The organism is Shewanella sp. BF02_Schw (assembly GCF_014596695.2).
Classification (GTDB): Bacteria; Pseudomonadota; Gammaproteobacteria; order Enterobacterales; family Shewanellaceae; genus Shewanella.
In genome coordinates this window covers 230,685-346,027 of sequence record NZ_JABKAW020000004.1, presented here as the reverse complement: position 1 = coordinate 346,027, position 115,343 = coordinate 230,685, and the positions used below count along the sequence as shown (strand labels likewise).

Genomic DNA, 115,343 nt, shown 5'->3' with positions numbered 1-115,343 from the left:
TTTGCTCATGCGCTTTATGCGATCCCACTCCGTTGCTGCATTAACGTAGTCAGCTTGCGCCGCAGCAATATCTGCCCCGCCGATAGTCAATAATGGTTGGCCTTTTTGCACCTGTTGTCCTGGCACCACATGGCGCTTAAGCACCTGCATATCTAATTGCGGCGCTATGGTGATAGTTTTGTCTTTATCTACAACCAGCTGAGCGGTGGCAACGGCCTGTAAATTAAACGCGGTCGCACTTAACTGTGCCACTTCCACTCCCGCGAGTTGGCGCTGCTCTGCACTTAAGGTTAACAACGACTCTTGATGAACCGCCTCTGTTGATTCACTGCTGGCTTGCACAGCCGAACTAAACAGTGCAAATAATGATAGCAATAGCGCTGCACTGAACAATAATGCTCGCGAAACGCTGGAGTTCATGCGGTAAGATTTTCGAATGCTTGGCGGAGAGATGGGCTGAGTGCATGGCGCAACATTTAACTGAGCACGATTCACAAAATGATTCACTAAATGACTCAACATAGCGTTGGCATTCAACGCTGCCAATAAAGGTAGTACTTGGACTGATTTGATTTTCATGGTTAATCCTAAAAACAATCTAGACCGTCGACAATGAATATCAACGGAAATAGGCTTAGCCACCGTCATTACAAGCGAGATATCACGCCATAATGGAATGCAAAAAAGCATTCATTAGCGCAATGAAAGCGAATATAGAGGTGAAGCTAAACAGTAAAAACGGGCTTTAAAGGGATTAAACGATAGGAGGACGATAAGTAGGGAAAGACTCAGGAGGTAAATAGTTCAGTTTGGTATCGGCAAAAAGGTCATGAAAATGTTCACTAACAACATTATCGTTAAGCTTAGCAAGTGCCACATGACCACCATGACACTGACAATCTAAACACACATCAACTTTCTCAAAATCAGTAATGGTATCAAAATGTTGATGATCATCATTAACCGAATGCAGTGATGAACCATCGAGTGCACAAGCGCAATCGGCACATTCAGCAAGGCTGATCACTTCGGTAGTAAATTGAAGATGTGGATGGTTATTTTGCTCTTCGTTGCTGTTGCCCACATGTAATTGATGCGCACCTAAATTGGCGCCCACAAATTGCAGTAGCACTAAAGCAATCAATAATTTGGCTATGTTAGCCATAAAAGGCAAAACGGTATGACTCAACCACCCACTCCTAAACGATATTATTTAAATACGCAGTGCTTGGCGTAATCGGCTGCTTCATTGGCAGTCCAATCACCACTTTCTTTTTCTTTCATTTGCTTACACCAAGCTTCACTACCCACTTCAGGAGCACATGCCGATAAGCTAAGAGTTAACAATAACGCACTTGATACGGCAAACAACTTTGACAATGACATAAGCTATCCTTTTCTAAAATAATAAAATCAGTACTAGGTCCTGTTGACCTTTGTAGATGAATTTTGCAGTAATTTGTGACAATTAGCTACTGGGAAGAACTTATCATCTGTCGTTGTTCGACATAAATAAGCGATAACCGAGTAAAAAGGTGCCACAAAATTATTTACAGGCCACTCTAGCGCAGAGATCGCTTAGCAATCCAAGTAATGGCTTCTTGTTTACGCTCTAATGGAAACCATGCAACTTCGCCCTGCATAAAAGGTCCCATCAGCCTAACAGAATTACCCACCCAATCTGGGCCGCCCACAAACACTAACGCATCAAACGCGGGTAACTGAACTTCTCCGCTACCGGTTAATGAGCCAAACTCCCAGCCTTCCAACAACACATCAGCTTCAATATAAAGACACACTTGATTCCAATCTTTACGATAACTCTTAATGGCGGGCTGTAAACGGGTACGGTAATCTTGTGCCGATAAACGGCCACTAACAAATAAGCTAATAACACCTTTAGTGATATCGGGGATTTGACATAACATAACGGCAACTCCGGCCCTCTAACTAGGCCATAGAACAGACTTTATACGGTGATGTTATCGTGTAAAGCGACAATGGCGCTCATGATAACAAAACTATTCTGGTTATTTCATTAAATATGTCATAACTCTGAGGCCAGTCAGGCTTTTTAATTCAATCCCCACGCTAAGGTCAATTCACTTATCGCAATCCATGCCACAGCAGACAACCCTGAAAAGTTTCCCAGACTGCGGTAGAATGAAGACACAGCACATAAACATGCCGCTTAAAAAACAGTAAGCAGCGTTATAGGTTTATGACCGTTAATTAAGGGGAACACTACAACCGAATGATACAAATAACTCAGCGCGTCATATTGCAAGATAACGAAATTGAATGGCAGTTTGTCCGTTCAAGTGGTGCGGGTGGCCAGCATATCAATAAAGTATCAACCGCAGCGCAACTCAGCTTTGATATTGCCTCATCTTCTTTACCCGAGTTCTACCAACAAAAGCTGCTTGAAAAAGCCGATCACCGTATTACCAAAAGTGGCAAAGTAATTATAAAATGCCAACAATCACGCAGCCAAGATTTTAACCGCCAAACCGCACTGGAACAATTTATTGAACTAGTAAGAAGCATTGGTGTAGTACAAAAAGCCCGTATACCAACCAAAGCGACAAAAGGCAGCCAAAAGCGACGCATTGAAACAAAAAAACAACGCGGTGCCACTAAAGCGATGCGCCAAAATAAATCTGATTATTAATAAGTAATTACTAATTAGTAAATCATTAGTAAGTCGCTAGCAAATTACTAGCAAAAAAGTGAATCCGCCATCACTCAATGACTAAGGTATTACCCTAGTTGAGCATTTTTTGGTTTACCTGATAACCGTCTTCGGTAAGAATGCTTGTTGAACCCTCTTTTGTGCTGCATATTAAGCCGACTTACCTTGCGATTTTTATAGGAACCATCATGAGCCAAACAGCAAAAGTTTTATTGATCAACGGTCCTAATCTCAATCTATTAGGCCGTCGCGAACCCGGACATTATGGTCACCAAACACTCACCACTATTGTGGATGAATTAACTCGCAATGCGACTCAGGCTGGCGTTACGCTTGAACATATTCAGTCCAATGCAGAGTATCAATTGATTGATGCAATTCATGCTACCGACGCTCAATTTATTATTATCAATCCAGCAGCCTTTACGCACACCAGTGTTGCTTTGCGTGATGCCATACTTGGGGTAGCGATTCCGTTTATTGAAGTACATTTATCTAACGTACATGCCCGCGAACCTTTTAGGCACCATTCGTACTTTTCAGATAAAGCCCTAGGAGTAATTTGTGGCCTAGGCGCACAAGGTTATGATTTTGCTCTGCAAGCGGCGATTAAGCACTTGAGCGATAAACACTAAATATCATTCTATAAAGGGATAGCCCTTGAGTAAGTTAAAAGCGGACGTGAGCATTATTTACAGTGGCATATTCAGTCAATGGGACAATCAAAGCGATGACTTGCCGCGCTTGTTGCAGGCAACGATACATGTACCTGCGATTATCGACACCGAATTTGGCTTTATCACGCGCATCAAAAAGGCTAAAAACCAAGTACTCACTTATTGTATTTACCACCCTAACATTACCGATGACGACGGTAATGTTAGCCCACCGTTTGATGGTGAGATATTTATCAAAGAAAATGATTGGCGCTTTTATCTGGGTGATTGCATCTGGGCACCGATCACTAATAAGGTCGGTAACTGGCGCATGACGCTGGAGTTAAATGGCAAAATTATTGCCGACAAAACCTTTAAGGTGCATCTACCAGATTAATTGCGACGCCTAATAGTCTGTACTGCAACTTCACTAAGTTAGAATGTTTGCTATAATCCGCGCCAATAGCCACACCATTTAATGAGCCCTCATGTCCATTCAAGCTGTTTTAGCCGATGCTTTAGCCAAGCGTGCCACTTTTTTTGAGCAAGCTGCCAAAGATAATACTGATTGTTATCGGGTTTTTCACGGTACCGTTGAAGGTGAAAATGGCCTTAACATCGACCGTTACGGCGATGCATGGCTTATTCAAACATTTCACCAAACCTTATCGGCTCAGCAACTTGAAGACATATCAAGCCTACTGACTGCTCACGCGGACTATCATATCGTCTATAACGATCGCTCTGGCAGCCATTCTCGTGTTGTCAATCATGCCGAAAATGAAGCCCAAGACTTCTCGCAATCAGAGCAAGTTATCCATGAAAATGGCATTGCTTTTACCTCCAAGCTACGCCATGAAGGTCAAGATCCGCTGCTATTTTTAGATATGCGTATTGGGCGTGAATATGTACGCGCTAACAGCCAAGGTAAGAGTGTTCTAAACTTGTTTTCATACACTTGTGGTATTGGTACTGCTGCTGCGATGGGCGGTGCTCGTAAAGTCATGAATGTCGATTTTTCATCATTTGCATTAGCGGCGGGACAAAAAAATGCTGAGCTAAACAATGTCACTGATGTGTGTGAATTTGTGCAAAGTGATGCGTTTCCGGCATTGCGTCAATTAGCGGGGTTGCCTATTGGCGGTCGTCGTAATCAAAAGCTGCCTAAATACCCTAAACTGCGTGTTGCTCAGTTCGACTTAGTGTTTTTAGACCCGCCACGGTTTGCTAAAAGCGCCTTTGGTATTGTCGACTTAGTCAATGATTACCAAGGTTTATTTAAACCAGCAGTATTAACCACCAAAGTCGGCGGTAAAATTGTCTGTTGTAATAATGTCGCTAAAGTTGATCGCCAAGCATGGTACGACAGCCTAGTCCGCTGTGTAGAAAAGCAGGGCCGTAAAGTCACTGCGACTCAGTGGTTAGATTGCCACCCAGACTTCCCCGCATTTGATGACAATCATCCGTTAAAAATTGTCGTGCTAACCATAGATTAGCTATTGATGAACCATAGATTAACTATGGATTAACCATAGGTTTAGCTAAGCGATATGCCGCTTATATAAATCATTCAGCCACCTTCACGGTGGCTGAATTATATCTGCGAATTCACATCAGCTGATTACGACACTGGCGTGACTTTAGGGCTACCAGCGGTACTGGTGGCACTGTAACCACGGGCGTCTAACTGAACAAATGTCTTATCTAAAATCGTATCAACATATTGCCAATCACTGCGGACTTCATTTTCAGTAAATGTCAGTAATAAGTAGCCACGATCTTTTAAATTGGCGTATTTAAGATCGGCGATCAAACCGACTATTGCTGCTTCAGTTGCTGGCATTTCAGCATCAGACAAGCCTAAGTAATACTCAAGACCTGGGGATGATACCGAGCTTGTGGCAAACTCTATCCCGACAATATCGCCACCACTATCGGTTAAATCGCTGGCCCATGCATTATGGGTATCACCGGCAATCACCACCAAGTTATGTTGTAACGACTTTGCCGTCGCTAAAATCACTTCGCGCTCGTAAGCGTAACCATCCCACGCATCTAAGTTGTATGGAATTGCGGGCAGCTGTAGTAATGCAATCACCTCTGGCGTCAGCTTGGCTTGATTCGCTTGTAAGTAAGCTAACTCTTCTGCGGTTAACGTTGGATCGCTAGCTTGAGCACGGCCCGCTAGCTGCGCTAATCCGGCAAGCTCAGCAAACTGCGGAATACTCATTTGCTGAGTCGCAATGGCAGCAGGCATTAACATTTTGCCCATTAACACCTGTTGACCTAATACTTGCCACTTAGCAGTAGACTGCAACAAAGTTTGTTGTAACCACAATAGTTGAGTCTGGCCTAACAGGGTGCGGTTAGTATCGGTTACATCCGCGAGAAATGTGCTGCTGTTAAATGCACCTGTGGTCGCATCAATATATTGGCTATATTCTAATTGTTTATCGCGAGCCAATACCCGAGTATCGAGCATGTGCAAATCAACCAAGTTACCGTAATTAAAGCTTCTGTAAATTTCTTCATGATTACCTTCACTCCATGGACGAATTGGCAGCCATTCAAAGTACGCTTGTAGTGCGGCTTGTTTGCGTTGATCAAAATCACCTTCACCATCATTATGATTTTCAGCACCGTCTTTCCAGGTATCATTGGCCACTTCATGGTCATCCCACACGGTAATAAACGGTACTTTGGCATGTAGCTTTTGTAAGCTCGCATCACTACGATATTGACTGTAACGGGTGCGATAGTCGTCTAATAAAAATAATTCACCAGCTGGCAACACTTCACGCCCAAGCTCGACAGCATGTTCACTGGCGTATTCACCACGAGCATACTCATATAAATAATCGCCTAAGTGCACGACAGCATCCAAATCATTTTGCTGTGCAGCCATTTCATACACATTAAAATAACCAGCAGGGAAATTAGCGCATGACATTACCGCCAACTTAACTGACGCTACGCTACCTTCAGGTAATGTAAGTGTTTGCCCCATTTCCGATACCGTTTCACCCGCTTTAAAACGATAGTAATACTGCTGACCCGCTTCAAGTCCGACAGCGTCAACTTTAACGGTATAGTCACGGTTTTTATTCGTTATCATTTGGCCGTTTGTGATTACTTGACTAAAGTTGCTGTCAGTGGCGACTTCCCATGACACAGTAATGTCACCTTCAACATCAGGCGTAACGCGAGTCCATAAAATCACCGCATCTGCAGCAGGGTCGCCACTGGCAACACCTTGTAAAAATTGACCCGATACGACATCGTCATCATCATCACTGCTACAGCCCATTAATCCATAAGACACCACTACTGCCCCAGCACCTTTAGCTGACATAGCCAAAAAGTCACGACGAGTTACAAACCGTTTCATAGCCTATCCTTATTTTTTATCGTTCGCATATTATGTGGCGATGCTTAGCACTGCCTAAGAGGTCTAATGAGTGGCTATTGTGAGAGCTAATGATGACATAAAGGTGACAGAAGAATGACAAGCTAATCATATTGATACCAAAGTAAGGCTAAGGTTTACAACCATCGGATAGTGATTTTTAGACAGTGATTGTTAAATAATAACACAACAACAAAAATTAAATTGCGCACAATGTAGTTGCAAGTTATTGTCGGCTTAGTTATAGTAAACACAATTAGATTGCGCACAATTTAAATTAACTAACTTTTACACGAGGTTTACTATGAAAGCACTATATACCACTTCAGCAACAGCATTAGCAGGCCGTAATGGCCAAGTTTCTACCGACGATAAAAAAGTAGATTTACAATTAAGTTACCCAAAAGAAATGGGTGGCAGTGGTGAGTTTACTAATCCAGAACAGTTATTTGCTGCCGGTTATGCCGCATGTTTTTCTAACGCGATTCTGCATGTAGCCAGCCAAAGTAAAGTCGCTATCAAGGCAGCTCCAACTACAGCAACTGTCGGTATAGGTGCCAATGACAATGGTGGTTTTGCATTAACAGTAGCGCTAGCAGTTGAACTTGATTTAGACCAAGCAGAAGCTGAACAGTTAGTGAAAACAGCGCACCAAGTTTGCCCATATTCAAACGCAGTACGTGGCAACATCGATGTAAAATTAACCGTAAACGGTCAAGCGATTTAAGCTTTTTGTAAACCAGTTTTACTGACTTACAAACAAAAAACCAAGACATCCGTCTTGGTTTTTTTGTGCTTGTGGCAGCCTATTAGCACTGACTTAGTCAACTTACTTAGTCAACTCGATGACTTTAGCGGCGCTATTGTTTCACGCTCATTAAAATATCCAGGGCGCGTAAACGATGTTCACTGTCATATAAATCATTGGTAAACATAAGCTCATCAACGCCTAGCTGTTGGACAATCACTTCAAGTCGATGTTTAATCGTTGCTGGTCCGCCACACACCGACAAACTTAAAAAGTTATCGACGTAGCTTTTCTCTTGCTCGCTCCACAACCCATCCATACTATCGACAGGCGGTTTAAGCCACATTTCATTGCCACGAATTAACGCCAAAATACGTTGTTTCGAGCTAGTACTAAGGTGCTCTGCTTCAGCATCTGTTGGGGCGGCGACCAAAGGTAATCCCAACATAACATAAGGTTTGCTCAATACCGCCGAAGGGATAAATTCACGTCGATAAAGTGCTACTGCATCATGTAAAAAACGCGGCGCAAAGTGGCCTGCAAATACATATGGCAATCCACGTTTTGCAGCCAACTGAGCGCTAAACAAACTTGAGCCTAATAACCAAATGGGCACATTAGTGTCTTCGCCAGGAATCGCTCTCACTTGGGCGGAGGCAGCTTGCTGACGCTGCGCTCGCGGACCTAATAATGATTGCAGTTCGCTCACTTCTTCTGGGAAATGTTCAGCTCGGCTATCATCACGATTCAATGCGCGACTCGTCACTTGGTCGCTACCGGGTGCGCGACCTAAGCCTAAATCGATACGGTTGGGATACAGGCTGGCCAAGGTGCCAAACTGCTCGGCAACCACTAAGGGGGCATGATTAGGTAACATGATCCCGCCAGCGCCAACACGAATACGTTGAGTTCCACCTGCAATATAGCCAATTAATATCGAGGTTGCCGAACATATAATGCCTGGCATATTGTGATGTTCAGCCAACCAAAAACGATTAATACCAACATTTTCGGCATGTTGGGCATAACGCAGGCTACCTTGTAACGTTTCAGTGACGTTGGCATCTTCGCGCATCGGAGCGAGTTCGAGTAATGAAAAAGGAATATCTGCCAATATTGACATCATGGCTCCTTATTTAAGGTAAGAATTGATGGCATCCGCTGAAAACCACGCTATAACGCTAGCAAAAAAGTTATCAACAGATGATGGTCTAAAAGGCTTGTAGCATGTCGGGAGTAAACTCATCAGCATCAACAGAAATACCAGCCGCATCAATGCATTTCTGTAGTTTATCTAACTCATTATTGACGTTTGAAATAGTTAAGGTGTTGTTATCTAACTCATACACTAGCGCTAAGCTTTGATAATAAAAACGGAGGATGACTAATGCATCACGGTTATTGTCTTTGGCGGCTAGTTGAATCGATTTAAGCTTGCGGTAAATTTTGTTCTGCAACTGTTTCAGTTGCCACACATAATACACTTCATAAAATTTCGGTTTTGAACGCAGGTTACGTATTAAAAATACGCACACCATTAACGCCAAAATCACCCCAGTAAAATTAAGATGAAAATTGCCAGTAGCCTCTGCACCGGGTAATGGCTTAACGCCAAAAAAATAGATCATCAACTGACCCAATATTACTGAAAAAATAGCCAGCGTTGCCACTAAACCTATCTGCACTTGATTATTAACCGAACGATACTGGCTTTTATTAATGTTAACTAACTTCATCACGCCGCTCACATCACTTATTTATCTATAGCTTAACGTGTTAGAGCGATTTATAGAATGAAATATTAACGCTTATTAAGTGTGATTTAATCTAATGTTATCGGATGTAATGTTATTGGATGTAAGTTAGCGAGTAATAAGGAGCGACCAAGATCGCCCCCCAAACATTCATATTTCAAATAGGCAATGCTCTATTGTAAGCGGAGTATTAGTTACGGCCAGCCATCACGCCACCATCTACATCCCATACCGCGCCAGTCACCCAAGCGGCTTTATCTGATAACAAAAATACTATGCTATTTGCTACATCGGTCGGACTACCTACTCGGCCAATGGGATGGAATGGATTGAAACTGTCGAGCACACTAGCCATATCTTGCGGTTCGATAAAAGCTTGATAAATTGGCGTGCTAACAACAGCTGGCGATACCGCATTAACACGAATGTGATGCCCCGCCAGCTCCATTGCCATGTGCTGAGTTAACGCATGTAATCCTGCTTTGGCCATAGAATATGCGCTTGACGGTGTGGCTTTAATGGCTTGTTTAGCCCACATAGAACCAATGTTCACTATGCTACCGCCATGATGTTTAATCATGTTTTTGGCTACCGCTTGTGAAATCACAAAAATGGCTTTGTTAAGCTCCATGTAAATATCGTAATCACTCATTTGATGATCTAAAAACGGCTTAGGATTAAAATAGCCTGCAGCATTCACTAAATGATCGATTTTATGATCCATGGAATTGATCATATTGATCAAACGGCTGAGATCTTGCGGGTCATATAAATTGGCTTGAAACCCACTGACATTCCCCAGCGAAGACAGTTGCGCCACTGCAGCATTGAGTTTATCGGTTTTATTGCCAACGATAATGGTATCAACACCTTGCGACACGAGTTGCTTGGCGGTTTCAAAACCGATACCGCTTGTGCCGCCAATAATCAGCGCTGTTGTTTGAGTTGAATTCGTCATTTGAGCACACCTAATAAAAGAGTAAGTGTGTTAAGCTTATTGGCAAACTATCCAATTGAATAGTAAGTACAATTAAGTCCTATAGGTACTTTTAGGTACATATTAATGAATACAAAAGAAAAATTATTTTTGCGAAAGTCTGCCCCAGAAAAAAGTGCCCGTATGGTCGAAACCATTTACGGCTGTAAATGGTCATTAACTGTGTATCAGTTATTAGCCAATAACATTAATCGTCCCGGTGAAATGGTAAAATCAGTTGAAGGACTCAGCACCAAAGTACTGAATCAATGTTTGAAAAAAAACATCGAATTTGGCATTTTGAATAAAATTAATTACCCTGAAATTCCACCGAGAGTAGAATACCAAGTGACCGAATTTGGGCAAAAGTTTATGCGCATATTAGACGATATTGAAAAGCTGCAACACGAAATTGATGCTTAGCCCGCAGGCTAAGCAATCGTTCACCTAATAACCCCTTCACTCAAATTAAATTGCTGATGGATCATTATATTCACTCGCCTTATTCAGCCACACAAACTCTGGCAAAGCATTTAAGTCTAAACAATCTCCTCGCTCAGCAATGGCGCTATTTTTCGGTTTTTTAACACTGTCTTGATTAAGCGCTTCAATCAATACTTGCTGTGCTTTTAGTTCACCATGTACCAATATTACCGCGGGTGATTGCTCAAAATGGCGATACCAAGACAATAACTCGGCTTGGTCAGCATGGGCTGATAACCCACCTACAGTATGAATACTGGCAGCAGCCTTAATACTTTGGCCATGAATCGTCAGCTCTTCAGCACCGTCGACTAATATCCGCCCTGGCGTTCCCATTGCCTGAAAACCACAAATAATAATATCGGCTTCTTTACGCCATAGGTTATGCACAAAATGATTGCGAATTCGGCCGCCATTACACATACCACTGCCGGCAATAATGATTAATCCTTTATGAATATCGTTCAACTCTATCGACTCTTCAGTGCTACACACAAATTCAGCACTGGATAACAACGGATGTTGCCCAGGCGATAAGCGGGTAAAACGCTTAAAGTCATCGTCCATCAACGGATAATTGTTAACATATACCTCGGTTGCTTTTATCGCCATTGGACTGTCTAAACAAATACGCCAACGTGATAAGTCCCACTCTTTGGCATATAAATGAAATAGATAAAGAAGCTCTTGAGCACGTCCCACTGAAAATGCCGGGATCAAAATATTGCCCCTACTTTCATGAATAGTTCGTTTGAAAATTGATTTCAGTTCAACCAAGGTATCTTGCCAACTGCGGTGTAATCTATCGCCGTAAGTACTTTCCATTAGCACTAAATCTGCTTGTTCAATAAACGTTGGGTCATCCAAAACCGGCATACCTGCACGACCTAAATCACCACTAAAAACCAGCTTTTTCTGTTGAGGTTTATTGCCTAACCACAACTCCACCACCGCAGAACCCAGAATATGTCCCGCATCGGACAAGCAAACCTCTACCCCATCGGCAACCTGCACTCGCTGGCCATAATCTACCATCACAAACTGCGCCATTACTTGATCGACATCTTTCTCGGTAAATAGCGGTTCAAGCAGTTCTAAATCATGTTTTGCACGTTTTTTATTTTGCCTGTCGGTATCTCTTTCTTGCAGCATGGCTGCATCACGCAACATGACATCACATAACTGTGCGGTGGCTTTTTGAGTATAAATGGGTCCAGTAAACCCCTGATTAATCAAATAAGGCAAACGGCCGGAATGATCAATATGGGCATGGCTTAATACCACTGCATGGATTTGTGTGGCGTCGAATGGAAAAGGATCGTGATTACGTAACGCGTCAGCTTTACTCCCTTGAATTAATCCACAATCAAGCAACACTTGCTGCCCTTTGACTGTGAGTAAATGGCAAGATCCAGTGACCTCTTGAGTTGCGCCGTGAAACTGTAAAGTCATGTCCATAATGTCGCCCCCGATAAAATCGATAACAGTGCTAAATTAAGCGTATGCCATTGGGAAAATAAAGTCGCGATCTACATCAAATAAACGCTCAAAAAACACGCTATTTTAAAGGCAAATAAAAAACCACATTAAGTGCGTAAGTAACCACCAAGTAACATTTACTTACAATTATTAACTGCGGTACAACTCAGTATTAACACTCGATTTTACTAAGTCATTGAACAACGAATTTTATGAGATATATCGCCTTTTTTGAGCACATTTCACTTTGTGAGTCACTCATAGGTTTGATATTCTCCGTCGCCTCAATGGAAAGATATATTAACGGACTAAGCTGTGCTTACTCAAACAACAAGACAAGAGATTAAAATGAACAGAACATTAATTGCAGCATTAATTTCAACAATTCTTATTGCACCTGCAGCGTCTGCAATCGAAGTTTATAAAGATGATGTTAATGCGGTTAAAATTGGCGGCTTTATCGATGCGCGCGTGATCAATACTCAAGGTGAAACAGAAGTTGTTAACGGTGCTTCACGGATTAATTTTGGTTTTAGTCGTCAACTACAAAATGACTGGAAAGCTTACGCCTTGCTTGAATGGGGTGTAAATCCAGTAGGTAGCACAGATATTGTTTACAATAATCGCTTTGAATCAATTCAAGACGAGTTTTTCTATAATCGTCTTGGTTATGCCGGTTTATCACATGACAAATACGGTAGCATCACAATTGGCAAGCAATGGGGTGCTTGGTATGACGTGGTGTACAGCACAAACTATGGCTTTGTATGGGACGGAAACACTGCGGGTGTTTACACTTACAACAAAGATGACGGCGCGGTAAATGGTGTCGGTCGTGGTGACAAAACAGTTCAATATCGTAACAGCTTTGGCGACATAAGTTTTGCCGTGCAAGCCCAACTTAAAAACAGTGCTTTTTATACTTGTGATGTAGAAAATATCACTCAAGATGCCTGTGAAGAGTTATGGGCAGCAAGTTCAACGTCGGCACAGCAAGTTGAGTATAACTATACCTATGGTGGTGCTGTCACTTACCAAGCCACTGATAAGCTAGTGCTAACTGCCGGTGTTAACCGTGGTGAGTTTGATGTGACCTTTGGTAACGGTGGAACATCCACTGCTGTTGATCTTATTTACGGCATGGGTATCACTTGGGGCAACTTTGAGCAGAATGGTTTTTATGCTGCTGCCAACGTAAACAAAAACGAAAATCATGACACCGACAATATCGGTCGTTTAATTAACGACGCTGTGGGTATTGAATCATTGTTCTCGTACAAGTTCGATAACAACATTCGTACTTTTATTTCGTACAACATTCTTGATGCTGGATCTAACTACGTGATCCAACCTAACTACAATGCCGATCAAGATGACGTTTTTAAACGTCAGTTTTTCGTAGTAGGTTTACATTATGTATTTGACCCAGATACTGTTTTATATGTTGAAGCTCGCCGTGATTACAGCGATTTCACCAGCGCAGACAAAGCACAACAAGCCAGAATGGAACTGTCTGAAGATGACGGCATTGCCATTGGTATTCGTTTCACACTTTAATGTGACTACTGTGGTTTAGCACAGATCAAAAAAGGTTCGACAGTGATGTCGAACCTTTTTTATTGCGTTGTTTTAGCTAGTGCTTAATAGTAAATGCTTAATAGTAAATGTTTAATAGTAAATGTTTAATAGTAAGTGCTTAATAAATAATGTTTAATAGCGAGTAAGTAATAGCACTGCACATTTAAGCAACAGGTTTCTCGTCAACAATGGTCACTTTCTCAACAATAATCGGCTCACGCGGTACATCTTCATGGCCTGCCATCGTCGTTGTTTTAACTCGCTCCATTTGCTGAATAACATCCATACCGGCGGTCACTTTGGCAAACACCGCATAACCCCAACCCGCATTGGTCATTGCTGCGTGGTCTAGAAAATCATTGTCGGCAACATTAATAAAAAATTGCCCAGTAGCTGAATGCGGCGAATCTGTTCGAGCCATCGCCAAAGTACCCAACACGTTGTTCAAACCTTTATTGGCTTCATTGGCAATAGGGTCACGAGTAGGTTTTTCTTTCATTTTGGCGGTTAAGCCACCGCCCTGCACCATAAAACCTTTAATAACCCGATGAAAAATAGTGCCGTCATAAAAACCGTCTTGGCAGTATTTTAAAAAGTTTTTTGAAGAAACCGGCGCACGTTCCATTTCAAGCTCTACGGTAAAATCGCCAAGGTTGGTGCTAAAGATAATCATATACAGCCATGTTCCAAAAATGAGAATAGCCGCCATTATATTATATAGAACCGTAGGCGGCTATCGCGCTTATTGTTGAATGAAATTCTATCCTTTAAACACTTTCCACTTATTGGGCTGGCTGATTAAATAAATCCATCGCGGATTTTGTCATCGCCCTAACCCCAGTGCGAATAGTTAACGGCATAGATAACCGGGTGCAAACTGACTTGAATGTAAACGTTCAAGTTTATTGCGCTGGTTGATTAAATAAATCCATCGCAGATTTTGTCATAGCCCTAACCCCAGTGCGGATAGTTAACGAATAATCTGGCGCAAACTGACTAGAATGCAAAGACGGCAAGGTATCGCCAGACTCAACACTCGCTTGATACTGGCTAGGTTCTACCCCGCCCAGCCAAAATAAAGTAATCGGACGTTTCTCTGCAGTGAGCCCATATAAACCAAAATCTTCGCCAGCCATTACCGGTGGTGCCACCAGCACATTATCGCTGCCTAATTCGGCTTCAATACTGGCTTTAACCTTAGCGGCTAACGTGGGATCGTTATAGGTTGACGGAATGGTTTCATCATCATGTACATACACCACAGGCATAAGGTCATCTGGCAAGCCAGCACTAATCGCGATACCGGTAGTAATACGTTTAATTGCCGCGATTTGCTGCTCACGAACCTTAGGATTATACGAGCGTAAGGTCAGCTGAAGCTTCACTTCATCTGAAATAATATTGTGTTTTGAGCCACCATGAATAGCGCCAACAGTAACCACATTAGGCTCTAACGGCGAGACTTCTCGGCTAACAATGGTTTGCAGTGCAAGTACTGTGCGTGCAGCAAGTACCACAGGATCAATAGTGACGTGCGGATAAGCACCATGGCCACCTTTGCCCTTAATGGTAATATCAACCGAATCAACATTCGCCAAGGCATAACCACTTACGGTGCCGACTTTGCCTGCAGGAATTGACGCACTCACATGCAAACCAATAATGCTGTCTGGTGTTGGGAACTGGCTAAACAACCCCTGTTTGAGCATGGCTTTGGCGCCGCCACCGACTTCTTCTGCGGGTTGAGCCACAATCATCAAAGTACCTTGCCAGTCGGCTTTGTGAAGCATCAGTTGCTGTGCAGTACCAATTAAACTGGTCATGTGAATATCGTGGCCACAACCATGCATAATCCCAACAGTACTGTTGTCCGCATTAAGGGTTGTCACGGTCGATGCGTACTCTTTTCCCGTTTGTTCAATAATTGGCAAGCCATCAATATCAGCACGGATCATCACCACGGGGCCTTTACCGTTTTTGACAATACCGACCACACCATAACCGCCAAAATTAGCAGTAACCTCAAAGCCTAATTGCTTTAGTTCTTGCGCCATACGTTGGCTAGTGGCTTTTTCTTGATATGACAATTCAGGGTGTTGATGAAGATGTAGATATAGTTGTTCAAGCTTTGGTAACGCTTTACTCACAGAGAGATCAAGATCGCTCGCACTAGCAGTAACAGACAACGACGAAGCTGAAAACACTAACGCCAATAAGGGGTACGCAACACGTAAGCAGGTCATATTATTATTCTTAATTGTCGGGATTTGAGTATGTTAACCTACCATAAGCTTAAGCCACTTTGTAATGGGTTTTAGGTAACCGCAAGTTAAGGGATAAGGTTAATTGTGGCATAGTGATTAAGTCATTGTGGTCAGAGAAATAATAATAAAGGAAATCAATGACAGTCATTACTGAAACACCAAGGTTAATTATAAGAGAATTTACCCTTGAAGATGCACCTGCAGTATTGCATTTTAATGCTCCAGAACAAGTCAGCTTCTATACCGGTGACGCAGGAATGTGCACAAGACTAACCGACGCAGAAAACATCATTACCAATATTTGGTTAGCTGAATATCAGCAATACGGTTTTGGCCGTTGGGCTGTGGTACTGAAAGAGACCAATACTGTGATTGGGTTTTGCGGTTTTAAAAATGAAACTCGTATTAATGCCGTCGATATTGGCTATCGCTTACACCCGGATTACTGGGGCATTGGTTTAGCGACAGAAGCCAACCTAGCCTGTATCGAGTATGCCAAACAACACATGGATTTAGACATCGTCTATGCCGATGTTGTCGATGCCAATAGCGGCTCGATCAACGTGGCCACAAAGTTAGGCATGACATTTCATTATCAATTCCAACGAGATGAATTTACTTTTAATCGTTATGTCATGTTATTGAACGGCAACTAACGAGCACTTATCTAAGTACTAACGCTAAGCTCTAAATCTAAGCACTAAATCTATCTCAACATCTAAATCTATCTCAACATCTAAATCTAAAAAAACAGCAAGCCAAAAACTAACATGCTGCTTTTTTCATTAAAGCTGGCTCTATCGTGCTGGCTTAACATTAGCTTCGTTTCATGTACCGAAATCAAATTGACCTCATAAAATTAGTACCGCTGATAATAGTATTAAACGTTTTCAGCAATAAAATATAAATTATTTTTAATCAAATGCTTACATAAAAAGTTAAATACCATAAAGCTCACACTAAGCCATATCACTCGCCTATAGCTGAGCAAATAACAAAACAATATTAATGACCAACATAGAGACTGCATATGTGTTAGGTTGTATTAGTGTATTGCAAGAAATCGATACGATATTCATGGATGAAAGAGCAGCTACAACACTTAAGCCGGTATGTAGTATCACAATGGACTCTCTGAAATTACCCAACCAGTATTTTTCCTTCATTCAAGACTTCAGGTTACATCAGTGCACCATGACGCCGTGCCAATATAACGAATTGATTTATAAAGAATAATAATATCACTTAATTATATGCAATAAATTTAGATGCCATAAAGTTTAGATGTTAATTATCTCGAACTCACCCATTACAGACTGGTGGCCTGTTACCGTATTTCTTCACATACAAACAGCCTGTTTATTGAGTAACAACACAATAAAATAAGAGGTAATTACACTTTTGAAAAATAATACGATTGCGATAACCCCTGAAATGCTGAAGTCTTGGCAAAAAACAGTTGATCTGATTGCCAAAGTCGCTCAAGTGCCTGCATCGTTAATTATGAAACTTCACACTGATGAAATGGAAGTGTTTGTCGCCAATCATAATGCCAACAGCCCATATGCCCCCGGAATGAAAGACATGCTGGGACATAGTTTATATTGCGAATCAGTGATTGAGCAGCAAACAGAATTACATGTCAAAAATGCCCTAGAAGATCCTCGCTGGAGTCAAAATCCTGAGCTTGAATTTGGTATGGTTTCTTATTATGGCGTACCACTCAACTGGCCTGATGGAGAGCCCTTTGGCACCATTTGCATACTAGACCAAAAAGCAAATAGCTACTCCGATGATCTTATTTTGCTGTTAGATTGTTTTCGTCAAAATGTTGAAAGTAATCTAGAAATACTCTACCAAAAAGAAAAGCTGGCTCAAGCCAATTTACAGTTAGAAACTCGTATTGCGCAGCGCACATCAGACTTAGAGCAGCTTAACAGCAATTTAATGCAAGAAATCGATTCACGCATCGCCGCGGAAAAACTATTAGATATTCAACAACGTTTCGACAGCGTCACTGGCTTGCCTAAATTTAGTCAACTCGAAACAGTGTTTAACAACCTGACGAAAAGCGACGCCTTAACCTGTATTTCGGTAACCCATTTCAGCATCACCAACTTAAAAGTCATTCAAGACGGTTTAGGTTATGACATCACTGAAAAAGTACGTAATGTGGTCGCGCAAAAACTACAACATTTTATACCCAATAATACTTATCTTGCCATTGTCAGTGATACGACCTTCTGTATCGTCATCTCCACCAAGAAACAACTATATGGCGATAAGATGGCGACTTTTTGCAGTCGCTTGTGTCAGCACTTTAGCCAAGATATTTATGTCGATGAATTACCGCTATCCATTACCACTGCTATGGGAGTCGCATTTTACCCCAACGATGGTAGTGGATTTATGGACCTATCAAGAAAATCCAGCGCCGCGCTATCACATTGTGAAATGGGTAATAACAATAGCTATAAGTTCTTTAACCAAAAAATGGAATCCGAACTGTCTAGTCGTATACAAATGGAATCATTATTAAGAGGCGCACTTAAACGCGATGAATTGTCATTGCATTACCAGCCATTTGTAAGCACTCAAAGTAAAAGTGTTGTTGGCGCTGAAGTCCTTATAAGATGGAACAACCCAACTTTAGGCCAAGTTTCGCCGGCTGAATTTATTGAAATTGCAGAACATTCAGGCAAAATTATTGAAATAGGTTATTTTGTATTAAGAAGCGCTCTGAAACAATTAGCTTACTGGCGTGAGCTATATAATCGCGATTTTTATCTGGCCATCAATATGTCACCCATACAACTAAAAGACAGTTACTTAGTCGATAAGATTGTTAGCTTGCTTGAGTTATACAACATACCCGGCCATTTGCTTGAGATTGAGCTAACAGAAAATGCGTTAATCCACGATGCAGCATATGCCCAGGAAGTCTTGAGCAAGTTAAATCAGCATGGGATCCGTTTGTCGTTAGATGATTTTGGTACCGGTTATTCGTCACTCAGTTACTTGCAATACTATCCGTTTAACTCAGTCAAAATTGATCGCAGCTTTATTCGTAATCTTGATACTTCAGAACAGAGCCGACAGTTAGTTAACACCATTATCGCCATGGCAAATAACTTACAGTTGTCGTTAGTGGCAGAAGGGGTGGAAAATCAATTTCAAGCCGATTTTGTGGCTAAGCAAGGGGCTGACATATGGCAGGGTTATCATCTGGGAAAACCGGTAGATGCCAATGAGTTTGCCCAGCAATACTTAATCCCCTCAATGACACCACTATTTTAATCTACTGCATGTGTCGCAAATGGTATCGCAATAGTTTCGCACTCAACGAGTACCGTATAAGCCGACCGTTACAAAGTCGGCTTATATGTATACGGTAAGACATATCACATTTGTAAGCGCACATCTGAGGTCATTTGGGTTGAACACGCCAATACAAAGCCTGCTGCAATTTCGTCAGCCGTTAACGCCATTTTGCTAGACGACACAGTGGTGCCTGAAACAACCTGACATTTACACGCACCGCATACGCCTGAACGACATGCGGCAATAATCGGTAATTTTGCTGACTCTATGCCATCAAGTAGGCTTTGGTCGCCAGTTAGCTGCACCTGATTATCACCAATACTCAGCATAAACTGCTCGGTTGATGGATTACTTTCCAACGCAGCTTTCAATCCCATGGCACTACTCGCACCAAAGCTTTCTTGATTGAACTGACTCATATCAAATTCGGCAGCTTCAAGCATTAACTTTACCGCCGCCATGTATGGCTCAGGTCCGCACACAAATACGGTACGCTGTTGATAATCTGGCACTAACTTAACTAAGGTTTCTAAACTTAAGCGACCACTTTCACAACCTGTAGAGGCATGCTTATCAGTCAAATTTTGCTTATTGCCGTCAGACTCTAATACATAATTGAGATTGAAATGTTGGCTGCATGATGCCATCGACGCCATTGAATTAGCAAACATAATGTCATCGACAGTTTTGGCACTGTGTACAAAGGCAATATCGCTGTCGGTAGTGGTATCGCAAAGCCAGCGCGACATAGAATGCATTGGTGTTACGCCGCAACCCGCGCTTAAGAATAAGTATTTATCGGCCTCAATGTCGACCAAGTTAAATATCCCATCAGGGCCAGTAACCGTCACTTCATCGCCAACATTGAGCGACTCAGTTAAGTAATTAGACACCACGCCACCAGCGATTTTTTTAATCGTGACCACTAATGAAAATGGTCGTGAAGGTGACGATGAAATAGTGTAACTGCGGTAAACCTTGTCGCCATTAATATCTAATTTAAAGGTAATAAACTGCCCCGGTTTAAAATTAAATTTCACCGGTGTGAGTCCCTGAAAGCGGAAACTGACCACATCATGGGTTTCATTCCATTTTTCAACACAGCAAAGCTGTACCTCGCCTCGTTGCCAGTTATCAGCTGCCAAAAGTGCTTTCGGGGTTGCCAGTGCAGCGGGTTCAACCGTTGGCGTGGTCTCGATAACGGGGGCCTCGCTAACAGGAGTCACCTTTTTAGCCACTTGGGCAGAAAGCGCTTGTGAAAATGAAAAACCAACTGAGGGAGTACTACTCATTTTGATACCTTAACGCAGTAAAAAATACAGTTAGCGATATGAAAATCTCATATCGCCTTTAATCGTTATCGTGCAAATACGTGTAACATAAATGCACGATTTTTATGGCTAATTACGCCACGTTCATCATTGCTTTTAAGTCTGACTCAACATCGGTAGTGCCACGCAAACCAAACTGTTGCTCTAAAATATTCATTAGATTTTCAGATAAAAATGCTGGCGCAGTAGGTCCTGTACGGATGTTTTTCACCCCAAGTGATAACAAGGTTAACAACACTACAATCGCTTTTTGCTCAAACCACGACAACACTAGGCTCAGCGGCAAATCATTAAGGTCACACTCAAAAATATCTTTTAACGCTAACGCTAACTGAATAGCTGAATAGGCATCGTTACATTGGCCCACATCAAGTAAACGTGGCACACCATTGATGTCACCAAAGTCTAATTTATTGAACTTGTACTTACCGCAACCTAAGGTCAAAATAATTGAATCATCAGGCACAGACTTAGCTAAGTCAGTAAAGTAATTGCGCTCTAATTTGTCGCCATCACAACCACCAATTAAGAAGAAGTGCTTAATAGAACCATTTTTAACGTTTTCAACTACGGTGGGTGCTGCTGCCATTAAGGCGTTACGGGCAAAACCGATGGTGATCATGTGGGGAATTTCATCATAAGCAAAACCTTCAAGTTCAAGGGCTTTGTTAATCACTTCGCTGAAATCATCACCTTCAACGTGAGTTACACCAGGCCAACCTACGATACTGCGGGTATAAATTCGGTCAGAGTACTCACCAACTGTAGGGTCGATAATACAGTTTGAGGTCATCACTACTGCACCTGGGAAAGTGGCAAATTCTTTTTGCTGATTCTGCCAAGCGCCGCCGTAGTTACCGACTAAATGCGCGTATTTTTTAAATGCTGGGTAAGCAAGTGCTGGTAACATTTCGCCGTGAGTAAAGACATTAATGCCCTTGCCTGCGGTTTGCTCAAGAATAAGCTCTAGATCTTTCATGTCGTGACCAGACACTAAAATCGCTTTACCTTTAACAGATTTGGTATTCACTTGTGTTGGCTCAGGATGGCCAAAAGAGGTGGTTTCGCCTAAATCTAACATCGCCATGATGCGGTAGTTTAATTGGCCGATTTCCATTGCAGTAGCAAACAGCTTGTCTGCATCAACAGAATCTTCACCTAAAAATGCCATGATTTTATGGAACTCAGCAGCCACATCAACGTCAGTTTGATCTAATACGCGAGCATGCTCCATATAAGCTGCTGCGCCTTTTAAGCCATATAGGCATAATAAACGTAAGCCTAAAATGTCTTCATTTACGTCTCCGCCGTTAAGCAGTGCAATTGGCGCCTGGGCTAAAATCTCAGGTTTTGATGTAGCAAGTAATAACTCACCTTGACCGCTGACCATTTCTGGCTCGACACCTTGGCCTTTACAAGCAGCAATGTAAGCCGCTTTTAATTGGTCGCGATAGGTTTGTGCCTGGTAGGCATAATCAATTAAGCGTTCATCGTCGAAGTTTACGTTAGTTAACGTGGCAAAAAAGGCTTTAGGCACAAAAGTGTCAATGTCGTTGTCTACAATGCCAAACTCACGCGCTTTAACTGCATAAGCCGACACGCCTTGCAGCATATAGATTAATAAATCTTGAATATCAGACGTCGACGCTAACTTGCCGCACATACCTTGCGAGTAACTACAGCCATTGCCTTCTGGTGTTCTAATGGTTTGCTCACATTGCACACAAAACATAACTCTACTCCTCAAATATTATTCATGTATAAATTTTACATGTTAAGGATGAGTTTACTCTTTACTCTGTAAATCAAAACCCGTTTTTGACACCAATGTTAGATTTTATGAGCTACATCACCTTCAGCAATTGCTAATATTGATTGGTTTTTTATTGGATAATATCGAGAGAGAAAACGGAGGTTATGGCGCGCTAAAATCATTATCTATCGCGACATAATAAACATGGATACAGGGAAAATAAGGTGGCTAGAGTCAGTAAGACATCATTGATTGTATGTCTTACTGACCCAGTTGATTGACCAAATCAAATGGTGGATAAATTCAATTGACCTCAGTACTAGCCACCATGTCCACCATGTCCACCATGGCCTTCATGATGCCCACCATTGCCGTTGCCACACTCATGTACCGTTTGTTGTCCACCAAGAGGGCCAGGTTTAATCGCTATAGAGCCTGCATCTTCATACATAACAAATGGTCCGGTGCTAATGTCATCAAGGATTGGATCATCTAAATGACCTAAACAGCTATAACCAACGCGGTAGTTCCCTTCGGGTAAATAGCCCATTGCAAAATACCAATCTCCATCCGTAGTTTGTAACAATCGGCTCACCGACAGTGGAGCCGTTAGCCCTGCAGGAGGTGTTGTTCCCATATCGGCCATTTGATCAATAGAAGTGACACTGTCAGGATATAAATAAGCTAAATGATAAAATTCCCCGCCAACAGGAGTGAGAGCCGAATACTCAGTTTCGCAATTGGCAATCCATTGCGGATCAACTTCTCCAATTAAATGGCCCATTTGACTATTATCGACTGACCACATTGCACGATGACGTAATTGGTATTGTTCTTGATCCATTAGCAGACCTTGGTACAAGTTAATTTCCAATGTCATTACACGGTGTTGATTAGCTATAATCTCAACATCTTCTATTGGCAAATAACCATTTTCAACTTGCAAACTATGACGGCCTTGGCCATCTTCAACGTAACAACCCTGATTGCCATCACCCTGATCAATTGTCACGTGGACATTATGATATTGGCCAACAGGTAGATCGATATTATCAATGGCAAGATGCCTATTCATGCCCTGATAATCGAGCAAATTAAACTCCATATGTTGTAAACTATAACGGTGTATTTCCCCCGCAGCGTCCGTCATAACAAGTTCATTCATCACTAGCCCTAACCGGGACACTCCCGCCATAGGGGCATCAGACACCCCTAAAGAGAATTGTCCTAAAGGGTTAACTTCATCGGTTGTACTATCACTGCCGCCACAAGCGCTCAGCAATAAAACCGAAGATAACATCAATACTGAATAATAAATTTTCATCACACGTCCTCTATGTATTCGAAACATGCTCAGTGTTACTCACAAAGAGGTATCAGCATTTGATCGACATCAACAAACAGCGTTTAAATGAGTATGATTATTAACCTGAAATTAACATTCTAAAATGAATTCATGCATCACCTAACAATAGCGACACACGCATAAAATATTGCCCCATCACATACAGGGGCAAAATATGAATATCGAACCACAGTTTATTTCCATTTCTACTATAAAAGTCCGTAGAATGAGCCAAAGTGTTAAAGACTTTCAATCAGGATGAATAGATGAAAACCAAACTTAATGCGATCGCATCAGCCCTATTTTTATTACTTGCTCCAGCCGCTATGGCCGCCAATGTTGCTGTTATCACCTTAGAAAATGGCGCCAATGTTCGTCTAAAAGACGACTTCACTTGGGAATACATCATTACCGAAACAGTAACCCAACCAGTGCAAGCCGCTAAAGCCGACATCGCAAAGCAAGCAAACGTAGTAACACAGCCGACCATTGCATCTGCAGCGTCAATAGCAGCAGTAACAACACCTGTTGCAACACCAACGGTTGCCATGCCAACTGCACCAGCAATGAATACTCAAATATCAACCACACGCTTAACTGCAGCGGCGTTAGCACAACCAGAATTATTGGGCAGTACGGCTAAAGACGGCATTAAAATCACCCTTGCAGACACAAAATGGAAAGGCGATAAACTCGGCTTAGTGTTCGATTTTGACAGCACCAGTAACGAACATGTCACGGTTGTTGAAGTTGAAGTGAGTTTTTACAATGAAAACGGTGCATTACTCAAAACAGAAAAGCTTGAAGCCTGGGAAGCGATATTCCGTATGCCAGAAACTTACCTGCGTAATGGTCAACATCGCCAAAGTGATACTATTTGGGTAGAGGGTGTGAATAAGCAGCAATGGCAAAAGCAGTTGATAAGCTTAAAAATTGTTGAAATTGAATCACGCTAATTCAATATCTAATCCTGAACCTAGACACGGAAATAGGTACTAAAATAGGTACGGATGTAAGCGTCAGCACTAGACCCAATACGAGAAATACATTTTAAAATCAATAACAAAAAGCCCAAATGAAATACCATTTCATTTGGGCTTAATTTATGGTGTAGGTTGGTAACCTTAGTTCAATAACTCATGTTCTTTAGGCAGTTGCTTACTAATCCACAATATCAATTTATGTTTACGATTCGGACCATCATCTTTATCTTCGGCTAATGGTTGGATTAAATTGTCTTGCACTAATAATCGATAAATACATTCCACTTTATCTTTTGGCGAAATGCCTTTGCCAAAATCTTCAAAACCACGCTTTTGCGCGTATCCCATGCCAATCTCCATCGCGAGCTTGAGCAGTTTTGTATCGTGTTTACCCGCTTTCATCTATCACCCTCATCGTGCTATCTATTGCTATTAAGCTACGCGAATATCCACAAATTACCACTACAATTACGGCCAGAAGGCCGCAAAATCTAACAAACATCACTATTGGCAACTTTAGTTACAATAATTAATCTTAGTTAATACCATTAACCTTTGCTGCAAGCCGCAGGCTTGGTATTGTACTGGGGTTATTACTTTATGTTTTTATTGTCACTATTCAGCCGCACCACACACTTTGAATAGGCATAAAAACACCTAAAAGGGCCAAGACCCAAGGATATTTCAATGCGTAAAACACTTATCACGACTGCAGTTAGTGCTGCACTGATGCTCAGCGCGTGTTCAGAGCAATCAGCAGACACCGCCATGGCAGCCAAAACGACAACAGATGCATCAACAACTATGACTAAAGCGCCTGCCACTGCCGAAAACGTACTGTTAACACCAAGCCCTTTACAATACATGGCACCACAGTTCGACAAAATAACAGCCAGCGACTACTTGCCAGCATTTGAGCAAGGCATGAAAGATCACAAAGCTGAAATCGCCGCTATCACCAATAACAGCGAAGCAGCCACATTTGACAATACCATTGTCGCACTAGAAAACACCGGGGCTATTCTAGACCGTACTCAACGAGTGTTTTTCAATCTGTCAGGGCTTATCTCAGACGACAACTTCATCAGTGTTGAAGAACAAATTGTGCCTAAGCTAACGGCACATCAAGACAACATCTATCTTGATGAAAAGTTGTTTGCTCGTATCCAAGCGATTTATAAAAATAAAGCCACATTAACAGGCGAAGACTTACGTTTAGTTGAAGTGTATTACGACCGTTTTGTGCGTGCCGGTGCTGAATTATCAGTCGCAGACAAAACAACAATGCGTGAGCTAAACGGTGAACTAGCCAAATTTGAAACCAGCTTCTCACAAAACGTATTAAAGTCATTTAATGACGACGTGATCGTAATTGAAGATAAAGCCCTACTTGACGGCTTATCAGACAACGACATTGCATCATTAGCTGCTGCCGCTAAAGCTGCTGGTAAAACGGGTTACATGATCACTTTAGTGAACACCACCACTCAACCATTGCTTTCTAGCCTTAAAAACCGCGATATACGTAAACAGCTATGGGAAACCTCAGCATATCGCGCCATGGACACCAACGCGCCGTTAAACATCAAAATTGCTCAACTGCGTGCACAAAAAGCCAAACTATTAGGTTACCCAACATGGGCGGCATACTCGCTAGGCGACCAAATGGCCAAAAACCCAGAAGCGGTTTATGGCATTCTTGACGACTTAGCCCCAAAAGCACTGGTTAAAGCCAAAGTAGAAGCGGCAGACATTCAAGCCGAAATCGTTAAAGACGGTAAAGACTTTACTTTAGAGCCATGGGACTGGGCTTACTACGCAGAAAAAGTGCGTAAAGCCAAATATGACTTAGACGACGGCCAGGTTAAACCTTATTTTGAAATGAATACCGTATTAAACGACGGCTTGTTTTTCGCAATGGAAAAACTGTACGGCATTACCGTTAAACCTCGTACTGACTTGCCTGTGTGGCACAAAGACGTCACTGGTTATGAAATCTTTAACAAAGACGGCAGCTCACTAGGTTTGTTCTATCTCGATATGTACGCCCGCCCTGGTAAGCGTGGCGGCGCATGGATGGATGAGTACGTTAGTCAGTCATTCTTACAAAATACTAAGCCAGTGGTGTACAACGCACTTAACGTACCTAAACCAGCAGAAGGTCAACCTACTCTGTTAACGTTTGATGAAGTGAGCACCTTATTCCACGAATTTGGTCATGCCATTCACGGTTTATATTCGCAAGTTAACTACCCAAGCTTAGCTGGTACCAAAACTGCACGTGACTTTGTTGAGTTTCCATCACAAGCTAACGAAGACTGGAGTGTTGATCCACAAGTGCTAGCCAACTATGCGAAACACTACCAAACGGGCGAGCCAATTCCTGCAGAGTTATTAGCTAAAGTGTTAAAAGCACACACCTTTAACCAAGGTTTTGGCACAGTTGAATACTTAGCTGCAGCGTTGCTTGATATGGAATGGCATTCAATTCCAGCTGGCACCGAAATTACCGATGTTGCCGCCTTTGAGAAACAAGCACTAGCCAAACACGGCCTAGACTACGGCCCAATTGCACCACGCTACAAAACCACTTACTTTAGCCACAGCTTCGGCGGCGGTTACTCAGCGGGTTACTATGCGTACCTTTGGACCGAAGTGTTTGCTGCAGACTCGTTTGCTTACATGATGGCTCACGGTGGATTAACCTTAGAGAACGGCCAAAAATACCGTGACGCAGTATTGTCAAAAGGTAATAGCCAAGATCTAATGCAAAGCTACATCGACTTTGCCGGTAAAAAACCATCAACCGACGCCCTATTAAAGCGTCGTGGTTTAGTACACTAAGTATTATTGTTGATATAAGCCTCTCTTATTGGCAACTCGCCAACAAGAGAGGCAAGCTTGCAATGAAAGCGCTTTAAAGATTTAAAAGGGTAAATATTGTGCAAACGTGAGCCTTTTTGTGTCATTTTGCACATTTGTTGTGCCATCGAACACATCAAGGCTTTACATTTTTTCTAATACCCTTATTATTCACCGCGTTCGGAGGGATGGCAGAGTGGTCGAATGCACCGGTCTTGAAAACCGGCAACGGTTTATCCCGTTCTAGGGTTCAAATCCCTATCCCTCCGCCACATTCAAATAAAAAGGCCCGCTATTTATAGCGGGCCTTTTTATTGGGCGAAAGATAGGACTTTGAACCCATGGGTTCCTCTTTATTGAAAGCAAGCTATCCCTCCACAAGATTAAACAAAAAGGCCTTATCGAAAGATAAGGCCTTTTTGTTTGGGCGAAAGATAGGACTTTAAACCCAGGGTTCCTCTTTATTACAAGCAAGCTATCCCTCCGCAAGATTTAAGACAAAAGGCTCATCAGAAATGATGAGCCTTTTTTCGTTTAGGCGAAAGATAGGACTTTGAATCCAAGGGTTCCTCTTTATAAAAGATAGCTATCCCTCCTCCAGATCCAAGATAAATACGAAAAAGTACCATCAGGCATTGCAGATTAATAATGGAACCACGATTAATTCTTCAAATACCATGAATGCTTCTAAATTTTTGTGAGGATACGTCATATTACCGAGTAAACGTGTATCATTAACTTTCTACACGACACAAATCACTTCTTGTTCAGGTTTACTATGTACTGCAGCTAAAGCTCTTCAAGACCGACATAAAGCCTATGAGGCTGAACTACAGAGTATAATGGGAAGATAATATGAAGTTGATTATTTTTTGCTTAGTTTTTTTAGTGTCTTCATGTTCAATAAAGACTAATGAAGAGCAATTGTATTTGAACTACTTTCATTATAAAAATAGTGTCCATAAAGACAATCTATTGCAGATAAGCCCTGACATTTTTAGTCAGAATTTACTCACAAAATTAAATATAAATGAGACTCACGTATCTGAGCAATTACTATTTAAAAAATATATGTCTAAGCAGATTGCACACTTTGAAAAAATAGATGGATTAGTTGGATGCTTATCAATTAATGGATTAGACAATGAGAGTATGCCAATGTCATTTAACATTAAATATATTTATGAGCATGACCGTTGGCTTATCGATGAAATAGGTATTTTATTTGTTAATAGCACTATTGATTTTAAACAATCAGCTCAATGCCCGAGTGAATATCAAAACTGAATACAGATATGACTTAATAGTATGCTCATATAGACATTCATGACAAGTTAAGACAATAGTCTGCTCATCGCAGGCTTTATGCCTTACTTTTCTATTTAATAGCTCACTATTATCATAGCCTTAGATGCGACTCATATACCGCTATAAGCGGTTGTACTGCACTTATACTTATCAACGGTCCTAGCAAAAATTCTAGCTGAGTCCCAAATGAAATATTTACCACTGCGCCAGTCGATATTCTAGGTCAGCCTAGATTATTTTACTGGAACTAATGCTTCTATTAAATGTGGTCGCCACTGCTGAGCTTTATTATCGTATACACCAAAACTCGATGAGTATTCCCAATATGCCCAGCTAATATTCCGTTTTTCTGCTTCACGAGCAATAAAAGCCGTCCAAGCTTTTTGCTGCTTGGGATCCGCATAGCGTGAATATACGCCAAACTCCCCCAAATAAATTTCAAAATTACGATTAGCTTTAGAATTCCAACGAGTCATATTATCCAGTAAAGTGATTAAAGGTGCGGTTTCGCTCTCAGTACCTAACCAAGTCGTTCCTATCCACTTTTTTGAACCATTAACCCATTTAGCTCCTTGGTGAGTAAAATGAAAGGGTTTGTAATTGTGCACTGTAATAATTGTATTATATTGATTTGCATAGTGTGGCAATGACAGTTTAGGTAAGGTATCAGGTACATTCCAATAAGCAGTACCTACCATAACAATACGTTGGGTATTATTTTTTTGTGGAATATCTGTATCGCCCCAAATGACAGTCAATAAACGTTCGATAATGTCGTTCCAATCATTGTAGTGAATACTGTCTTGCGGCTCGTTTAATAGTTCAAAAATTAGATCCGTTCGAGAATACTTAGAAAGTGGAAATTGCTCATTAATTTGTTTCCAAATACCTTCTAAACGTAAAATATGCGACATTTTGTCATTGTCAGTAGCACGCATCAATTCGTTATAGTGATGTACATTTATAATAGCTTTAAGACCGGCGTTATTCGCCCAACCTACAACTTCTTTAACACGATTCATAAATACAGAATCTATGGTATAGGGAAAGGTTTTATCTGCATGCGCAGTCCAGCGAATTGGAATACGTACATTTTTAAAACCTGCTTTGGCAATTATTTTAAAGTCATCTTCAATTAAGACCTTACCACCAGTCCAGTCTCCCTCAAAAGGAGCCTCTAAGTAATTGCCAACGTTGATCCCTCTGCCTAATCGTGTTTGTTTTAGGCCACCACTTATATTCCAAGAATATAAGTCACTATAATAACTGTCTGACAACACCACAGGGGCTTGTATTGAACTCGTATTAGCATTAGAACTTCCACAACCTAATACAATAAAAGTCATCGAGACAAATATTATTGAATGTAGATTTCTACCAATAAACAAGTATGCAGAAATACATATTGTATAACTAAAGTTAAGAGCCAACTGAAAAAAATTTAAAGTAAGCCACTTCTGTCGATGTAATAGATTTTCTCTCGTCATATCATCAACTTTGCAGGATATTGCTCTGTACAGCAAAGATGAGATGTAATGAAAAGTGGCAATATTTCCCAAATTATCAATAATTCGTCTTGGTTTAAACATCATTTACCACCTATTAAAAGATAATTAAAGAATAGAGCAGCAATTCAAAATCTGCCCACAATTTTTAGTAACAAGTGACATTACCATCGAAACAAATTGAACCACAAACTTGTTAGATAAAAATTGGAGTCTACGTGCTACATATTTTAGACTTTGTTAACGGTTTTTATTATCTTCATGGTTTGATTTTCTGTGAATTTTTTATTACGCCCCCACTGTAAAATACTCATGATTTTAATTGTCATTTTAAGCGCTTTCTTTAGGTTCAATGTTGAGTTATTGTCTGATTTATTGGCTAACGAACATTGCCAAATCAATATTTTGAATAGACTGTATATCCCCACAGAAAACGGATTAAAAATCACCACCGAATTACCAAAATTTAGAAAGAAAACGACGGTAAGGCTTTCAAACTGCCAATGATGGCTGTGAAGTGGGGCACTAAATCCGGCACTTTCACTAACTTTGTCACTGGCACATAAGGAATCGAAACGATGAAACAAATCTGCTTGGTTTTATTAGCTTTTTTCTCAATACCTTCATTGGCTGATGACATGGTGTTAGCTGACACAATGAAAGCGCTTGATACTGCGGTGTTTGACTCATTTAACCATTGCCAAAATCCGCAAGAGCTAGATAAGCACGCAAGCTTTTTTGCAGCTGATGTTGAGTTTTATCATGATAATGGTGGGGTAACGTGGGACCGTGACAGCATGATTGCGAATACTAAAAACAATGCATGTGGTCATTACACCCGAAAGCTGGTTGAAGGCTCTTTTAACGTCCACTCGATTAAGAATTTTGGTGCCATTACCGAAGGAGTGCATATCTTTTGTCAAAATAAAACCAACCAATGTGAAGGTAAAGCTGACTTTGTCATGGTTTGGCGTAAAGTAGATGACAAATGGCAAATAACCCGAGTATTAAGTTACGGTCACCGAGAAAATAAATAAAAGGATATTAATAATGTACAAGCAAGTTTCAATTATTACACTCAGCATGATGCTGTTAATGGGTTGTTCTGGCACGGTGCCTACTTTAGGCATTAATGATGGCCAGTTAATGCCATGTCCTGAATCGCCAAATTGCGTCAATAGCCAACAATCAGTTGCAGATGAAGAACATGCTATACAACCGATTGAGTTTGTCGGCACACGCCAGCAGGCACAGGCAAAACTGTTGCACGTACTAAAGGCTGCTGAACGAGCGAATATCGTCGTGGTTGAGGATGATTATATCCGAGTAGAATTTACCTCGCAGATAATGCGTTTTGTCGATGATGTTGAGTTTTATTTCCCGTCAACAACATCTGATAACATTACCATCCATGTTAGATCTGCTTCACGTATCGGAGAGTCTGACTTTGGGGTTAACCGCGAGCGAATAGAACAGATTAGAAATAACGTCAAACTATAGTGACGATAAAAAGATCGATCAACGTAATAACTGGTTAGCTTGTGTCTGTTTCATTTTACTAAAAATGAAACAGATGGAAGCGCCCCCCCCCAGAGATGGGTCTGGGAGCTTGTATAAAGAGCCCTCATGAGTTTCGTTAGTTTCGGGTTATCTACTGCAACATTATCAACTAAACGTCATCAACGGTGGCATCACTGCCACTTCATCAAAGTCTGGAGTTAGCATGAATAGTAAAATTATTGGGATTGTACTTGTTATTGCGGGTATTTTTTTAGCGTTGTGGGGCTACAATATTTATGATGCAGCTAGTTCTCAAGTTACCCGCGCCATAAGTGGTGATACACCTATTGAAGCCTGGGCTGGAATGGCGGGTGGTATTATTGCGGTTCTAATAGGTATTACAAAGTTGAAATAATGGATTGTGATTTTGCGTTGAAATCAAAATACTCAACCATAATGGCTATCAATTAATATTTATTTATAGGCATGGTTATTGGTTCTAAAAACCGCAAATTAGCACCGCATAAACAGCTAAGGATTATGGTTTTTTACCTTTGAACGTTCATTGCTATTGGCACCGGTAAAGGTTGCAGTAAATAACCACTGCAACCTTATTTTAGACCTCACCTAAATAACGTTATCCAGCCAGCTTGTCGTTAAGTAAATCGAGTCTATCTTGTCCCCAAAATGGCTCATTTTGATACACATAGGTAGGTACTCCCAACAAGCCTTTTTCAATAGCATCTACAGTATTAGATTCGTATATTACTTCGATTTCGGCTGACAATGCTTGCTGCACAACACTGTCGGCGTCGACATTGAGTGAGGTTAATATTTGCTTAATCACCGCTTCATCAGCAATGTTTTGATCTTTTGCCCAACATGCTGCCAGTACATTACCAACAAATTCACCGACATCTTGTCCAGCTTGTTGTAACACAATTGTGCATCTGTCGGCCAAACTTGGGTCTGCAGGGAAAAAAGCAGGCTGTAGATTAAGGGTCAATTTGCGCTTTGTTGACCAACGAGCTAACTCAATTAAGCGATAGTCTTGTCGAGCTTGCAGGCGTTGTTTTACCGGTAACACACCTAATTCAGCAAATAATTTTGCCAGTTTAATCGGCTTATAGTTGATAGCAGCTTTGTGCTGTTCAGCCAAAGAGGTAAAGGTGCTATGGCCTAAATAGGCATAAGGTGAAAGGCTAGTAAAATAATACTCTATTGCTGTTGTCATGGTTCACATTACCTTTTTGGGCTTATTTGAGGGGCTGAGTCGTCACACACGTGTATTTAGCCTATATCTAGCATTAACTGATAACGACCATAATACAATCATAACTAACAGTTAAATTCCAAGTACTATGGCTAAAAGTCTGCCTTCTGGCCACTGAGAAAGTTAATATCAAGTCTATGATAATCTCACAATAAACCTTAAAGAATATTAAGTCTCTCAACGATTAAGACCATAATGTCATAAGGCAGAACAACACAGAATCTGTTACAGGATCAATTGTTGTAACTCACTCTTTAGCTTAAAAAGTGTTTCACACTCCCGCTAAGTGACTGAGATTGAACATAGTCGGCATAATGCTGTTATAGAGTGATGCTGATAAATATAAAAAGTGCCAAAAAGCACTTTTTGTATTTTAAAGAGGAAAGATACCTCTTTAGCAACTTAGCATTTATTGCGCTGGATTAACGCCAGGGATAACTTCATCCACACCAAAGCCTGTTTTGGCCGATTGAATGACATTAATCGCTTCAGATGTCAGTGCATTATTGCCTGTCAGTAGGTCATTTAAATTACCAGACTCTGAATTAACTAAGCCTAACTCTCGTAGCATAGCGTCGACCACAGGGGCATTAGCACGATAGTTTAATGCTGCAGTGGTTACTTGCTCTGCAATACCCCCCTGGGATTGGTTACCCTCGCCGTTACTCATTTGATTGCCCGTACCATAGCCTTGTAAAATCTTAATACCTTCAATTTTTTCAAGCGGTTTAACGGCTTGAGCAATAATGTCTGGTAAGGCTTTTAATATGGCTAATGATCTTTGCAGTGCAATTTGTTCGTTGCTCAGTACGTTTTCAGCTTCGTACTGTGCCCGCTTACCAGCCGCTTCAACTGCATAGATTTTCTCATCGGCTGAGGCTTTTAGCATCTTAGCGTCTGCACTGGCACGCGCTTCAATTAAAATGGCGCTAGCTCTATCTTCCGCGGCAACTTTTTCTGATTCAGCTCGAACCGTAACACCCACGGCCTCACGCTCAGCTTCTTTTCGGGCATCAATAACTTCAATGTCTTTACGACGATTAGCTTCAGCAGTTTGGCGCGCAGTAATAACCGCTTCTTCTTTTTCTACCTTGGTTTTTTCAGCTTCTGCAGCGCGAGCACGAGCGGCTGACTCTTCTTCCGACTTAGCTGCTACCGCAATGCGTTTGTCTTGTTCAGATACTTCAATATCGCGTTGTTGCTGAATGCGTGACTGTTCAATAGACTTATACTTTTCAATTTCACGGGTTTCGATGTCTTTGGTTTTTTCAATTTCAGCCGTTTCAATTGCGCGCTCTTTGGCAATTTCGGCTTCACGCTCTTCGCGGGCTTTGTTTTCTTTTTGTTTAATGATTTCAGCTTTTTGATCGGCACGTTTAAATTCGAGTGACTGTTGCTGCGCGAGGCGAGCTTCTTCTTCCGACTTTTCGATTTCTAATGATTCTTTTTCTGCTTCAAGATTACGCTGTTCAATTTTGATGCGGTTTTCTTGCTGAATATCGTTGGTTTCTTTACGTTTTTCTTCAATGATTTTTGCTAGACGAGCACGACCTTCGGCATCAAATGCGTTATTTTCATTAAAAAATTGCAAGTCAGTTTGATCAAAACCCGTGAGCGACACAGATTCTAATTCTAGGCCGTTTTTCTCAAGGTCATTGGCGACATTATTCTGCACTCGCTGGACAAAGTCAGCGCGCTGCTCGTGCATTTCGGTCATGGTCATTTCGGCTGCAACGGTACGCAATACGTCGACAAACTTTGATTCCATTAATTTTTTTAGTTCTTCAACACGATTAGTGCGAGTGCCTAACGTTTGCGCTGCCATTGAAATCCCTTCGGCATTTGGCGCAACACGTAAATAGAAGTCGGCTTTTACATCCACGCGCATTCTGTCTTTGGTGATCAGGGCATCTTTTTGATTTTTTTCAACTTCAATACGCAAGGTATTCATGTTGACCGAAATCGTTTCGTGCAGCACTGGCAGCACAATTGCGCCACCATCTTTAATGATTTTCTCACCGCCGAACCCCGTACGAACAAAAGCCATTTCTTTACTGGCTCGTTTGTACAGTTTGGCAAAAATAAGTCCAATAATAATCAATCCTAATACTGCTATGCCAGCAATGAGGAGGACAAAGCCGCTTCCTGAATCAAAGTTTGTTAACGTTTCCATTTAATTTCCTTTTAAATACAACTATGTTTATCAAAAAGTGTCATTGGAATGACATTTTTATTTTTAGGGTATATCTCAATAAGATATTTTTGGTTAACTGAATCTGGTTGCTGTCCAGACTTTGCCTTGATGAGCGATGAGTACAACATCGACGCCAGGCAAAAATTCGACATCGTCGTGTTCTGGTTCAACTAACACGTAGTGTTTCTGCCCAAATGTGTCCCGAACCACCGCTTCTGTCGGCATGCCTTTTATTGCACGACCTTGGGTTATCTTGCCGACACAACCGCCAAGCGCATCAATTGATATTGCTGAGGTTTCGTTTTTAGGGAGAATATTGGCAATACCATTACCAATAAAGTGGCTTGAAAAAAACATTATGACTAACGCAACAGGTACGGTGATGATTTGGGGTAAGAAGCTGCCAAAAAGTTGTGAATAGCCAAAGTTAATCACATACCCTGCTATCGCAAAACTACTTAATGCTAATACAAACCAGATAAGTAACGGTAAGCGATTAAGACACAGCCAACCCAATATACCTGTCATACCGGTAACCGATACCGTGGTATCAACATCTGTATCGACATCGAGTGAAAACCAATTATCAAGTGCACTAAATACACTTAACCCTGCAATCATGGCGATGATTTCAAACATCCCCAGCATGACCACAATAACAAGCGCAATTGAAAAGGGTATATTTGCTTGAGCGACTAAAAAAGCCTGCATGGCTCCTCCATAAACCTAACGGGTTAAACTCCATTTGATTGTAAAATATCATGTTATTTTGCAAGAGGATATGAAACAGCAACACTTTTTAGAATATATTACCTCTAGCTCAGTCAAACCAATGAGTTTAACCACGGGGTTTAGACAACATCAATACGCCACGCGCTAATATTATCTCGAGTCGGCCAATAGTGGCGATAATACCGACAATCTTCCATCAATGGGTTCGGTTATGGTTAACCCTAAAATATCAGCAATGAGTGGATACAAATGAATGTTTTCAGCATAGTCGACTGTCACATGATTAAATGCCGGCCCTTGAGCGTACAACACTGTGTTCATGTCGCTGATGACACTGGCATCATAACCGTGCTTGCCTACTACGCCAGCCCTCGCATCGGTGCTAGTAATGTAATGTTGATTACTGATTAATATTGCATCACCAATTGACGGATTATTGTTAAAGTGCAAAGAAGCGGGAATATCTTGTTGGCGATAAAATTGCAAACCAGGCACTTTTTGGGTTAACGCTTTTAAGGCATCTAAATCTTGTTGCTTATTCTCACCAGTGGCTGTGACTAATGAAAAAGCCGCATCGTTATTAAAGCTAAATCTAGCTTTTAACGCTTTATTGCCCACAAACAATTTATCGGTATACAGACGTTCAAATCCTGCAACATTCGCCATACCATGATCGGATGTAATAATCACATTAACCTTAAAAGGTAAGGCTTTTATTCCCGCTAAAAGCAGCCCTACAGCTTGGTCAACTTTCTGCACCGCTTGATAGGTGTTTGTAGACTCTGGGCCGAAAAGGTGGCCTGCGGTGTCTACATCAGAAAAGTATAACGTTACAAATTGTGGCCGCTGATCTTCGGCTAAATTAAACCACTGCAAAACCTGCTCAACTCTTTCATTATTGGGAGAGTTGTCACGATAAGGCAACCAATAATTTGGTCGCTGACCAGCAATTTTAGCTTCTGAACCGGGCCAAAAATAGGTGGCACTTTTTAATCCTTGCTGGCCCGCTAATGACCATAACGGCACCCCATGGTAAAAGCGGCCGTCAGTGACCGCTTGTTTAATATTAATGGCATAAGGCTGTTGCAAAACATGATTATAAAATCGATTTGACACTATGCCGTGATGAGCGGGGTAAAGGCCTGTCACTAAGGTGATGTGATTAGGAAACGTCACTGTCGGAAACGACGGCTTAAAACGAGTGATTGTGGCAGCGTGTTTAGCAAAATCAGTAAGGTGATTAGGGCTATGCAAGCTGTTGTAATCGTATCGATAACCGTCAATAGACACGAGTAATACATAGGGTTTTTCTGGTACTGCTGCTGTAGTGTTAGCTGATAAATAACAGCTCAATAAGCTAGTAAGCAATCCACATATAATAGCAATGACACGCATGATGATTCCCCATGATATATAAATATTAATGATATCAAATGAATATGACAATTTTATTGATTTTGATTCTATATTTATCAATATATAAAGCGCTGTCAATATGATGTCTACACTACAAATAAACCATGCTAATGACATTCCAGTGGCATTAGTATTGAAGATATACCCACAATAATGGATTCACCGCAGAACGTATCAATCACATGGCGAATAACCTAGCCACCCAACCTTATTAATTCGAGAAGATAAGCGTGGATCACGTAACCAAGACATTCTCAATAGGCTCAGGACGAGTGCGTGCATATTTTAACGATGAGCAGATTAGACAAAATAGAAGTGAATTTATTGTGTGATAACGACCAATAAATCATCCAGTGCTTTAGTGCAGTAGCCCTGCATATTTAGCAGCTGTTGAGTGTTGAGTAAGCAAAAAAAGAAAACACTCCTCATTAAGCAATATTAGGCCGCTTTACCAGTGCCATTTTTTGTCAATATCTCTATGTCGTATTCTTACTAAAGCGGTGAATAAGCAGTAACGAATGAAATGAAATAAGTTTTTGATTTTATGCGAATAAACTAAATAACATTGCCTTGTCTAATTCAATATATTTTGCAATACCTGGTTATAACAACACTTAATTAATCCGCCTTCATACAGCCTCTCCCTTCATCACTCAGCACTCAGCACTCAGCACTCAGCAAGAATTAAAGATAATTTGTTATTAACGAGTAAATGGCTGACGTGAAACAGGCGATATTAATATATAGTTATAAGATAACCAATATGTTATTGGCATCACAGTGTTGGAGATTGGATGAAGTTAGACATTCTAAAATCACAAACTCAGTCCAGCATGCTCATGAAAAAACGAGCTAGAGTTGATTTTATTGTTGGTACATTATTCGTGGTAATCATGGTCATTTTGTCTTTCGCGTTTAATGTCGAATTTGTTGAATCAGTTTATGAATTTACTCGAAGCCACGAAAGTTGGGAAATGGATGAGTTGATTTTTAGCTTTTTATGGATTGCATTAACTGCAACTATTTATGGCATAAGACGAGTCATTGACATTAAATCGATTAACAAAGAAATCACCTATCACGCGTATTACGATTCACTAACTGGTCTTCCAAATCGAACATTAGCGCTGTCTCAATTAGATAAATTACTGCAAAATTCTCATAGAACATCAACGAGTATTGGTGTCATTTTTTTGGACTTAGACGGCTTCAAGGATGTTAATGATTCATACGGCCATGAAGCGGGCGACATACTCATTAAAAAGGTGGGTGAAAAGCTAGCTTCGATTATAAGAAATGATGAGATAGTGGCTCGACTTGGCGGTGATGAATTTTTAATAATTGCAGGTTTTCCTCAAGGAACAACCAATATAGAGTCACTGATTAATCGGCTCTTTAAGTGTCAAAACGAACCATTTAGCATCAATAGTCGCAGCATTGATATGAGCTTCAGCATGGGTGTCGCACTTTCACCACAGCATGGTAACTCCGTTCAAGAATTATTAATTGCAGCAGATTGTGCAATGTATGAAGCAAAACGTAATAAACTGAATACAGCTTGTTACTATACCGATGAAATAGGCCAAAAAATCTCTGAACGCTATCGACTATCCGCGCAACTTAAGCTGGCCATTCAAAACGAACAACTATATTTAGTCTATCAACCTATCGCTTGCGCTGTGTCTGGAGCAATAGAGGGTTATGAAACACTGACACGCTGGAATTTGCAAGGAACACATATTAATCCAGAACTGGTTATTAACCTTGCTGAAGACATTGGTCTATCGGAAGACTTTTTTAAATGGCTGCTAAAAACAACGTTGGCAGAAGGAAGTCGGTTTTTAAAACGAGATCAATTTATCGCGATAAACGTATCAGTTAAACAATTTTTAGACGTAAATTTTCTGGTTAACACTCAAAAAATCATCTCTGCATTTGATCATATTAATATTGAGTTTGAGATTACAGAAAGCTCGTTAATCGCAAATTTTACAGAAACAACCAACAGAATTGACGCACTTAATACGATGGGCATTAAAGTCATGATTGATGATTTTGGGACAGGTTATTCGTCATTAAGCCGACTAAAACATCTAAAAGTAGACAAAATTAAAATTGATCGTGAATTTTTAAATGATGCTGTTAATGATAAAAAAAGCGCAGGGATTTATGAAAGCATTGTCGCACTTGCTCATAAACTCGATATTGATGTTGTTGCTGAAGGGGTTGAAACCAAAGAGCAGCTAGATTATTTACGTCAATTTAAGCCTATTTTTTTACAAGGTTATTTATTCCAAACACCTAAAATAAGCACTGAACAAACATCTGAAATTATCATTAAAGACATCATTTTACACACTTAGTACCTGTTCATTGCTCTTAAAGAAAAACAGATATATTACTGTAAATGATCACAATGGAGCCACCACCTAAAAATAGCCCAAAGTGCTTATTATCCAATGATAGATTTCGCTACATCCTCGTCTAGAGCTAACTGAATACTTCACCTTATTCGATGATATAACAGGCATTAATTTTACTGCCCCCTTTCACTCATCTACTTTGTACGACTTAACCTAAATTGCATATAGGCAGCTGTAATTCCATTGGCATCTTCGATTTGTGGGTAATGTCCCAGCGTAGACAGTTCGGTTACATCTGCATGAGGAATCAATTTACGATAATGATCGATCATGTGTTGACCAGAGATCGGATCTTTAGCCCCTGCGATCAACTTGATCGGTATTGTACTGTTGATAATCGCCCCAACCCAACGTTCACGATGTTGTTTACGTTGGGTGATATAGCTAATGACTTTATGCATTACCGCGATACCATTATTGTGATTAAGCAATTGCCATAATGTGTCAATAACCTGTGGCGTAGGTGGTGTCGATGGCCCAAATATACCTTGTAAACTCGCGGCAAATTTTTGTTTACTCATTAGTTTGACTACCACGCTCCCTAATGGAGACAGTAGCAAGCTTTGAATAAGCAAAGGTTTGTGGGTTTCGGGGAACAAACCTCCATTAAGAAAACACACACTGTTGATGCACAATGTACTGCTGCCATCAAGTTGTCTTGCTAATAATTCTTGCGCGACTGTATCACCGTAGTCATGGGCTAAAATATGATAATGGCTAACGCCAAACTGCTGTAAAACAGCTTCATAAATATCGGCTTGCTGACTGATTAAATAATCAACATTTTTGGGTTTGTCTGAAAATCCAAAACCCAACATATCAAGAGTTACCACAAAATAGTGTTGAGTTAACTCATGCCACATACCTTCCCAATCCCAACTTGCGCTAGGGTAACCATGAATTAACAATAACGCTGGCGCCGTTCTATCACCCGCTTGACGAGTAAAGATCTGCTGATCGTTAATAGACAAAAATTGCCCCTGCTGTTGCCACTCGCACAGTTGGATCATGACGATATTTTCCGCTAAATAATGAGTTTAGAAAACAGAATCACACATCATCCCCATATTGGCTAGTCTGTTTTTATGGAAATTAATCCATAAAAATTAACTTAATTACACTTAAATTAATGATAAATAGATACTTAAATTAGCCAGCATTTTTCGTTCCTTTAAATCATCACGAAAGTAGTATTTTTAAGCATTGGACGTATACTTATTAGTATTCCATCACAATGACGGTAAACTTATTGATGCAAACGCTAGCTGACCCACAAACACTGCATGATCATCTTAAATTGCTATACCGTAGCGCCATTCCTGGTATCGCAATTACTGCTCTCACAATCACTTAACCACCTACTAATATAAAACTAAATGTTCTGTTAATTTATTGTCTGATTAATGGGCGCTGGTGCTATGATTCCAGTTTATTCGACTTCAGTTAAACCACACATAAAGTTAAGCTTTTTATTTTAAAGAATAAAATATTAATGATCAGCTATTAGCCCAATAGTTATTAACTGATTAACATCGCGAGGAACGTCAGTGTTAACAGATCCATTGTTTTGGTTAGTCGCTATTCCAGCGGTATTAATCACCGGGATGTCAAAATCAGGCTTTGCTGGCGGTGCAGGCGGATTAACCGTGCCTTTACTTGCCTTGGCCATTAGTCCAGCAGCAGCCGCGGCAGTGATGTTACCGCTATTGGTTTACATGGACTTTTTAAGTGTGCGCTCTTGGTGGGGAAAACAAAATACGACCCAACTGTGGATTTTGTTGCCTGCGGCCATTGTTGGTATTGTGGTGGCTTATCTGCTATTTGATCAACTGAATGAGCAGTATTTACGTGGCTTATTAGGGGTTATTTCGTTAGGATTTGGTGTTTATGGCCTGACATTAGGAGAATGGTCACAACGAAAACCATCCTCTTTTATCGGCCGAGTTTGCGGCACAATTGCTGGCTTTACCAGCTTTGTTGCTCATGCCGGTGGGCCACCATTAAATGCCTATTTAATCCCGCTGCGTTTAGTTAAAACAGAATACTTAGGCACTGCGGTGGTATTTTTTGCAGTAGTGAATGCTGTGAAGTTAATTCCCTACAGCATGCTAGGACAAATTAACCTTAGTAATTTATTAGTCTCTGCATCATTGGCGCCCATTGCCTGGATTGGGGTAAAACTCGGACTGCGCATTCAAGATAAGTTTGATGAAAAACAGTTTAAAAAAATAATCCTCAGTTTAATGATCGTGGTAGGTTTACGCTTATTGTGGACGGCACTGATACCATAATTGATGTGGTAATATTTGCCTATCGCGTTGATTCATAAATTGAACAATCAAATTGAGCTATCAAATTGAGCTATCAAATTGAGCTATCAAATTGAGCCATCCAATTTAAATCATCGTAATATTTGATACCGCTATAACAAGCCCAACAGTATAAATAAGGTAAAATATGAGTGCTGATAATCGCTATTTTTATGAACCCAGCAAAGGTCATGGTCTGCCACATAACCCACTTAATGCCATTATAGGCCCACGTCCCATTGGTTGGATTGCCTCTCGCAATGCTCAAGGCCAGCGAAATCTAGCGCCTTATAGCTTCTTTAACTGCTTTAATTACGATCCGCCAATTATCGGCTTTGCCAGTACAGGTTGGAAAGACAGCGTCGCCAACATTGTTGAAACTGGCGAGTTTGTATGGAACTTAACTACCCGCAGTTTAGCCGCGCAAATGAATCAAACCTCTGCAGCATTACCCCGTGGCACTGATGAGTTTGAATTTGCTGGATTGACACCAATAGCAGGCAACATTGTTAAAGCTGACCGCATTGCACAAAGCCCGGTTAGCTTCGAATGCAAACTGTCGCAATGCATTCAGTTAACCGCAGCTAATGGTGACAAAATTGATACTTGGTTAGTGCTTGGTGAGGTTGTAGCTGTACACATTGAAAAACACTTGCTGAGCCCAGAAGGAATTTATCAAACAGCATTAGCTGAGCCTGTTTTGCGCGCAGGTGGACCATCGGCTTATTATGGTATTTCTGACGAGTTACGTTTTGATTTGCATCGCCCGACTTTATAAGTTGAATAAATGATGGATGCTAAACGATGGATAGTGAGCAATTTGCTTCACATTAGCCAGAAACAGCCTTAACGAGATAGCTTTGAAAATTCCAAATAGTATTTTACAAACAATTAGTCAGGCGATTTCGGCAGATAGAATCACTCATATTGAAGCGATTCAACCGCTTTGGGGTGGTTATGGTCAGTTATTTAGGGCTTATGTAACGGGTAAATCGTACTCGTCAGTGATTGTGAAATATATCTGTTTACCTCAACAGGAATCGCATCCTAGAGGTTGGAACACGCCACTGTCGCATCATCGTAAATTGCAGTCGTACCAAGTGGAAGTGAATTGGTATCAGCACTATGCAAATCTTCATACACAGCAGAGATTCAGTCCTCTGCCGCGTTGTTTTTATGTAGACCAACAAGCCAATGAAACCCTGTTAGTGTTACAAGACTTGCATACCCTGGGATTTACTCAAGTAAGAAAAACCACCACATCTGAAACCGTACTCGCTTGTTTAACGTGGTTAGGGCATTTTCATGCTAAATACATGCACGTAGAGCCAAAAGGGCTTTGGCCTGTCGGCACATACTAGCATCTAGATACACGACCAGACGAGTTAGCCGCTTTAGCCGACAGCCCGCTTAAGTCGGCAGCCCATCTCATCGACGATGCCTTGAAACAATGTCCATTTCAAACCTTGGTGCATGGAGATGCCAAATTAGCTAACTTTTGTTTTAGTCAGGATGACCATGCTGCAGCAGTCGATTTTCAATATATCGGCCAAGGTTGCGGCATGAAAGACGTGATCATGTTGTTAAGCAGTGTATTGAACTATCACGAACCAGAAGCGTTAATTAATGGCTATCTTAATCATTATTTTGCCGCGCTAACCCAAGGCCTAGCCGAATGTCATCCGCTAATCAATCCGCTTGAGGTACAACAGGCATGGCGACCTTTATATTGTTTAGCCTGGGCTGATTTCCAGCGTTTTATTAAAGGTTGGAGTGTTGAGCATTTCAAAATCAACCCATATACCGAAGCGCTAACCGAGCAAGCGATAAAACAACTCACCACAGCTTAACGCTCATTATTGCTGATTAATTAGCCACCTAAAGGCTATTATCTTATCCCAATTGGCTAAGGCTGCTATTGCCGTCTACAGTTGATAAACACTGTCGTATTTGTTGTCATCCATCGGTTATTTATTACCAACAAACACTGCAACCCTCAGTCTAATTCGAGTAAACATAGCTTCGTTTTGGGTTTATATAAACAAAGCCATAAGCTAGGAAGTCACCATATGGAAAGTCCGTTTACGTATATTTTAATCACCTTGTTTTTTTCTAGCATTTTGCTGTCGATAATCTTTTTCATGACCTGGCAAACCATGGGTAAACAAAAATATGCGTTGATGTTTTCTTTGTCTTTTTTAGCCTCGACTGTGCTGTGGGCTAATAGTTTATTTAAAAGCCTATTTCTTTCTCATAACCTGTATTGGATGATCGGCTGCAGTGTATCCATGCTGTCGGTGGTGCTCGGGACATGGGGACATTGTTTACGCACTAACACTAAAATCCACCCTGCAACATTGCTTGGCCTAGGCATATGTGGGATGGCGCTAACCTATTACTTTACTTATATTAGCCCACATCTAGGCTTAAGAATGTCGTTGTATTTATACGTTGATGTGCTGCTGTTGATGATCACTAGTGTGGTGATCATCAAGCATCGCACCAAATCACGGCCAGCCGAAATTGGTGCGTCGTTAATGCATTTCATATTTGCCATGTGCATATTTGTTGCAGCGAGTATCGCGCTATTCCAAGGTAAAGAGATGGATGTGGAACTTATCAAGCTCTACGCCATTGTTAACTTTACCGCCCTACCTGCGGCTTATGTTGGTATGTCAGTATTTGTGATTTATATGCTGGCTTCTGATTTGGCCGAAGAAATGAAGTTGCTGGCGATGACAGATTCATTGACTGATTGCTTTAATCGTCGGGGATTTTATAGCCACGCGAAACAAAAATTACTTGAGCTACAAAAGCAGCCGCAACATGCATGCCTCATTTACTGGGACATTGATAAGTTTAAAGCCATTAACGATCAGTTCGGCCATGCTGGCGGCGATCAAGTATTAATCAGCATTACCCAGTTAATTAAACAACATATAAAAAAAGACGACTTAATCGGCCGCATGGGCGGTGAAGAGTTTGTTATATTGATCGAGCGCAGCAATTATCAAGAGTCTATCAATGTTGCCGAGCGATTAAGAGCCATGATTAACCAAACACCTATTGTTTATTGCGGCCAGCAAATTAGCGTAACCGCCAGTTTTGGGGTCGTTGAACTCAGTAACCAAGACATAACGATAGAGCAAGCTATCGATCTCGCCGACAGTGCGTTATATCAAGCCAAAAGCAGTGGCAGAAACAAAGTGGTGTTTAGCTAACCTCCGTAAAGGATAACTAACCCTTTGTGAATCGAAGCCACTGCCTAAAACGATGAACGATTGCCCAGATTAAGAGAAGGTTAGTTAACTTCTATTCGAATATTATCGCTTAATGTTTCAAGCTGGGAAATTAACAGTGCGATAGTCACATTCTCCGGTAATCTTAATGTCAGCTTAGCGCTGTACACCGTTTTACCTAAACTAGTGACTTGTACACGGTAACATTCTTGGTGGTCTACGCTGACTTCAAGATCCGCTAAAATTTGATTCATGTCATGGGTTAAGCCTGAGCGATCATTGCAATCTAAAGTGAGTTTACATTCTGGCGATAGATGTTTAGCTTCATGATCGTACTCAGCGTAGACAAACGTTAATTGTGAAAACTGCTGTTCTAATGCTTGTTTTAACGCCGCTTCTTTATCGACATCTATCATTACCCGCATCATGGCCACAAATTGTCCGTCGAGTTTAATGACTTTACTGGTTTCCCAACTTGCGCCTATTTCACGGCTAACTTGAGCAAGTGATTGCAGAAGATTGGGCTTTAAAGTCCCTAATACAGTAGTGATAAACCTATGTTGCATATAACCTCCGATACCAATAAACCACAATGATGTTGGTATATTTAATGTGGTTTTAATTAAAGCCTAACTACAGACTAGCTATCACGCGAAAGCACGTCTGTGGTCTAGCACACAAATCAAACAAATGAGTTGTCATCAGCGACCAAACATAGCGATAGATTATGTCATCGAGCAGGTGAAAATGGTTGGTATAATGCTCAACGTTATAGCAGAAGAGAGCCGGAGTTAGTCATAAATTATTGACCATAGAGATGATTTTTGCTGTAAATGTTATTTTTGCAAGCAACAACAAACTTAGTGAATTTGTATCGCTTACATCACAGAATACTCCGCATCAGTCACAACTTAACCGCCCTAGTGAATAGCAGAACAATGCTATTTTTGATACCTGTCGCACTAACCGCAACAACTTGCACAATATCACCTCACTCGCATGTGCTTTCAGTATCTGTTTGAATTTAAATAACTTATTTGAAAAATTAAGTTTAGCTTTACACTGTTAAATACAAAATATAAATTAAGTCATTGTTTTTAATAATGAATAACTTGCTTTACGATTAGCTATTCATCCCTATTGCTGCTTATTGCTACCCGTAGACGCTTTCTCTAAGATGCGCGCCTTGCCCAATCGGGGTGTAAATTAATCTTTAGCGACGTTATATCGGCGTTAAAACTTTCCATTAAGGGAACATGATGTCTACAAAATTAGCGAATCCTGCGCCATTAGGATTAATGGGCTTTGGCATGACAACCATACTGCTCAATATTCATAATGCTGGCTATTTTCCAATTGATTCGATGATCCTCGCAATGGGGATTTTCTACGGTGGCATTGGCCAAGTGATTGTCGGTATGATGTGCTTTATGCGTGGCGACACCTTCGGCACCACCGCGTTTACTTCATACGGCTTATTTTGGTTAACCTTAGTGGGTATTATTTTAATGCCAAATATGGGCATAGCCGCCAGTCCAGCACACTTTATGGGTTGGTATTTAACGCTGTGGGGCACCTTTACTGCCTTTATGTTTGTGGGATCGTTACGTTACCCTCGGGCAAAACAAGTAATATTTGGTTCATTAACCATCCTGTTTTTCTTATTGGCCGCACGCGACTTTACCGATAATGCACTGCTTGGCACTATTGCAGGATTTGAAGGTATTTTTTGCGGAGCAAGCGCTATTTACTTTGCCATGGCCCAAGTGCTTAACGCTGAATATGGTCGCACTATTTTACCTGTTGGGGAGTTAACTCAGACTAAAGCTCAGGTTCAGCCCCAAGCAACTGAAGCGGAAAAAGTAACCTTACACTCGGTTGAAGCATAAATAACCCGAGCTCGGGTTAAATACTTAACAGGTCGATGCATTGCATCGACCTTTTTGTTTGCATAAATTAATGCACCAAACGACAGCCACAGACGGTATTACTCGGCTGAAATAAAACCACTGCATAATCTTTTGTTTCATCGCGCTCCAATACCTGAAGACTTAATGAGTGCATACCATTCTTGTTTAAATTTATTCCGCTAACATACGACAAATATTCATAATGTGCCGGTATATCGAGACTGCCCCCGCCTAAATACTCTTGTTTAGTGGTCACTGAAATATCGTACATTTGCCTTTGAGCATCAATTCTATTCACTCTACCCGTCATCGCTAATGTGCCAGCTGAATTGCCCTCTAAGTCATAATAGCGGTAATTAATTTGGGCTAAACCATCTTTAGAAACGAGATCGACCAATAAATAATGATCGCTATCTGCAGCGCCAACTTCATGATTAAACAGTTCTGAACTGCAGCTCAGCATAAAACTCGGAGTCTTGGATGTTAACGAGTAAATGCCGCCAATACTGGCCAGCAAACACAATAGAATGACAATATTGATTACCCATAATCCTTTTCTTGCCATTGCACTAATGCCCCTGAGATCGATGAGATGAAGCGAGTCGAACAGGTAATGAGTCGCAAATGTTCACTTGTTCAAGCCATGCTGAATTGATAAATCGCTTAGGTTGGCGTAAGTCGCTAATTTTTAAATTACGAATAATAGACTGGCCCAAATAATCACCTCTGAGGGTAATGTTCAGTACTTGCTTGTCATGAGATAACGATAAAAAAGCTTTATTCCATACCGTTTCAGCACAACCTAATAAACTTTGTGTGAGCAGTTGTCCTTGACCAATCAGTAACTCATTATTGGTGTTTGAAGCTGAATACAGAATCACATCTACTTGCTGGCCCGAATTTAAGCTCACCGTTTCTATACTCAACGGCATAGTTGGGCTGACAGCATGGCCAAATTGATTAAACCACCATAGGCTTACCAGCGACACGCTAACAACTGCAATAACCACCAGCAAAGCTTGTAATGGCCGAATGACTACGCGGGCTAATTTATTGTCGGTTTCTTTACGGGCACGATGATGCCTCAGCAAATAGCCTTGGCCTTTTACTGTTTCGATAAGCGTTTCATATTGTGGTCCAAGAAAAGAGCGTAAGGTAAAAATAGCCCTGGCGACTGACGCTGAACTCAAATGTGAATCGTCTTCATGACCCGACTCTAATAATGGTTTAGCAACAACTTTCCCTTGATACTCGACCAATAATGTCAGCACATGTAACTCGGCTCTGGGAAGATGCCACACCACTCCGGTTTCCTGGTTAATTAACTCCCCTTTGTCGACACTGAACCTGCAATGTCCCAATTGCATGTAGACCGCCTCAATAATTGACCTAACTTCGACATACTGAAGTGTATGCATAAAATCTTATGAAATCTGTGATCCTTATACCTAAGCGCTTTATTCCTTAGTAAAAGTAAGTCTTTAAATGTGCAAACTGATAAATTTGCGAGCGACATCACATCATTTCATGATTTTAAAAACACACTAAACGGCTGCAAAAATGCATAAATGTGCAAAATAGTGAGACTCACATCACAAAATCCTATGACGTTAAGCACATTCAGCTTCAATAAATCGATGCCACAATCACTAAAAAACCTCATTTCAAGCCGCTATTTTTATCTGTCTTGAATCACATCTTTAATTGCTCCATTGCTTATTGTTACCACATCAAGTTGCTAACCCATTTTTACTAGCAACTCAAAACCCCCAACACTAGAGATTGGGAATAATAAAATAACGATGAGTAAAGGGTGATTATTATGAGCATAAACAGACGTCAAGCATTGACACAAATTATTGGTTTAAGCACTGCAGCAGCTGGGGCAACGTTATTAGGCACATCTGCATTTGCTGCCACAGACGCAGATGGCAACTACCGTTTAGAACTTGGTGAAAAACTTAAATATGCGCCACTTGATGCGATGCAAACAGCAAAACTTGCCTATGAAACGGGTGGCGGTTGTATGCACCAAGTATTTCACGCCATTGTGACTATGCTAGCGGCATCTGGCAGCGTAGACGCCAGTAAGTTTGCCACTATCCCTACCGCATTAGCAGGTTATGGTTGGGCAGGCGTAGTTGGCCAGGGAACATTATGTGGCAACCTTAATGCTGCCGGTATGTTGATTAATTTCCTTGACGATATTAATGGTCAAAACAGCGCCATTATTGGTGCATCGTTCCGTTACTACGAAACCAACGATTTACCGTTATCATCTGCTGAGTTCATTGCGGGGATTGGTTCTACAGCCGATAAATCACTCGAAGTAGGTAAAACCTCTATTGCCAACAGCCCACTGTGCCATTCATCTATTAGTAATTGGTCTGCGGCATCTGGAAAGCCTTTTGCATTAAAAGGTGAACGTTGCAAACGCCTCTCTGCCAGCATGGCTTTTTATATTGTTGATTTACTCAATCGTGCCTATGGCGGTGAAGATATTTCAGTATTAGCAGAAGCAAAACCGTCTGCTGAAGCGCAAGCATGTCAGTCTTGTCATGGCGTTACCGAAACTATGGGCTCTGCAGCCAGCGTGAAAACAGATATGGAATGTACCACTTGTCACACAGGGCATTACAATTAAGGAGCGCATCATGAAGGTTAAATATCTTAGCGCCATATTAGCGAGTTCATTGTTAATCTTTGGCTGTAATAGCGACAATGATGACGAAGTTGTCACTGAGCCACCGGTGGTAGTTATTCCCCCTGTTGTTGTGCCACCAGTAGTCGTTGTACCGCCTGTTATTGATGGCGTGAGTATTGATGATGCCAGCACTGTGGTGGTTAAACTCGACACATTTGACTCGACCACTGGCGCACTATCATTCACCGTTGCCAATAGCGAAGGTGAAGCGCTGACTAACGTAGCCGATTACGATATTGTGTATTTTGGTTTTCCTGACCCAGCCTCACCGTCCATAAAGCCTAAGGCTTGGAAACGTTGGCATGTCACTCAAAACTATCAATGTGATAGTACAGCCACCGACAGCTGTACAGGCACATTAGAAGCGACAGATACTGCGGGAAAATATACTTTTAATGTGAGCGATCTCGACTTACAAAGTAAAGCATCGGCAAATGCTGAAATGATTTACAAGGTTGCGGTCCAAATTAAGGGCGCGCTTGCCAGTAATGAAATTGAGTTGATTGACCCTAGCAATTAATCATCATTCAGCCTCCCCCCGGCTAATGGCGAGAGAAGACCACTTGTGCTCATTAGCTTCAGGCTATTTGCCGCAGTATTACACTGCGGCTCTTTTTATCATTATCTGCACTACAACTTTAATTTACACGACTGGATATGCACCGCTTAGGTATATACAGTTTAACGCTGTACAGCTGTAAATGTTAAAACAAAAAAAGGGTTTCAGCAGCGCTGAAACCCTTTTTTATTCAACACTGGCTACTGATAAATTTAACGAAGCTGTTGCATTAAGTATGCGTAAACCATTGAACTTAACTCGGCGGCCTGGGTATTGTCTGCCGCGCCAGCATGGCCACCTTCAATGTTCTCAAAATACAACACATCTATGCCCATGTCTTCCATTTTCGCCACCATTTTACGCGCATGCGCTGGGTGTACACGGTCATCACGAGTTGACGTGGTAAAGAACACTTTAGGGTATTTAACCCCTTGTTTTAAATTGTGATATGGCGAATAGGTTTTAATGTAATCCCACTCTTCTGCGATATCAGGATTACCGTATTCGCCCATCCAACTGGCACCAGCCAATAACTTGTTATAGCGCTTCATATCCAACAATGGCACCTGGCACACTACAGCGTTATACAGTTCAGGACGACGAGTAAATGCAACACCCATTAACAAACCACCGTTACTACCACCTTGAATACCAAGATGCTTGCTTGACGTAATTTTGCGCGCAATTAAGTCTTCGGCAATGGCTTCAAAGTCTTCATACGCTTTATGACGATGTTGCTTTAACGCTGCTTGATGCCAAGCTGGGCCGTACTCTCCACCACCGCGAATGTTAGCCAGTACATAAACACCGCCCTGCTCTAACCAGTTTTTACCAATAGTGGCCGAATAGGCTGGTAAGCGCGATACTTCAAAACCGCCATAACCATAAAGTAATGTAGGGTTACTACTATCGAGTTTAATGTCTTTAGCCATCACCACAAAATAAGGCACTTTTGTGCCGTCTTTTGACGTCACAAAGTACTGTTTCGTGACAAACTTATCGGCGCTAAATTGTTGCGGCATAGCTTTAATTTTATCGGCTTTTAAGCTTGCACCATTTAAGCGATATAAACTGGCTGGTTCTAAAAAGCTGGTGTAATTAACAAAAAAATCATCACTATCACGTTCAACATCAAACACACTTAAGGTGCCATTGGCTTCAAATGGCACAGGTTTGCTTTGCCACTCACCTTTATCGTTTTGCATGTATCGTACAAGCTTGCTTTTTACATCATCTAGCCAAGTGACAAAAATGGCATTCTGGCTAAATGCGACTTGTGAAATTGAAGCATGCTTCGTTGGCGATACCAGTTCACTAAACTCCGGTTTTTGCGCAATGAGTTTATCAACAGGTGTATAAACAATGGCGCCTTGTTTGAAAGACCCTTTGGGGGTGACTAAATCGCTTTTTAACTCTATATATAGCTGACCTTTAAAGTAACCTTTTAAATCGGCATCTTCAGGAATAGGCAGCGACACTAACTTACTATCTTGATAAACATAATGTTTAGCGGTGTAAAAGGTTAAACTTTCGGTGACGATATTCAGCGGTGTTTTATCATCAAACATCACATAACCCGACACGGCAACGGAGGCTTTATCGCCTCTAAACACTAATTTGGCTGCAGACAACGGTGTGCCACGTTTCCACAATTTAACCACGCTTGGATAGCCTGAATCCGTCATGCTTTGTGCATCACCAAAATCAGTTCCGACAAACACGGTATCTTTATCAATCCAGCTTAACCTTGACTTAGCTTCAGCCAATACGAATGGCTTTTGGGTGCTGTCAACAAACGCTTTTGCGGTTAAATTAAATTCACGCACCTCAGCGGCATCTGCCCCCCCACGTGACAACGACACAAAGCAGCGCTCGTTTTGTGGGTATTGACATTCAATGCCTTTAAACACCCAATTAACCCCCTCGGCTTTACCAAGGGCATCGATATCAAGCACGGTTTCCCAGTTGGGTTCAGCCTTAGCATATTCCGCTAGTGTGGTACGACGATAAATCCCACGCTCGTGGGTTTCGTCTTTCCAAAAATTATACAAATAATCGCCAATACGAGTGGCATAAGGAATACGGGCTTTATCGTTTAAAATCTCTAGGCTGTTTGACACCAAGTTATCAAAGCCTGAGTAAGCCTTAATGTGAGTTGCAGATACGGCATTTTGCTGCTTAACCCACGCCAGCGGCTTGGCGCCTTCAACATCTTCTAACCAAATATATTTGTCTTCTTCTGCATTAACTGGTGTTGCCATTGTCATCGCACTCGCTATACATAGGGGTATGATTCGCTGAAGCATTAAAAATTTCCTTTTTGTTATTTGCTCGCGGCATTTTACTAGCATGCATCTACTTTATAGGATCCATGTAGATGTTCAATCGATAAGGAGAGCAAACTGTAACAGGCAAGCCCCATAACAGAGCAAATTATTGCTAGATTATCATGCCAATTTGGTCGACTAAGCAGGTATAATGTCGCGCTAAACATTGTTCTACCCATTCAAACAAATAAATACAGGCACCAACATGGCCAAAACCGCAGCAGCATTACATATATTAGTTAAACATCAGACTCAGGCTGAAGACATCATCAAGCAGCTTAATAATGGTGCTAAATTTGATGTATTAGCCAAAAAGCACTCTAGCTGTCCTTCGGCCAAAAGCGGCGGTAATTTGGGCGAGTTTAAAAAGGGGCAAATGGTGCCACCATTCGATAAAGTCTGTTTCAACGGCGAGCTCATTACGCCACACCTCGTCAAAACTAAATTTGGCTGGCATGTGGTGAAGGTACTTTATCGCACCTAGCAATAGTCGGTCTGAGGAATAGCGCGTCGACAATAGTCGCGCTTAGAATCAATCACACATAAGATGAATGAGTCCAGAGCAGTCTAGCGATAAGATAAGAGGTGAACGGTTTTCATCCGTGATATTTCAAGGCGAAAGTGGGCTTGATATCAACGCCCACTTTTCAAAACACCAACGACTTACAATATTTACTTGCGCAGTTTGATCGACAACTCGCCATCACGAATTTGAATATCATCTACACCATCAGCAAAAGCATTCCAAAAGCCACGATCGCCAAACTCACCGACCAAGTTAACGTTTTTCATGTTTCCTAGCCACGCATTCGGAATAGGCACGCCCATTAAGCTCACGCCAACTAGCGCAACAACTGGACGACGATTAGCATCAAGATGAATATCAAGCCCAGTATTCACGCGTAAAATCTCCCCAGCCATAATCGGAAAGTCGTCTGGGATCGGGATCAGCATTTTGGCACTGGCTAAATTATCAGAAAAATCAATCGCAACACGCTGAGCAAAATCAGGATTACGGCCAATCATCGAATTCACTTCTTTCTCACTAAATGTCACTTGCCGATCAGCGTCAAACTCACGATACGCTTCAGGGGTTAACTCATTACTATTTTCACTAGCACTATCAGCTGCACGGGAATCACCACTTGATGCTGTAACCGTTGAGCGAGGTTCAACTTGCCAACCTAACCGAGTCAGTTTTTGATCCAATTGTTGCTCTTCTTTAGCATTTAAGCTAACCGGGGTGAGCGGTGACGGGAAGATATAAGTGCGGATAATAAAAAATGTCAGCCCTGCTGTAACAAGCATTGTTGCTGCAATAATCAGTAACAGTTTGGCTCCAGAGGCTCCACGTTGCAGACTGAGTGGTGGTGATCCATTGATTGATAAAGCTCGCATGATATGCCCTTTGCTATTCTCTTATTGTGCATCATGGTAATGCCCTGCTCGACTAAACAGCAAATAAAAATCAGTTTTATGGTTAGATCTAAAATACACATGGTTAATAATTTGTTAATTAAGTGGGTTTTATGTTACAAAATAAATGTAGAAATAGTTTAACTGCTGAAGACTAAGATCCAGAGATGTGATCCAGAGATGTCTATAAAGCAGAGTTAACAACCACAAAATAATAACAAATAGGAATGCTTACTCTATGAAACTATCAACCATTTCAATGTCACTATTAGCTCTTGGACTTACAGCAACGGCCCATGTACAAGCAAGCGACGACCGTTATGTCATTCAAGTTGACCCGCAAAAAAAAGGGATTGTAAAAGCTCTTGCCAAAAAATTAGGTGCACAAATTAATGTTGATGGTGAAGGTTTTATCGCCGCGACATTTACCGGCAAAGATTTAGATCAAGTTAGGGGATTACTCAATAACCCACACGTTAAGTTAGTTGAAGAAGATCAACGACGTCATTTAATGGGTTTTGCTGACGACATTGGTAACCCAATGGCAACCCAAATAACACCTTATGCAGTTTACCAATCGCAAGCAAATCAGGTCACCTTTAACCCTAATGCAGGCATCAAGGTATGTGTAATCGACTCAGGTCTCGATCGCAGTAATGCTGATTTTGTGTGGAATAATATTACCGGTAACAACGACAGCGGTACGGGCAACTGGGACGAAAATGGTGGCCCACACGGCACACACGTAGCCGGAACCATTGGCGCTGCAGATAACGGTTTTGGCGTTATTGGCATGGCTCCTGGTGTTGATATGCACATCATCAAAGTCTTTAACGCCGACGGATGGGGTTACTCATCTGATTTAGCTCAAGCTGCAAATCTTTGTTCACAAGCGGGCGCCAATATCATTAGCATGAGTTTAGGTGGCGGCGGTTCAAACTCAACAGAATCAAATGCATTCCAAAGCTTCAGCGATGCAGGTGGACTCGTCATTGCCGCTGCAGGTAACGATGGCAATAATGTACGTTCATACCCTGCAGGTTATTCGTCAGTGATGATGATTGGTGCCAATGATAGTAATAACGTTATTGCAGATTTTTCTCAGTTCCCGACATGTACATCGGGTAAAGGTCGCAGAGTCACAACTGATGAAACCATTTGTGTTGAAGTTTCTGCCGGCGGTGTAGATACCCTTTCAACCTATCCAGCAGGACAAGCTACTGCGTCAAATTTATCAGCAGACGGATTTGCACTTTCGTCATCGGCAATGGAAAACGCCGGTTCAGTTGTGGGTAACACTTTTTATATGGGTACCGCTGAGTCAACTAACTCAGGTGCTAACGGCAATATATGTGTGATCGACCGTGGTGTAATTTCGTTTTACGATAAAGTCGCTAACTGTGAAGCATCTGGTGGTGTCGGTGCCATTATTATTAATAACGAACCAGGCATGTTATACGGGACATTAGGCGATACTAATGCCACAAGTATTCCTGCTGTTGGGGCTGCATTTGAAGACAGATCAGCCTTAGTGAATGCGGCAACTGCAAATATTGATATTGGTACATCGGACTTTGGCTTTATGAGTGGTACTTCAATGGCCACTCCTGCTGTGTCGGGAATTGCAGCTTTAGTATGGTCACAACATAACGAATGTACGGGCAGTGAAATCCGTGCAGCACTTAAAGCCACAGCGTTAGACGCCGGAGCATCAGGTAAAGATGACTACTTTGGTTATGGTATTGTGCAAGCTGCTGCTGCAGATGCTTATTTATCAAGTAATGGCTGTGCAGGCGGTGGGGTAACTCCGCCACCAACGGGCGGCGATATTACATTGTCACTTAATGGTTATAAATCGAAAGGCGTTAACCAAGTTGATTTAGCCTTTGGCGGTGCAAGTTCAGCCAATGTAGACATTTTCCGCAACCACAGCAAAGTAACCACTACGGCAAATGACGGTAGCTATACAGATAGCATTTCAGCAAAAGGCGGTGGAACATACACTTATCAAGTATGCGAATCATCTACAGCCACTTGTAGTGCAGAAAAAAGTGTCACGTTTTAATTAGCTAGAAACAATCGTTATTAATGAGGCTATAGCTTAAATAATCCGAACAAAAAATCATCTCAATTTGAGATGATTTTTTATTTTTAAACCACTAAATGTCACACCTCAATTGTGCTTTGCTGATCCTATAAAAGCCCCATTAACATCACGTTAATAGTCATAACCCTGCATAACATGACAAGTACCAAGCGGTAATACCAAGCCCTTATTGCAAGCATGTTAAATCGTAGAAACAACCTTAAAAACGCAGTGCAAAACCCAACATTCACCACAAAATAATCTAGCTTTTTTATATCCCTTTCTTGTCATTAGGCGTATTGAAATGCTAGTACAACATCGGCAGCTGAATAATGAGCTTTATGCTGAGTAAAGGCTAACCAAACAACCAAGCTCCACCTTTGATCAACAGACAAACTCCTGCACCCATCATAAATAAATAGCCAAAAATAAAACCAACGGCCCCACTAGAAGGACCGGTCCCATCTAAGCGAATAATTATTCCACTGATATAAAACAAGATAAAAAAGTTTAGCATCATACTCAACATAAAATAGTCGCCCATGACGGGAAGCGCGCCACCGATAACACTACAAATGAGTAGCAAAAAGTCGCTAAATTTTTCTTTGGTTATATATTTTTTCTCTAAGACTCGGACAAAAAATACCACCAGCATAATCGCTAAATAAAGCAGTGAAATTGATAATGCGGAGTACATTCCTTGTTGTATTGTTACCGCCGTAACTTCTGGTGTTACAGCTATGTCTGGACTTGAGTCTGTAAACAAACTTGCAATAAAATGACCTATGCCGAATATTATCAACCACGCAATACCGAATGAGATGAGATCATCTCGAACAATAGGATGACTTGCCTTATGATTAACCATTTTGGCCAATAGCAGACCGAATAACGTGACTGCAGCCAGTAAACTTAACGCATACCAATATTGGTCTAGATAGAAGAAAGCAAAGCTGGGGGGAATAACTAAAAAGGATTGATAAAACTCGTTTTTTTTCGTTGTCAGACCGGTATCTTTATAAAATGCCAAATACACAATTAACGGTTGAGAAATAACAACGGTAATACAAAGGGTAACAATATCCATATAAAACATCCGTGTAGTTAAACAAAACATACAGCACCATGCCATACCGGGCTTAGTATAAACGCCAATATTGTAAACTCAATCAATAATTCATCGCCGTTAATATAGGCATGATGAACTATCACTATAATCCCTCAACTCAACACCAAGCAGGCATGAATAAGCCTATGAATTATTACAGATCTTTATTCATGTAGTTATTTCAAGTAGTTGATATTTTGTAGAGTAATAAGACAGAGCAATTAAGATAGAGTCATGAAGCATAGAGACGAGACTGAATCACTAGACTGACGTTAATCGTGGCGGCTGCTCAGAGGCCTTAAACATTACATCAATCATATCGACAGTTATCATGAATAGATAATGAGGCTTGCACCAGTATTGTGAAAACGTGATAAAATCACAACTTAGTCCATTAACATTACAAGGTATAGCAATGAACCCGATTCTTGCCATCTTCAAAGAACACAATATCAGTGACGTACAAATTAATGAGTTGTTCCAGACGTTAACTGAAAACCCATTCGCAGCAATGGCAACTATTGGTCAATTAGGTATTCCTGCAGAAAAGCTACAACAGTTGATGGGCATGGTGATGCAAAACCCAGCCTTAATCAAAGAAGCAGTTGAAGAGTTAGGACTAGATTTTTCTAAAGTTGAAGCAGCAAAAGCGCAGCTACAACCATAAGTACTAAGCCATTAAAAATGCACAAACAACAACGGCCAGTATCTTAAGATGCTGGCCGTTTTTGATTTATCCGATCACGACTGCTATTGATTACCTTCAAAGCCTGCTAACCAGGTTTTGAATAATTGGTTAAGCTCAGGCTGTTCAATGTCAGAAAGATTTGCCACCAGTTGGTGTTGAACCTTTACATGCTCCTCAATCGCTTCATCTATTGTGGCAAGACCTTTGTTAGTCAAAGCTACCGATACACTGCGCCTGTCTTCAGTGCTGTGTACACGGGCAATTAAGTCTTTAGATTCAAGCTTATCTAAGCGATTTGTCATCGCGCCAGAGGTTAACATCATCGACGATAATAACGCTGAAGGGGTTAAGGTGTAAGGTTTACCATTACGTCTTAAGGTCGCCAGCACATCAAACTCACCCATGGTCAGGTCAAACTGCTTATGACTAGTTGATATTTCAGCCTCAATATGTTTTTGCAAACGCAAAAAACGCCCAAGAATCGCCATTGGCTCAGTATCTAAATGCGGCTTTTGTTCGTCCCATTGCGCTACAACTCTATCAATATCCTCCATACCTCACCCTTATCATTTGGCACTCAAAACACAGCTTAAAAACTTAACGTAAAGATACTTCATAAAAAGGTACTTTACAAAAATAACTTAACAGTCCAGAATCGGCACTTATCTTTACATGAAGATATTTAACATAAAGGTAGTTTATGAATATTTTACTGGCTATGATCCCTGCATTCTTTTGGGGTACCACTTATGCGATGACCCAACTTACTTTGCCAGACTGGCCACCATTATTACTCGGTGCCCTTCGTGCGCTGCCTGCAGGACTGATTCTACTGGCGATTAAACCAAGCCTACCGCAAAAAACCGACTGGTCTATTTTAATTAAACTCGGTGCTATTAACATTGCGGTGTTTTTCAGTTTGATTTTTATCATGGCACTGACGCTGCCATCGGCTATTTCTGGTATCGGGATGATTTCAGTGCCGGTTTTTGCGATGTTATTTCATTGGGTAGTCAGTAAAAAACGTCCTAATTTGCTACAAGCACTTTCTGGTGCGGTGTTAATTGGCTTAGCTTGGATGCTGTTTGACCCAAGCTCCATCAGCTTAAACCCCATAGGATTAGTCGCAATGTTTGCCGCAATCAGCTGCATAATTATCGGCAGCACAATGACCAAAGCGTTAGGGTCGCGCATTCATTGGTGGACGATACTCACCTGGCAATTGATTATCGGCGGTACATTGCTATTCGTTGTAGCTGGTATTCAGGCGCTATTTTCACCACAACAATATCTCAATGTGGTCAGCCAATTTAGCCTGACCAATGGCTTCGGTATAAGCTGGATAATATTGCTCAACACCGTACTCGGTTACAGTATGTATGTGTGGTTACTGCAACGTATGTCTGTGGTCGACTTCACATTTGGCGGCATTGCCAATCCGATAGCGGGCATCGTCTGTGGCCTAGTATTAATAGGCGAATCATATACATCACACCAATATTTATTAATGAGTGGGATGATTTTAGCCTCTATCGCGCCAACATTAATTCAGCTACTGCGCCCAAAAAAGCTCAGTACTACCGCGAGCGATTAACTGAGCCTATGGGCGAGTCATTGAGCTAATAACTAAAGCAGAGCTCTTAACTGATTGAGCGCATCGACAGAGAAGCCTTGGTCATAAAAGTAAATGACTTTACCTTGCGCATTGAGTAACACGACTCGAGTATTATTTGGATTTTCATTACCGGTAAAGGCTTGTACTTGGTCGCCATCTTTATAGATGGTGACCACGCCTTTCCATAATGGCTTGGGTATGCCTGCACGCATGCCATTATTAATCAGAGGGCTGAACATTCTAGGAAACAATCCCTGAATAGTCGGAACTTCATATACCGACACTTGAGTTTGAGTCATGTCTAAGCCAATCAACCAGCGATCAATATCAAACTGTGAATCTTGCTTGTAACCAATCAACAACAGCGACATTTTACCTTGTAAATCCTCAGGTAAAGCCATCGACTCGTTTTCAAGTGTTTGACCTGTTACCGATGGAAAATCTTGCCCTGTAATAGACTGATTGGGATAACTGGTGCTACAAGCACTCAGCAGTAAAGCGGCAATAATCATTAAAAAACGCATCTGTAATCCTTGTTTATAAATATCCGATTCTTTTATACGCAGCCAAATGGCAAAAGGATTGCTTGTTGCCAAATTCAAATAATAATTCACAGCATTAAAAAGCTAATGTGATTACTGTACCCTCATTTTACCCAAAGCAAAATACCATAAGCATCTCATTAGCTAGCTATTCTCTAGCTGCCATTCCTCGATGGCTTCTTTAGCAGCCCGAAAAGCCTCAATACCAGACGGCATGCCGCAATAAACGGTTGAATGCAGCAATACTTCCTGAATTTCTTCAATAGAACATCCATTACGTAATGCCCCTCGAACATGGCCCTTTAATTCAGTTGGCGCCTTTAATGCTGCCAATGTTGCAATAGTGATTAGGCTGCGCGTTTGCTTAGAAATAACATCACGCACCCAGACTTCACCCCAACAATTTGCAGTGACTAACGCTTGCAATGGTTGAGTAAAATCAGTGACATTACTAAGCGCTTTATCGACATAAGCGTCCCCCATCACCTGGCGACGTACCTCAAGCCCTTTTTGGTATTGTTCATCATTCATCGGTGGCCCCTTCTATTTTCACTTTTGGTCAATTCATTAAAAATAATCCTGCCTATATACACGTTAAACTTAATCTTAAATAACACCACGCTTTTGTTGTAGCCAGTTGATAATTTGCCCAAGTAGATATCAATTCAGTTTTTACCTGAGCAGGTAAACGTGGCGAATATATTTTATGACTCTATCTAAAAACTCAATAAAATTACTGGCTAAAACACTGTAGTTATAGGTATTATGTTGCTGATTTAAAAGCATGATTCTACATCATGATTTTTATTAACTTAATGACTATCAAGGAATAGTATCGCCATGGAAAGAGGCATCTTAATTCGCTGGAACAATGAAAAAGGTTTTGGTTTTATCAAACCAGAAACCGGCAACACTCAAGATGTGTTTATTCATATTTCAACCCTAAAGCACATGGCCAGAAAGCCCATTGTTGGCGATGAGATACTATTTCATCGCGAGAACCAACCCGATGGCAAAGTCAAAGCCGTAAAAGCCAGTATTGAAGGCGTGGCTGTTGTGTCAAACACTATTCGCCCAGCGTCTCACACTGGTCAACATCATCGAAACAACCCATCTCATCAAGACGAAAACTACCGTTCAAGCCCCGTGCTTGGCCGCGTAATCATGCTTATTATCCTGCTTGGGGTTGGTATTTTCGGTTATAAACAATATCAAAAAATGACCGCTACGCCAGTGCTGACCAATGAGAATGTTGAACAGATGGAGTGGACACCAACCGTATCAAAACCAAGCTCAATCAATCTACAACCACAGTTCAGATGCGAAGCCGGTAAAACACACTGCAGCCAAATGCGCTCATGTGCAGAAGCAACCTTTTACACCCGCAACTGTCCAGGAACTGAAATGGATGGTGATGGGGACGGAGTCCCATGTGAAAGGCAGTTCTGTAATTAAACATTAAGGAATAAGTCATAGAAAGCAGGTTCTGGCTAACAGCCGCTTGCTTGGGCACTAGAGTGCTAAATCCTAGACCCTAGGTATGGGTCTTTAGATTCTAGGCTTGAGATATAAGGTTCTGGCTAGTCTTTATCTATGTGTCACAGGTGACTATCGTTATTTTTTCGCCTGCTTTCGATACTGGCTTGGGGTCATATTTTTGCAGCGTTTAAAGCTGTGACTAAAATTAGCCCCATCACTAAAACCAAGGCGTTCGGCTATTTCATCAAGTTGCATCGGCGTTAATAATAACGCTTCGGCTATGCCAAAACGCACATCGTCACGCACCTGGCGCCAACTGGTTTGTTCTAGTGTTAGTTGACGATGTAAAGTGCGAGTCGTTCGAGCCAAATGCTGGGCGATATCTTCCATTGATGCTGCTAAGCCTAAGTGTACTAAGGTGTCTTTGACCAATTTAGCAACAGGTTTCCAGTTTTGCTTTTGTTGCAGTAGCTGGTTGCATTGCGCCTCACATAATCTGGCGGTGGCTTCATTGGCTTTTAATAATGGCAGATCTAATAGCGGTGCTAATCCAGTAAAACCGTTATAACTAGCATTGAATTGGATCTCAGCACCCAGTTTTTGCTTTATACCTTCGAGTGACAAGCCTGCGGGCTGAGGCGACGTAAACTGCAATTTTATCGGTAAGTCGTTACTTTCAAATACTTCTCGTTGGATCATCGCAGCGCCCAACATGTCTCTAACTAACACCAGCTCGCCTAACTCTCCAGGAATGTCACATGAGAACCTTAGAGATAAATCGTCTTTAAGCTCAGTTAATGTTATTTGTGAAAAAACATAGGTTAAATCTAGATAACGTAAGCCTAATTCAATCGCCTTTCTCGCAGTGCTGCTCGCCAATAGAGCATAACCCATGATGCCATAACTGGTCAGGTGATAACGGCAACCTAACTCCATTCCAACCTTGAATGGGCATAAAGTATTGAGCATTAGGTTATTTAACACCTGTAATTCTTGTTTTCCTTCAACCAGTTGCTCGTGGTCGGTTAATTGGCCCCCCGTCAAACCAGACCCTTGCAGCAGTTTATCTTGCTCAATGCCCAACTCAATGCCATAGGACAAATAATTTGCACACTGGTAATACTGCGAAATGTCATAACTGAGGGCTACCATGTCTTAAAATCACAAATATACGTCCCTTTAGCGCGTAGATCAATGAACAATAGTTTCCTATGCTGGATAGATAATACAATTTATTAACAACTTTTGAATGATCCGTTATCCAGAAATTAATGCTCAACGTAACAAGTAAAAATAGCGATGACGAATAACAAAAGCTAACAACAAAAGCTAACAACAACCAAGCTAACAACAACCAAGCTCGTTAATAAAAAACCATAACAATAATAGAGGGCGTCATGACCCAAGTGAAACGAAATCCTACTGTGGTGATCATTGGTGCAGGTATGACGGGCATCTTAATGGACATTAAACTGCGCCAAGCTGGCATCACCGATATTGTAGTACTGGAGAAAAAAGACTGCGTGGGCGGAACGTGGCGAGAAAATACCTATCCAGGGGCGGCCTGCGATGTACCCGCTCACATGTATACCTATTCATTTGAGCCTAATCCAAATTGGAGCCGTTTTTTTGCCCATGGACCAGAGATTAAACAATACTTTGAGCGCGTGGCAGATAAATATGATGTTAAACGAGACATACGCTTTAACGAAGCCGTTACCGATGCACAATATGCCAATGGTAAATGGACGGTAAAAACCAGCCAACAGCAAACCTACATCGCTGATTTTATTGTGTGCGCCACCGGCATTTTGCATCATCCACAATTTCCAGACATTCCTGGATTAAAAGATTTTAAAGGCACAACATTCCATACTGCTCAATGGAATCATGACGTCGACATATCCGCCTCAACCCGGGTTGGAGTTATCGGTACTGGGTCAACGGCCGCACAAGCCATACCCGAACTGATTAAAACCGGAGCTAAGGTGTCAGTTTTTCAGCGCACACCACAATGGCTAATGCATCTGCCCGATTTTACCTTTTCAAAAACCAACAGAAAGTTAATGGCTCGCTTTCCAATCATCACCAAAATTCATCGCAATATGGGCAAGTTTTTTCTAGAACATTTTTTTACCAAAGCCGTCACGGGACACTTTATCCAAAAGCATGCGTTAAATTTTTTGTGTAAAGCCAACTTACGATTAAGCATTAAAGACAAAACCTTACGCGAAAAGCTACGACCTCATTATCAAGTGGGCTGCAAACGGGTCATTATCAACACCACCTTTTATAAAGGCATTCAAAAACCCAATGCTGAGTTAATAACAGAAGGTATTGAGCGCATAACTGAAACAGGCATTATCACTAAAGACGGTAAACACCATGAGCTAGACGTATTGGTGTTATCGACCGGTTTTAATGCATTTAATTTTATGCGCCCAATGAATCTTATTGGGCGTAACAATTTGCACATTGATAAAGCCTGGGCTCATAAAATCAAAGCCTATCGATCAATGTTACTCAGCGACTACCCTAACTTTTTTTTAATGCTCGGCCCCAACACACCTATTGGTAACTTCTCCGTTATCGCCATGAGCGAAGTGCAAACTGACTACGTTATTAAACTGATCGATAAATGGCGTGAGCATGAATTTGATGAGTTTGAAGCCAAGCAACAAGCCATTGACGACTTTAATGCCTACGTAAAGGAAGGGTTAAAAGACACTAGCTGGGTTGGAGGATGCCAAAGTTGGTATTTAGATGCCGATGGCGACCCAATTTTATGGCCCTACACTTGGCAGCGATGGGTTGATGAAATGAAACAGCCGCAGATGGAACACCTTAATACCCGATCATTTTAGTTGGCTTAGCCACCTTTTCACCCTTGCATATCCACCCGTATTGATTCACTCGTGCTGATTGACTCATACTAGAAACAACCAGGTTTATGATGAATAAAAATACTATATTTATTACCGGCGCAGCTTCCGGCATTGGCTTAGCGACGGCAAAACACTTTCACAAAAAGGGCTACTGGGTCGGTATGGCCGACATCAATTTGGCGCAATTAACACAAGCCACCGATATATGGGATAGAACTCGAATAAGGTTGTTTCAACTGGATGTCAGTGATTTTTCACAAGTACAACACGCTATGGCTAAATTTTGTGCTGAACATAATAACTGCCTGGCCATATTAATTAATAATGCCGGCATATTGAACATAGGCTCCTTTGAAGAAATCCCTATCGAACAACATCAGCGCACATTAAGTGTCAATGTCATTGGAGTAATGAACCTATGCCATGCTGCATGGCCCTATTTAAAAAATTCCGGCACAAGTACTATTATCAATATGTCATCAGCCAGCAGCGATTATGGTGTACCAGAATTAGCCAGCTATTCGGCCAGTAAGTTTGCCGTAAAAGCCCTTACCGAGGCGCTGGAACTTGAGTGGAAAAAGTACGGCATCAGCGTATGCGATGTTATGCCACCTTTTGTGGCAACCAATATGCTGAAGGCACAGAAAAACAGCGCCAAAGTCATGCAACGACTCGGCGTGAATATCACTGCTGAACACGTAGTCGCAGTGATAGATAAACAAGTGAAACAGCCTAAAACCCATAGAACAGTCAGTGTTGTTTATGGTCTATTGCATAGATTAAGTAACGTATCACCGGCATTTATCAATCGCCTAGCGATGAAGTGGCTAAGTCGATAAAACATGCGGTTCTAATCAGTTAACAATAATAACAAGGCTATAAAAATGGATAACGTTAATAAGCCAACACCATTGTCACAAGATAAATCATCATCTGACAAGCCGTCGCAAAACGAACTACCACAAGACGAACCGCTACAAGGCAAACGTCTACAAGCGCCCAAGCTTGAAGCGAAACAATTAATGGTCGCCAAGTGGTTGTCATTAGCGCCGTTATACAAGTTACCAGTCACATTATTCAGATATGTATTTCTAGCGATGGACCGAGTACTTGGGCTGACTAAAATTGAAATGGATAAGGTGATTAATTTAACGGTTCCGGTGAGTACTGGCACTCCTTTTATGGGCACTATTCCTTTGAACGAACATAGCGCCAGCGATAGCAGCCATACCATCGCTAACAGAATAAACCTTCGCATCTACCATCCTAGCGCCACCAAGCCTCAAAAAACCTTAGTGTACTTTCACGGTGGCGGCGGCGTTATTGGCAGTATTAACACTCATGACCACTTTTGCCGCTATCTGGCTAAACATGGCAACATGAACATTATCTCAGTCGATTATCGACTGGCTCCAGAACATAAATTCCCCATCCCGATTTGTGATGCTATCGAAGCGTGGAACTATATCAATGCCAACCATCAACAACTTAATATTAATCCACAGCACGTAGGCGTGGGTGGTGACAGCGCAGGCGGATATCTAGCGTGTATCATCGGTTTACATTCACTGCAAACATCACTACCAGTACAGGCAAAAGTAACACCCGCATTTCAGTTTTTGATCTACCCAATGGTAGATTTACAAGGCTTAACCGAGTCTTATCGCCGTTTCAATAAACAGTTAATACTCACCCGCGATTTAATGGATTATTTCAGGTTAAAATATTTACACTCTCTCGACGAAGTCACTCTGCCATTAGTGAGTCCACTACAAGCAGCAGACATTAGCGAATCGCCAAAAAGCTACATCTTAACCCTTGGGTTCGATCCATTAAGGGACGATGGCATTGCATATGCCCAGCGCCTAAAAGCGGCAGGCATCAATACACAACATCAGCATTTTGATGATTGCATGCATGGCTTTATTTCAATCACAAAACTCAGCCCGCGCGCCAAACAAGCCACTCATAACATCGCAATGGCATTAAACAGCTTTAATGAATGATCGTTATAGGTAACTGACAGCAAAACCGACTCTAGAAATCGCCAACAGATGATAAAGTTTACTCAGACGCCATGTATTACAGGCTAACAAGCCAACTTATGCTAAAATGCGCCGATCAGCTTTATGAATGTGCAATTCTCATTTGTTTGACTGAGCGTAGTGAACCCTACCGTGATTAACTAATGAGGATACACCAATGAGTAAGTTAAATGCCGAAGAGCGTAAAGCTCGAGATAACGATCGTTTTTCAAAACGAGTGGATGAACGCAGAGTAAAAGGCGAAGATGTCGTTGCGTATGCACTTGCCAATGAAAAAGCGTTTAAGTTTCTGACCAAAGATGAGAAACACAGTCTTAAAGAAAGACAAGCGGCACTTGTAGAAGAAGTCAGTATTAAAAAACAGCAACAAGTTGAGCTTAAAAATCAGCAAGAATTAGACAAGGTTCAAGCTGAATTTACTGATACCGCACAGTAAAACCTCATCAACAGCCATTGTTAATGATGATGGCTGACCACATTCAAATACCGATTTTTATACATTCTAGCCTATAAAAATCGGTATTTGAAAGCTGGTGAAGTTCCACAGGCATGCGACTAAATTGAATCCACTCACTCCAATTCGACTTTCGCAGTTTAATGGTCCATGTTTAAAAGTATTAGTCTGAACCACTTATTTATAGTCTAATGATCAACGTTTCATTCCGGCTTATCAGCATTATCGCTTAAAAACCTTAGTGAATAGCAGCTAAAAACTTAACCACTAAATTTCACGTTTCGTACACACAAACAAGGCATTGCCAGATGCTAAATCCCAAGGGATGATTTTGTCGTAATCATGCTCAAATATTTGAATATCGAAATACGGGCTTAACAATGCTTCAAGTTCAGTAAAGCTAGTGGCGACCATCGCATGCGAATCTTGCCATAACTGCGTCGCATCAAACTGAGTTTTGCCAATACTTAAATTGAGCGATTGCATCTCACCTTCACCGCTGTAATGCCAACCCGATTCAAACACAAACTGACTATCTTCAAATTCGGCACTGTGTCTCACTAACGCCTTGTTATTGATTTTATGTTTATCAACGGTGTTAAAACAAAACAAGCCGCCGGTATTTAATGCCTTATGCACACTGGCAATACAGGCTTTAAGTGCCTCGATACCTTGTGAGTAGTGAATGGAGTACAAAAAGCAGGTAATCAAATCGAGTTTTTCTTCTACATAAAACTCTGTCATATTTTGCAAACTAAACTGCGCTTCAGGGCAACGACGCATAGCAATATCGAGCATGGGTTGATTGATATCAAGGCCACTGCTTTGAAACCCTAAGTCGATAAAATGCCTTACATGAGGCCCCGTTCCACAGGCTAAATCTAAATGCTGTTTACCACTGTTACCCAAAATCTGATGCAAGCGCACTATGCTATTGCTTTGCTGCTGGTAATTAATGTCACAACACATTAAATCGTAATAAGCGGACAAATCGGTATAAAGGGCATTGGTAGACATAAAAAGGGATCGGCGACATAGGCAAATTTAGGGTGGCGCATCATATATCAAATCGCACGATTGAGAAATAAGGAGTGAGAAATAAAGCATGAGAGATAAGTAATCTGAAATGAAAATTCGCTAACAGCTATAATCTAACAAGCCTTCACTCACTAAAATACTTAAAGAAGCCGCTACGCCGTTTAATAACAGGGCATTTTGGGTAATCATCAATGAATAAGAATTTTGTACTGAACAGTTTAGGAAATAGTTTATTGGGATCTCGCATGCCCCCAAAAAGTGTACTTACATACACTTTCCAGAACGCAAAGCCGTAAACTAGCCATAAAGTGTAGCTTCATACACTGTTGATTAGTTCAGCTATTAAAAAGCCTCAATACAATTAAATATCGAGGCTTTATAAAATAATGTTGAAGCAACGCAGTTATTGCGGCTTTAAGTCAGATGAAACGTTTAAGCAGACCCACTTACTCTCTCCACTGACTCCCTCACTTAATCTCTCGCTAATCACAGATGGCGATCACGCTAAAATGACTAACGTACCCATCGCATCAGCTCATTCGCATCTATCACCGCACGCTGTCTTTTAATTAGGCTTCCTGCTGAGTCAAAGAGGAATAGTTCAGTTACTCGTGCGTTATGCTTGGCGATAAACGCATCGCCCTCAGGCGTTGCTGTTCTAGCAAGCAGAAAGTACACGTTATCACCAAGATGAGATCGAGCTTCATTCATCTGCTCTGTTTGGGTGATACTTGAAACAAGGTTAGGATCATAGACAAATACTACCGCAGGTTTGCCCGTACCAATTTGTTCAAGATTAGACGTAAACCCCTTGGGCATCAGCATTAACAACAGCCCAAACAGCAATACTATGGATGCTATGACACTTATCGCAACCCAAGGCATTTTACGAGGCACGTTGGTAGGTTTATCCATAATGATAGATCTCTCTTTTAAGTGTTGAAATACATACCCAAGCAAAACAGTATAATCAATAAACCTGAGGCTTAGATTAAAAACGTCTGGAATGAATAGACAATAGGTGATTTAGACGGCAATAACGTTTACTCTGCCCTCACTAAATATCAACCACTAAGAACATAATGCAATACACTGTGCATTATGCAAAGTGTACAGGCAACACATCATCACGTGTGCCACTGCATGTCGGCGCAGTTAACGTTCATTTTGTTATTGTTTTAGAATGAGTGACTTGAGTTATTTCTACGTATTTTATCTGAAGGATTAATTTTTAATGGAAAAAGTGTTTGAAAGATTGATGTATGCATCACGCTGGATCATGGCGCCGATTTATTTGGGATTAAGCCTAATCTTATTCGCCTTAGGCATAAAGTTCTTTCAAGAGATCTTTCATATTATCCCCAATATTTTCTCGATAAAAGAAGTCGATTTGGTGCTAATCACCCTATCGTTAATCGACATCACTTTAGTCGGTGGTCTACTCATCATGGTGATGTTTTCAGGTTACGAAAACTTCGTCTCACAACTCGATGTGGGTGAAGGCAGTGAAAAACTCAACTGGCTTGGCAAGATGGATGCAGGCTCGCTAAAAAACAAAGTAGCCGCATCTATTGTGGCGATTTCGTCTATTCACCTACTTAAAGTCTTTATGAATGCCGAAAATATCGCTAACGACAAAATCATGTGGTATTTGCTCATCCACATCACCTTCGTGTTATCGGCCTTCGCCATGGGATATCTGGATAAAATTACCCGCAAGTAATAGCAGGCTCACTTGATGTAAATAGCAGAGATAAATAGTGGGGAAAAGTTAACTCTTCCCCACTTATTTTTAATGACCTATTTGAAATGGACGACACAACCACAATCTACATTCGAGGTTTACACTCATTCCTGCGGATGGACTTAATTACTTTTTCATCATTTATCTAGCCACTATCCGGCTATTAAACTGATGTTGATATGCTAGCGGGTGCGTTTAGCACTAACGGTTAACATCAGCAGACCGATTGCAGTAGCAAAAAATAAATACGGTACACCCGCCTGCCAACTTGCTTGGCTATTCACACCAAAAAAATCGACATATAGTGCAGCTTGAATGGGCCCCATGTACCAAAGTGCCGGATAAAGCACTTCAAACATCCGTTTTGTTCCTGTAAACGTGCCACAAAAATAGGCCAAAGATACAGTAAATGAAATGGCGATAATCAATTGAACCAGCAACAACCACTCAGCTCCTCCTGTAAAGCGCAGCACACTTCCCATACTTGCTAAGCCTAATAACATCCATGCTGCTGAATAACTGGCTAAGCTTTGTAATATGGGGGATTGTTTGCTGTAAGTCATCAGCTCTACCGTATTCGATTGTTTTTCTAATTGGCCTAACTGAGAAATCACTAACACGCACCACAACCATGAAATGGGTAAAAAAATACTGAGAAGTAAATCCTGGCTGATAAACAACTGAATACCATTCAACACCAGCAAACCGATAAACCAATATACCGAATGGCCTTTGAGTATTAATTTTAGCTCTAATCTTAATAAACGAGTAAAAGCGAAATGCTGAGTTAACGTGACAAAAAAACTATCCAGTAGGCTAACCACTTTGGTTTTTAATGTGAAATTCATCCATAAATCTGGTTTGTTTTCAGATAGTGAGTGTGCGCTAAAACGGTCAAAAAAGATAAACGCTAACACTAAACAACCAAGACAAATAAGAAGCAAAGGCAGCGCTCCCCAAAGGTGCATTATCGTCGGCTCTATTCCTTGCCAGACAAAGGTATTTATTTCGCGTGTTTCATCACTGATATTTATGCCTATATTAGTATTACCTTGCTGTAGCGGAAAGCGCTCTGCGACTTCTGCATCTAAATGGTCGACTAATGCTCCGATCCCAGACACGCTTTCAATGGTTTGAACAATGGAACCAATCCATAAGAAAAAATAAACGACGTTGCCTAACCCGCCTCTAAGCCACTTAATTGACTCAAACATTATCGCGATAGCGGCAATAGCCAATAGCATTGGCAATACAAAAACGAATTGTGGCCATGCTAACGCCCAAAGATCGATTTGATGACTTTCACCATAATAAAGCTGGATCCCAATACTACTCAGCAACATAACCAGCACAATAGAAACCAGAATAAATACACTTGTGCACCACTTGGCTAATAAAAAAGTCAGTTTATTAATCGGGGTTGCTGCGATGAGTTCACAGGTCATTGATTTTCGGTCTAATTCAAGAGCATTTTTGACTAGATAAAAACAGATAAGAGGCAAAAACAACACGTTCAACATCGCAAGGCATATACCAAGCCAGGCGCTATTGTAGATACCACGATAACCATTAATCACTAGCGTTTGATAATGGGCATCGGGGGATGGGAAAAAAAGTAATGTTAATACCGACATCGCCAGAAGTGTTACTACAAAGCTTTGCTGGCGAGTTCGTTGTTTAAAATCAGCGACAATGCATTGCCAAACTTGATTCATTAACTTGCCCTCGCATAGCCAATTTGAGCTTGTCGGTTACTGGTAAAATAAAGGTAAGCATCTTCTAAGGATGGAGTTCTTGAAATGGCTCTTTCATCGGGGCAATTGTCAGCAATAATGTTGAGTTCAACCATGGTGTCTTTACGCACACTATGGCTAACAATAAACTCATGCTGAATTTGCTTTAGTTCACTGAAATTTGCGGTGAGTTGCCAGCATTTATTAGCGATCTTATCTTGAAGTGCACGTGGTGATTCTGATTGAATTAAACTCCCTGAGTGCATAATCGCAATACGGTCTGCAATGGATTCAACATCGGCCACGATATGCGTAGAGAATATAATGCACCGTTCACCTGCTAACTCGGTTAATAACTGGCGAAAATTAGCACGCTCTTGTGGGTCAAGGCCAACGGTGGGTTCATCAATAATCAGCAATTTGGGATCATTAAGTAAAGCCTGTGCAATACCAATTCGTTGTTTCATGCCGCCAGAATAGCCTTTCAATGGCATATGCGCAGCGTGCGTTAGGTTGAGTTTATGAAGTAAATCGTCGATGGTGTGATTTGCGATTAATTTATCTAACCCTTTTAAGCTAGCCATGTAGTGCAGAAATTCGATGCCGGATAACTGATCATATACCCCAAAATATTGTGGCAAATAACCCAGCTCTTTCCTCAATACTTGAGGTGACTTAATAATATCTTGCCCTTGCCAGAAGATATTCCCATGGGTTGGTTTTGTTATTGTTGCGAGAATACGCATCAAGCTAGATTTACCCGCACCATTAGGACCTAACAGCCCCAAAATCCCCGGCTCAACTTGCAGCGACAGCGATTTGATTGCAGGCTTAGCCTTTTTCCCACTTTGGTATTGATGACTAAGTGATTGAATATCCAATAACATTGTATTTCCCTATATAGATCAAGATGAAATAACAATGCAAATACAGCGCCAAAAATAATCTATTAAAATTCAACAAGTTAAGCTTCACTCAATTAGAGTGTTTACAAATAATGCTGAATTTAACTAACTATTGGTGAAATAAGTAAAGCTTTGAGCCCAATATCGTTCACATCGCATCCTAATAAGACTTAACGAAAAAAACCGTTACATATTAAGCATCCCGCGAAAAACAAAAAGCCTCAATACGGTTAGGAATCGAGGCTTTCTCTTTTATAAGAAGTTTGGATCTAAGCTTATAGGTTTTAGACCAGCAAGGATTTTTACAATCTTGGCACCAGATAAGCCTTGCAGAAAGATTTATCAATCCGTGGCAGTACCAAATTCTACAATTCAACGGCCTTAACTTCGCTAGCCATATCAAGATAGCGTTCGCACCTTGTCATGAGTTGCTGGCGATAATCAGCCACAAAGGCATGTTCATCTTTATCCAGCGTTGGCAGCATGGCAATCACGTCGTCTATGGCTTGCTCTATTCTGGTTGCCATTTTGGTTAAATTGCTCACTAAAAAGGCTCGTGGCAAGCTAAGTTCTTCGGCGAATGAAGCCAGTTGATAAGCATAAATTTTATTAGGGTCGAATTCATCATCGATAGCCATTGCTATCTCCTGCTCGAAATCCTTATACATTGCCACATTGACTAAGTCATACCAGGGGGTCGGTACCATACCTGTGGGAGTCATGAAAAATGAGTAGTTTTTGCCATGGGCATCAGCATTACCGCTGAGTAAATTAAATAAAGCCCACTGCAGCATATTTTGTTTAGCCGCTGCAGGATTAGTGCACTGACTGGCGAGGCTAAACAAACGAGCAAAGCTTACGCCCTCTCGAATACCTTTCACATCACGACCTGTGCCAAAGTTACGTTCGTATTTTTTGTTAACACTGAAACCCAACGCTTGGCAGCTATCAATCATGTGCCGTCTCAAGACTTTTTGAGGCTCAGGCATATAACGACGATCAAAGCGTTCGACACAAAGGGATTTGTGTTGACCAAACTCGACAATATCGACATGAGCAACATCGTTACCAATAGCCTTAGCCAAGCGCATAGTAAGAAACTCGTTAATCACTAAATGACGGTATTGCGCAAACTTCAAAATATGTGTGGATGCCAGCGAACCGTCACCAAAGCCAAAAGTTTTGCCGTTATAAAATAGGTTTAGTTTGGACTGCACCCCTGCGACTGACAGCCTTGCTTTTCCATCCCACACTTCCATTGGCCATAGCTGCGGATCTTCAATTCGCTTAATCACTTCATCAGCACTTATCTCCCTTAAGGCTGTTGCTGGTAGCAATGTTCCTTTTGGCGAAAAAGCGATGGCACCCGCGGTATCAAGGCCGATACCACGAATAAGGGCAAACGTATTACCACGAGATACCCCTAGCGATTCAATTAAGTATTCTAAGCCTTTATTTTCGGGTAATAGGTTTACTAAAAACATCGCAATTTGATGGCTGTTAGCGGTTCCATCTAAGGGGACCATCGGCGAAATGGGAAACCCCCTTTGTTGCCAATCATGGGTGTATTGAACAGTGAATGTCTCGGTCGCGGGGTTAAATGACAGCTCACCAATTATCTGATCGCCAAGATGCATATCCAAAGTCAGTTTTTCAGCTGTACTCATCATTAGTACCAGCCATTAGAGTCTGCATCACTATGTTGTGCCGCCAAAATGCTAATCCCCAAGCCATTAAGAATTTTGAACACTGTCGAGATATAAACATCTTCGCCTTTCTCGACACGAATTAACGTCTTTTTGGTCACGCCACACAGCATCGCCGCCACATCTTGAGTCAGTGCCGCATTGTTTCTGGTTTCTTTAATGAGTAAGCCCAAAGATTGTTGATTGAGTGCAGATGCCATAACGTTAGTCCAAAGTGTACTTTGCTACACTTTAGCTATGAATGGTTAAGTATTCAACAGTAAAGTGTAGCAACCTACACTTTATTGTGATCTCCCCTGTCAAGATCAACAAAAGTGTAGTTAAGTACACTTTTTAATTATCTAAGTCGCCAAACGAGTTATAAGTGTAGGTTGTTACACTATATGATTGTTTAGTAATTTGACGGTTAAATGTAATCAATACAGTCTGTGAAATTGACCTTAAGATTGATAGAAATCAATATAGATAACGACAAATTATGTGGTATTTGCTCATCCACATCACCTTCGTGTTATCAGCCTTCGCCATGGGATATTTGGATAAGATTACGCGCAAATAATAGCAGAATTAAAAATAAGCCCCTATCAAATGGGGCTAGTTTTACTACCATTGCTTTAACAAGGTAAAAGATGCTTCTGAAGATAGACGCGTAAGAATGAAGTAATCTACTGAATGGTAGCTCCCACCTTCGACGGTATTACTGGTGCTCAAAAGCATATCCTCAATACCGTCACCATTATAGTCACCTTTAGCTCTTATATTAAGCTTTTGCGATCCTCCAGAATTATCAACAAAAATTGCGCTAGTTTCATCGATGGCTTTAACCTTCAAAATGTGACTCATTTCATCCCAATTTGTGGCTACAACCAGACGACGCTCATCATCCTTCGAGATAATTAAAGCTAATTGCGGCGGAACACGTTTGGCAAAGTTTTTGTCCAAATTAACAACACTAAGGTAGCTTTGATGCGACGGCTTAAACAGGGATAATTCTTGCCATGACTTACATATTTTATAATCTATTATAACGGCTCCATAATCTGCAGACTGCGAAGCTTCATACCCTAAATCTATACTCGTAACTAAATCTGCGCAGGTATTAACCGTTAACTTCTTATGGTGATTATGTTTCAGCTCTGTTTCATAACCCCATATGTCATTATGTAAAAGTTTGAAGTCATCAGCATTGTGTGTTTCCCTTGTTTGTTCAAGGAAAAACTCACCTGCATTTAATGGTAATGATGGTGCTATATTTCCCTTTGCACTCACACACCCAATCCCAAATACAGCTACAGATCCTACTACTAACATTACTTTTAATATCATTTTGCATTACTCAATAAATTACGCACATAAAAATTACGATCTGTACTCAGCTGATGTCGATTAGATTCCAATGCCGCTTTTTTGAAATCACTAGCCTTGATATGTATATTAAAATTAACAAATTTATTACTCAACCTTGTCAATCCAAGATTAAAAATCATATCAAATAATGCTAGCTTAACATCGTCAGGGTAAGTCGAGAACGTAGAGTATCCATAGAGACCTTTTAACTCTTTTTCAAAATTTACAATATGAGAGTCCCTAATTACATCAATATCTGTATTAAGAAGTTCCAACTTAGTAAATTTTACATGCCTATGCATCTGAGTCAGTTTTGGCCTATTCTTATAGTATAAATCAAGACTAGAAGTGAGATTTGCTATGAAAATGCCTGAAACGAGTTTTTTTGAATGGCAACGTCAATTCAGCTCTGAAACTGATTGCTTAAATCACATTAAGAAAATGAGATGGCCTAATGGCTTTGTTTGTCCTAGATGCTCTTGTGAGCATGCTTATGAGCTTACAACCCGCAATGTATATGAATGCAGTCAATGTCATAAACAAACATCGGTCACAGCTGACACATTATTCCACGGTAGCCGTATTCCTATCACTAAGTGGTTTTGGGCAATCTACTTTTTAGGCTCAGATAAAGGCAGTATTTCAGCATTAAGATTGAGCAAGCACATTGAAGTTAATTGGCGAACGGCACGTTTGATATTAAGTAAGCTGAGAACGGCTATGGGCCATAGAGACAGCTTATATAGACTGTCAGGCGTTATTGAAATTGATGATGCGTTAGTGGGTGGCAGAAGGAAGGGCAAGCGTGGACGTGGAGCAGAAGGTAAAACACCTGTTTTAGTTGCCGTTGAAAGCAAAGGAAAAAGAGCTGGATTTATTGCTATGCAGGCTGTGAATAGCGTTTGCCATGATAGTGTTGAAAAGTTCGTTGCCAAACACTTAACGAGACAGCAAGAAGTGCATACAGACGGCTTACCTGCGTTGAACATTATAGATAAGACTCAACAACATGAAGCGAGGGTTACCCCCAGTGAGCTTGTTGATGAATGGCTGCCTTGGGTTCATATTGCCATTGGTAACTTAAAGGCATTTTTACTTGGGACATTTCATGGTGTTTCAGGAAAGTACCTGCAAGAATACCTGAGCGAGTTCTGTTATCGGTTCAATCGTAGACAAATGGAAAGAGAAATACCTAACAGATTGTTAAATTTGGCAATGATTCACACGCCAATACATTCTTACTGAGCCAAGTGCATAGGCATGAAATTTTATGTAATAAGCAGCATTAGGTAGTTTCTGTGCGCCCTGAACTTTAACCCATTGTGCTTTTATAAGGTTAAACTCATCTTCAATCTGCTGAGCGGTTGCGGGGACACGCGAACTACTAACAACAAAAGGTACCTTTTGAGCAGCCTGAACATCGGTCATCATATGCCCAATACCTACAGTGACTTGACCGACAGTATCTAAATACATATGCGGTACACGCCCCTCATATTTCTCTAGATTTTTCTTCAAAATCACTTTGAGTGAACCTGAAATAGGTACTACTGAAGCCGCCAAATGTGCACTTAATTTTTCGTTAAACTTACGATGGGAGCGACCGTCTACATCGATTTTTCCGTCAGGACGAACCATGCCAACAGATTTACTCTGAAATATCTTAATCGCTGCGACTGTTTTTGAATGCTCTGGACGAGAACCCAATCTACCGTCCTCAACCAGTTTTCTTGTGGGTGGTATAAGTCTTAATAAATTATTTAGTGCCGCTTTGTTTCTGGTTTCTTTAATGGATAAACCCAAGGATTGTTGATTGAGTGCAGATGTCATCACGTTAGTCCAAAGTGTACTTTGTTACACTATCGAATCGATTACCCCCTGATTTTAAAATTAATACTGGCTTTTTTATCAGCATCATAGATATTATGAGCTTGATTATTATCAAGTTATGAATGGATGCTGTTGGTAAATGATTCTTAAAACTAAAACACTACAAATGACCAAAACGCCGCAAACGATTGCCGGTCAAAAACAAGAACAGGATGTAGCCTTCTTCTTACGCCGCGCATTTAAAGACAACCCTGAAGTACTGGTTATCAACGACTTCAAATTCAGCTTTAATGATGAAACGGCTCAAATTGATCACTTGATCGTATACACCTATGGCTTCGTGCTCATTGAATCAAAAAGCATAAAAGGTCACGTTAAAGTGAACAACCAAGGCGAATGGACACGCAGTTATAACAGTCAATGGTCAGGTATGTCTTCGCCCATCAAGCAAGTTGAGCTGCAACAAGCCTTATTAAAAGAAATGCTCATGCATCATAGGAATAACATATTAAGTAAGTTACTGGGTATAAAGCAGCAAGGCTTCAATGGACGTTGTTGGCACTATTTATGTGCGGTATCCAGTAATGCTGTGATCGACCGAAAAACCATGCCCAAAGAGATTTCAGACAAACTGTATAAAACTGAGTTTTTGGTCGATGAACTCAAAAATATCATGAATCTTAAACACAAATTGCTCCGCTTGGTCAGCGTCACCGACACTCGACCAGACTTTAGCCAACGGGAACTCGATTCAATCGGCCAATTTCTTATTAGCCAACATATCGACTCAAATATTCAGCAAGTTGACACTGCTCCGGCTCAACTAAAGCAAATCCAAGCGATACCCAAAAGACCAGAACTAAAACCAGAGCTTGAGCAAGGGCCTAAACCAGCATCAGCGCCCACTCATCATCTAGCTCAATCTACTGCCGCAATACTTGCACCAGTAGCGGTTGTCGCGCCAGACCAACACCCCATACTAAGCTGTAAACATTGTGGTGAATCAACACAATACACCCCAATGTATGGCAAGTTCGGTTACTACATCAACTGCAACCAGTGCAGTAAAAATACATCGATGAAATTACCATGCCCACAATGCATGAGTAAAAATACTAAAGTTACAAAGCGCAAAGAAACCTACACATTGAATTGTGTAGATTGTGGGTTTGAAAAGCAGATTATTTAATCATTAAAAGCACTTATAGGCATAAACTGTAATGATCTGACTAGGACGTCAATATGAAAGATAAAGATAAAATCGCAGTATTTATTGATGCTGATAATGCACCAGCTAAGAAAATTGATAAAGTACTAGCAGAGCTTGCTCGCTATGGTGTGGTAAACATACGTAAAGCATACGGCAATTGGAAAAACGCTAATCTAAAAGCTTGGGAAGATGTATTACATGAGTATGCGATTCAGCCCATACAGCAATTCGATTTAACTAAAGGCAAAAATGCCACAGATATGGCACTTGTTATCGATGTGATGGATGTTTTATATACAAAAAATGTTGATATTATTTGTTTAGTCTCATCAGATTGCGATTTTACTCCCTTAGTCACGAGAGCTCTCGCCGATGGTAAAACTATCATCGGGTTTGGTGAACGCAAAGCTCCGATGCCATTTGTTAATAGCTGTTCTCGCTTTTTATTTCTAAATGACGACAAAGGCACAGAGGCTCCATTACCAACAGCCACTAAAAGCTTAAACAAAAATACAAAACTCATCAGTTTATTAAGGCAAGCTATTGAGGCTGTAGAGGATGATGACGGATGGGCAATGTTGGGACCTATCGGTACTCATATTTCTAACCATGCCTCGTTTGATCAGCGTAATTATGGCTTCAAAAAATTAAGTGACTTATTCACATCGATAGATCTTTTTGAAATGAAGAAAACCAATGGTTCTGTCATTTGGATAAGAGACAAGAAAAGGAACAAAACGTTAAACGACAAGGGGAAATAACGATTATCTTTTCCTTTGGCACCTTTATATGTGCTTACTTTCATTGTTTTTTAAAATCTTCAATAAATCAGAAGCACCTTTCCTATAACTATTAGACGATGAACTGCTTTTAAGTGAACTACAACCAAAAACACTGGAATTCATCAAGATAAAAAACTCTTCAACTGCATCAAATAAAGCAAAAATCTCACCTTCTACAGGATCGACAATACTCGAACACATCATCGTTGGATAATCTGCATGAGCACCTAATTTATGTCTAAACTCTTTTAGAGGTTTACGTAAATGGGTAATTCCATTTTCATACAAATCTCTTATTTCTTGATATTTATCACTTTTTTCAACCACGTCAGATTTTAATAAATATTCCAAAGTCAGATTTAAATGGCTATTATTCCCGCGCCCTTGCTCCTTGGGATCCGTCAGCTTACACAATTGCAGTATCATTGAGTCACGGAATGACCAATGTACTAATCTAAAAAACTCGAGTGAAGCCTCTGAAATAATCTGTCGATTTTCTGCATCACTATAGAGCTGTTCATACGTGAGCTTAAGATGCTTAATCTCGTAAAATATCTCTCTAGCCTTAATAAACTCACTCCTAAACTGCTCCATAATTTGCCCTTTAATAATTGTTTGAAATCTAGGTAATCCGGTATTCATCAAGTTATACCCCCCAATGAGGCATAAGAGGATGCTTAAATTGATGAAGTGGCATTACTCAATATTTGATTTAATGATCTCAGGTCGCCTAAATACCCTTGAATGTTTGCATTTACCCATTCATCTTTCGAAATATCAGGCCAATTAACACTCAGGTCAAAATAGAAAAAGAGTTCTTCAAAGAAAAAACGTTGTGTTCGTCCATCACCTTCCCTAAAAGGGTGAATAATGTTCAATTCACAAAAAATATCGGTAATCTCTATAACTAATTGATCTTTTGAATCCAATCGTTCCAATAATACGATTCGAGAAAATTGCTTATTCGCTTCAGCTTCAATTCTTGAGCAAGTACAAAACCGTGTATTTCCCTTAGAAATATCAACAGTTCTTATTTCACCAGCCCAATGATAGATATCTTGAAATAATTGCCTGTGCAGGTTTTGGAGATGCTTTAAGTTAAAGTCTTGTATCGAGGTAATTGTTGATGAGTATTCGCTGTATCGAATCGCAGTAAAAGCCAGTTCGGCTTCTGCGAGGTTGCCATAATCTTGAATATTAAGCTTATTTTGCAGTACTTCAGAAGCGGGGTAACAGTAACTATCGTGACTTACCCCGTATTTATCGCGCATATTTTAGTTTCAAATCATTAATCGATTTTCCGGCATTTTCTTTCTTCATAGATAAGCCTTCATAACGAGAGCTCATTTCAAAATTGCTCATTTTCGGAGTGAAAGTTTGAGTATTTTTCGGTGCTTTATTGGTTGCTGAATTTGCCATATACCCTCCTCGATAACGACTATATTATAGCCTAGTCTAGCCTACTCTTCTAGATAGCCCAGTCTTTATCCATGAGATAAACGCCCTTCCCTAGAATAAAAAAAAGCCGCGATACTGTTAGGTATCGAGGCTTTCTCTATTCTTTTACAAGAAATTTAGCTCTAAGCTTCTAGGCTTGAGAACGACAATGTATATAGCGCAGGATAAATCGGGTTAGAACAAGGCGCTTTACCACTCGTTTAGCTTTCTTAAACGAGTGGTGAAGCAACGCAGTTATCACCGATTTAGACAAGCTAGATTACATCATGCCGCCCATTCCGCCCATACCACCCATTCCGCCCATATCTGGTGCAGAATCTTGTGGTACTTCAGCAATCATCGCTTCTGTTGTGATCATAAGACCAGCAATAGATGCGGCGAACTGTAGTGCGCTACGAGTTACTTTAGTTGGGTCTAGGATACCCATTTCTAACATATCACCGTAAGTGTCGTTGCCAGCGTTGTAACCGAAGTTACCTTCGCCGTTTTTAACAGTGTTAGCGACAACTGATGCTTCTTGACCAGCGTTAGTTGCGATTTGACGTAAAGGCGCTTCCATAGCACGCAGTGCGATTACTACACCGTGCTTTTGGTCTTCGTTCAATACTTCAACATCTTTAATTTTGCTTGCTACGCGAACAAGGGCAACACCACCACCGGCGACCACACCTTCTTCAACCGCTGCGCGAGTTGCATGTAATGCATCTTCTACACGCGCTTTTTTCTCTTTCATTTCAACTTCTGTTGCTGCGCCAACTTTGATGACTGCAACACCGCCAGCTAACTTAGCCATACGCTCTTGTAGCTTTTCTTTGTCGTAGTCTGAAGTTGAGTCTTCAACTTGTTGTTTGATTTGCGAAACACGTGCAGAAATTTGCACTTGGTCGCCACTACCATCGATGATTGTAGTGTTATCTTTAGTGATGATTACGCGCTTAGCTGTACCTAAATCTTCTAGAGTGGCTTTTTCAAGTTCTAGACCGATTTCTTCAGCGATAACAGTACCGCCAGTTAGGATAGCAACGTCTTGAAGCATTGCTTTACGACGGTCGCCAAAACCAGGAGCTTTAACAGCAGCCACTTTAACGATGCCACGCATGTTGTTCACAACGAGTGTCGCTAAAGCTTCGCCTTCAACGTCTTCTGCGACGATAAGCAATGGCTTACCTGTTTTAGCTAGACCTTCAAGGATTGGTAACAATTCACGGATATTAGAAACTTTTTTGTCTACTAATAAAATGAATGGGCTGTCTAATTCAATGCTGCCAGTTTCTGGCTTGTTGATGAAGTATGGTGATAAGTAACCACGGTCAAACTGCATACCTTCAACAACGTCTAATTCGTTTTCAAGCGCTTGGCCTTCTTCAACGGTGATAACGCCTTCTTTACCGACTTTTTCCATTGCGGTTGCAATGATGTCGCCGATTGACTCGTCAGAGTTAGCAGAAATTGTACCTACTTGAGCAATGGCTTTAGTGTCTGAACATTCTTGAGAAAGTAGTTTAAGTTCAGCAACGGCTGCGATAACGGCTTTGTCGATACCGCGCTTAAGGTCCATTGGGTTCATACCCGCTGCAACTGCTTTTAGGCCTTCAACAACAATAGCTTGTGCTAATACTGTTGCAGTAGTGGTACCGTCACCGGCAGCATCATTGGCTTTAGAAGCAACTTCTTTAACCATTTGTGCGCCCATGTTTTCGAACTTGTCTGTTAGTTCGATTTCTTTAGCAACTGACACACCATCTTTGGTGATCATTGGCGAACCAAAGCTTTTATCTAAAACAACGTTACGACCTTTAGGGCCTAAGGTTACTTTAACTGCGTTGGCTAGGATGTTAACGCCTGCAAGCATTTTTACGCGTGCGTCGTTACCAAATAAGACTTCTTTTGCTGCCATTTTTTGATGTTCCTTTAAATTTAATGATTAATTGGAAAGTCGATTGATGCGAGAGGCTTAGCCTACTACTGCCATCAGGTCAGCTTCTGACAGGATTAACACTTCTTCACCGTCAATTTTTTCTTTCTTCACGCCATAACCTTCATTGAAGATCACTACGTCGCCCACTTTAACGTCAAGTGGTGTAACTGTGCCATTTTCTGAAATACGACCGTTGCCTACTGCAAGGATTTTACCGCGAGTTGATTTTTCTGCTGCGCTGCCTGTAAGCACGATACCGCCTGCAGATTTAGATTCAACTTCTAAGCGTTTAACGATAACGCGGTCATGTAATGGACGAATATTCATCTATGAACTCTCCTAATGATTTGATGCCCAAAAAGCGAGGCTATTGACTAACAAATAAGGGTTTCCCCCTTGATGCATGTGATATGGGGGTGACTGGTCACAGATCCAAGGGGAATTTTAAAAATAATTGCACTTTTTTTAAGTCTGATTTATTAAAGCAATCCTAATCCTGTTAGAATTCGGCTCCTTAGAAACACCAAACGTTTGAGAATAGATGAAAGACAGACACGGGTTGCTCAGCGCACCTATTGGTCGTGTACTGCTTAACATGACTTTGCCTAACCTGATTGGGATTATGACCATTCTAGGTGGCAGTCTGGTGGACATTTTTTTTATTAGCCAGTTGGGTACAGATGCACTGGCAGCAGTGAGCTTTACGTTTCCGGTAACCTTAGTGATTACGAGCATCGGCATTGGCATTGGAGCGGGTGTGTCAACCAATCTTGGTCGTTTGATTGGATCTGGGCATGCGCCCGAATCCAGAGTGTTTTTATTTGATGCCTTGTGCATGACACTGGTGATTATTTGGGGCTTGTCGATACTCGGCTGTGTGTTTATTGAACCTATTTTTAGTTTGCTTGGTGCTAACGGTGCCAGTTTGCCATTAATTAATGACTACATGTGGTACTGGTATTTAGGCGCGCCTGCCTTGGTGCTATTAATGGTGGGTAATCAAGCATTACGTGCCACAGGTGACACTCACTCACCGGCTAAAATTATGATGCTGGCCGCCATTATAAACCTGGTTCTCGACCCGTTACTTATCTTCGGCATTGGCCCTTTTCCGCGTTTAGAAATTCAAGGCGCTGCTATTGCGACCACACTCTCTTGGGTAGTGGCAATGTCATTTGCTGGCCACTTGATTATTGTCAAACGTAAACTGGTTCAGTTTGCTGAGTTTGATGTGGGTCGATTAATTTTACATTGGAAAGTCTTATCCCATATCGCCCGCCCAGCGGCGTTAATGAATGTAATAAATCCTATTGCCAACGGCATTATAATGGCCATGTTGGCACGGATTGATCATGCGGGTGTGGCTGCCTTTGGTGCCGGAATTAGGCTTGAGTCGGTATTATTGATTGTGGTGATGGCGCTGTCGTCGAGTTTAATGCCGTTTATTGCCCAAAACCTAGGTGCCAGCCAACCGGATCGCGCCAAAAAAGCCTTATTGATGTCGTTGCGATTTGCTTTTGTATTTCAAACAATCTTGTTTATTCCGCTGTATTTTTATGCCGAACCTATCGCAAGATTGTTTACTCACGACCCACTGGTTATTGAGTGGCTGAGTTTTTATATTATGGTGTTGCCTGCCTCTTATGGGCCACTTGCCATTGTTATTATGGTTGCCACTAGCTTAAATGCTTACCATAGGCCGTTGAGTTCACTGGTGATTAACTTGTGCCGCTTAATGTTATTAATGTTACCGCTGGCGGCGCTAGGCTCGTATGTTGGTGGGGTGAAAGGTATTTTGTTGGCGTTACCCATTGCTAATACATTGATGGGGATAGCTTGTTATTACCTGGCTACTCAAATTAGTGAGCCAAAAGAGATTAAGCACACTGTGCCTTGTTCAGATAACTCATTAGCCACTGACGGCGAGCAAGACGACACTAATAAACCAACCTCTCGCCTTGGCGAATATTAAACTGTGTTAATAATGGCAGCCACACTTGCTTTTTAATCTGTGTCAGTGGATTAATAACACTATATCACTCGCAACAAATCTTGGTTTAACATGAAAAAATCCATTTACGCCGCCATGCTCTCTGGCATTGTTTGCCCTGGCAGTGGCCAGATTTGGTTGGGTAAAAAGCTACTCGGCTGGGGATTTATCAGTGTCAGTATGGTGTGTATTTTGTTGATAATGGATCAAATTATTAGCCGTGCACAAGTGATTGCGGAGCAAATTTTAGCAGGCAATATCGGCAACGATTTAACCTCCATTTATGCTGCGGTATCCAACGTTGCCATCGACAGTAGCTCAACCATGCCGATACTCACTTGGATATTTTTAGCCAACTGGGGATTAAGTATCATCAGTGCATTTTGGTTTGGTGCTCAGCAAGATAAGCAACTCCAGCGGCAAGCTGATTCCGAGACAGGCGCAAAAACAAAAACAGCCAAGTAATGCATCTGCATTAGTCGGCTGTTTACGTTATATTTGATCAAGTGCTAAACGTGGGGCTTAACAAAATACGCTCTACACATCACGGCAAATCACAGATCAAACTTAGTCTTGTTAAATAAGCTGGTATTACCATAATGTGTATTAAGATGTGTCATAAGTGGTGCGTATTAAGACGGCTTGTCGTCATCTTTGGGCTTAATAGGCTCTACATCTATAATATCGTCGCGATTGTCGTCATGACGCTCATCTTCAATATCATCATCACGATCATTTTTAATGTCATCATCAAGATCAACTACCTCAATTTGATGGCTACGTGGACGATCATTTTTACGTTCAAAATCACCGTCGAAAGTGTTGCCCTGTTGATCAAATGGCTTTTGCCCTGCAAATGGACCGGACTGTCCAAAAGGACTTTGTCCGCCACCAAAGCCAGGGGGGATACCACCATTAGCCACAACACGAAGTTGCATACGTTTATATAAAAACGCCGCGATAGGAGCACGGGTAAATGGGGTTAATAAAATTAAGCCAATAAAGTCGGTGACAAAACCAGGAATAAGCAATAACACCCCAGCGGCAGCCAACATCATACCTTCAACAATTTCTTGCCCCGGAGCTTCACCTCGGGCTAATTTTTGTTGCACACTCATTAAAGTACTAAGGCCTTGGCTGCGTACCAATGACACTCCAACAACCGCGGTAAATAACACTAACGCGACTGTGGTCCATGAACCAATTGAGCTGGCAACTTCAATGAGTACATTGAGTTCAATAACCGGTATTAAAACAAATATTAACAATAAAATAAAAAACATATTGGCCTCTAAGGATCGCTTTTTGATAGAGTGACGACTTATAAGATAACAGAGTGGCGACCTGTAAAAAAACTGTTGCCGATGAAACTTAAATGGGGGTGAACGGGTCTCTTTTCAAGACGCGTCACGAATATCACCTCAGTTTAATGAAAATGCGTTTAAAAAAGCGTACTGTGATGACCTTGTGCATGATAACAGCATTAGCTTAAGTAAACTTTAAGACAACTTATGTATAAACCTGAACTGCTACTTATATTAACCACTTGCCCAGATGCTGACATTGCAGCCAGTATTGCGACTGCATTAGTAGAGGCAAAGTTAGCGGCATGTGTACAAATAGGCCAAGCCGTTGAGTCAATTTATTATTGGGACAATAACATTTGTCAGTCACACGAAGTGCCAATACAGATAAAATGCATGGCAATTGATTACCATGCAATTGAACAGCTCGTGATCACAATGCATCCTTATGAAGTACCAGAATTCATTGCCACTCCAATTACCGGTGGTTTTGGCCCTTATTTACAATGGATAAAAGACAACTCACCATCATGAAAAAACTCGTCGCCATATGCCTGACATCATTGTTAATGATGTCATCAATGATACTCGCGCCAGCAGCACACAGCGCTAATGTATTGAGTAATAAATTCAGCTTTTTAAGCAGCGAACCTGAGTTAATGAAGGTTAACGATGCTTTTGTGTTTGATTACCAACAACAAGGTAATCAGCTCAAAATCAATTTTGTCATTGCAGAGGGCTATTATTTATATCGCGATAAGCTGCAGTTTTCGGTCGACGGTGCGGTGATTGGTGATATTGAATTACCTCATGGTAAAAACCATCATGACGAATACTTTGGCGACCAAGAGGTGTTTTACTCGTTTGTTGAAATCCCTATCGCGTTTAAAGAAGCGCAAGCCGATGCGGTATTTCATGTCACCTTTATGGGTTGTGCAGAAGGTACCTTGTGTTATCCGCCAACCAAGCACGATGTAACGTTAGCAGCGATTGAAGCAAATGACGGCACGTTAAGCAGTAAAAAAGTGATTGGCGCACCTGATGATGCGCAAGCATCAACAACGGCAACCGATGCACCAGCGGCACCCATTACTCAGCAAGACACGTTAAACCAAATGCTCCAAAACGATAGCCTATTATGGACCTTGGTGATTTTCTTTGGTTTAGGTATTGGCTTAGCATTAACACCGTGTGTGTTTCCGATGTACCCTATTTTGTCGGGCATTATTGTTGGTCAAGGCAAGAAGCTCTCTACCGCTAAAGCCTTCACCCTATCAATGGCCTACGTGCAAGGCATGGCCATTACCTATTCATTATTAGGATTAGTGGTTGCCTCTGCCGGACTTAAGTTTCAAGCGGCATTACAACACCCTGCTATTTTGATTTTCTTGGCGGTGATGTTTGTGCTGCTGAGCTTATCGATGTTTGGCATGTACGATTTAAAGCTGCCATCGAAGTGGCAAGAAAAAATGAACTCGATGTCGAACAACCAAAAAGGTGGCAACCTTATTGGTGTGTTTATGATGGGGGTGATTTCAGGTTTAGTCGCTTCGCCTTGTACCACGGCGCCGTTATCTGGCGTGCTGATTTACGTGGCGCAGTCTGGTGATTTACTGCAAGGCTTTTTAGCGCTGTATGTACTCAGCATGGGCATGGGTTTACCGTTATTAGTGATTGGGACTTCGGGTGGCAAAATTTTACCGCGCGCAGGAGCGTGGATGGACATTATTAAAACCATCTTTGGCTTCTTACTGATTTCAGTTTCTATTGTAATGATTGGTCGTATTTGGCCTGGTTTAGTGTCCGATTTACTTTGGTCAGTATGGGCAATAAGCTTAATCGCTTACTTAATGCATCAAAACAGGTTGTCAGCATTTAACTGGAAACAAAGCACTCGTGGGGTGTTGTTATTACTGGCTTTGATGGCAAGTTTCTCCTATGGTTTCCAAGCATTAATGAGCAGCTTTGGTCATCAATCCTCAAATATGACCCAAACCAGTATTGATGGCAAAACCAACACCGAAGCCAATCACTTTATCCGTATTAAGTCGCTGGAAGACTTAGAAGTTGAATTGGATAAAGCCAGTATTAGCGGTAAAACGGTGATGTTAGATTTATACGCCGACTGGTGTGTGGCGTGTAAAGAATTTGAAGCCATTACCTTTAAAAATGCCGACGTGGAAACGCGTATGAACCAAATGGTGTTATTGCAAGCTGACGTGACTGCCAGCGATAACATTGATATCACCCTTTTAGAACATTATGGCGTGTTAGGTTTACCGACATTGTTAATGTTTAATAGCGACGGTGAGCAGCGTGAAGACTTGCGGGTTACCGGCTTTATGGGACCAAAAGACTTTGCTGCTCATTTAGATATACTGTTAGCAAAGTAAGTTAACAGACTGACTTAACAGACTTACTTAACAGACTAAGCACATTAACTTACTGGGCTGAGTGAATGTGCAAAGTGAGAGCATTAATCAACTTAATGAATGATCGCATGTTGTGCTGTGTACCGTAAAAGCAGTTGGTAGAATCATTTAGTAATACACTATATAAAACAGCATCTTTAGCCACTAAAGATGCTGTTTTTTGCTTTTAGGCTATTAAAGTCATCGAAAGTTAACTTTTTTCTTATACAATAAGATTTTGTATCCCTCATTCAAGGCGCTTTATGGAACCCGCTATCCTGATTATCACCCTACTTTGCGGAATGCTTGTCAGCCGAGTGGGTTTACCGCCACTGATTGGTTATCTTGCAGCTGGTTTTGTATTGTTCACCTTAGGCATTGAAGACACTAGCTTACCTATTTTGCAGCAACTTGCTGACTTAGGTGTCACCTTATTGTTGTTTTCTATTGGCCTTAAACTTGATCTTAAAAGCCTGTTTAAAGCCGAAGTTTGGGCGGGTTCAAGCTTACATTTAATTGGTTCGATTCTATTTTTTGTGCCAGTGCTGAAGTTATTGGGCTTTTTAGGCATTGAACAGCTCGACGGATACAGCTTCAATCAACTGATGTTAATTTCCTTTGCATTAAGTTTTTCCAGTACCGTATTTGCGGTAAAAGTGCTTGAAGATAGCGGTGATATGCAGTCGCTCTATGGCCGAGTCGCGATTGGTATCTTGATTATGCAAGACATCTTCGCGGTGATATTTTTAACCATTTCTAAAGGTAACATCCCGTCGGTTTGGGCATTTGCATTGTTATTACTACCGCTTGCAAGACCGCTTATTTATAAAATATTTGATCGGGTCGGCCACGGCGAAATGTTGGTATTGTTTGGCCTTGTTATGGCATTAGTGGTGGGGGCATGGTTATTTGAAGCCGTCGGTTTAAAACCCGATTTAGGCGCATTGATTGTGGGTATTTTACTCGCTGGGCATGCTAAATCATCTGAATTAGCCAAATCTATTTATTTCTTTAAAGAGTTATTCTTAGTCGCATTTTTCTTAACTATTGGGTTAAATGGATTGCCGACCTTAGCCGATATTGGTTTAGCGGCGATTTTAGTTGCGCTAATTCCAGTGAAAATTTTGATGTTTGTCTATCTGCTAACTCGCTTTAAGCTGCGGTCGCGAACCTCGCTGCTCGCCTCGTTTAACTTGGGTAACTACAGTGAGTTTGGTTTAATCGTAGCAGCAGTCGCGGCACACAAAGGTTGGTTACCACCAGAATGGCTGATCATTATTGCGGTGGCATTAAGTATTAGTTTTTTATTTGCAGCGCCGTTTAATAATAACGTCAGTAATATTTATCAGCGTTTCCAGTCTAAATTAACCAAACTCGAACGCCACCCATTACACCCTGAAGACAGACAAATCCGCATTGGTAATCCACGCTTTTTGATCTTGGGGATGGGCCGTATTGGTTCTGGGGCATATGATGAATTACGCGCCAAATACACCGGCGAAATTTTAGGGATTGAACACAAACAAGAATTGGTTGATTTTCATCGAAATGAAGGCCGTAATGTTGTGCAAGGTGACGCTAGCGATACTGACTTTTGGGTCAAGCTTGAACGAGCGCCACACTTAGAGTTAGTACTATTGGCAATGCCACATCACGCGGGTAATTTGTTTGCAGTGCAACAACTGCAAAAGCTTAATTACGAAGGAAAAATCAGCGCGATTGTGCAATACGCTGAAGATGCCGAGTCATTAAAAGAATCTGGTGTTAATACTGTGTATAACTTGTATGAAGCTGCAGGTGCTGGTTTTGTAGACCATGTGATTAAAGAGCTACTCGATTCACCACCAGAACTGGTTCCAAGTTCAGTTGCTGCTAGTAGTGATAAGCCAAATCAATCGGCAATAAATGAAACGACATCTGAGTTGCCATCATAAAACTAATCAACAATTGCAAACGCCTAGATAACTCTCTAGGCGTTTTTGTTTACTACCGCATATTTTCAATTTTGCTTCAGATAAAAAAATCTCAGTTACAGACACGGTTAAGTCATGCTATAACTCAAGTAACAAGTCTTTCCATGTCACCCTTTGTTGGATTTTTTGAAGTATGTCAAACCCTGCTCAACGCGCGACTAAATTATTTGTTCGTACATTTGGCACCAAGCCAGATGATTTATACCAGGCGCCCGGGCGAGTTAACATTATGGGCGAGCATACCGACTATAACGAAGGCCTCGCATTACCCGCCGCAATTAATTTTCATACTGTTATTGCTGTTAAGCATCGCGATGATAATTTATTTCGCGCTGTGACAACGGCGTTTCCTGGGGAAATTAAGCAATGGCACTTTGGTGAAGAAGGCCCCGTTGCTGCAGGCGATGATTGGAGCCACTATCTAAAAGGCGTTACCGCCGCCATGAACCAATCGGGGTTACGAGCCAAAGGCTTAGACTTAGCCATTGTGGGTGACGTGCCGCTGGGAGCAGGTTTATCATCGTCGGCAGCGCTTGAAATCGCTTTTGGTACTGCAATCAGTTATGCCAGCCAGCTAAACTTATCACCTATCGCTATTGCCCAATTGGCTCAGCGTGGCGAAAGCCAATTTATGCTGTTAGATTGCGGCATGATGGACCAAATCATTAGCGCGATGGCAGAGCCTGATCACGCCTTATTGATTGATTGCTTAGAATTAGAAAGCGAATCAGTGCTATTACCTGAAGAACTCAGCTTAATCGTAATCGACTTAAAACAAGACCGTCATGGTTTTACCCAACAATTTGAACAACGCAAACAAGAGTGTAATCAGATAACCAAGTTACTTGGTCTCGATTCTCTGCGTGATTTATCATTAAGCTTACTCACAGCAGATAAAGACTTACTCAGCGATGTCCAATTTCGTCGAGCGCGCCATATCATCACCGAAAATCAACGTACGAGTAATGCCGCCAGAGCTTTGCAACAAAACAATATTGCTCGTTTTAGTCAGTTAATGGCACAGTCTCAAGCATCTATGCGCGATGACTTTGACATTATCACTGCCGACATTGACACCTTAGTGAGCATGATTGCCACTTTAATCGGTGAGAAAGGCGGCGTGCGTATGAGCGATGGCTGCGTATTGGCACTGGTTAATCATGACCTCACCGATGAGGTGATTAACCTGGTTGAAAACCAATATTTTAAGCAAACTGGCATCGAAGCAACAATATACTTATGTTCAGCAAGTGGCGGTGCAGGACGCATCGGTTAACAATTTACAGATTAGAGAGGCATAAATGGTACGTTTTAGTGTGCTGGAACCTTGGCAAGATCCCCGTGGTGGTGAGATTGAACGGGTTAGAATTGATAATGGCATCATCGCACTTGAAGTATTAAGTTTAGGCGGCATCATTCGATCATTATGGACTCCAGATCGTAACGGTGAACGCAAAAATATCGTCTTAGGCTGCGACAGTGCCGAAGACTATCTTGCTCAACAAGCCTATTTAGGCGCGATAGCAGGACGTTATAGCAATCGAATTGCCAATGGTAAAACCCAATATGATGGCCATCAATATCAACTTAGCATAAATCAAGCGAGCAATTGTTTGCACGGTGGTGTTGAGGGCTTTAATCGCAAATTGTGGCAACTCGGTACCTTAAGTGATGGGGTTCGCTTAACCTTAACAAGCCCTGACGGCGACATGGGATTTCCGGGCAATTGTACTGTGCAACTCGATTACCGTTTAGTGGGTAATAACTTGTACATTGAAATGCTGGCCAGCACAGATAAAGCCTGTCCCATTAGTTTAACCCAACACAGCTACTTTAATTTAGACGGTAATCGCAGCGACACTAATAAGCAACATACGCTGCAAGTGGATGCTAAAAAGTACCTCACAATGAATGATGTTGGCGTACCTACCGCAATGCAACCTACCGCAGGTAGCGATCTAGACATGGCAAAAGCCACGCCGATGTCGGTACAAACCGAGCGTCCAGCATTAGCTGCAACCAAGGGTTTTGACCATTGCTATGTGTTAGATAATCCCGGTGCAGATTTACAACGATTTGGTTGTTTAGCCAGCCCGAATAGCGGCCGTAATATGACGGTTTATACTAACCAGCCTGGGGTGCAGGTTTACGGCGCAAACTTTTTGCAGGGCACTGTAGGCAAAAAGCAGCGAGTATTAAGCGATCATCAAGCTGTGTGTATTGAACCGCAAATGCTACCCGACTCGCCGAATCAACCTGACTTGCCCGGCGATGTGTGGGTAACACCTGGCAAGGTTTATCACCACATCACTCGATATCAGTTTGATGCAGAATAATCAGCCAGTAAAATCCAATTTTAATGCCGAAGATATTGGTCAAATTGCTGTTGGGGCTTTTGCCCTGTCAGTGCCGATTGCATTTTCTGAAGAAGCATGGAGATTGTCGGCCAGTTTGCCTGCATTAAATTTGGTATTGGTGGTGGTATTGTCGCTGGCATTTATTACTCTGTTTGCTTATCAGAGTGTGTTTCAGGCAAATATTGTTAAGCGTAGACGAGCATTTTTGTTGCGGGTAATTGCAGCGTATATATTAACGTTATTGGTGGTCAGCATTGTGCTATTGGCATTAGATAAATTGCCATTAATCACCGACCCAATTTTAGCGTTAAAACGGATTATTTTAATCGCGATGCCCGCGTCCATGGGTGCGATTATTGTCGACAGTTTCGACAAAGAATAGACCACATAAGGAATAATAAATTATTCCTTATGTGGTCAGTAATCTATAGCAGATATAAGCAGGATAATAACATAGACCACGCAATACACTGAGCCAGAGACTCAATGTTATCTGCAGGTTTAATCGTCTACACTATCACCCATGTCATCAAAGCTATCATTGTCATCATCTGAATCATCAAATTCTGGAATGTCATCATCGGCGTTAATCGGTTCATCTGGCTCTGGAGCCGGTTTAGCCTTACGCGGTGGCGCTGTATCGGGTACTTTTGATAAATCAATTCGTAACTGATGCTTTGCCATAAACTCACTACGTGCCACCTTCCAAGCATCGCCAAACTCAGCCATAGCGGCTTTTGTTTGTTGCTCGTCTAAGTCGTGTAAGTTAACTTTAACGATGTCTTCTACGTACTCCACAATCGTATTACGGATAGTGTTGTACATGAAAATGCGCCCTGGTGACGCTTCTGGCAATTGATTATCATGAACGACGATAGTGTTACCTTTCGATGTTCTTAATTCACCAAACCAAAGTTGTTTTTTTGCAGTGTTATACATATATGCTAACGCCCTTAATCAACACATATTCTAAAAATGATGCAGGATTATTGAAGATAACATCTTCATACTACGCCACGATTATCTGTTCTGTATTTGTGTGGGTATTTAAACAGAATATTTCTGAGAATCAATGCCTAAAACGATGAAATTTTCGAGTAATCGCATAAAAATGTTGGTTGTCGTCAATTTTTAACACTTTATCGTCATTTTTCTCACAAAATAAACGCCTCACAAAAGTGATTAACCCGTTTCAGGCCAATCACTTTGTGATCACGACTTTAGCTTAAAAACATCAAGCTTCAAGTTTTTTATCAAAAAAAATCGCTGATTGAAGCCACAATATTAATATGTGTATTGATAAGGGTATTCATTTACTTAACGAGGATCAGCTTGTAGATCTAACACTATCTTGCCTTTGTGTGTGCCCGACTCCATTAGTTCATGTGCCTGCACCACTTGCGAGAATGGGAACACACTATCAATTGGAATGCTCATTTTGCCGCTATTTAATAACGGCCATACGAACTCTGCCAAACCTTGAGCAATAAGGGCTTTATTCGCCACGCTTTGTGGTCGTAACGTTGACCCTGTCCAAATCACTCGTTTAGCCATAATACGGAAAATATCCACGTTTGCTTGTGGACCACGTTGCATGGCAACCGACACCATACGTCCGTCGGTAGCAATCGCTTTGAGGTTTTCGTTAATAAAGTCGCCACCTGCAATATCCATAATCACGTTAACGCCTAATCCATTTGTTGCTTCTAAAATCGGCTCAACAAAGTGCTGCTCGTTATAGTTAATCGCTACGCTAGCACCTTGATCAAGACAGTATTGGCATTTCTCTGCACTGCCAGAGGTCGCAAATACCGTTGCGCCTAAACGACTTGCCATTTGAATTGCGGTCGTACCGATACCGCCAGAACCGCCATGAATAAGTACCGTTTCACCCGCGTTAAGTCCACCACGAATAAACAAGTTACCCCACACGGTAAAAAAGGTTTCTGGCAACGCGGCAGCTTGTACAAAACTGTAACCGGTAGGAATGGGTAAACAATGTGCTGCGTAAGTATTCACTAACTCGGCATAGCCGCCACCAGGCACTAAGGCACACACTTTATCGCCCACTTTCCATTGGGTAACATCGTCTGCCACGGCAACAATTTCACCAGCCACTTCTAGCCCGATAATCGGACTGGCATCTGCTGGCGGTGGATAAGCGCCAACGCGCTGTTTAATGTCAGGCCCATTAACTCCAGCGGCATGCACCTTAATCGTCACCTGGCCTTCTGTTGGCATCGCAAGTGTTGATTGAGTCATGATCATCGCACTGGGTTCGCCAGGCTGCTCAACCACTACATGAGTAAATGTTCTGTTTAAAATTGCCATAAAAATATCACCTTGGTTAATTGTTATTAAAATGTAACTATAATGAATAGCCTGTTACTGGCACCGGTTACCTGTTCACAAAATCGGCATGTTTGTTAGCAAAACATAAAGTAGTATTTTTTTTAATCAAAAAAGATTGCCTATACTCTTTAAACCATTAATATAACCGCCCCTTCAACACATGGAGCAAAATACTTGTTAAAGTATCTGTTCGTTTTACTGTCTATTTTCAGTATTCACGCCCATGCTACACCTATCCGTATCGCATCTGATATTTGGTGTCCTTATATCTGCAACAACCAAACAGGCTACGTTGTAGAACTCACACGTCGCGCTTTTGAAATCCAAGGTCAACCGATTGAATTTCAGATTCTTCCTTATAAACGCGCACTGATTGAACTGCAAAGAAACAACATTGATGCTGTACTGGCATTGACGCCAAACGCCATTGCCGAAAACCAATTGATTAATGCTGATGTGATTGTCGGCTATAACAGCAATGACTTTTATACTCTTGTTGATAGTAATGAAACATTTGAGCAGATTACCGACCTTAATAGCACTCAACAAGCTGCTATCGTCACTGGTTATGACTATGGTGTTGAGCTCGATGCTTGGTTTGCTGCACATCCTAATACCTACTTTGCCTCGGGTAGAGACCCATTAGCGATGAATATTATTCGGCTGGTAAAAGGACGTCATTCAGTCATCATCGACAACAAAAATGTCATTGAGTACACCGCGAGTCAATTGAACTTAACCAAGCAACTTCGCTACGCTGGCACTGTAGGCAAACCTGTACCTTTATATGTTGGCTTTAATCCACACAATAAAGCTTATGCAGTAACCTTTGCTAACGGCATCGACATGCTAAAAGCCAATGGCGAATATCAGCAGATTATGAGTAAATACAAAATATTACCTGAACTGACCTCTGACGAGGCCCGTCATAAAAACCTGCAAAAATTCCTGCCTATCTTCAATTAATCTCGCTTGCTGTTGTTATGCCATACGGAATTGGCATCAGCAAGGTGCAAAACTTCGTAACACTCTAATCACTGCATAACAGGGTCAATTTAGTTACACTCCGCCTACAAAAAATATAACAAATCATCATTTTGGGATTATTGGCATCAGCTTGCTGACGTCAAAGGAGTATTTATGCGCGTGTATCGTCAGCTGCTGTTACTGGCATTAACCAGTTCAGTTATTATTACCAGTTCGGCTTCTGAAATTGTCCAAAGCAAAGGTCATTTTGTAGACAAGTTTCGTCAACTTGAAGAGAGCCTCCCAACACCAAACGATTACCGCAATGCTGCTGGCGAACCAGGTAAAGACTACTGGCAACAACAAGTTGATTATAAAATCGATGTCACTCTGGATGAAAAAAAGCGTCGCATTCAAGGCGAGCAAGTGATTACTTATCACAACAACTCACCGTATACGCTCAAATATCTATGGTTACAGCTAGAACAAAATCGTTTTAAATCAGATTCGATATCTGAACGCAGCGCCGCATTTAATGGCGTGGATGGTAGTGTTAGTGCTAACAACACTTACGGTGATAATGCCTTTGCCAAAATCAGTTTAGGTGATCTTCGTCGCCAACAATTTTTAGCTGACAATAACTTGGGTTATCAAATAGCGGCTGTTACTGACACTAATAATAAGCCTTTAAAATACACTATTGTCGGCGCCCAAATGCGCGTCGATTTACCCACCCCGTTAAGCCACAATAAATCGACGCAGTTACACATTAATTATGGCTATAACATTTTAGAAGAAGACGCCGTTGGCGCGCGTTCGGGTTACGAGCACTTCCCTGACGACAAGCGTAAAGGCGGTAATGACATCTTCTTATTGGCGCAGTGGTTTCCGCGAGTTGCCAGCTATTCCGACTACGAAGCGTGGCACAATAAAGAGTTTTTAGGCAGCGGCGAGTTTACCCTCGAGTTTGGTAATTACGATGTCAGTATGACCGTACCCAGCGACCACATCGTCACAGCCACTGGCGTATTACAAAACAGCAAAAAGGTGTTATCACCTGAACAAATCAACCGTTTAGATAAAGCTAAAACAGCCAAAAAGTCTGTATTTATTGTCTCAGAAGACGAAGCAATTACTAACGAGTCAAGCACTGCTAAAGGCAATAAAACCTGGCATTTTAAAGCTGAAAACGTACGCGACTTTGCTTGGGCATCTTCACGTAAATTTATTTGGGATGCTCAAGGTTACCAACAAAAAGGCAGCCAGAACCCACAAGTGATGGCAATGTCGTTTTATCCTAAAGAAGGTGGAGAACTTTGGCAGCGTTATTCAACTGCATCGGTTATTCACACCCTTGAAGTCTATTCGCGCTTTACCTTCGATTATCCTTACCCTGCGGCCATTAGTGTAAACGGCCCTGTTGGCGGCATGGAATACCCGATGATCAGCTTTAATGGTCCACGCACCATTTGGCACGATGATGAAAGCCGTACTTATACCTTGTCGGAAAAACAATTCTTAATCGGCGTAGTAATCCACGAAGTCGGCCATAACTATTTCCCAATGATTGTGAACTCAGACGAGCGCCAATGGACGTGGATGGACGAAGGCTTAAACAGCTTTTTAGACGGCATAGCCACCCGCGAATGGGACCCTAATTTACCGTGGGGGCGTGAGCCAAGTGACGTGATTGAGTACATGAAGTCTAACGTGCAAGTGCCGGTGATGACGCAGTCAGACAGCGTGTTACAGCTTGGTCCAAACGCCTATATTAAACCTGCTGTGGCACTCAACATTTTACGTGAAGTGGTATTAGGCCGTGAGCTATTCGATTTTGCCTTTCAAGAGTACAGCCGTCGCTGGATGAACAAGCGCCCTACTCCAAGCGACTTTTTCCGCACCATGGAAGAAGCCTCTGGCGTCGACTTAGATTGGTTTTTCCGTGGCTGGTTTTACACCACTGATCATGTTGATATCTCGCTAGATCGCATTTATAAACTGCGCTTAGACAGCAATAATCCTGATATTGATTTTGATCGTCGTCGCCAAGATTATAAAGACAAACCCATGCCTTATTCGGTTGAGCGTAACCAACAAAGTGGCCTAAAAACCTGGGTAGAACTTAATTCAGATAACGTTGATTATCATGACCAATATGATCAATTTAGCGTGACCAATAAAGAACGCAACAAGTACAACAAAAAACACGCCGAGCTAGACCCGTGGGAGCAACAAACACTCGCACGCGCACTCAAAGAAGATAAAAACTATTATGTGTTTAACTTTGCCAATTTAGGTGGCTTAGTGATGCCAATTTTACTCGAACTCACGTTTGAAAATGGTGATACCGAGTCATTGGTGCTGCCTGCAGAAATTTGGCGCCGTTCACCGTTTGAAGTCAGTAAGCTCATTGTTACCGACAAAGACAAAATCTTAGTGTCTGCCGTGGTTGATCGTCGCGGCGAAACTGCCGATGTCGATATTGAAAACAACTATTACCCAAGACAAATTATTCCCTCACGCATTGAAGCCTTTAAAGAAGAGGAACGAAAGGGCAATAAGTATCGCGACATTATGCATGACAATAAAGAAGCCCTGAAAGAGCCTGAAATAAAAGTGAAGAAGAAATAATGCGTCTATCATTTTATGCAGGATTCATGGCTATCGCGTTAAGTTTGCTGGCGGGTAATACCATGGCCCACCAGCAAAAAGAAGCTTACACCAGTATTGTATTTAATCAGCGTAGCGGCATGCTAGAAGTCCAGCATCGGTTTTATTTACACGATGCTGAACACGCGGCCCAACAAGTGATCGATAAAAGTACCGATCTGATCGGCGATCCCGTTGGCCGTGAAGCGTTTGCTTATTATGCTATTTCGACGTTTTCGATGCAGGATCAGCAGCAACATCCGTTAACGCTGACCTATGTTGGCACCGAGTTACAGGGCAAGTATTTGTGGGTTTATCAGGAAACGCCGATCACCACTAATATGGACGGTTTTTATCTTAAGATGACCGCACTGCAAGAGTTGTGGTCAGAGCAAACTAACCACATTAATGTCGAGCGGAATAAACGTGTGACTTCAGCAAGGCTGCACATTGCAGACTCTTGGCATTATATTGAAGTGGCTAAACCAGCCCAATAACTGACAAAACGTTATCGCAGCTAGTTTATCGAAAACACCATACTGGTTTGTCAGCCTTTATGGTGTTTTAAACTCCAGCCACCACATCGTCTAGCGCACCAGCCAAGGTTGAATACGTCACGCACTGCACGCCGTCAGGCTTAAAGCCTGCTTTGGCCAAGGTTTTAAGTGGCTGAAATTGAAAATCGGCCAACAATACCCGAGTATTATCATGCTTACATTTAGCAATAAACTTATACAGCGCCGAGACACCACCAGAATCTAAAAGCGATACCCCATCAAAATACAACACCACCCCATCTTGGTCGCCACTCAAATGCGCCAACTCGCCAAAGACACTGTCGGCGGCAGCAAAAAATAATGGTCCATTGATTTTAAACACTTTCCAACGCGGCGGTAATTCAACATGAATGTGTTTCTTCTGCTCGCTAATGTCTTGCACCTTGGTCATATCAGCCACTTGCTTCATGAATAATAACGACGCCAAAATGATCCCTGCACTGATCGCAATCACCATATCGAAGAATATAGTCAGTAACAAACACACCATCAACACTAACACTTCGCTGGCAGGGGCTTTTTTAACCAGATGGACAATCTTAGGAGCTTCGCTCATGTTCCATGCCACCATGATAAGCAGCGCCGACATGCCCGCCATGGGGATATAAGCTAAAACAGTACTGAGCGATAATAAAGACACTAATACCACCACCGCATGGATCATGGCCGCGATTGGGCTTACCGCACCCGACTTATAGTTAGCCGCCGAACGTGCGATGGCAGCAGTCGCGGTAATACCGCCAAAAAATGGCGCGATAATATTACCGACACCTTGGCCAAGTAATTCGCTATTGGCGCTGTGTTTTTTACCGGACATGCCGTCTAACACCACTGCACACAGTAACGATTCAATGGCGCCTAACATGGCAATCGCAAAGGCGGCAGACAATAGGTCACTGGCTAATTGCCAAGTGAGTACCAATGGCACTTCACCGGATTGCGCGCGAAGCCAAGGCCATTCAAAGTCAGGCAGCATAGAGGGAATGCCCGCCCCGATTGAGCCGTCGGCTAAGGTAAAGCTGAACGTAGAACCAATTGTCGCCACATGAAAACCGAGTTGATTTAGTACCAGCGCCACAATGCTCGCAACAACCACGGCAGGAAGATGTGCGGGTACCGCCAACTTGAGTTTAGGCCACAGAATAAACACTACTAAGGTGCTTAATCCCACCAGCAATGTTGGCCCAGAAAACCCTGGTATTTCTTGAACCAAGGTAGCCACCTTACCGACAAAACTTTCTGGCATTTCGCTAATGCTTAAGCCAAAAAAATCCTTCACTTGTAATACTGCGATAACGACAGCAATACCACCGGTAAAACCCAACGTGACCGACTCGGGAATATATTGAATAAAACGGCCTAAGCGAAACAACGCCATGATAATCAACATTAGCCCGGATAACAGGCTGGCAAGCAATAACCCTGACAAACCATATTGATGCACTATGGGATAAAGGATCACCACAAACGCGGCGGTAGGGCCAGACACGCTGTAACGCGAGCCACCGGTGAGCGGAATAACAAACCCAGCAATAATGGCAGTATATAACCCGTATTGCGGCGCGACCCCAATGGCAATTGCAAGTGCCATTGCCAGTGGAATGGCAATAATGCCAACAGTTAAGCCGGCTAATAAATCTTTAGTGAATGCATTGGCATTGTAGGGAGCGTCTTTTAAAGACTCTCGGAGTGCATGCCCGATACGAAGAGAAAATAAATGTGTGCGGTATTTCATTGCGGCGATCCCATAACCTAGTACGGCGTCAAGATACCCCTCATTATAGGCCGATTACCTTACAGTACAATCGAATTAAGTTAACACCTGATGATAATATAATTATCATCACATTATAATATACGGTTTATCTAAATCCGTTAATCGCGCTACCGATTGCGTCGGCGCATCTTGGGTATTTGATGCAGCCAATAACGGCTCAATCAAACGTTGGTTAGTATCTGCCTCAGCTTGACTGGCTCGGTCGGCGTAATTGACATTATCGACAGCGCTACAGCCCAACAGGCTTATGCCCATCAGTGCCAGCATCGCCTTTCGTAAGGTCGGTTTTACCATCATCAACTGCATCTCCAAACGTGTGTATTACACCATATTGGAACAAGCATACTGATGGACGGGTTTAGGAGAGGTTAAGGTGGGAATAAATAGTGAAATTGAATACAGAGATAAAATGTTAGAATTAAACATCAATATGGTTCAATAAAACCATAAGCTAATCATGATAAATAGCAGCTATATGCCCTCTACAGAACATATAGCCACCAAGATAAGCATGTTAATAATGGATACCATTATTATTACTAAGCAGTTATCGAACTTGGCTAAAGGGCGCGTTAACGATTATCAGCAATAAACTTAACCACAACCTCGGCTAGCACCTCACCTTGCTCTTCTTGTAAGTAATGACCAGCATTGATAATCGTTGTATGTTTTTGCCCTTTTGCACCCGGTATTATTTGTTGCATCATTTTATCTCCGCCAGCAGTGATAGGATCTGAGTCTGACTCTTCTACACAAGTATAAAAAATATTGAACTTCTGGGGTGAACTGTGATCAGATCAAGTAACTTCAGTTACTTAGAGAAAAACCATGTCAATATTCAACCCAGAGCAATGGTCATACAATCACTTTAAAAACGGTTTCTTTGGTGACCCGCGTCGCACAGATCGTGTCATCGAAGTCGCTGCAGATATGGCACGTTGTAGTGGTAAGTCTATCGCTTTATCATGTCAAGGTAATGAGGCTAAAGTTGAAGGGGCTTATCGATTGATCCGTAACGACAACATTTCTCCAGAAGTAATTAGAGCTTCTGGTTTTCAACATACTGCAGAGCTTGCCCAGCCCTATGCTGAGATATTAGCCATTGATGACACCACTGCGCTGAGTTACAAACATCAAGTAGCAGAAGAGCTTGGCAAACTGGGGACGACGACAGATAAATCACGTGGTTGGTGGGTTCATTCAACCCTGCTATTAGACAGCTTCACGACTCAGACTATCGGGCTCATTCATCAAGAATACTGGCTTCGTCCTAATAATCCTGAAGATGCTGACGAAAAAGAAAGCGGTAAGTGGTCAGAAGCCTCTTATTTCTGCCGTCAACGCTTGGGAAAGCTCATGTCACGGGTAATTTCAGTGTGTGATAGAGAAGCAGACATACTGAGTTATATTCAAGATAAACAGAAGCATAATGAGCGTTTTGTCGTTCGAGCGAAACATTCTAGAGCGCTGATAGAGACTGACTCTACGTTATTTGAACATCTTGAATCACAAGCCGAACGGGGTGAATACACTATCGATATCGCCCAGAAGGGGACAAAAAATAGTAAAGGGAAGCCTGTAAACCGCGTGGCAAGAAAAGCCAAGCTAACCATTAAAGTGGCACAGGTTACGTTCAAAACGAAAGGTGAGACTAAGCCAGTAAACGTGGTGTACGCTCAAGAAAAAACATCAAAAAGCGTTACTGAGCCGTTGCGCTGGGTGCTATTAACAACAGAGCCAATCGATACGTTAATTCAAGCACTTCATATTATTGATATTTACACCGCAAGATGGCGAATTGAGGATTTTCATAAAGCATGGAAAACGGGTGCAGGAGCTGAGCGCCAAAGAATGACAGAGCCTAAGAACTTAGAAAGAGCGGTTTCAATCTTAGCTTTTATCGGCGTCCGTTTACTGCAACTCAGAGAAGCCATCACCATCCCTTATTATTTACGTAAAAAAGGGCTGGTTGAGGAGGCCAAAGCAGTGGAGGCTCAACGCTGTGACACGGTACTCGAAGAAGATGAATGGAAGGTGCTAATGCGGTTTAATAAGCCTAGAGGGCATAAAGATAAAGGCGCGCCGAGTCTGAAATGGGCGTATCAATCAATCGCAAAGTTGGGTGGTTTCACCGATACCAAACGAACAGGGATCGCAAGCTGGACGGCGGTTTGGGAAGGTTGGAGTACATTGCAGTCTCATGTTGTAGGCTACCGAGTCGCGAAAGAAATGATTGCTGATGGCGAGAGCTTATGAAATCTGATCAAGAGACAGGATCTGAGTCGCTAAACGCTGTCAAAAAAGGTTTTTCCCATTGAGATAATACTTTCCATGCTGCACGGTTTTTCAGTGTTGCTGGATCATCAGGCGTAATAGGCACTAACAAGGGAAATTCACGAGCACCAGCTTTGTATGTTTCATCAGGGAATGGCGCGTCATATGCAGCAATAACTTCATCTGATAAATTTGAAACAGATGCACCATTTATCATCTGTCCTGTAGGGAAATGTACTACTTCTTGCGAGTAATTAAACCATTGCATAAATGCATCATTAGTTTCTTCATCACCTGTGGGTAACATGGTGTTTGCTGCAACAATACCGGTATAGCGCGGAATATCTTCAGCTGCCATACGCAGCCCGATTAAGCCGCCCCAGTCTTGGCATACCAAAGTAATGTTGGTTAATTCAAGTTGTAAAACGAATGATTTTATCCAATCTACATGACGTTGATAGGTATAATCAGAACGTTGACTTGGTTTATCTGAACGGCCAAATCCAATAAGATCTGGGACAATAACTCGATGACCTGCTGCAACAAGGATCGGGATCATTTTACGATATAAAAAACTCCATGAAGGTTCTCCATGTAGTAATAATATTGGCGCAGCATCTTTGTCTCCTTCATCAAGATAATGAATCCGTAACTGGCCTCCTTCACTATCGTCCACTAATAGGTAATTAGGTGTAAACTGATAGCCTGGTAAATTAACAAAGTAACTATCATCAGTTCGTAAAAATTCCATAATTTTCTATTTCCTATTTTTTATAAAATGAATCAACTCTATGAGTCAGCTTCTAATTGCATGCACTTCAACGCTAATAATTAAGTAACGAAGAGTGATTGAGATTTCTAACACTAATTGAACTTAAATGACTTTCGTGTTTTATTAACTACACGAAACTTCTATCGTAGAAAAGTTTTTTATGACTAAGTAAAAAGATCAACTTCAACCCATATTACATTGTGATTTACGATGTTCTTTACGAACTATTTCAAGCCGAGACATTGCTGTAATAATATGAGCACTCTTTTGAAGATCACTTATATCAACACTGTCTGGTTGTTGATTTATCTTATTGGCGAAATAAACTGAAATAGATAGAATTAACTGTTCAGCTTGGGTCAAACTGTGATGTTTAACTTCTTTAATAAAAAGCAAATGAAAACATTGAAAAAAACAATCGAAAATTGAATTTTGATCTATTTTATATTTTTCATCATGTAGTTTTATCGGTGACTCAATCATGGCTGCAATAATATTACATATAGTAGCTTTATTTGTCGCACCCACGAATAAATCGTTGATAACTTGCTCTTGACTTAAATAGATATGTAATTGGTGAGCAAACTCTGCTTTATGCCATTGTTCTGAAACAGACCTAATCACATTCATATTAAACACCTTATTTAACGAAATAAACGCATTGGCATAGGCACCACATTCATGGTGGAAGCAAGTACTGATTCAAAATCTTGGGAAAGCAGAGCAATAGCCTTATAAAAATCAGTTTGTGCATATTCAATTGCTAACTCATGGCAGCGCCCAGACCATGGCAGCATATGTTGCTGTAATAATATGATTAATGCTTCTTTTGCCAATTTGTTATTGGGTTCATCTAATAATTGCTGTAACAGCTGATCGATTACTGAATAGAATAGAGAAATATGATCTATTGGTTGGTTGTACTTTAAGTCAAAGCTAATACCAAACTTTTTATAAAAACTCATCAATTGAATGGTGGATTGATCATTAAGAATTTGTTGCTCACCTAAATATACCGAGCCCCATGGCATTGCATTAGGTTCTCCGGGTCCAAAATATAATTGGCCATAATCCAGTTTCACTTCGTTAATTTGGTCTGGTTGCCATTGCGATATAAATTGACTTAATAAAACCTTACCTTTTTGGTTCGCTTCAGATCCTATCAATACTGGCCAGTTTTTATCAAGCTGGTTATCATTGAAATACTGGATAGAATCTACAGTCGGATAATCTAAAAACACATTATGTAATAAGCGAGCAATAGCATGAAGTTCAAGATATATATTCGTTGTTGTGTCGGTCATTATGCCTTCCTTTATATAGTATGATGCCCATGGGGGCATCATACTTAATGATTAGTATTAAACTTCAGAGTAGTTCAACACTTCACCTTGGCGGCCACCGTTCTTGTTTGCTTTTATGATCAAGTTTGGTGAGGTAATACTTTGTGGTGGTAGTGGTGCTATATGTCCGTCGCCATTACCATACTTAGCACGTAAGTTTTCCATCGTATCAAAATCCAATGCACGTAATGGGCATGAACCAACACAAATGGGCTGCTTTCCTTGTGCTAATCTATCGTAACAACCATCACACTTAGTCATTACTTTCCGTTGGGGATCTAATTGTGGAGCGTCATATGGGCAAGCCTCAGCGCAACTATTACAACCAATACATAAGTCTGTATGAACAAGAACTAACCCATCCTCACGACGCTTATGCATGGCACCAGTAGGACATGCTTTTACACATACAGGCTCGTTACAATGATTACAGCTAATAGAGGTGTAATAAGAGAAAACATTTTGCTCGAAACTACCGTCAGCATTAGTAGACCAATCACCACCACCATATTCATATACTCGGCGCCAGTTAATACCTTCTAATGCCGGTACACCTTGTTCAATTGGATTAGTTTTGCGAATAATATCACCTTGTCTATCTTTACAAGATATGTGACACGCTTTACAACCTGTGCACTTGGTGGTATCTAAATAAAAACCATATTGAGTTTGTTCTGTCATTTTTAATTACTCCATCAAGCGCTAGCAATTTGTACGCGATTTGTGTGCTGTGGATTACCTTTTGCCAAAGGGCTAGGTTGGTAACGGGTCAGTGTATTAATACATCCACCAATGTCGATAATATGCCCTGATGGTCCTACTCTGCCCGTCGGATCTGGTGTGTACCAAGCTCCTTGGCCAAGAGCGAGAACACCTGGCGCAACACGAGGAGTTACTCTAACTGGGAGTTCAATAGTACCGCGTTGACTCCAAATAAGGGCTTTTGATCCTTGAGTTAAGCCTTGCTTGTAGGCATCTGCAGGATTCATCCAAACGGCATCTTCAACAGCTTCACGTAACCAAGGAACATTATGATAACTAGAGTGAGTACGACCTTTTGTATGATAACCCACTAATTGAAATGGATAATCCTCTGATGTTTCACTGTCCTCATAACCTTCCCAAGTCGCTTGGTACATAGGTATGCTAGTAATGTAATTGCCTTTTACTGTGCTATCAAATTCCCAGTCTGTACCCTTTTGAGCTAACTCAAGTGAGAAAATTTCGATTTTCCCTGATGGAGTATTTAGCGTATCGGTGCCATTTATATAGTCTTCTAATGCAACGACAGTTTTACCATCAAATGCACGGAAGACGCCTTGTGCTTGTGCTTCTTCATACGTACTAGGAAGAGGAGGAATTGCATTAGCATTATTACTATTTGTACGCGTTTTTTCATAAAGCTCAGTTAACCATCCGGCCTCATCTTTACCTTCTGTGTACTCGCCAAGTTTACCCATTTTCTCAGCAATCAAAGCACACATATCGTACATTGATTTACATTCCCATAACGGCTTAATGGCGGCTTTCATCGCAACTAAGTAGCCCATGATGCCCGAAGCATAACTGTCATTCACTAAATCGTTTGACTCTAACCAAGAGGTATCTGGGAGTAGAATGTCAGCGAATTTAGCTGATGATGTCATCCAACAGTCACAAACGACGATGAGTTCACATTTAGTTTCATCTTCAAGAATTTTAGCTATGCCATTAGAATCTGAATGTTGATTAATTAACGCATTAGAATTAATCGCGAAAATTGCTTTTGTATCAGCGCCCAATGGCGTATCTAAGTCAGCAGTTCCTCTAATCCCGTCTTTTCGAGTGGTCATTTCATGACCACGTTCTATTGCGTCAGGAAAAGTGAAGCAAGAAATGGATTCTTTGATCGGGTTAGATAAGCCAGACATTCCACTTCGGCTGAGACTTCCTTGACTTGGAAGAGCACCATTACTTACACCTGGTTGACCAACCTTACCCGTTAAGAAAGATAACATGTAGCAAGATCGCATGGCTTGTTCACCATTCGCATGCCGGTTTATACCTGCACCAGCAACAATGAATGGGGCACGAGCATTCATCAATTTTGTCGCAATTGATTTAATATGTGTTTCAGAAATACCACAGATCTTAGCTGCCCAGCTCGGTGTTTTAGGGCCAGTTGAAATAAACGTACCCTCACCTAAAATATAATCTTTGTAATTATCATTAGGATTAATGTATGGGATATATGCTTTTTTTTCAGGATCTTCAGAGATTTCGAATTCAGCTTTTAAATTAATTAAGGATTCTTTATCGTAACCAACACAGAATTTATCTAGAAAGTTTTTAGAATGGTTATCTACCCAACCAGAGCTAATCATTTCATAGGCAATACCTTCACATAGCGCTGCATCAGTACCTGGACGAATTGGGAACCAGTTATCCTCCTTCCCAGCCATTGAGTCGGTATATCGAGGATCAATCATGATCACTTCTAAACCATTGTTCTTTTGCAGTGCATTTAAAAAGTCATAACCTTCACCAGATCCAGACTGACGCATCTCACTGGGGTTATAGCCTAAGCCAATAAATAAATCACTATCATTTAGTGCTAGCAAGTTAGAGCCTGAAGTACTACTAAACCCTGTTGCAGCGGCAGCTTCAGTTTGTTGTGCCCACGAATAGTTACCATAAATATTCAGGAAACCACCATTGAGATTTAACACACGATTAAAACAACTTGAGCTAGAGAATCCATAATAAGCACCTGTACCATATATCTTTAATATGGACTTATTGCTGTATTCATTTGCAATACGTTGTAATTCACTTGCAATAGTGGATGCTGCTTCATCCCAGCTTATGGGTACAAATTTTCCTTCACCACGCTTACCAACACGTTTCATCGGTGTTTTTAAACGATCGGCAGCATAAGTGCGTTGTCGTAAAGAGCGGCCACGAGCACAAGCGCGAATTTGATGATTAACACCATACTCGTCAGTCGTTTCGTTATCCGCTTCAACACGCGTGATAATCCCATCGCTGCTAAATACCTTAACAGGACAATTTGAACCACAGTTAACTAAACACGCAGACCAAGTAATGGTTTCATCACTGACTGGCGGTGTCGGAGGTATGACATTGGCATCATCAGAACTTGTGTTACAACCAGTAACAGTTGCAACACAGCTCAGTGCGGCACTTGCTTTTAAAAAACTTCTACGTTCCATAGATATATCCTCTCGTAGCATGAACGATGCGTCTTAGCGCAATTTGTAGGTAAACGCCAACATCACCTGGTGTGCGTTGTAGTTATGATTGATATCACCCAAGGTAATCATCCCTGCAATATCATTGACCCCTACGTTGGCTGCATCAGTATCGAAATAGCGTTCATAGCGGTAAGTTAATTTAAGTGCCATTTGCTCATTTAGGGCATAATCTGCATACATGCTGGCACTGTGACTATATGAATAATAATCGCCGTAAGTGCTACGCGTATCTGTAGAGCCAACGTAGCTGTGAACTAGGGTGTCACTAATGGAATTACTGAATAGATAATCGATCCCTACTATCAGACGGTCTTGCATTAAACCGCTGTAGCTTAAACCCGTACCTATATTGATAAATTCATCTTCAATATCGTCTTGCCAATCAGATGAACTAAAGCTTTGACTGCCTGCTTGATTAGAGTTAATCCATTGCTGACTCCCAAACAAATAACCATCTATATACTGATTAAATTGAATATTGACATTAACGTCATATCCGTAATCTTCTGATTCAGTTAATCCAATTTTAGTATCGTCATATTCGTCTTTGGCATAACGAGTTGTGATACCCAGATTCATCCAATCAGTTGGGTTATGCACAATCTTGAATTCGAGTGCATTGCGGTCACGATCTGCTAAGTAGTATTTACGCAATAAGCTGTTGTTTTCAGATGAGGTTAGGTCGCTTGCTTCATACTCAGATCCACTGCGATTGGCATGCTCAACTTTAAGATTAACGTTAACGTTATCTAGTGCGCGAACATTGAACTTCATCCATAAGTTATCGTCATTGGTTTGTTCTCTGTCACTAAAAGTACGATCAACGTCTTTGCGATCATAACCAGCTTGCAAGCGATAACCGCTGGCGATACGATAGCTTGCGTTGACTTTATAAGTATTACGTTCCAAATCACGAGGGGTATTTTGTCTAAAAGCGCCGGTTAAACTATTAAAGTTATATTGAGCAAACTCGGCGGTAGAGCTTTGATTATCTCGCTTGGTGTAATCAATACTGCCACCTAAACGTAATCGATTAGTTATCATTGAGGTCAGAGCGAAACGACCGTCTAGCGTATCGATTTGACCGTCCCAATTTTGCAGTGGATTACCCGCCATTTGGATAAGATCTTCATCTTGGATCATACGTCCTGCGACAATACGTCCATTCATCACAGTGCGGTGGAGCTGATATTGACCTGATAACGACACTTGATGAGCTTGATTATCTGGTGTCGCCGAATACACGTCATTAACGTATGGAAGACTTAGATTGTCGATGTTGTTTTCATAATAGCTGCCAAAGTAGCTCAGTTCAGTTAACCAGTTATCACCCGACAAGTGGATGCCAGCATCCAATTGTTGAGTGGTAGAATCTGTCGGTAAACCAAAATTTATTGGGCTGGGTGATACGAGGCTACTAGACTTGTAACCCGTTTTATCTTCTTGGCTATATTTAACAAATACACCATAGAAATCTTGATCAAATTCAAACCCTAAACCGACTTTTTCACGTTGTTGATTTAGGTCAAATTCATTAAGACTGTCACTAGGCGTCAACATACCGTTGTTGTGCCAAAGCGAACTTTGAACATCGCCAGCTTGATAGGTTTTGATAGAATCAATATCTAAGTTAAATTCATACAAGCCAGCTTGACCGCCAGATAGATGAGCAAAACCATTATCCATACCTAACTGATAAGCTTGAATCTTCGCTTCATAGCCTGACTCACCTTGGTATTTGATATTTCCACTCACTGCCGCAATAGCGCCGTTATTGTCAGTACCTAAGGCATTAGCCGCATGAATATCATTAATGTCGTTATAACCCGCAGCAAGCGTTACCTCACCTTGGTACCCCGCAGAACTTATACAACGATTACACTCATAATTTTTTGTATTCACCGAATCCATGTTTGCGTTACCAACTGCAAAATTAGCAGCCATAACAGGTGATGACATGGCTATCATGGATATGGTGATCAGATTCAATTTAAATGACATAAACTTGCTCTCCATTAACGTTGTAGCAAACTGCCAGCAGGATGATTAGAACCATGAATTTTGCTATGACAATTCAAACAACTTTTGCCGCCACCAAATGAATCAATACCAGGTTCTGGGACAACACGGCTAGCATGACCGTCATTGGCATGACATTGCTGACATAATTGTGGTGCTCGGCTTTCAAGCATATTGTCATTGACACTGCCATGAGGGTTATGACAAGAGACGCAGTTTTCTGTTACAGGAGCATGTTCCCACAAGAAAGGTCCACGTTTTTCAGCATGGCAGCTATAACAAGTGTCATTTACCGTTGGTTTATTGAGTGCGCTTTCGCTCATTGAGCCATGAGGAGAATGACAATCAATACAGGTCATTTGGTCCCACTTCATTGGATGCGATGAGCGCTTGTTCATATCCGCTTTTTGTTGGGTATGACATGAGGTACATGTGTTATTCACACTCAATTTATCTAGTGCGGGGTCTTTCGCTGTATGAATGGTATGGCAATCACTACAAGCAATTTCTTCTAAGTTATGAGTACTGGTATGCCACGCCATTTGTTTAGGGTCATTATGACAACCTTGGCAAACAGTATTTTGGGCTGGAGCAGATAGCTTGCTGTCTTTACCAAAAGCTATCATCGGCTCTTTACCACCGCGATTATGATTACCTTGTGGGCCATGACATGCCTCACACTGTAAGCCCGCCATTGGAGATGCCTCTGAAATGACCTTTCCGTGAGTTCCCTTAAATAAATCCATCACCTTTTCATTTTTTTTATGACACATAAGACAAGAGTCTGCCCCTTTAGGAGAATATTTCCCGTCAGTAAATTTTTGTTGTAATGTTGTATCTAACTGCTCTGCGGTTAAATCGTCCCACGGTAATGCATGAGCACTTTGCATTACTAATAATCCGCAACCAATGAGCATGGCGAGTTGATAGAGAGACCTCATTGTTAAATACCTCCTTAAATCTGAGTTTTTTACCTTCATGTCTTTACCTGTTGAATAATTACTTCATTAAAGTAAGTTTCTATATTTATTGTAGAAAATAAAATCGTAAACTTATTTTTCATTCTTAAGATCCAAAATAAACAATACTAACTAGCCGGGACTCTATTTGGTTTTCAGTTAACATCTATAAATCTATTGAGCCAATTTAATCAGAACATGCGTTCAAATACCTACATATAGGTATAAACAATGATAAATAACATGTGATTTACTTAACAAAAAAACAAACCTTATTTGCTTATCAGTCACGCATCACAACTAAAAGAAATATGTGATAAACACCACATAAGTTGGATATAAATACAGGGTGAGATCGTGAACGTTTTTTGAACTGCTGATATTGACACATAATCTGTTTGACGCCTTGGCTTAGCTGTGATCTTATACTCTCTTTTAGGAGAGTAAATTATGTACCTTGAAGCCTTCACAACCTTTTTCAGCGAGCTTACCGACACTCGTCAATCGGCTAAAATCACTTATCCTCTCGAAGATATTTTATTTGTTACTCTCTGTGGTGTTATCGCTGGAGCAGAGGGCTGGAGCGAGATCCGTGATTACGCTGATGGTCATCTTGATTGGTTTCAACAGCATGGATATTTAAGTGATGGTGTCCCTGTCGATGACACCATCGCGAGGACTATCTCACGCATTGACCCCGAGCAATTTAGGCTGTGTTTCATAAAGTGGATACAAGCCGTGCATGAAATAACGCAAGGTCAACTTATCGCGATAGACGGCAAGACATTGAGAGGCTCCTATCAACGTGGAAACCGACAATCAACAATTCATATGGTGAATGCGTTTGCATGTAAAAACAAACTCGTTCTTGGGCAAGTCAAGACCTCTGAAAAGTCCAATGAAATCACTGCAATCCCGGAGCTGATAAAGCTTCTGGATATTGAAGGTGCTTTGGTTTCGATTGATGCCATGGGCTGCCAAGTTAACATTGCAGAGCACATTGTCGAGCAAGGTGGCGATTACTTATTTACGCTAAAAAGTAATCAGGGCAATCTACATAAAGCTGTAGAAACAGCATTTTCTGAGACACGTAAAGCCCCGCTAGGCGGCTTAAGCTTTGAGCAACAACATGGTCGTATCGAAGCGCGAGTTTACCATGTCTTAAGTGCCAAACAGTTTAAAGAAGAATTCTCACAATGGCCTCAATTACAAACACTTGGCATGAGTATGAGCTTTCGTCAGAAAAAAGGAAAAGCGCCTGAGCTCATGTATCGTTACCATATCAGTTCCGCTGAACTGACAGAGCAGCAACTCGCTGAAGCGGTGCGTGCTCACTGGGCTGTAGAAAATAGCCTGCATTGGGTGTTAGATGTCTGTATAGCTGAAGATGCTTGCCAAATTTATCAAGACCATGGTGCTGAAAATTGGGCTATGTTACGCCAAGTCGCATTGAATATGCTTAGAAGCGAACCTTCAAAAGGAAGCATACCAGCTAAACAAAAACGAGCCTGGATGAAAACAGCATACTTAGAAGCGGTATTAAATGCTGGATTCAGTGATATGGCTAATTAATGAACACTCATGCGGTTGCCCTGGATATAAATAGGGTTTTAACTTGTTATATAATGTTTGGTTCTAAATGTTAGAATGTTAGAATATCAGCTTAATACAATGGAAATTTAAGGTATTACTTTATGGCTTTTGCTATGTCTCTAAGTTCTGAAAAAAAAAGCAGGTCTACTATATTCTTTCCTGACGTAGTCAAAACCGAAATAATGAATTTCATTAAAGAAAATGGTGAGCTAAAAACATTAAAGAAAGGAGAGTTGATTTCTAAAGATATTTTACTTAATAATTTTATATATTTAAAATCTGGATTGTTATTTTATATAAAAAGGACCAACAACTACACCAAACCTAAATTTGTGAATGTCATCATCCCTAATAGGTTGACTGATTATCATTTATTATTAGAAGACAATTGTACTTGCTGTAAAAGCATTAAAGTTGCTCGCGATAGCGAGATAATTCTTATCGATAAGTCTTTGATTAAAGGCTTAATAAAAAAAGATATTGAGCTTTTTACTCATTTTATGTTTGATGCCAACTATTTTACAGAAAGACAAACTGCATTGGCTATTTTTTTATTAACATCATCACCAGAAGATAAACTGATTAAGTTTCTATTCGATATTCTCGTCGCTTTAAAGACAGCGTTTTCATCAAAGTGGCTTACGATCAATTTAAAATTAACCCGCGAAGAAATTGCTGACATATTACATATTAGCGTTATAAAGTTAGACTTAATGCTGGGAAGCTTAAAGAAAAAAGGCATGTTAGCCAAAGAAAAAGGGGTTTTTAATATTAATACAACATTATTTAATGAACTTTCTCCTTGTCCTTTAGGTAGGGAAGATGCGCAAGGATGCAAATCGAATAATATGTCAAAATTTAAAGTGAAAAATATGATTGAAATCAAAAGTTATTAATTAAAAACTTATAGATAAACGTTAAAACTAGCGCCTTAATTAGAAACATCACAACTACTTAAATGAAACATAAAAAATACTTCAACGAAACAATAATAACACAACCACTAACTAGTATGAGTTGATAGATTATGATGTAATCGGGTTTTATGTAAATAAATTAAAATTGGGATTAATTGAAGACACCTATAAAGTAGAATAAAACATACATTTGATCATTTTTCCTTCTCGATTTACAACGAGGTTTGATATAGTTGTAAAAATCGCTTTTCAACTAGATATCCGCTCACATATTTTAATAATAAATAAGTTGTATTTAAATTAATATCTAATGCCCTTTAAGTCGCCTACTTAATGCACTTTGGCTGATACCCAGTATTTGCGCTGCTGCAGTTTGGTTATTAGCGGTACGGCTCATGGCTTCGTCCATTAACGCTTGGTTCATCTGTGCAATGGTGGGCAGTTGTTTGGGAAAGATAATTCGGTCTTGCGGCGTTGCAGTCAATGACTTGTGTTCATTAATGGCTTCCATAAAAGCAGAGGTGTTAAGCGCTATGCCATCGCTGCGGCTTACAGCATCAAAGACCATTCCTTTAAGTTCATGTAGATTACCGGGAAAGTTGTAACTGGCGAGTTTTGACGCTAAGTCGCTTGGTTGAATCGGCGCAGGCAGATTCATTTCTGCTGCGGCTAGGGCGATGAAATGATTGATCAACATAGCAATATCTAACTGCCTTTCAGCTAACAGCGGTAATTTAATTTTATGTGCCCGTAAACGATAGAGTAGATCGCTTCTAAACTGGCCCGCTTGATGAAGCTTGAGTAAATCATCTTGAGTTGATACCACAAACTTACATTTTACCGGATAGGCAGTGTCG

107 protein-coding genes, 1 tRNA gene and 2 pseudogenes (2 of these 110 cut by a window edge) are annotated in these 115,343 nt (G+C 41.2%); 52 read left to right on the top strand and 58 right to left on the bottom strand.

What is annotated here, in order from left to right; genetic code table 11:
• The 4 genes from HNW13_RS16855 to HNW13_RS16840 all read right to left on the bottom strand — a co-directional run.
• Window positions 1-579 carry the start of an efflux RND transporter periplasmic adaptor subunit gene (locus HNW13_RS16855; RefSeq protein ID WP_243756323.1) on the bottom strand. It extends 708 nt beyond the left edge of the window, so 579 of the gene's 1,287 nt are visible here — the first part of the coding sequence; the start codon lies at window positions 577-579; the stop codon falls past the left edge of the window.
• Window positions 580-754: 175 nt separating this feature from the next.
• On the bottom strand, window positions 755-1,189 hold the full coding sequence (locus HNW13_RS16850) for a hypothetical protein (protein WP_310734199.1): 435 nt from the start codon (window positions 1,187-1,189) through the stop codon (window positions 755-757).
• Between the two features lie 20 nt (window positions 1,190-1,209).
• Complete coding sequence (locus tag HNW13_RS16845; RefSeq protein ID WP_101085081.1) at window positions 1,210-1,386, bottom strand: DUF3012 domain-containing protein; 177 nt, start codon at window positions 1,384-1,386, stop codon at window positions 1,210-1,212.
• Window positions 1,387-1,562: 176 nt separating this feature from the next.
• Complete coding sequence (locus tag HNW13_RS16840; RefSeq protein ID WP_101085080.1) at window positions 1,563-1,928, bottom strand: STAS/SEC14 domain-containing protein; 366 nt, start codon at window positions 1,926-1,928, stop codon at window positions 1,563-1,565.
• Between the two features lie 326 nt (window positions 1,929-2,254).
• On the opposite strand from HNW13_RS16840, the gene arfB reads away from it, so the two are divergent.
• The 4 genes from arfB to HNW13_RS16820 all read left to right on the top strand — a co-directional run bounded on the left by arfB (window position 2,255) and on the right by HNW13_RS16820 (window position 4,844).
• Window positions 2,255-2,671 carry an alternative ribosome rescue aminoacyl-tRNA hydrolase ArfB gene (gene arfB / locus HNW13_RS16835; RefSeq protein ID WP_192114127.1) on the top strand — a complete coding sequence of 139 codons (417 nt, stop codon included), beginning with the start codon at window positions 2,255-2,257 and terminating at the stop codon, window positions 2,669-2,671.
• Between the two features lie 209 nt (window positions 2,672-2,880).
• On the top strand, window positions 2,881-3,327 hold the full coding sequence (gene aroQ, locus HNW13_RS16830; RefSeq protein WP_011639010.1) for a type II 3-dehydroquinate dehydratase: 447 nt from the start codon (window positions 2,881-2,883) through the stop codon (window positions 3,325-3,327).
• A gap of 25 nt (window positions 3,328-3,352) precedes the next feature.
• Complete coding sequence (locus tag HNW13_RS16825) at window positions 3,353-3,745, top strand: DUF3859 domain-containing protein (RefSeq protein WP_102036807.1); 393 nt, start codon at window positions 3,353-3,355, stop codon at window positions 3,743-3,745.
• Window positions 3,746-3,836: 91 nt separating this feature from the next.
• Window positions 3,837-4,844, top strand: a complete 1,008-nt coding sequence (locus tag HNW13_RS16820; RefSeq protein ID WP_101085077.1) for a class I SAM-dependent methyltransferase — start codon at window positions 3,837-3,839, stop codon at window positions 4,842-4,844.
• A gap of 125 nt (window positions 4,845-4,969) precedes the next feature.
• On the opposite strand, the gene HNW13_RS16815 is transcribed toward HNW13_RS16820, so the two are convergent.
• Window positions 4,970-6,736 (bottom strand): alkaline phosphatase D family protein, encoded by a 1,767-nt coding sequence (locus tag HNW13_RS16815; protein ID WP_192114126.1) that lies wholly within the window; start codon window positions 6,734-6,736, stop codon window positions 4,970-4,972.
• Window positions 6,737-7,058: 322 nt separating this feature from the next.
• On the opposite strand from HNW13_RS16815, the gene HNW13_RS16810 reads away from it, so the two are divergent.
• On the top strand, window positions 7,059-7,481 hold the full coding sequence (locus HNW13_RS16810; RefSeq protein ID WP_182744968.1) for an organic hydroperoxide resistance protein: 423 nt from the start codon (window positions 7,059-7,061) through the stop codon (window positions 7,479-7,481).
• 133 nt (window positions 7,482-7,614) lie between these two features.
• Here the strand turns inward: HNW13_RS16810 and HNW13_RS16805 are convergent, their stop codons facing one another.
• The 3 genes from HNW13_RS16805 to HNW13_RS16795 form a co-directional block, all read right to left on the bottom strand.
• A complete protein-coding gene (locus HNW13_RS16805; protein ID WP_101085073.1) occupies window positions 7,615-8,625 on the bottom strand; it encodes an LLM class flavin-dependent oxidoreductase in 1,011 nt (336 codons plus the stop codon).
• Window positions 8,626-8,713: 88 nt separating this feature from the next.
• Window positions 8,714-9,238: a DUF3087 domain-containing protein gene (locus tag HNW13_RS16800; protein WP_192114125.1), complete on the bottom strand. Its 525-nt coding sequence runs from the start codon at window positions 9,236-9,238 to the stop codon at window positions 8,714-8,716.
• Between the two features lie 208 nt (window positions 9,239-9,446).
• The gene (locus HNW13_RS16795; RefSeq protein WP_192114124.1) at window positions 9,447-10,214 is read right to left on the bottom strand and encodes an SDR family oxidoreductase; all 768 of its coding nucleotides are present in this window, start codon (window positions 10,212-10,214) and stop codon (window positions 9,447-9,449) included.
• Between the two features lie 105 nt (window positions 10,215-10,319).
• Here HNW13_RS16795 and HNW13_RS16790 point away from each other — a divergent pair, with 105 nt between their 5' ends.
• Complete coding sequence (locus HNW13_RS16790) at window positions 10,320-10,655, top strand: winged helix-turn-helix transcriptional regulator (protein WP_011639018.1); 336 nt, start codon at window positions 10,320-10,322, stop codon at window positions 10,653-10,655.
• A gap of 45 nt (window positions 10,656-10,700) precedes the next feature.
• Here the strand turns inward: HNW13_RS16790 and HNW13_RS16785 are convergent, their stop codons facing one another.
• Complete coding sequence (locus HNW13_RS16785) at window positions 10,701-12,173, bottom strand: MBL fold metallo-hydrolase (RefSeq protein ID WP_192114123.1); 1,473 nt, start codon at window positions 12,171-12,173, stop codon at window positions 10,701-10,703.
• Window positions 12,174-12,542: 369 nt separating this feature from the next.
• Between HNW13_RS16785 and HNW13_RS16780 the strand changes: the two genes are divergently transcribed.
• Window positions 12,543-13,751 carry a porin gene (locus HNW13_RS16780; protein ID WP_162023964.1) on the top strand — a complete coding sequence of 403 codons (1,209 nt, stop codon included), beginning with the start codon at window positions 12,543-12,545 and terminating at the stop codon, window positions 13,749-13,751.
• A gap of 184 nt (window positions 13,752-13,935) precedes the next feature.
• Here the strand turns inward: HNW13_RS16780 and HNW13_RS16775 are convergent, their stop codons facing one another.
• Both HNW13_RS16775 and HNW13_RS16770 read right to left on the bottom strand, forming a co-directional pair.
• Window positions 13,936-14,445: a peptidylprolyl isomerase gene (locus HNW13_RS16775; protein WP_162023965.1), complete on the bottom strand. Its 510-nt coding sequence runs from the start codon at window positions 14,443-14,445 to the stop codon at window positions 13,936-13,938.
• Between the two features lie 229 nt (window positions 14,446-14,674).
• Entirely contained in the window at window positions 14,675-16,015 is a 1,341-nt protein-coding gene (locus HNW13_RS16770) for an amidohydrolase (protein WP_192114122.1), read from the bottom strand.
• Between the two features lie 158 nt (window positions 16,016-16,173).
• Between HNW13_RS16770 and HNW13_RS16765 the strand changes: the two genes are divergently transcribed.
• A complete protein-coding gene (locus HNW13_RS16765) occupies window positions 16,174-16,692 on the top strand; it encodes a GNAT family N-acetyltransferase (protein WP_192114121.1) in 519 nt (172 codons plus the stop codon).
• 745 nt (window positions 16,693-17,437) lie between these two features.
• Complete coding sequence (locus HNW13_RS16760; protein WP_192114120.1) at window positions 17,438-19,333, top strand: sensor domain-containing phosphodiesterase; 1,896 nt, start codon at window positions 17,438-17,440, stop codon at window positions 19,331-19,333.
• A gap of 104 nt (window positions 19,334-19,437) precedes the next feature.
• Here HNW13_RS16760 and HNW13_RS16755 read toward each other — a convergent pair whose 3' ends face one another.
• The 3 genes from HNW13_RS16755 to HNW13_RS16745 form a co-directional block, all read right to left on the bottom strand.
• Entirely contained in the window at window positions 19,438-20,649 is a 1,212-nt protein-coding gene (locus HNW13_RS16755) for a hybrid-cluster NAD(P)-dependent oxidoreductase (RefSeq protein WP_192114119.1), read from the bottom strand.
• 112 nt (window positions 20,650-20,761) lie between these two features.
• Window positions 20,762-22,420 carry a hydroxylamine reductase gene (hcp, locus tag HNW13_RS16750; RefSeq protein ID WP_101085064.1) on the bottom strand — a complete coding sequence of 553 codons (1,659 nt, stop codon included), beginning with the start codon at window positions 22,418-22,420 and terminating at the stop codon, window positions 20,762-20,764.
• A gap of 340 nt (window positions 22,421-22,760) precedes the next feature.
• A complete protein-coding gene (locus HNW13_RS16745; protein WP_192114118.1) occupies window positions 22,761-23,765 on the bottom strand; it encodes a DUF4382 domain-containing protein in 1,005 nt (334 codons plus the stop codon).
• A 287-nt stretch (window positions 23,766-24,052) separates the two neighbouring features.
• Between HNW13_RS16745 and HNW13_RS16740 the strand changes: the two genes are divergently transcribed.
• Window positions 24,053-24,742, top strand: coding sequence for a DUF3157 family protein (locus HNW13_RS16740; RefSeq protein ID WP_192114117.1), 690 nt, complete (start codon window positions 24,053-24,055; stop codon window positions 24,740-24,742).
• A 168-nt stretch (window positions 24,743-24,910) separates the two neighbouring features.
• On the opposite strand, the gene HNW13_RS16735 is transcribed toward HNW13_RS16740, so the two are convergent.
• Window positions 24,911-25,171 (bottom strand): DUF5062 family protein, encoded by a 261-nt coding sequence (locus HNW13_RS16735; protein WP_011639029.1) that lies wholly within the window; start codon window positions 25,169-25,171, stop codon window positions 24,911-24,913.
• A gap of 285 nt (window positions 25,172-25,456) precedes the next feature.
• Between HNW13_RS16735 and HNW13_RS16730 the strand changes: the two genes are divergently transcribed.
• The 3 genes from HNW13_RS16730 to HNW13_RS16720 all read left to right on the top strand — a co-directional run bounded on the left by HNW13_RS16730 (window position 25,457) and on the right by HNW13_RS16720 (window position 28,918).
• Window positions 25,457-27,613: a M3 family metallopeptidase gene (locus HNW13_RS16730; RefSeq protein WP_192114116.1), complete on the top strand. Its 2,157-nt coding sequence runs from the start codon at window positions 25,457-25,459 to the stop codon at window positions 27,611-27,613.
• A 200-nt stretch (window positions 27,614-27,813) separates the two neighbouring features.
• Window positions 27,814-27,903 (top strand) — tRNA-Ser (locus HNW13_RS16725).
• Window positions 27,904-28,486: 583 nt separating this feature from the next.
• Window positions 28,487-28,918 carry a hypothetical protein gene (locus tag HNW13_RS16720; RefSeq protein WP_192114115.1) on the top strand — a complete coding sequence of 144 codons (432 nt, stop codon included), beginning with the start codon at window positions 28,487-28,489 and terminating at the stop codon, window positions 28,916-28,918.
• 254 nt (window positions 28,919-29,172) lie between these two features.
• Here HNW13_RS16720 and HNW13_RS16715 read toward each other — a convergent pair whose 3' ends face one another.
• Window positions 29,173-30,531 carry a glycoside hydrolase family 5 protein gene (locus HNW13_RS16715; protein ID WP_192114114.1) on the bottom strand — a complete coding sequence of 453 codons (1,359 nt, stop codon included), beginning with the start codon at window positions 30,529-30,531 and terminating at the stop codon, window positions 29,173-29,175.
• 491 nt (window positions 30,532-31,022) lie between these two features.
• Here HNW13_RS16715 and HNW13_RS16710 point away from each other — a divergent pair, with 491 nt between their 5' ends.
• The 3 genes from HNW13_RS16710 (at window position 31,023) to HNW13_RS16700 (ending at window position 32,359) form a co-directional block, all read left to right on the top strand.
• Window positions 31,023-31,481 (top strand): nuclear transport factor 2 family protein, encoded by a 459-nt coding sequence (locus HNW13_RS16710; protein ID WP_192114113.1) that lies wholly within the window; start codon window positions 31,023-31,025, stop codon window positions 31,479-31,481.
• A gap of 13 nt (window positions 31,482-31,494) precedes the next feature.
• A complete protein-coding gene (locus HNW13_RS16705) occupies window positions 31,495-31,944 on the top strand; it encodes a DUF1499 domain-containing protein (RefSeq protein ID WP_059745767.1) in 450 nt (149 codons plus the stop codon).
• A 223-nt stretch (window positions 31,945-32,167) separates the two neighbouring features.
• Window positions 32,168-32,359, top strand: a complete 192-nt coding sequence (locus HNW13_RS16700; protein WP_011639035.1) for a DUF3185 family protein — start codon at window positions 32,168-32,170, stop codon at window positions 32,357-32,359.
• 222 nt (window positions 32,360-32,581) lie between these two features.
• Here HNW13_RS16700 and HNW13_RS16695 read toward each other — a convergent pair whose 3' ends face one another.
• The 4 genes from HNW13_RS16695 to HNW13_RS16680 all read right to left on the bottom strand — a co-directional run bounded on the left by HNW13_RS16695 (window position 32,582) and on the right by HNW13_RS16680 (window position 37,538).
• Window positions 32,582-33,178, bottom strand: coding sequence for a 2-hydroxychromene-2-carboxylate isomerase (locus HNW13_RS16695; RefSeq protein ID WP_101085055.1), 597 nt, complete (start codon window positions 33,176-33,178; stop codon window positions 32,582-32,584).
• Between the two features lie 448 nt (window positions 33,179-33,626).
• Window positions 33,627-35,390, bottom strand: a complete 1,764-nt coding sequence (locus tag HNW13_RS16690; protein ID WP_101085054.1) for a flotillin family protein — start codon at window positions 35,388-35,390, stop codon at window positions 33,627-33,629.
• Between the two features lie 93 nt (window positions 35,391-35,483).
• Complete coding sequence (locus HNW13_RS16685) at window positions 35,484-36,122, bottom strand: OB-fold-containig protein (RefSeq protein ID WP_101085053.1); 639 nt, start codon at window positions 36,120-36,122, stop codon at window positions 35,484-35,486.
• A 171-nt stretch (window positions 36,123-36,293) separates the two neighbouring features.
• Window positions 36,294-37,538 (bottom strand): ectonucleotide pyrophosphatase/phosphodiesterase, encoded by a 1,245-nt coding sequence (locus HNW13_RS16680; RefSeq protein ID WP_192114112.1) that lies wholly within the window; start codon window positions 37,536-37,538, stop codon window positions 36,294-36,296.
• Window positions 37,539-38,353: 815 nt separating this feature from the next.
• On the opposite strand from HNW13_RS16680, the gene HNW13_RS16675 reads away from it, so the two are divergent.
• On the top strand, window positions 38,354-39,922 hold the full coding sequence (locus HNW13_RS16675) for an EAL domain-containing protein (RefSeq protein WP_182743831.1): 1,569 nt from the start codon (window positions 38,354-38,356) through the stop codon (window positions 39,920-39,922).
• A gap of 194 nt (window positions 39,923-40,116) precedes the next feature.
• On the opposite strand, the gene HNW13_RS16670 is transcribed toward HNW13_RS16675, so the two are convergent.
• Complete coding sequence (locus HNW13_RS16670; RefSeq protein WP_192114111.1) at window positions 40,117-40,992, bottom strand: alpha/beta hydrolase; 876 nt, start codon at window positions 40,990-40,992, stop codon at window positions 40,117-40,119.
• 537 nt (window positions 40,993-41,529) lie between these two features.
• Here HNW13_RS16670 and HNW13_RS16665 point away from each other — a divergent pair.
• The 5 genes and pseudogenes from HNW13_RS16665 (at window position 41,530) to HNW13_RS16650 (ending at window position 45,512) form a co-directional block, all read left to right on the top strand.
• Window positions 41,530-42,273: a sulfite exporter TauE/SafE family protein gene (locus HNW13_RS16665; RefSeq protein WP_192114110.1), complete on the top strand. Its 744-nt coding sequence runs from the start codon at window positions 41,530-41,532 to the stop codon at window positions 42,271-42,273.
• A 166-nt stretch (window positions 42,274-42,439) separates the two neighbouring features.
• On the top strand, window positions 42,440-43,069 hold the full coding sequence (locus HNW13_RS16660; RefSeq protein ID WP_162023983.1) for a flavin reductase family protein: 630 nt from the start codon (window positions 42,440-42,442) through the stop codon (window positions 43,067-43,069).
• Between the two features lie 82 nt (window positions 43,070-43,151).
• Complete coding sequence (locus HNW13_RS23560; RefSeq protein WP_243756322.1) at window positions 43,152-43,652, top strand: ecdysteroid 22-kinase family protein; 501 nt, start codon at window positions 43,152-43,154, stop codon at window positions 43,650-43,652.
• Between the two features lie 36 nt (window positions 43,653-43,688).
• Window positions 43,689-44,141: pseudogene (locus tag HNW13_RS23555) on the top strand (phosphotransferase); the annotation flags it as partial.
• A 219-nt stretch (window positions 44,142-44,360) separates the two neighbouring features.
• Complete coding sequence (locus HNW13_RS16650) at window positions 44,361-45,512, top strand: GGDEF domain-containing protein (protein ID WP_192114109.1); 1,152 nt, start codon at window positions 44,361-44,363, stop codon at window positions 45,510-45,512.
• Between the two features lie 80 nt (window positions 45,513-45,592).
• Here the strand turns inward: HNW13_RS16650 and HNW13_RS16645 are convergent, their stop codons facing one another.
• Window positions 45,593-46,096: an ACT domain-containing protein gene (locus HNW13_RS16645; protein ID WP_182743826.1), complete on the bottom strand. Its 504-nt coding sequence runs from the start codon at window positions 46,094-46,096 to the stop codon at window positions 45,593-45,595.
• A 693-nt stretch (window positions 46,097-46,789) separates the two neighbouring features.
• On the opposite strand from HNW13_RS16645, the gene HNW13_RS16640 reads away from it, so the two are divergent.
• Entirely contained in the window at window positions 46,790-47,419 is a 630-nt protein-coding gene (locus HNW13_RS16640) for an acetate uptake transporter (protein WP_192114108.1), read from the top strand.
• 67 nt (window positions 47,420-47,486) lie between these two features.
• Here HNW13_RS16640 and HNW13_RS16635 read toward each other — a convergent pair whose 3' ends face one another.
• On the bottom strand, window positions 47,487-48,005 hold the full coding sequence (locus tag HNW13_RS16635; RefSeq protein ID WP_101085040.1) for a hypothetical protein: 519 nt from the start codon (window positions 48,003-48,005) through the stop codon (window positions 47,487-47,489).
• Window positions 48,006-48,009: 4 nt separating this feature from the next.
• Window positions 48,010-48,807, bottom strand: coding sequence for a helix-turn-helix domain-containing protein (locus HNW13_RS16630; RefSeq protein ID WP_101085039.1), 798 nt, complete (start codon window positions 48,805-48,807; stop codon window positions 48,010-48,012).
• A 455-nt stretch (window positions 48,808-49,262) separates the two neighbouring features.
• On the opposite strand from HNW13_RS16630, the gene HNW13_RS16625 reads away from it, so the two are divergent.
• Window positions 49,263-50,084 (top strand): cytochrome C, encoded by an 822-nt coding sequence (locus tag HNW13_RS16625; protein ID WP_192114107.1) that lies wholly within the window; start codon window positions 49,263-49,265, stop codon window positions 50,082-50,084.
• Window positions 50,085-50,094: 10 nt separating this feature from the next.
• Window positions 50,095-50,664, top strand: coding sequence for a hypothetical protein (locus HNW13_RS16620; RefSeq protein ID WP_192114106.1), 570 nt, complete (start codon window positions 50,095-50,097; stop codon window positions 50,662-50,664).
• 251 nt (window positions 50,665-50,915) lie between these two features.
• On the opposite strand, the gene HNW13_RS16615 is transcribed toward HNW13_RS16620, so the two are convergent.
• Window positions 50,916-53,009 carry a prolyl oligopeptidase family serine peptidase gene (locus HNW13_RS16615; RefSeq protein WP_192114105.1) on the bottom strand — a complete coding sequence of 698 codons (2,094 nt, stop codon included), beginning with the start codon at window positions 53,007-53,009 and terminating at the stop codon, window positions 50,916-50,918.
• Window positions 53,010-53,235: 226 nt separating this feature from the next.
• Here HNW13_RS16615 and HNW13_RS16610 point away from each other — a divergent pair, with 226 nt between their 5' ends.
• Window positions 53,236-53,514, top strand: coding sequence for a peptidylprolyl isomerase (locus HNW13_RS16610; RefSeq protein WP_011639051.1), 279 nt, complete (start codon window positions 53,236-53,238; stop codon window positions 53,512-53,514).
• 188 nt (window positions 53,515-53,702) lie between these two features.
• On the opposite strand, the gene HNW13_RS16605 is transcribed toward HNW13_RS16610, so the two are convergent.
• Entirely contained in the window at window positions 53,703-54,428 is a 726-nt protein-coding gene (locus HNW13_RS16605) for an arginine N-succinyltransferase (protein ID WP_192114104.1), read from the bottom strand.
• Window positions 54,429-54,684: 256 nt separating this feature from the next.
• Between HNW13_RS16605 and HNW13_RS16600 the strand changes: the two genes are divergently transcribed.
• Window positions 54,685-56,511: a S8 family serine peptidase gene (locus HNW13_RS16600; RefSeq protein ID WP_192114103.1), complete on the top strand. Its 1,827-nt coding sequence runs from the start codon at window positions 54,685-54,687 to the stop codon at window positions 56,509-56,511.
• A gap of 376 nt (window positions 56,512-56,887) precedes the next feature.
• Here the strand turns inward: HNW13_RS16600 and HNW13_RS16595 are convergent, their stop codons facing one another.
• Window positions 56,888-57,619, bottom strand: a complete 732-nt coding sequence (locus HNW13_RS16595; protein ID WP_101085034.1) for a hypothetical protein — start codon at window positions 57,617-57,619, stop codon at window positions 56,888-56,890.
• Between the two features lie 436 nt (window positions 57,620-58,055).
• On the opposite strand from HNW13_RS16595, the gene HNW13_RS16590 reads away from it, so the two are divergent.
• Window positions 58,056-58,307: a DUF2999 family protein gene (locus HNW13_RS16590; RefSeq protein ID WP_101085033.1), complete on the top strand. Its 252-nt coding sequence runs from the start codon at window positions 58,056-58,058 to the stop codon at window positions 58,305-58,307.
• 83 nt (window positions 58,308-58,390) lie between these two features.
• On the opposite strand, the gene HNW13_RS16585 is transcribed toward HNW13_RS16590, so the two are convergent.
• On the bottom strand, window positions 58,391-58,882 hold the full coding sequence (locus HNW13_RS16585) for a MarR family transcriptional regulator (protein ID WP_192114102.1): 492 nt from the start codon (window positions 58,880-58,882) through the stop codon (window positions 58,391-58,393).
• 146 nt (window positions 58,883-59,028) lie between these two features.
• Between HNW13_RS16585 and HNW13_RS16580 the strand changes: the two genes are divergently transcribed.
• Window positions 59,029-59,922 carry an EamA family transporter gene (locus HNW13_RS16580; RefSeq protein WP_192114101.1) on the top strand — a complete coding sequence of 298 codons (894 nt, stop codon included), beginning with the start codon at window positions 59,029-59,031 and terminating at the stop codon, window positions 59,920-59,922.
• A 32-nt stretch (window positions 59,923-59,954) separates the two neighbouring features.
• Here HNW13_RS16580 and HNW13_RS16575 read toward each other — a convergent pair whose 3' ends face one another.
• Both HNW13_RS16575 and HNW13_RS16570 read right to left on the bottom strand, forming a co-directional pair.
• Window positions 59,955-60,467, bottom strand: a complete 513-nt coding sequence (locus HNW13_RS16575) for a hypothetical protein (protein WP_192114100.1) — start codon at window positions 60,465-60,467, stop codon at window positions 59,955-59,957.
• A gap of 162 nt (window positions 60,468-60,629) precedes the next feature.
• The gene (locus HNW13_RS16570) at window positions 60,630-61,016 is read right to left on the bottom strand and encodes a carboxymuconolactone decarboxylase family protein (protein WP_101085029.1); all 387 of its coding nucleotides are present in this window, start codon (window positions 61,014-61,016) and stop codon (window positions 60,630-60,632) included.
• Window positions 61,017-61,325: 309 nt separating this feature from the next.
• Between HNW13_RS16570 and HNW13_RS16565 the strand changes: the two genes are divergently transcribed.
• The gene (locus HNW13_RS16565) at window positions 61,326-61,940 is read left to right on the top strand and encodes an excalibur calcium-binding domain-containing protein (RefSeq protein ID WP_192114099.1); all 615 of its coding nucleotides are present in this window, start codon (window positions 61,326-61,328) and stop codon (window positions 61,938-61,940) included.
• A gap of 159 nt (window positions 61,941-62,099) precedes the next feature.
• On the opposite strand, the gene HNW13_RS16560 is transcribed toward HNW13_RS16565, so the two are convergent.
• Window positions 62,100-63,116: an AraC family transcriptional regulator gene (locus HNW13_RS16560; RefSeq protein ID WP_243756318.1), complete on the bottom strand. Its 1,017-nt coding sequence runs from the start codon at window positions 63,114-63,116 to the stop codon at window positions 62,100-62,102.
• Window positions 63,117-63,361: 245 nt separating this feature from the next.
• Here HNW13_RS16560 and HNW13_RS16555 point away from each other — a divergent pair, with 245 nt between their 5' ends.
• The 4 genes from HNW13_RS16555 to HNW13_RS16540 all read left to right on the top strand — a co-directional run bounded on the left by HNW13_RS16555 (window position 63,362) and on the right by HNW13_RS16540 (window position 67,330).
• Window positions 63,362-64,828: an NAD(P)/FAD-dependent oxidoreductase gene (locus HNW13_RS16555; protein ID WP_192114098.1), complete on the top strand. Its 1,467-nt coding sequence runs from the start codon at window positions 63,362-63,364 to the stop codon at window positions 64,826-64,828.
• Between the two features lie 86 nt (window positions 64,829-64,914).
• Window positions 64,915-65,688, top strand: coding sequence for an SDR family oxidoreductase (locus HNW13_RS16550; RefSeq protein ID WP_243756316.1), 774 nt, complete (start codon window positions 64,915-64,917; stop codon window positions 65,686-65,688).
• Window positions 65,689-65,733: 45 nt separating this feature from the next.
• Window positions 65,734-66,855, top strand: coding sequence for an alpha/beta hydrolase (locus HNW13_RS16545; RefSeq protein ID WP_182743816.1), 1,122 nt, complete (start codon window positions 65,734-65,736; stop codon window positions 66,853-66,855).
• A gap of 196 nt (window positions 66,856-67,051) precedes the next feature.
• Window positions 67,052-67,330, top strand: a complete 279-nt coding sequence (locus HNW13_RS16540; RefSeq protein WP_011639067.1) for a hypothetical protein — start codon at window positions 67,052-67,054, stop codon at window positions 67,328-67,330.
• A gap of 285 nt (window positions 67,331-67,615) precedes the next feature.
• Here HNW13_RS16540 and HNW13_RS16535 read toward each other — a convergent pair whose 3' ends face one another.
• Together HNW13_RS16535 and HNW13_RS16530 are read right to left on the bottom strand one after the other, a co-directional pair.
• A complete protein-coding gene (locus tag HNW13_RS16535) occupies window positions 67,616-68,365 on the bottom strand; it encodes a class I SAM-dependent methyltransferase (RefSeq protein ID WP_192114097.1) in 750 nt (249 codons plus the stop codon).
• Window positions 68,366-68,899: 534 nt separating this feature from the next.
• Entirely contained in the window at window positions 68,900-69,301 is a 402-nt protein-coding gene (locus HNW13_RS16530) for a hypothetical protein (protein WP_174839660.1), read from the bottom strand.
• Between the two features lie 319 nt (window positions 69,302-69,620).
• On the opposite strand from HNW13_RS16530, the gene HNW13_RS16525 reads away from it, so the two are divergent.
• Window positions 69,621-70,109 carry a TIGR00645 family protein gene (locus tag HNW13_RS16525; RefSeq protein WP_162024000.1) on the top strand — a complete coding sequence of 163 codons (489 nt, stop codon included), beginning with the start codon at window positions 69,621-69,623 and terminating at the stop codon, window positions 70,107-70,109.
• Between the two features lie 203 nt (window positions 70,110-70,312).
• Here HNW13_RS16525 and HNW13_RS16520 read toward each other — a convergent pair whose 3' ends face one another.
• The 5 genes from HNW13_RS16520 to HNW13_RS16500 all read right to left on the bottom strand — a co-directional run bounded on the left by HNW13_RS16520 (window position 70,313) and on the right by HNW13_RS16500 (window position 75,800).
• Window positions 70,313-71,845: an ABC-2 transporter permease gene (locus HNW13_RS16520; protein WP_192114096.1), complete on the bottom strand. Its 1,533-nt coding sequence runs from the start codon at window positions 71,843-71,845 to the stop codon at window positions 70,313-70,315.
• Window positions 71,845-72,750, bottom strand: a complete 906-nt coding sequence (locus HNW13_RS16515) for an ATP-binding cassette domain-containing protein (protein WP_192114095.1) — start codon at window positions 72,748-72,750, stop codon at window positions 71,845-71,847. Before HNW13_RS16515 ends, HNW13_RS16520 begins: the two co-directional genes overlap by 1 nt.
• 383 nt (window positions 72,751-73,133) lie before the next feature.
• On the bottom strand, window positions 73,134-74,435 hold the full coding sequence (locus HNW13_RS16510; RefSeq protein ID WP_192114184.1) for a HipA domain-containing protein: 1,302 nt from the start codon (window positions 74,433-74,435) through the stop codon (window positions 73,134-73,136).
• Between the two features lie 2 nt (window positions 74,436-74,437).
• Complete coding sequence (locus tag HNW13_RS16505) at window positions 74,438-74,674, bottom strand: helix-turn-helix transcriptional regulator (protein WP_192114094.1); 237 nt, start codon at window positions 74,672-74,674, stop codon at window positions 74,438-74,440.
• 403 nt (window positions 74,675-75,077) lie between these two features.
• Window positions 75,078-75,800 carry a hypothetical protein gene (locus HNW13_RS16500; RefSeq protein WP_192114093.1) on the bottom strand — a complete coding sequence of 241 codons (723 nt, stop codon included), beginning with the start codon at window positions 75,798-75,800 and terminating at the stop codon, window positions 75,078-75,080.
• A gap of 381 nt (window positions 75,801-76,181) precedes the next feature.
• On the opposite strand from HNW13_RS16500, the gene HNW13_RS16495 reads away from it, so the two are divergent.
• Entirely contained in the window at window positions 76,182-77,066 is an 885-nt protein-coding gene (locus tag HNW13_RS16495) for an IS1595 family transposase (protein ID WP_192114092.1), read from the top strand.
• On the opposite strand, the gene HNW13_RS16490 is transcribed toward HNW13_RS16495, so the two are convergent.
• Window positions 77,025-77,651, bottom strand: a complete 627-nt coding sequence (locus tag HNW13_RS16490; RefSeq protein WP_192114091.1) for a hypothetical protein — start codon at window positions 77,649-77,651, stop codon at window positions 77,025-77,027. The genes HNW13_RS16495 and HNW13_RS16490 overlap by 42 nt on opposite strands.
• A gap of 139 nt (window positions 77,652-77,790) precedes the next feature.
• On the opposite strand from HNW13_RS16490, the gene HNW13_RS16485 reads away from it, so the two are divergent.
• The gene (locus HNW13_RS16485) at window positions 77,791-78,840 is read left to right on the top strand and encodes an NERD domain-containing protein (RefSeq protein ID WP_192114090.1); all 1,050 of its coding nucleotides are present in this window, start codon (window positions 77,791-77,793) and stop codon (window positions 78,838-78,840) included.
• A 53-nt stretch (window positions 78,841-78,893) separates the two neighbouring features.
• Window positions 78,894-79,622, top strand: a complete 729-nt coding sequence (locus HNW13_RS16480) for an NYN domain-containing protein (RefSeq protein ID WP_192114089.1) — start codon at window positions 78,894-78,896, stop codon at window positions 79,620-79,622.
• Window positions 79,623-79,646: 24 nt separating this feature from the next.
• Here the strand turns inward: HNW13_RS16480 and HNW13_RS16475 are convergent, their stop codons facing one another.
• The 5 genes from HNW13_RS16475 to HNW13_RS16455 form a co-directional block, all read right to left on the bottom strand.
• Complete coding sequence (locus HNW13_RS16475) at window positions 79,647-80,285, bottom strand: hypothetical protein (RefSeq protein WP_192114088.1); 639 nt, start codon at window positions 80,283-80,285, stop codon at window positions 79,647-79,649.
• A gap of 35 nt (window positions 80,286-80,320) precedes the next feature.
• The gene (locus tag HNW13_RS16470) at window positions 80,321-80,914 is read right to left on the bottom strand and encodes a Fic family protein (protein WP_192114087.1); all 594 of its coding nucleotides are present in this window, start codon (window positions 80,912-80,914) and stop codon (window positions 80,321-80,323) included.
• On the bottom strand, window positions 80,904-81,062 hold the full coding sequence (locus HNW13_RS16465) for a hypothetical protein (protein WP_192114086.1): 159 nt from the start codon (window positions 81,060-81,062) through the stop codon (window positions 80,904-80,906). The genes HNW13_RS16470 and HNW13_RS16465 overlap by 11 nt, the downstream gene beginning before the upstream one ends.
• A 298-nt stretch (window positions 81,063-81,360) precedes the next feature.
• On the bottom strand, window positions 81,361-82,998 hold the full coding sequence (gene groL / locus HNW13_RS16460; RefSeq protein WP_011639075.1) for a chaperonin GroEL: 1,638 nt from the start codon (window positions 82,996-82,998) through the stop codon (window positions 81,361-81,363).
• A gap of 57 nt (window positions 82,999-83,055) precedes the next feature.
• On the bottom strand, window positions 83,056-83,346 hold the full coding sequence (locus tag HNW13_RS16455; protein WP_011639076.1) for a co-chaperone GroES: 291 nt from the start codon (window positions 83,344-83,346) through the stop codon (window positions 83,056-83,058).
• A 214-nt stretch (window positions 83,347-83,560) separates the two neighbouring features.
• On the opposite strand from HNW13_RS16455, the gene HNW13_RS16450 reads away from it, so the two are divergent.
• Together HNW13_RS16450 and HNW13_RS16445 are read left to right on the top strand one after the other, a co-directional pair.
• On the top strand, window positions 83,561-84,991 hold the full coding sequence (locus HNW13_RS16450) for an MATE family efflux transporter (protein WP_192114085.1): 1,431 nt from the start codon (window positions 83,561-83,563) through the stop codon (window positions 84,989-84,991).
• A 90-nt stretch (window positions 84,992-85,081) separates the two neighbouring features.
• Window positions 85,082-85,474 (top strand): hypothetical protein, encoded by a 393-nt coding sequence (locus HNW13_RS16445; protein WP_192114084.1) that lies wholly within the window; start codon window positions 85,082-85,084, stop codon window positions 85,472-85,474.
• Window positions 85,475-85,641: 167 nt separating this feature from the next.
• Here HNW13_RS16445 and HNW13_RS16440 read toward each other — a convergent pair whose 3' ends face one another.
• Window positions 85,642-86,292, bottom strand: coding sequence for an FxsA family protein (locus tag HNW13_RS16440; protein WP_192114083.1), 651 nt, complete (start codon window positions 86,290-86,292; stop codon window positions 85,642-85,644).
• 228 nt (window positions 86,293-86,520) lie between these two features.
• Between HNW13_RS16440 and cutA the strand changes: the two genes are divergently transcribed.
• The 6 genes from cutA (at window position 86,521) to HNW13_RS16410 (ending at window position 93,436) form a co-directional block, all read left to right on the top strand.
• Window positions 86,521-86,847, top strand: coding sequence for a divalent-cation tolerance protein CutA (gene cutA / locus HNW13_RS16435; RefSeq protein WP_162024017.1), 327 nt, complete (start codon window positions 86,521-86,523; stop codon window positions 86,845-86,847).
• Window positions 86,844-88,706 (top strand): protein-disulfide reductase DsbD, encoded by a 1,863-nt coding sequence (locus HNW13_RS16430; protein WP_192114183.1) that lies wholly within the window; start codon window positions 86,844-86,846, stop codon window positions 88,704-88,706. Before cutA ends, HNW13_RS16430 begins: the two co-directional genes overlap by 4 nt.
• A 281-nt stretch (window positions 88,707-88,987) precedes the next feature.
• On the top strand, window positions 88,988-90,658 hold the full coding sequence (locus tag HNW13_RS16425) for a cation:proton antiporter family protein (protein ID WP_162024018.1): 1,671 nt from the start codon (window positions 88,988-88,990) through the stop codon (window positions 90,656-90,658).
• A 172-nt stretch (window positions 90,659-90,830) separates the two neighbouring features.
• Window positions 90,831-91,973 carry a galactokinase gene (gene galK / locus HNW13_RS16420; protein ID WP_101085007.1) on the top strand — a complete coding sequence of 381 codons (1,143 nt, stop codon included), beginning with the start codon at window positions 90,831-90,833 and terminating at the stop codon, window positions 91,971-91,973.
• Between the two features lie 25 nt (window positions 91,974-91,998).
• The gene (locus HNW13_RS16415; RefSeq protein ID WP_192114082.1) at window positions 91,999-93,033 is read left to right on the top strand and encodes an aldose epimerase family protein; all 1,035 of its coding nucleotides are present in this window, start codon (window positions 91,999-92,001) and stop codon (window positions 93,031-93,033) included.
• The gene (locus HNW13_RS16410; RefSeq protein WP_101085005.1) at window positions 93,023-93,436 is read left to right on the top strand and encodes a DUF2391 family protein; all 414 of its coding nucleotides are present in this window, start codon (window positions 93,023-93,025) and stop codon (window positions 93,434-93,436) included. Before HNW13_RS16415 ends, HNW13_RS16410 begins: the two co-directional genes overlap by 11 nt.
• A 119-nt stretch (window positions 93,437-93,555) precedes the next feature.
• Here HNW13_RS16410 and HNW13_RS16405 read toward each other — a convergent pair whose 3' ends face one another.
• Together HNW13_RS16405 and HNW13_RS16400 are read right to left on the bottom strand one after the other, a co-directional pair.
• Window positions 93,556-93,993: a hypothetical protein gene (locus HNW13_RS16405; protein WP_101085004.1), complete on the bottom strand. Its 438-nt coding sequence runs from the start codon at window positions 93,991-93,993 to the stop codon at window positions 93,556-93,558.
• 378 nt (window positions 93,994-94,371) lie between these two features.
• Window positions 94,372-95,385, bottom strand: coding sequence for an NAD(P)H-quinone oxidoreductase (locus HNW13_RS16400; RefSeq protein ID WP_192114081.1), 1,014 nt, complete (start codon window positions 95,383-95,385; stop codon window positions 94,372-94,374).
• Window positions 95,386-95,580: 195 nt separating this feature from the next.
• On the opposite strand from HNW13_RS16400, the gene HNW13_RS16395 reads away from it, so the two are divergent.
• The 3 genes from HNW13_RS16395 (at window position 95,581) to HNW13_RS16385 (ending at window position 99,518) form a co-directional block, all read left to right on the top strand.
• Entirely contained in the window at window positions 95,581-96,372 is a 792-nt protein-coding gene (locus HNW13_RS16395) for a transporter substrate-binding domain-containing protein (protein WP_162024021.1), read from the top strand.
• A 174-nt stretch (window positions 96,373-96,546) separates the two neighbouring features.
• Complete coding sequence (locus HNW13_RS16390) at window positions 96,547-99,003, top strand: M1 family metallopeptidase (protein ID WP_192114080.1); 2,457 nt, start codon at window positions 96,547-96,549, stop codon at window positions 99,001-99,003.
• Window positions 99,003-99,518, top strand: coding sequence for a DUF6702 family protein (locus HNW13_RS16385; RefSeq protein WP_192114079.1), 516 nt, complete (start codon window positions 99,003-99,005; stop codon window positions 99,516-99,518). The genes HNW13_RS16390 and HNW13_RS16385 overlap by 1 nt, the downstream gene beginning before the upstream one ends.
• Before the next feature lie 67 nt (window positions 99,519-99,585).
• Here HNW13_RS16385 and dauA read toward each other — a convergent pair whose 3' ends face one another.
• From dauA to HNW13_RS16370, 3 genes and pseudogenes are all read right to left on the bottom strand, one after another.
• Entirely contained in the window at window positions 99,586-101,313 is a 1,728-nt protein-coding gene (gene dauA, locus HNW13_RS16380) for a C4-dicarboxylic acid transporter DauA (protein ID WP_192114078.1), read from the bottom strand.
• Window positions 101,314-101,421: 108 nt separating this feature from the next.
• Entirely contained in the window at window positions 101,422-101,652 is a 231-nt protein-coding gene (locus tag HNW13_RS16375; RefSeq protein ID WP_192114077.1) for a hypothetical protein, read from the bottom strand.
• A 275-nt stretch (window positions 101,653-101,927) separates the two neighbouring features.
• A pseudogene (locus tag HNW13_RS16370) lies at window positions 101,928-102,098 on the bottom strand (haloalkane dehalogenase); the annotation flags it as partial.
• 85 nt (window positions 102,099-102,183) lie between these two features.
• Between HNW13_RS16370 and HNW13_RS16365 the strand changes: the two are divergent.
• Window positions 102,184-103,611, top strand: coding sequence for an IS4 family transposase (locus HNW13_RS16365; protein ID WP_192114076.1), 1,428 nt, complete (start codon window positions 102,184-102,186; stop codon window positions 103,609-103,611).
• 7 nt (window positions 103,612-103,618) lie between these two features.
• On the opposite strand, the gene HNW13_RS16360 is transcribed toward HNW13_RS16365, so the two are convergent.
• The 7 genes from HNW13_RS16360 to HNW13_RS16330 all read right to left on the bottom strand — a co-directional run bounded on the left by HNW13_RS16360 (window position 103,619) and on the right by HNW13_RS16330 (window position 111,907).
• Entirely contained in the window at window positions 103,619-104,380 is a 762-nt protein-coding gene (locus HNW13_RS16360; protein WP_347813092.1) for a haloalkane dehalogenase, read from the bottom strand.
• Between the two features lie 204 nt (window positions 104,381-104,584).
• The gene (locus HNW13_RS16355; protein WP_192114075.1) at window positions 104,585-105,031 is read right to left on the bottom strand and encodes a hypothetical protein; all 447 of its coding nucleotides are present in this window, start codon (window positions 105,029-105,031) and stop codon (window positions 104,585-104,587) included.
• A gap of 14 nt (window positions 105,032-105,045) precedes the next feature.
• On the bottom strand, window positions 105,046-105,705 hold the full coding sequence (locus HNW13_RS16350; protein WP_192114074.1) for a molecular chaperone TorD family protein: 660 nt from the start codon (window positions 105,703-105,705) through the stop codon (window positions 105,046-105,048).
• Between the two features lie 57 nt (window positions 105,706-105,762).
• Window positions 105,763-106,425: a DMSO/selenate family reductase complex B subunit gene (locus HNW13_RS16345; protein WP_011639098.1), complete on the bottom strand. Its 663-nt coding sequence runs from the start codon at window positions 106,423-106,425 to the stop codon at window positions 105,763-105,765.
• Window positions 106,426-106,439: 14 nt separating this feature from the next.
• Window positions 106,440-108,956: a DMSO/selenate family reductase complex A subunit gene (locus tag HNW13_RS16340; protein WP_192114073.1), complete on the bottom strand. Its 2,517-nt coding sequence runs from the start codon at window positions 108,954-108,956 to the stop codon at window positions 106,440-106,442.
• A 33-nt stretch (window positions 108,957-108,989) separates the two neighbouring features.
• Complete coding sequence (locus HNW13_RS16335; protein ID WP_192114072.1) at window positions 108,990-110,999, bottom strand: MtrB/PioB family decaheme-associated outer membrane protein; 2,010 nt, start codon at window positions 110,997-110,999, stop codon at window positions 108,990-108,992.
• A 14-nt stretch (window positions 111,000-111,013) separates the two neighbouring features.
• Window positions 111,014-111,907 carry a DmsE family decaheme c-type cytochrome gene (locus HNW13_RS16330; protein ID WP_279575208.1) on the bottom strand — a complete coding sequence of 298 codons (894 nt, stop codon included), beginning with the start codon at window positions 111,905-111,907 and terminating at the stop codon, window positions 111,014-111,016.
• Between the two features lie 519 nt (window positions 111,908-112,426).
• Between HNW13_RS16330 and HNW13_RS16325 the strand changes: the two genes are divergently transcribed.
• Together HNW13_RS16325 and HNW13_RS16320 are read left to right on the top strand one after the other, a co-directional pair.
• The gene (locus tag HNW13_RS16325) at window positions 112,427-113,548 is read left to right on the top strand and encodes an ISAs1 family transposase (RefSeq protein WP_192114071.1); all 1,122 of its coding nucleotides are present in this window, start codon (window positions 112,427-112,429) and stop codon (window positions 113,546-113,548) included.
• Between the two features lie 122 nt (window positions 113,549-113,670).
• Window positions 113,671-114,465 carry a Crp/Fnr family transcriptional regulator gene (locus tag HNW13_RS16320; RefSeq protein ID WP_192114070.1) on the top strand — a complete coding sequence of 265 codons (795 nt, stop codon included), beginning with the start codon at window positions 113,671-113,673 and terminating at the stop codon, window positions 114,463-114,465.
• A 328-nt stretch (window positions 114,466-114,793) separates the two neighbouring features.
• Here HNW13_RS16320 and HNW13_RS16315 read toward each other — a convergent pair whose 3' ends face one another.
• Window positions 114,794-115,343, bottom strand: the final stretch of a protein-coding gene (locus HNW13_RS16315; protein WP_192114069.1) for a sigma 54-interacting transcriptional regulator. Its footprint extends 830 nt past the window's final position; the window shows 550 of its 1,380 coding nt (coding positions 831-1,380); its start codon lies off the right edge, out of view; the stop codon is at window positions 114,794-114,796.

Excerpts from the sequence above, each read along its gene's own strand:
- HNW13_RS16350 (WP_192114074.1), bottom strand. The coding sequence starts at position 105,705 with ATGACCGACACAACAACGAATATATATCTTGAACTTCATGCTATTGCT.
- HNW13_RS16470 (WP_192114087.1), bottom strand. The coding sequence starts at position 80,914 with ATGCGCGATAAATACGGGGTAAGTCACGATAGTTACTGTTACCCCGCT.
- HNW13_RS16640 (WP_192114108.1), top strand. The coding sequence starts at position 46,790 with ATGTCTACAAAATTAGCGAATCCTGCGCCATTAGGATTAATGGGCTTT.
- HNW13_RS16800 (WP_192114125.1), bottom strand. The coding sequence starts at position 9,238 with ATGAAGTTAGTTAACATTAATAAAAGCCAGTATCGTTCGGTTAATAAT.
- HNW13_RS16785 (WP_192114123.1), bottom strand. The coding sequence starts at position 12,173 with ATGGACATGACTTTACAGTTTCACGGCGCAACTCAAGAGGTCACTGGA.
- HNW13_RS16620 (WP_192114106.1), top strand. The coding sequence starts at position 50,095 with ATGAAGGTTAAATATCTTAGCGCCATATTAGCGAGTTCATTGTTAATC.
- HNW13_RS16490 (WP_192114091.1), bottom strand. The coding sequence starts at position 77,651 with ATGACATCTGCACTCAATCAACAATCCTTGGGTTTATCCATTAAAGAA.
- HNW13_RS16605 (WP_192114104.1), bottom strand. The coding sequence starts at position 54,428 with ATGCGAGCTTTATCAATCAATGGATCACCACCACTCAGTCTGCAACGT.
- HNW13_RS16710 (WP_192114113.1), top strand. The coding sequence starts at position 31,023 with ATGAAACAAATCTGCTTGGTTTTATTAGCTTTTTTCTCAATACCTTCA.
- HNW13_RS16610 (WP_011639051.1), top strand. The coding sequence starts at position 53,236 with ATGGCCAAAACCGCAGCAGCATTACATATATTAGTTAAACATCAGACT.
- HNW13_RS16555 (WP_192114098.1), top strand. The coding sequence starts at position 63,362 with ATGACCCAAGTGAAACGAAATCCTACTGTGGTGATCATTGGTGCAGGT.
- HNW13_RS16730 (WP_192114116.1), top strand. The coding sequence starts at position 25,457 with ATGCGTAAAACACTTATCACGACTGCAGTTAGTGCTGCACTGATGCTC.
- HNW13_RS16485 (WP_192114090.1), top strand. The coding sequence starts at position 77,791 with ATGATTCTTAAAACTAAAACACTACAAATGACCAAAACGCCGCAAACG.
- HNW13_RS16580 (WP_192114101.1), top strand. The coding sequence starts at position 59,029 with ATGAATATTTTACTGGCTATGATCCCTGCATTCTTTTGGGGTACCACT.
- HNW13_RS16795 (WP_192114124.1), bottom strand. The coding sequence starts at position 10,214 with ATGACGAATTCAACTCAAACAACAGCGCTGATTATTGGCGGCACAAGC.
- HNW13_RS16845 (WP_101085081.1), bottom strand. The coding sequence starts at position 1,386 with ATGTCATTGTCAAAGTTGTTTGCCGTATCAAGTGCGTTATTGTTAACT.
- HNW13_RS16685 (WP_101085053.1), bottom strand. The coding sequence starts at position 36,122 with ATGCAGGCTTTTTTAGTCGCTCAAGCAAATATACCCTTTTCAATTGCG.
- HNW13_RS16465 (WP_192114086.1), bottom strand. The coding sequence starts at position 81,062 with ATGGCAAATTCAGCAACCAATAAAGCACCGAAAAATACTCAAACTTTC.
- HNW13_RS16430 (WP_192114183.1), top strand. The coding sequence starts at position 86,844 with ATGAAAAAACTCGTCGCCATATGCCTGACATCATTGTTAATGATGTCA.
- HNW13_RS16745 (WP_192114118.1), bottom strand. The coding sequence starts at position 23,765 with ATGAAAATTTATTATTCAGTATTGATGTTATCTTCGGTTTTATTGCTG.
- HNW13_RS16325 (WP_192114071.1), top strand. The coding sequence starts at position 112,427 with ATGTACCTTGAAGCCTTCACAACCTTTTTCAGCGAGCTTACCGACACT.
- HNW13_RS16520 (WP_192114096.1), bottom strand. The coding sequence starts at position 71,845 with ATGAATCAAGTTTGGCAATGCATTGTCGCTGATTTTAAACAACGAACT.
- HNW13_RS16650 (WP_192114109.1), top strand. The coding sequence starts at position 44,361 with ATGGAAAGTCCGTTTACGTATATTTTAATCACCTTGTTTTTTTCTAGC.
- groL (WP_011639075.1), bottom strand. The coding sequence starts at position 82,998 with ATGGCAGCAAAAGAAGTCTTATTTGGTAACGACGCACGCGTAAAAATG.
- HNW13_RS16635 (WP_101085040.1), bottom strand. The coding sequence starts at position 48,005 with ATGGCAAGAAAAGGATTATGGGTAATCAATATTGTCATTCTATTGTGT.
- HNW13_RS16415 (WP_192114082.1), top strand. The coding sequence starts at position 91,999 with ATGGTACGTTTTAGTGTGCTGGAACCTTGGCAAGATCCCCGTGGTGGT.
- HNW13_RS16840 (WP_101085080.1), bottom strand. The coding sequence starts at position 1,928 with ATGTTATGTCAAATCCCCGATATCACTAAAGGTGTTATTAGCTTATTT.
- HNW13_RS16400 (WP_192114081.1), bottom strand. The coding sequence starts at position 95,385 with ATGGCAATTTTAAACAGAACATTTACTCATGTAGTGGTTGAGCAGCCT.
- HNW13_RS16585 (WP_192114102.1), bottom strand. The coding sequence starts at position 58,882 with ATGGAGGATATTGATAGAGTTGTAGCGCAATGGGACGAACAAAAGCCG.
- HNW13_RS16440 (WP_192114083.1), bottom strand. The coding sequence starts at position 86,292 with ATGTTTTTTATTTTATTGTTAATATTTGTTTTAATACCGGTTATTGAA.
- arfB (WP_192114127.1), top strand. The coding sequence starts at position 2,255 with ATGATACAAATAACTCAGCGCGTCATATTGCAAGATAACGAAATTGAA.
- HNW13_RS16765 (WP_192114121.1), top strand. The coding sequence starts at position 16,174 with ATGACAGTCATTACTGAAACACCAAGGTTAATTATAAGAGAATTTACC.
- HNW13_RS16515 (WP_192114095.1), bottom strand. The coding sequence starts at position 72,750 with ATGTTATTGGATATTCAATCACTTAGTCATCAATACCAAAGTGGGAAA.
- HNW13_RS16340 (WP_192114073.1), bottom strand. The coding sequence starts at position 108,956 with ATGGAACGTAGAAGTTTTTTAAAAGCAAGTGCCGCACTGAGCTGTGTT.
- HNW13_RS16630 (WP_101085039.1), bottom strand. The coding sequence starts at position 48,807 with ATGCAATTGGGACATTGCAGGTTCAGTGTCGACAAAGGGGAGTTAATT.
- HNW13_RS16540 (WP_011639067.1), top strand. The coding sequence starts at position 67,052 with ATGAGTAAGTTAAATGCCGAAGAGCGTAAAGCTCGAGATAACGATCGT.
- HNW13_RS16670 (WP_192114111.1), bottom strand. The coding sequence starts at position 40,992 with ATGATCCAACTGTGCGAGTGGCAACAGCAGGGGCAATTTTTGTCTATT.
- HNW13_RS16365 (WP_192114076.1), top strand. The coding sequence starts at position 102,184 with ATGTCAATATTCAACCCAGAGCAATGGTCATACAATCACTTTAAAAAC.
- HNW13_RS16735 (WP_011639029.1), bottom strand. The coding sequence starts at position 25,171 with ATGAAAGCGGGTAAACACGATACAAAACTGCTCAAGCTCGCGATGGAG.
- HNW13_RS16500 (WP_192114093.1), bottom strand. The coding sequence starts at position 75,800 with ATGATATTAAAAGTAATGTTAGTAGTAGGATCTGTAGCTGTATTTGGG.
- HNW13_RS16385 (WP_192114079.1), top strand. The coding sequence starts at position 99,003 with ATGCGTCTATCATTTTATGCAGGATTCATGGCTATCGCGTTAAGTTTG.
- HNW13_RS16530 (WP_174839660.1), bottom strand. The coding sequence starts at position 69,301 with ATGGATAAACCTACCAACGTGCCTCGTAAAATGCCTTGGGTTGCGATA.
- HNW13_RS16545 (WP_182743816.1), top strand. The coding sequence starts at position 65,734 with ATGGATAACGTTAATAAGCCAACACCATTGTCACAAGATAAATCATCA.
- HNW13_RS16330 (WP_279575208.1), bottom strand. The coding sequence starts at position 111,907 with ATGCAAAGTGCTCATGCATTACCGTGGGACGATTTAACCGCAGAGCAG.
- HNW13_RS16445 (WP_192114084.1), top strand. The coding sequence starts at position 85,082 with ATGAAAAAATCCATTTACGCCGCCATGCTCTCTGGCATTGTTTGCCCT.
- HNW13_RS16805 (WP_101085073.1), bottom strand. The coding sequence starts at position 8,625 with ATGTCAATATTGGCAGATATTCCTTTTTCATTACTCGAACTCGCTCCG.
- HNW13_RS16675 (WP_182743831.1), top strand. The coding sequence starts at position 38,354 with ATGAAGTTAGACATTCTAAAATCACAAACTCAGTCCAGCATGCTCATG.
- HNW13_RS16510 (WP_192114184.1), bottom strand. The coding sequence starts at position 74,435 with ATGAGTACAGCTGAAAAACTGACTTTGGATATGCATCTTGGCGATCAG.
- HNW13_RS16335 (WP_192114072.1), bottom strand. The coding sequence starts at position 110,999 with ATGTCATTTAAATTGAATCTGATCACCATATCCATGATAGCCATGTCA.
- HNW13_RS16405 (WP_101085004.1), bottom strand. The coding sequence starts at position 93,993 with ATGTATAACACTGCAAAAAAACAACTTTGGTTTGGTGAATTAAGAACA.
- HNW13_RS16680 (WP_192114112.1), bottom strand. The coding sequence starts at position 37,538 with ATGCGTGTCATTGCTATTATATGTGGATTGCTTACTAGCTTATTGAGC.
- HNW13_RS16495 (WP_192114092.1), top strand. The coding sequence starts at position 76,182 with ATGAAAATGCCTGAAACGAGTTTTTTTGAATGGCAACGTCAATTCAGC.
- HNW13_RS16755 (WP_192114119.1), bottom strand. The coding sequence starts at position 20,649 with ATGAGTAGTACTCCCTCAGTTGGTTTTTCATTTTCACAAGCGCTTTCT.
- HNW13_RS16480 (WP_192114089.1), top strand. The coding sequence starts at position 78,894 with ATGAAAGATAAAGATAAAATCGCAGTATTTATTGATGCTGATAATGCA.
- dauA (WP_192114078.1), bottom strand. The coding sequence starts at position 101,313 with ATGAAATACCGCACACATTTATTTTCTCTTCGTATCGGGCATGCACTC.
- HNW13_RS16660 (WP_162023983.1), top strand. The coding sequence starts at position 42,440 with ATGAGTGCTGATAATCGCTATTTTTATGAACCCAGCAAAGGTCATGGT.
- HNW13_RS16715 (WP_192114114.1), bottom strand. The coding sequence starts at position 30,531 with ATGATGTTTAAACCAAGACGAATTATTGATAATTTGGGAAATATTGCC.
- HNW13_RS16505 (WP_192114094.1), bottom strand. The coding sequence starts at position 74,674 with ATGGCATCTGCACTCAATCAACAATCTTTGGGCTTACTCATTAAAGAA.
- HNW13_RS16560 (WP_243756318.1), bottom strand. The coding sequence starts at position 63,116 with ATGGTAGCCCTCAGTTATGACATTTCGCAGTATTACCAGTGTGCAAAT.
- HNW13_RS16810 (WP_182744968.1), top strand. The coding sequence starts at position 7,059 with ATGAAAGCACTATATACCACTTCAGCAACAGCATTAGCAGGCCGTAAT.
- HNW13_RS16720 (WP_192114115.1), top strand. The coding sequence starts at position 28,487 with ATGAAGTTGATTATTTTTTGCTTAGTTTTTTTAGTGTCTTCATGTTCA.
- HNW13_RS16575 (WP_192114100.1), bottom strand. The coding sequence starts at position 60,467 with ATGCGTTTTTTAATGATTATTGCCGCTTTACTGCTGAGTGCTTGTAGC.
- hcp (WP_101085064.1), bottom strand. The coding sequence starts at position 22,420 with ATGTTTTGTGTGCAATGTGAGCAAACCATTAGAACACCAGAAGGCAAT.
- HNW13_RS16740 (WP_192114117.1), top strand. The coding sequence starts at position 24,053 with ATGAAAACCAAACTTAATGCGATCGCATCAGCCCTATTTTTATTACTT.
- cutA (WP_162024017.1), top strand. The coding sequence starts at position 86,521 with ATGTATAAACCTGAACTGCTACTTATATTAACCACTTGCCCAGATGCT.
- HNW13_RS16570 (WP_101085029.1), bottom strand. The coding sequence starts at position 61,016 with ATGAATGATGAACAATACCAAAAAGGGCTTGAGGTACGTCGCCAGGTG.
- HNW13_RS16815 (WP_192114126.1), bottom strand. The coding sequence starts at position 6,736 with ATGAAACGGTTTGTAACTCGTCGTGACTTTTTGGCTATGTCAGCTAAA.
- HNW13_RS16355 (WP_192114075.1), bottom strand. The coding sequence starts at position 105,031 with ATGAATGTGATTAGGTCTGTTTCAGAACAATGGCATAAAGCAGAGTTT.
- HNW13_RS16600 (WP_192114103.1), top strand. The coding sequence starts at position 54,685 with ATGAAACTATCAACCATTTCAATGTCACTATTAGCTCTTGGACTTACA.
- HNW13_RS16455 (WP_011639076.1), bottom strand. The coding sequence starts at position 83,346 with ATGAATATTCGTCCATTACATGACCGCGTTATCGTTAAACGCTTAGAA.
- HNW13_RS16525 (WP_162024000.1), top strand. The coding sequence starts at position 69,621 with ATGGAAAAAGTGTTTGAAAGATTGATGTATGCATCACGCTGGATCATG.
- HNW13_RS16390 (WP_192114080.1), top strand. The coding sequence starts at position 96,547 with ATGCGCGTGTATCGTCAGCTGCTGTTACTGGCATTAACCAGTTCAGTT.
- HNW13_RS16690 (WP_101085054.1), bottom strand. The coding sequence starts at position 35,390 with ATGGAAACGTTAACAAACTTTGATTCAGGAAGCGGCTTTGTCCTCCTC.
- HNW13_RS16425 (WP_162024018.1), top strand. The coding sequence starts at position 88,988 with ATGGAACCCGCTATCCTGATTATCACCCTACTTTGCGGAATGCTTGTC.
- HNW13_RS16595 (WP_101085034.1), bottom strand. The coding sequence starts at position 57,619 with ATGGATATTGTTACCCTTTGTATTACCGTTGTTATTTCTCAACCGTTA.
- HNW13_RS16820 (WP_101085077.1), top strand. The coding sequence starts at position 3,837 with ATGTCCATTCAAGCTGTTTTAGCCGATGCTTTAGCCAAGCGTGCCACT.
- HNW13_RS16450 (WP_192114085.1), top strand. The coding sequence starts at position 83,561 with ATGAAAGACAGACACGGGTTGCTCAGCGCACCTATTGGTCGTGTACTG.
- HNW13_RS16790 (WP_011639018.1), top strand. The coding sequence starts at position 10,320 with ATGAATACAAAAGAAAAATTATTTTTGCGAAAGTCTGCCCCAGAAAAA.
- HNW13_RS16780 (WP_162023964.1), top strand. The coding sequence starts at position 12,543 with ATGAACAGAACATTAATTGCAGCATTAATTTCAACAATTCTTATTGCA.
- galK (WP_101085007.1), top strand. The coding sequence starts at position 90,831 with ATGTCAAACCCTGCTCAACGCGCGACTAAATTATTTGTTCGTACATTT.
- HNW13_RS16590 (WP_101085033.1), top strand. The coding sequence starts at position 58,056 with ATGAACCCGATTCTTGCCATCTTCAAAGAACACAATATCAGTGACGTA.
- HNW13_RS16700 (WP_011639035.1), top strand. The coding sequence starts at position 32,168 with ATGAATAGTAAAATTATTGGGATTGTACTTGTTATTGCGGGTATTTTT.
- HNW13_RS16775 (WP_162023965.1), bottom strand. The coding sequence starts at position 14,445 with ATGATTATCTTTAGCACCAACCTTGGCGATTTTACCGTAGAGCTTGAA.
- HNW13_RS16565 (WP_192114099.1), top strand. The coding sequence starts at position 61,326 with ATGGAAAGAGGCATCTTAATTCGCTGGAACAATGAAAAAGGTTTTGGT.
- HNW13_RS16475 (WP_192114088.1), bottom strand. The coding sequence starts at position 80,285 with ATGAATACCGGATTACCTAGATTTCAAACAATTATTAAAGGGCAAATT.
- HNW13_RS16410 (WP_101085005.1), top strand. The coding sequence starts at position 93,023 with ATGCAGAATAATCAGCCAGTAAAATCCAATTTTAATGCCGAAGATATT.
- HNW13_RS16615 (WP_192114105.1), bottom strand. The coding sequence starts at position 53,009 with ATGCTTCAGCGAATCATACCCCTATGTATAGCGAGTGCGATGACAATG.
- HNW13_RS16695 (WP_101085055.1), bottom strand. The coding sequence starts at position 33,178 with ATGACAACAGCAATAGAGTATTATTTTACTAGCCTTTCACCTTATGCC.
- HNW13_RS16320 (WP_192114070.1), top strand. The coding sequence starts at position 113,671 with ATGGCTTTTGCTATGTCTCTAAGTTCTGAAAAAAAAAGCAGGTCTACT.
- HNW13_RS16625 (WP_192114107.1), top strand. The coding sequence starts at position 49,263 with ATGAGCATAAACAGACGTCAAGCATTGACACAAATTATTGGTTTAAGC.
- HNW13_RS16345 (WP_011639098.1), bottom strand. The coding sequence starts at position 106,425 with ATGACAGAACAAACTCAATATGGTTTTTATTTAGATACCACCAAGTGC.
- HNW13_RS16550 (WP_243756316.1), top strand. The coding sequence starts at position 64,915 with ATGATGAATAAAAATACTATATTTATTACCGGCGCAGCTTCCGGCATT.
- aroQ (WP_011639010.1), top strand. The coding sequence starts at position 2,881 with ATGAGCCAAACAGCAAAAGTTTTATTGATCAACGGTCCTAATCTCAAT.
- HNW13_RS16535 (WP_192114097.1), bottom strand. The coding sequence starts at position 68,365 with ATGTCTACCAATGCCCTTTATACCGATTTGTCCGCTTATTACGATTTA.
- HNW13_RS16360 (WP_347813092.1), bottom strand. The coding sequence starts at position 104,380 with ATGGAATTTTTACGAACTGATGATAGTTACTTTGTTAATTTACCAGGC.
- HNW13_RS16770 (WP_192114122.1), bottom strand. The coding sequence starts at position 16,015 with ATGACCTGCTTACGTGTTGCGTACCCCTTATTGGCGTTAGTGTTTTCA.
- HNW13_RS16705 (WP_059745767.1), top strand. The coding sequence starts at position 31,495 with ATGTACAAGCAAGTTTCAATTATTACACTCAGCATGATGCTGTTAATG.
- HNW13_RS16375 (WP_192114077.1), bottom strand. The coding sequence starts at position 101,652 with ATGATGGTAAAACCGACCTTACGAAAGGCGATGCTGGCACTGATGGGC.
- HNW13_RS16645 (WP_182743826.1), bottom strand. The coding sequence starts at position 46,096 with ATGCAACATAGGTTTATCACTACTGTATTAGGGACTTTAAAGCCCAAT.